101 protein-coding genes and 1 pseudogene (2 of these 102 cut by a window edge) are annotated in these 115,343 nt (G+C 44.1%); 57 read left to right on the forward strand and 45 right to left on the reverse strand.

Annotated elements, in window-relative coordinates; all coding sequences use genetic code 11:
* The 3 genes from AC27KT_RS12405 to AC27KT_RS12415 all read left to right on the forward strand — a co-directional run.
* Positions 1-365, forward strand: partial view of a DUF3108 domain-containing protein gene (locus AC27KT_RS12405; RefSeq protein WP_487130377.1) — the end only. Its footprint begins 397 nt before the window's first position; only the last 365 of its 762 coding nucleotides appear in the window; its start codon lies beyond the left edge, outside the window; its stop codon occupies positions 363-365.
* 385 nt (positions 366-750) lie between these two features.
* Positions 751-3,213, forward strand: coding sequence for an acyl-CoA dehydrogenase FadE (gene fadE, locus AC27KT_RS12410; protein ID WP_487130379.1), 2,463 nt, complete (start codon positions 751-753; stop codon positions 3,211-3,213).
* Entirely contained in the window at positions 3,197-3,910 is a 714-nt protein-coding gene (locus tag AC27KT_RS12415; RefSeq protein WP_487130381.1) for a CAP domain-containing protein, read from the forward strand. The genes fadE and AC27KT_RS12415 overlap by 17 nt, the downstream gene beginning before the upstream one ends.
* Positions 3,911-3,944: 34 nt before the next feature.
* On the opposite strand, the gene AC27KT_RS12420 is transcribed toward AC27KT_RS12415, so the two are convergent.
* Positions 3,945-4,580 carry a response regulator transcription factor gene (locus tag AC27KT_RS12420; RefSeq protein WP_487130383.1) on the reverse strand — a complete coding sequence of 212 codons (636 nt, stop codon included), beginning with the start codon at positions 4,578-4,580 and terminating at the stop codon, positions 3,945-3,947.
* Positions 4,581-4,752: 172 nt separating this feature from the next.
* On the opposite strand from AC27KT_RS12420, the gene cmoA reads away from it, so the two are divergent.
* The 9 genes from cmoA to AC27KT_RS12465 all read left to right on the forward strand — a co-directional run bounded on the left by cmoA (position 4,753) and on the right by AC27KT_RS12465 (position 14,959).
* Entirely contained in the window at positions 4,753-5,484 is a 732-nt protein-coding gene (gene cmoA / locus AC27KT_RS12425; RefSeq protein WP_487130385.1) for a carboxy-S-adenosyl-L-methionine synthase CmoA, read from the forward strand.
* Between the two features lie 57 nt (positions 5,485-5,541).
* Positions 5,542-6,540 (forward strand): tRNA 5-methoxyuridine(34)/uridine 5-oxyacetic acid(34) synthase CmoB, encoded by a 999-nt coding sequence (gene cmoB, locus AC27KT_RS12430; protein ID WP_487130387.1) that lies wholly within the window; start codon positions 5,542-5,544, stop codon positions 6,538-6,540.
* A 94-nt stretch (positions 6,541-6,634) separates the two neighbouring features.
* Positions 6,635-7,507 carry a kinase gene (locus tag AC27KT_RS12435; RefSeq protein ID WP_487130389.1) on the forward strand — a complete coding sequence of 291 codons (873 nt, stop codon included), beginning with the start codon at positions 6,635-6,637 and terminating at the stop codon, positions 7,505-7,507.
* Positions 7,504-8,313 carry an HAD-IIB family hydrolase gene (locus AC27KT_RS12440; RefSeq protein WP_487130391.1) on the forward strand — a complete coding sequence of 270 codons (810 nt, stop codon included), beginning with the start codon at positions 7,504-7,506 and terminating at the stop codon, positions 8,311-8,313. The genes AC27KT_RS12435 and AC27KT_RS12440 overlap by 4 nt, the downstream gene beginning before the upstream one ends.
* Positions 8,314-8,325: 12 nt before the next feature.
* Positions 8,326-9,549 carry a glycosyltransferase family protein gene (locus AC27KT_RS12445; RefSeq protein ID WP_474874540.1) on the forward strand — a complete coding sequence of 408 codons (1,224 nt, stop codon included), beginning with the start codon at positions 8,326-8,328 and terminating at the stop codon, positions 9,547-9,549.
* A gap of 5 nt (positions 9,550-9,554) precedes the next feature.
* A complete protein-coding gene (locus AC27KT_RS12450) occupies positions 9,555-11,309 on the forward strand; it encodes a sugar phosphorylase (RefSeq protein ID WP_487130394.1) in 1,755 nt (584 codons plus the stop codon).
* A gap of 99 nt (positions 11,310-11,408) precedes the next feature.
* On the forward strand, positions 11,409-12,080 hold the full coding sequence (locus AC27KT_RS12455) for a phosphoglycolate phosphatase (RefSeq protein WP_487130396.1): 672 nt from the start codon (positions 11,409-11,411) through the stop codon (positions 12,078-12,080).
* A 138-nt stretch (positions 12,081-12,218) separates the two neighbouring features.
* Positions 12,219-13,433 (forward strand): molybdopterin molybdotransferase MoeA, encoded by a 1,215-nt coding sequence (gene moeA / locus AC27KT_RS12460; protein ID WP_487130398.1) that lies wholly within the window; start codon positions 12,219-12,221, stop codon positions 13,431-13,433.
* 152 nt (positions 13,434-13,585) lie between these two features.
* The gene (locus AC27KT_RS12465; protein WP_487130400.1) at positions 13,586-14,959 is read left to right on the forward strand and encodes an MATE family efflux transporter; all 1,374 of its coding nucleotides are present in this window, start codon (positions 13,586-13,588) and stop codon (positions 14,957-14,959) included.
* Between the two features lie 22 nt (positions 14,960-14,981).
* Here AC27KT_RS12465 and AC27KT_RS12470 read toward each other — a convergent pair whose 3' ends face one another.
* The 3 genes from AC27KT_RS12470 to AC27KT_RS12480 are packed head-to-tail and all read right to left on the reverse strand — an operon-like array spanning position 14,982 to position 17,767.
* Positions 14,982-15,701, reverse strand: a complete 720-nt coding sequence (locus tag AC27KT_RS12470) for a nucleotidyltransferase family protein (RefSeq protein WP_487130402.1) — start codon at positions 15,699-15,701, stop codon at positions 14,982-14,984.
* Between the two features lie 48 nt (positions 15,702-15,749).
* Entirely contained in the window at positions 15,750-16,931 is a 1,182-nt protein-coding gene (locus AC27KT_RS12475) for a vWA domain-containing protein (protein ID WP_075178013.1), read from the reverse strand.
* Positions 16,931-17,767, reverse strand: coding sequence for an AAA family ATPase (locus AC27KT_RS12480; protein ID WP_039220753.1), 837 nt, complete (start codon positions 17,765-17,767; stop codon positions 16,931-16,933). Before AC27KT_RS12480 ends, AC27KT_RS12475 begins: the two co-directional genes overlap by 1 nt.
* 271 nt (positions 17,768-18,038) lie before the next feature.
* Here AC27KT_RS12480 and cysK point away from each other — a divergent pair, with 271 nt between their 5' ends.
* The 8 genes from cysK (at position 18,039) to AC27KT_RS12520 (ending at position 23,590) form a co-directional block, all read left to right on the forward strand.
* Entirely contained in the window at positions 18,039-19,004 is a 966-nt protein-coding gene (cysK, locus tag AC27KT_RS12485) for a cysteine synthase A (RefSeq protein WP_014949690.1), read from the forward strand.
* A gap of 230 nt (positions 19,005-19,234) precedes the next feature.
* Positions 19,235-19,693, forward strand: a complete 459-nt coding sequence (locus AC27KT_RS12490) for a nuclear transport factor 2 family protein (protein WP_487130406.1) — start codon at positions 19,235-19,237, stop codon at positions 19,691-19,693.
* A 730-nt stretch (positions 19,694-20,423) separates the two neighbouring features.
* Positions 20,424-20,831: a hypothetical protein gene (locus tag AC27KT_RS12495; protein WP_487130408.1), complete on the forward strand. Its 408-nt coding sequence runs from the start codon at positions 20,424-20,426 to the stop codon at positions 20,829-20,831.
* A gap of 213 nt (positions 20,832-21,044) precedes the next feature.
* Complete coding sequence (locus AC27KT_RS12500) at positions 21,045-21,311, forward strand: hypothetical protein (protein WP_487130410.1); 267 nt, start codon at positions 21,045-21,047, stop codon at positions 21,309-21,311.
* A 125-nt stretch (positions 21,312-21,436) separates the two neighbouring features.
* Complete coding sequence (locus AC27KT_RS12505; RefSeq protein ID WP_487130412.1) at positions 21,437-21,925, forward strand: DUF695 domain-containing protein; 489 nt, start codon at positions 21,437-21,439, stop codon at positions 21,923-21,925.
* 123 nt (positions 21,926-22,048) lie between these two features.
* Positions 22,049-22,417, forward strand: a complete 369-nt coding sequence (locus AC27KT_RS12510; protein ID WP_487130414.1) for an MmcQ/YjbR family DNA-binding protein — start codon at positions 22,049-22,051, stop codon at positions 22,415-22,417.
* 14 nt (positions 22,418-22,431) lie between these two features.
* Positions 22,432-22,809 (forward strand): DUF3703 domain-containing protein, encoded by a 378-nt coding sequence (locus tag AC27KT_RS12515; protein ID WP_487130416.1) that lies wholly within the window; start codon positions 22,432-22,434, stop codon positions 22,807-22,809.
* Positions 22,799-23,590, forward strand: a complete 792-nt coding sequence (locus AC27KT_RS12520) for a PhzF family phenazine biosynthesis protein (RefSeq protein WP_487130418.1) — start codon at positions 22,799-22,801, stop codon at positions 23,588-23,590. Before AC27KT_RS12515 ends, AC27KT_RS12520 begins: the two co-directional genes overlap by 11 nt.
* Before the next feature lie 167 nt (positions 23,591-23,757).
* Here AC27KT_RS12520 and ggt read toward each other — a convergent pair whose 3' ends face one another.
* Both ggt and AC27KT_RS12530 read right to left on the reverse strand, forming a co-directional pair.
* Entirely contained in the window at positions 23,758-25,515 is a 1,758-nt protein-coding gene (ggt, locus tag AC27KT_RS12525) for a gamma-glutamyltransferase (protein WP_487130420.1), read from the reverse strand.
* Between the two features lie 14 nt (positions 25,516-25,529).
* Entirely contained in the window at positions 25,530-26,294 is a 765-nt protein-coding gene (locus AC27KT_RS12530) for an enoyl-CoA hydratase (protein ID WP_487130422.1), read from the reverse strand.
* Between the two features lie 111 nt (positions 26,295-26,405).
* Between AC27KT_RS12530 and rrtA the strand changes: the two genes are divergently transcribed.
* Positions 26,406-26,990, forward strand: coding sequence for a rhombosortase (gene rrtA / locus AC27KT_RS12535; protein ID WP_487130424.1), 585 nt, complete (start codon positions 26,406-26,408; stop codon positions 26,988-26,990).
* Between the two features lie 193 nt (positions 26,991-27,183).
* Here the strand turns inward: rrtA and AC27KT_RS12540 are convergent, their stop codons facing one another.
* Positions 27,184-29,679: a prolyl oligopeptidase family serine peptidase gene (locus AC27KT_RS12540; RefSeq protein ID WP_487130426.1), complete on the reverse strand. Its 2,496-nt coding sequence runs from the start codon at positions 29,677-29,679 to the stop codon at positions 27,184-27,186.
* Between the two features lie 177 nt (positions 29,680-29,856).
* On the opposite strand from AC27KT_RS12540, the gene AC27KT_RS12545 reads away from it, so the two are divergent.
* Entirely contained in the window at positions 29,857-30,411 is a 555-nt protein-coding gene (locus tag AC27KT_RS12545; RefSeq protein WP_487130428.1) for a glutathione peroxidase, read from the forward strand.
* Between the two features lie 170 nt (positions 30,412-30,581).
* Here the strand turns inward: AC27KT_RS12545 and AC27KT_RS12550 are convergent, their stop codons facing one another.
* Complete coding sequence (locus tag AC27KT_RS12550) at positions 30,582-31,184, reverse strand: FMN-dependent NADH-azoreductase (protein ID WP_014949716.1); 603 nt, start codon at positions 31,182-31,184, stop codon at positions 30,582-30,584.
* A 240-nt stretch (positions 31,185-31,424) separates the two neighbouring features.
* Between AC27KT_RS12550 and AC27KT_RS12555 the strand changes: the two genes are divergently transcribed.
* Positions 31,425-33,893, forward strand: coding sequence for a CHRD domain-containing protein (locus tag AC27KT_RS12555; RefSeq protein ID WP_487130431.1), 2,469 nt, complete (start codon positions 31,425-31,427; stop codon positions 33,891-33,893).
* A gap of 109 nt (positions 33,894-34,002) precedes the next feature.
* Here the strand turns inward: AC27KT_RS12555 and AC27KT_RS12560 are convergent, their stop codons facing one another.
* Together AC27KT_RS12560 and AC27KT_RS12565 are read right to left on the reverse strand one after the other, a co-directional pair.
* Complete coding sequence (locus AC27KT_RS12560; RefSeq protein WP_487130433.1) at positions 34,003-35,244, reverse strand: cystathionine gamma-synthase family protein; 1,242 nt, start codon at positions 35,242-35,244, stop codon at positions 34,003-34,005.
* A 96-nt stretch (positions 35,245-35,340) separates the two neighbouring features.
* Positions 35,341-35,976, reverse strand: coding sequence for a 1-acyl-sn-glycerol-3-phosphate acyltransferase (locus tag AC27KT_RS12565; RefSeq protein WP_487130435.1), 636 nt, complete (start codon positions 35,974-35,976; stop codon positions 35,341-35,343).
* Between the two features lie 280 nt (positions 35,977-36,256).
* Between AC27KT_RS12565 and AC27KT_RS12570 the strand changes: the two genes are divergently transcribed.
* From AC27KT_RS12570 to AC27KT_RS12585, 4 genes are all read left to right on the forward strand, one after another.
* Positions 36,257-37,039, forward strand: a complete 783-nt coding sequence (locus tag AC27KT_RS12570) for an NRDE family protein (protein WP_487130437.1) — start codon at positions 36,257-36,259, stop codon at positions 37,037-37,039.
* A 147-nt stretch (positions 37,040-37,186) separates the two neighbouring features.
* On the forward strand, positions 37,187-38,377 hold the full coding sequence (locus AC27KT_RS12575) for an amino acid aminotransferase (RefSeq protein ID WP_487130439.1): 1,191 nt from the start codon (positions 37,187-37,189) through the stop codon (positions 38,375-38,377).
* A 287-nt stretch (positions 38,378-38,664) separates the two neighbouring features.
* Positions 38,665-40,830 (forward strand): S46 family peptidase, encoded by a 2,166-nt coding sequence (locus tag AC27KT_RS12580; RefSeq protein WP_487130441.1) that lies wholly within the window; start codon positions 38,665-38,667, stop codon positions 40,828-40,830.
* 70 nt (positions 40,831-40,900) lie between these two features.
* Positions 40,901-41,164, forward strand: coding sequence for a hypothetical protein (locus AC27KT_RS12585; protein ID WP_487130443.1), 264 nt, complete (start codon positions 40,901-40,903; stop codon positions 41,162-41,164).
* A 38-nt stretch (positions 41,165-41,202) separates the two neighbouring features.
* Here the strand turns inward: AC27KT_RS12585 and AC27KT_RS12590 are convergent, their stop codons facing one another.
* The 4 genes from AC27KT_RS12590 to AC27KT_RS12605 all read right to left on the reverse strand — a co-directional run bounded on the left by AC27KT_RS12590 (position 41,203) and on the right by AC27KT_RS12605 (position 45,245).
* The gene (locus tag AC27KT_RS12590) at positions 41,203-41,661 is read right to left on the reverse strand and encodes a YaiI/YqxD family protein (protein WP_487130445.1); all 459 of its coding nucleotides are present in this window, start codon (positions 41,659-41,661) and stop codon (positions 41,203-41,205) included.
* A gap of 25 nt (positions 41,662-41,686) precedes the next feature.
* The gene (locus AC27KT_RS12595) at positions 41,687-42,448 is read right to left on the reverse strand and encodes an SDR family oxidoreductase (RefSeq protein ID WP_118494390.1); all 762 of its coding nucleotides are present in this window, start codon (positions 42,446-42,448) and stop codon (positions 41,687-41,689) included.
* A 151-nt stretch (positions 42,449-42,599) separates the two neighbouring features.
* On the reverse strand, positions 42,600-43,367 hold the full coding sequence (locus tag AC27KT_RS12600) for an SDR family NAD(P)-dependent oxidoreductase (protein ID WP_487130448.1): 768 nt from the start codon (positions 43,365-43,367) through the stop codon (positions 42,600-42,602).
* Between the two features lie 75 nt (positions 43,368-43,442).
* Positions 43,443-45,245, reverse strand: a complete 1,803-nt coding sequence (locus AC27KT_RS12605; RefSeq protein WP_487130450.1) for an acyl-CoA dehydrogenase — start codon at positions 45,243-45,245, stop codon at positions 43,443-43,445.
* Between the two features lie 142 nt (positions 45,246-45,387).
* On the opposite strand from AC27KT_RS12605, the gene AC27KT_RS12610 reads away from it, so the two are divergent.
* Both AC27KT_RS12610 and AC27KT_RS12615 read left to right on the forward strand, forming a co-directional pair.
* A complete protein-coding gene (locus AC27KT_RS12610; RefSeq protein ID WP_487130452.1) occupies positions 45,388-46,377 on the forward strand; it encodes a GlxA family transcriptional regulator in 990 nt (329 codons plus the stop codon).
* Between the two features lie 259 nt (positions 46,378-46,636).
* The gene (locus AC27KT_RS12615) at positions 46,637-48,931 is read left to right on the forward strand and encodes a TonB-dependent receptor (RefSeq protein WP_487130454.1); all 2,295 of its coding nucleotides are present in this window, start codon (positions 46,637-46,639) and stop codon (positions 48,929-48,931) included.
* A gap of 96 nt (positions 48,932-49,027) precedes the next feature.
* Here the strand turns inward: AC27KT_RS12615 and AC27KT_RS12620 are convergent, their stop codons facing one another.
* The 4 genes from AC27KT_RS12620 to AC27KT_RS12635 form a co-directional block, all read right to left on the reverse strand.
* A complete protein-coding gene (locus tag AC27KT_RS12620; RefSeq protein ID WP_487130456.1) occupies positions 49,028-49,384 on the reverse strand; it encodes a hypothetical protein in 357 nt (118 codons plus the stop codon).
* A gap of 153 nt (positions 49,385-49,537) precedes the next feature.
* Entirely contained in the window at positions 49,538-51,700 is a 2,163-nt protein-coding gene (locus AC27KT_RS12625) for a prolyl oligopeptidase family serine peptidase (RefSeq protein ID WP_487130458.1), read from the reverse strand.
* A gap of 48 nt (positions 51,701-51,748) precedes the next feature.
* On the reverse strand, positions 51,749-54,883 hold the full coding sequence (locus tag AC27KT_RS12630; protein ID WP_487130460.1) for an efflux RND transporter permease subunit: 3,135 nt from the start codon (positions 54,881-54,883) through the stop codon (positions 51,749-51,751).
* Positions 54,883-56,115, reverse strand: a complete 1,233-nt coding sequence (locus AC27KT_RS12635) for an efflux RND transporter periplasmic adaptor subunit (RefSeq protein ID WP_487130462.1) — start codon at positions 56,113-56,115, stop codon at positions 54,883-54,885. Before AC27KT_RS12635 ends, AC27KT_RS12630 begins: the two co-directional genes overlap by 1 nt.
* Positions 56,116-56,495: 380 nt before the next feature.
* Between AC27KT_RS12635 and AC27KT_RS12640 the strand changes: the two genes are divergently transcribed.
* Positions 56,496-56,804 (forward strand): isoamylase early set domain-containing protein, encoded by a 309-nt coding sequence (locus tag AC27KT_RS12640; protein WP_039216445.1) that lies wholly within the window; start codon positions 56,496-56,498, stop codon positions 56,802-56,804.
* 117 nt (positions 56,805-56,921) lie between these two features.
* On the opposite strand, the gene AC27KT_RS12645 is transcribed toward AC27KT_RS12640, so the two are convergent.
* Together AC27KT_RS12645 and AC27KT_RS12650 are read right to left on the reverse strand one after the other, a co-directional pair.
* Positions 56,922-57,848: an electron transfer flavoprotein subunit alpha/FixB family protein gene (locus AC27KT_RS12645; RefSeq protein ID WP_487130465.1), complete on the reverse strand. Its 927-nt coding sequence runs from the start codon at positions 57,846-57,848 to the stop codon at positions 56,922-56,924.
* Complete coding sequence (locus tag AC27KT_RS12650; RefSeq protein WP_487130467.1) at positions 57,845-58,597, reverse strand: electron transfer flavoprotein subunit beta/FixA family protein; 753 nt, start codon at positions 58,595-58,597, stop codon at positions 57,845-57,847. The genes AC27KT_RS12645 and AC27KT_RS12650 overlap by 4 nt, the downstream gene beginning before the upstream one ends.
* A gap of 370 nt (positions 58,598-58,967) precedes the next feature.
* Here AC27KT_RS12650 and AC27KT_RS12655 point away from each other — a divergent pair, with 370 nt between their 5' ends.
* From AC27KT_RS12655 to fldA, 5 genes are all read left to right on the forward strand, one after another.
* On the forward strand, positions 58,968-60,617 hold the full coding sequence (locus AC27KT_RS12655; protein ID WP_487130469.1) for an electron transfer flavoprotein-ubiquinone oxidoreductase: 1,650 nt from the start codon (positions 58,968-58,970) through the stop codon (positions 60,615-60,617).
* Positions 60,618-60,739: 122 nt separating this feature from the next.
* Positions 60,740-61,138, forward strand: coding sequence for an H-NS histone family protein (locus AC27KT_RS12660; RefSeq protein WP_039216449.1), 399 nt, complete (start codon positions 60,740-60,742; stop codon positions 61,136-61,138).
* Positions 61,139-61,241: 103 nt separating this feature from the next.
* Positions 61,242-62,021 carry an alpha/beta fold hydrolase gene (locus tag AC27KT_RS12665; protein WP_487130471.1) on the forward strand — a complete coding sequence of 260 codons (780 nt, stop codon included), beginning with the start codon at positions 61,242-61,244 and terminating at the stop codon, positions 62,019-62,021.
* Positions 62,022-62,145: 124 nt separating this feature from the next.
* Positions 62,146-62,364, forward strand: coding sequence for a DUF2788 domain-containing protein (locus AC27KT_RS12670; RefSeq protein ID WP_012519093.1), 219 nt, complete (start codon positions 62,146-62,148; stop codon positions 62,362-62,364).
* A 26-nt stretch (positions 62,365-62,390) separates the two neighbouring features.
* The gene (fldA, locus tag AC27KT_RS12675) at positions 62,391-62,915 is read left to right on the forward strand and encodes a flavodoxin FldA (RefSeq protein ID WP_014949739.1); all 525 of its coding nucleotides are present in this window, start codon (positions 62,391-62,393) and stop codon (positions 62,913-62,915) included.
* A gap of 134 nt (positions 62,916-63,049) precedes the next feature.
* Here the strand turns inward: fldA and AC27KT_RS12680 are convergent, their stop codons facing one another.
* Positions 63,050-65,056: a methyl-accepting chemotaxis protein gene (locus AC27KT_RS12680; RefSeq protein ID WP_487130474.1), complete on the reverse strand. Its 2,007-nt coding sequence runs from the start codon at positions 65,054-65,056 to the stop codon at positions 63,050-63,052.
* A gap of 314 nt (positions 65,057-65,370) precedes the next feature.
* On the opposite strand from AC27KT_RS12680, the gene fur reads away from it, so the two are divergent.
* Positions 65,371-65,799 (forward strand): ferric iron uptake transcriptional regulator, encoded by a 429-nt coding sequence (fur, locus tag AC27KT_RS12685; protein WP_071814983.1) that lies wholly within the window; start codon positions 65,371-65,373, stop codon positions 65,797-65,799.
* Between the two features lie 50 nt (positions 65,800-65,849).
* Here fur and AC27KT_RS12690 read toward each other — a convergent pair whose 3' ends face one another.
* The 4 genes from AC27KT_RS12690 to AC27KT_RS12705 form a co-directional block, all read right to left on the reverse strand.
* Positions 65,850-66,716 (reverse strand): aminotransferase class IV, encoded by an 867-nt coding sequence (locus tag AC27KT_RS12690; protein ID WP_487130477.1) that lies wholly within the window; start codon positions 66,714-66,716, stop codon positions 65,850-65,852.
* The gene (locus AC27KT_RS12695) at positions 66,713-67,660 is read right to left on the reverse strand and encodes a 5-oxoprolinase subunit C family protein (RefSeq protein ID WP_487130479.1); all 948 of its coding nucleotides are present in this window, start codon (positions 67,658-67,660) and stop codon (positions 66,713-66,715) included. Before AC27KT_RS12695 ends, AC27KT_RS12690 begins: the two co-directional genes overlap by 4 nt.
* Positions 67,657-68,397, reverse strand: coding sequence for a 5-oxoprolinase subunit B family protein (locus AC27KT_RS12700; protein ID WP_487130481.1), 741 nt, complete (start codon positions 68,395-68,397; stop codon positions 67,657-67,659). The genes AC27KT_RS12695 and AC27KT_RS12700 overlap by 4 nt, the downstream gene beginning before the upstream one ends.
* 134 nt (positions 68,398-68,531) lie before the next feature.
* A complete protein-coding gene (locus AC27KT_RS12705; protein WP_487130483.1) occupies positions 68,532-69,269 on the reverse strand; it encodes a 5-oxoprolinase subunit PxpA in 738 nt (245 codons plus the stop codon).
* A 65-nt stretch (positions 69,270-69,334) separates the two neighbouring features.
* Between AC27KT_RS12705 and AC27KT_RS12710 the strand changes: the two genes are divergently transcribed.
* From AC27KT_RS12710 to AC27KT_RS12730, 5 genes are all read left to right on the forward strand, one after another.
* Positions 69,335-70,219, forward strand: a complete 885-nt coding sequence (locus tag AC27KT_RS12710; protein ID WP_487130485.1) for a CvfB family protein — start codon at positions 69,335-69,337, stop codon at positions 70,217-70,219.
* 84 nt (positions 70,220-70,303) lie between these two features.
* Positions 70,304-70,696 carry an OsmC family protein gene (locus tag AC27KT_RS12715; protein WP_487130487.1) on the forward strand — a complete coding sequence of 131 codons (393 nt, stop codon included), beginning with the start codon at positions 70,304-70,306 and terminating at the stop codon, positions 70,694-70,696.
* Positions 70,697-70,909: 213 nt separating this feature from the next.
* Positions 70,910-72,043, forward strand: coding sequence for an efflux RND transporter periplasmic adaptor subunit (locus AC27KT_RS12720; protein ID WP_487130489.1), 1,134 nt, complete (start codon positions 70,910-70,912; stop codon positions 72,041-72,043).
* A 25-nt stretch (positions 72,044-72,068) separates the two neighbouring features.
* Positions 72,069-75,452 (forward strand): efflux RND transporter permease subunit, encoded by a 3,384-nt coding sequence (locus AC27KT_RS12725; protein WP_487130491.1) that lies wholly within the window; start codon positions 72,069-72,071, stop codon positions 75,450-75,452.
* Positions 75,449-78,628 (forward strand): efflux RND transporter permease subunit, encoded by a 3,180-nt coding sequence (locus AC27KT_RS12730; RefSeq protein ID WP_487130493.1) that lies wholly within the window; start codon positions 75,449-75,451, stop codon positions 78,626-78,628. The genes AC27KT_RS12725 and AC27KT_RS12730 overlap by 4 nt, the downstream gene beginning before the upstream one ends.
* Positions 78,629-78,754: 126 nt before the next feature.
* Here AC27KT_RS12730 and AC27KT_RS12735 read toward each other — a convergent pair whose 3' ends face one another.
* Both AC27KT_RS12735 and AC27KT_RS12740 read right to left on the reverse strand, forming a co-directional pair.
* A complete protein-coding gene (locus tag AC27KT_RS12735) occupies positions 78,755-79,084 on the reverse strand; it encodes a DUF3718 domain-containing protein (RefSeq protein ID WP_014979515.1) in 330 nt (109 codons plus the stop codon).
* Positions 79,085-79,501: 417 nt separating this feature from the next.
* Positions 79,502-80,296: a DUF2189 domain-containing protein gene (locus tag AC27KT_RS12740; RefSeq protein WP_487130495.1), complete on the reverse strand. Its 795-nt coding sequence runs from the start codon at positions 80,294-80,296 to the stop codon at positions 79,502-79,504.
* 272 nt (positions 80,297-80,568) lie between these two features.
* Between AC27KT_RS12740 and AC27KT_RS12745 the strand changes: the two genes are divergently transcribed.
* The 5 genes from AC27KT_RS12745 to AC27KT_RS12765 all read left to right on the forward strand — a co-directional run bounded on the left by AC27KT_RS12745 (position 80,569) and on the right by AC27KT_RS12765 (position 85,727).
* Complete coding sequence (locus AC27KT_RS12745; RefSeq protein WP_014998627.1) at positions 80,569-81,789, forward strand: pyridoxal phosphate-dependent aminotransferase; 1,221 nt, start codon at positions 80,569-80,571, stop codon at positions 81,787-81,789.
* Between the two features lies 1 nt (position 81,790).
* Positions 81,791-82,390, forward strand: coding sequence for a 5'-deoxynucleotidase (yfbR, locus tag AC27KT_RS12750; RefSeq protein WP_012519109.1), 600 nt, complete (start codon positions 81,791-81,793; stop codon positions 82,388-82,390).
* Positions 82,391-82,466: 76 nt separating this feature from the next.
* On the forward strand, positions 82,467-83,810 hold the full coding sequence (locus tag AC27KT_RS12755) for an anti-phage deoxyguanosine triphosphatase (protein WP_487130498.1): 1,344 nt from the start codon (positions 82,467-82,469) through the stop codon (positions 83,808-83,810).
* 152 nt (positions 83,811-83,962) lie between these two features.
* Complete coding sequence (msrP, locus tag AC27KT_RS12760; RefSeq protein WP_487130500.1) at positions 83,963-84,970, forward strand: protein-methionine-sulfoxide reductase catalytic subunit MsrP; 1,008 nt, start codon at positions 83,963-83,965, stop codon at positions 84,968-84,970.
* Between the two features lie 97 nt (positions 84,971-85,067).
* A complete protein-coding gene (locus AC27KT_RS12765) occupies positions 85,068-85,727 on the forward strand; it encodes a protein-methionine-sulfoxide reductase heme-binding subunit MsrQ (RefSeq protein WP_487130502.1) in 660 nt (219 codons plus the stop codon).
* A gap of 22 nt (positions 85,728-85,749) precedes the next feature.
* Here the strand turns inward: AC27KT_RS12765 and AC27KT_RS12770 are convergent, their stop codons facing one another.
* The gene (locus tag AC27KT_RS12770) at positions 85,750-86,148 is read right to left on the reverse strand and encodes a YqaA family protein (RefSeq protein WP_487130686.1); all 399 of its coding nucleotides are present in this window, start codon (positions 86,146-86,148) and stop codon (positions 85,750-85,752) included.
* A 328-nt stretch (positions 86,149-86,476) separates the two neighbouring features.
* Between AC27KT_RS12770 and AC27KT_RS12775 the strand changes: the two genes are divergently transcribed.
* The 4 genes from AC27KT_RS12775 to AC27KT_RS12790 all read left to right on the forward strand — a co-directional run bounded on the left by AC27KT_RS12775 (position 86,477) and on the right by AC27KT_RS12790 (position 89,973).
* Positions 86,477-86,887 carry a deoxyguanosinetriphosphate triphosphohydrolase gene (locus AC27KT_RS12775; protein ID WP_487130504.1) on the forward strand — a complete coding sequence of 137 codons (411 nt, stop codon included), beginning with the start codon at positions 86,477-86,479 and terminating at the stop codon, positions 86,885-86,887.
* A gap of 252 nt (positions 86,888-87,139) precedes the next feature.
* A complete protein-coding gene (locus AC27KT_RS12780; protein ID WP_487130506.1) occupies positions 87,140-87,793 on the forward strand; it encodes a YchJ family protein in 654 nt (217 codons plus the stop codon).
* An 86-nt stretch (positions 87,794-87,879) separates the two neighbouring features.
* Complete coding sequence (locus AC27KT_RS12785; protein ID WP_487130508.1) at positions 87,880-88,812, forward strand: alpha/beta fold hydrolase; 933 nt, start codon at positions 87,880-87,882, stop codon at positions 88,810-88,812.
* 396 nt (positions 88,813-89,208) lie between these two features.
* Positions 89,209-89,973: a DUF6174 domain-containing protein gene (locus AC27KT_RS12790; RefSeq protein ID WP_487130510.1), complete on the forward strand. Its 765-nt coding sequence runs from the start codon at positions 89,209-89,211 to the stop codon at positions 89,971-89,973.
* Positions 89,974-90,111: 138 nt separating this feature from the next.
* Here the strand turns inward: AC27KT_RS12790 and AC27KT_RS12795 are convergent, their stop codons facing one another.
* The 4 genes from AC27KT_RS12795 to AC27KT_RS12810 all read right to left on the reverse strand — a co-directional run bounded on the left by AC27KT_RS12795 (position 90,112) and on the right by AC27KT_RS12810 (position 94,203).
* Positions 90,112-91,086, reverse strand: a complete 975-nt coding sequence (locus AC27KT_RS12795) for an NADPH:quinone oxidoreductase family protein (protein WP_061486004.1) — start codon at positions 91,084-91,086, stop codon at positions 90,112-90,114.
* A 74-nt stretch (positions 91,087-91,160) separates the two neighbouring features.
* Positions 91,161-92,219, reverse strand: coding sequence for a phosphotransferase family protein (locus tag AC27KT_RS12800; protein WP_487130512.1), 1,059 nt, complete (start codon positions 92,217-92,219; stop codon positions 91,161-91,163).
* A 50-nt stretch (positions 92,220-92,269) separates the two neighbouring features.
* Positions 92,270-93,505 carry an acyl-CoA dehydrogenase family protein gene (locus tag AC27KT_RS12805; protein WP_487130514.1) on the reverse strand — a complete coding sequence of 412 codons (1,236 nt, stop codon included), beginning with the start codon at positions 93,503-93,505 and terminating at the stop codon, positions 92,270-92,272.
* 11 nt (positions 93,506-93,516) lie between these two features.
* On the reverse strand, positions 93,517-94,203 hold the full coding sequence (locus AC27KT_RS12810) for a histidine phosphatase family protein (RefSeq protein WP_487130516.1): 687 nt from the start codon (positions 94,201-94,203) through the stop codon (positions 93,517-93,519).
* 338 nt (positions 94,204-94,541) lie between these two features.
* Between AC27KT_RS12810 and AC27KT_RS12815 the strand changes: the two genes are divergently transcribed.
* Positions 94,542-97,172, forward strand: coding sequence for a TonB-dependent receptor (locus AC27KT_RS12815; RefSeq protein ID WP_487130518.1), 2,631 nt, complete (start codon positions 94,542-94,544; stop codon positions 97,170-97,172).
* On the opposite strand, the gene AC27KT_RS12820 is transcribed toward AC27KT_RS12815, so the two are convergent.
* From AC27KT_RS12820 to AC27KT_RS12830, 3 genes are all read right to left on the reverse strand, one after another.
* Positions 97,169-98,161, reverse strand: coding sequence for an XdhC family protein (locus AC27KT_RS12820; protein WP_487130520.1), 993 nt, complete (start codon positions 98,159-98,161; stop codon positions 97,169-97,171). The genes AC27KT_RS12815 and AC27KT_RS12820 overlap by 4 nt on opposite strands.
* 27 nt (positions 98,162-98,188) lie before the next feature.
* A complete protein-coding gene (locus tag AC27KT_RS12825; protein ID WP_487130522.1) occupies positions 98,189-98,866 on the reverse strand; it encodes a DsbA family oxidoreductase in 678 nt (225 codons plus the stop codon).
* 82 nt (positions 98,867-98,948) lie between these two features.
* Positions 98,949-99,764: an SGNH/GDSL hydrolase family protein gene (locus AC27KT_RS12830; RefSeq protein ID WP_487130524.1), complete on the reverse strand. Its 816-nt coding sequence runs from the start codon at positions 99,762-99,764 to the stop codon at positions 98,949-98,951.
* An 83-nt stretch (positions 99,765-99,847) separates the two neighbouring features.
* Between AC27KT_RS12830 and hemN the strand changes: the two genes are divergently transcribed.
* A complete protein-coding gene (gene hemN, locus AC27KT_RS12835) occupies positions 99,848-101,221 on the forward strand; it encodes an oxygen-independent coproporphyrinogen III oxidase (protein WP_487130526.1) in 1,374 nt (457 codons plus the stop codon).
* Positions 101,222-101,223: 2 nt separating this feature from the next.
* Here hemN and AC27KT_RS12840 read toward each other — a convergent pair whose 3' ends face one another.
* The 7 genes from AC27KT_RS12840 to moaB all read right to left on the reverse strand — a co-directional run bounded on the left by AC27KT_RS12840 (position 101,224) and on the right by moaB (position 106,287).
* Complete coding sequence (locus AC27KT_RS12840; protein WP_487130528.1) at positions 101,224-102,495, reverse strand: ATP-binding cassette domain-containing protein; 1,272 nt, start codon at positions 102,493-102,495, stop codon at positions 101,224-101,226.
* A gap of 1 nt (position 102,496) precedes the next feature.
* Positions 102,497-103,192, reverse strand: a complete 696-nt coding sequence (gene modB, locus AC27KT_RS12845) for a molybdate ABC transporter permease subunit (protein ID WP_487130530.1) — start codon at positions 103,190-103,192, stop codon at positions 102,497-102,499.
* Between the two features lie 2 nt (positions 103,193-103,194).
* The gene (gene modA, locus AC27KT_RS12850) at positions 103,195-104,445 is read right to left on the reverse strand and encodes a molybdate ABC transporter substrate-binding protein (RefSeq protein ID WP_487130532.1); all 1,251 of its coding nucleotides are present in this window, start codon (positions 104,443-104,445) and stop codon (positions 103,195-103,197) included.
* Positions 104,427-104,900 carry a molybdenum cofactor biosynthesis protein MoaE gene (locus AC27KT_RS12855; RefSeq protein ID WP_487130534.1) on the reverse strand — a complete coding sequence of 158 codons (474 nt, stop codon included), beginning with the start codon at positions 104,898-104,900 and terminating at the stop codon, positions 104,427-104,429. Before AC27KT_RS12855 ends, modA begins: the two co-directional genes overlap by 19 nt.
* 2 nt (positions 104,901-104,902) lie before the next feature.
* The gene (locus AC27KT_RS12860; protein ID WP_487130536.1) at positions 104,903-105,151 is read right to left on the reverse strand and encodes a MoaD/ThiS family protein; all 249 of its coding nucleotides are present in this window, start codon (positions 105,149-105,151) and stop codon (positions 104,903-104,905) included.
* A gap of 153 nt (positions 105,152-105,304) precedes the next feature.
* Positions 105,305-105,784 carry a cyclic pyranopterin monophosphate synthase MoaC gene (gene moaC, locus AC27KT_RS12865; protein WP_179983676.1) on the reverse strand — a complete coding sequence of 160 codons (480 nt, stop codon included), beginning with the start codon at positions 105,782-105,784 and terminating at the stop codon, positions 105,305-105,307.
* Positions 105,781-106,287, reverse strand: a complete 507-nt coding sequence (gene moaB / locus AC27KT_RS12870; RefSeq protein WP_487130539.1) for a molybdenum cofactor biosynthesis protein B — start codon at positions 106,285-106,287, stop codon at positions 105,781-105,783. The genes moaC and moaB overlap by 4 nt, the downstream gene beginning before the upstream one ends.
* A 124-nt stretch (positions 106,288-106,411) precedes the next feature.
* Here moaB and AC27KT_RS12875 point away from each other — a divergent pair, with 124 nt between their 5' ends.
* The 3 genes from AC27KT_RS12875 (at position 106,412) to AC27KT_RS12885 (ending at position 108,878) form a co-directional block, all read left to right on the forward strand.
* Positions 106,412-107,182 carry a HesA/MoeB/ThiF family protein gene (locus tag AC27KT_RS12875; RefSeq protein WP_487130541.1) on the forward strand — a complete coding sequence of 257 codons (771 nt, stop codon included), beginning with the start codon at positions 106,412-106,414 and terminating at the stop codon, positions 107,180-107,182.
* Positions 107,183-107,272: 90 nt separating this feature from the next.
* Positions 107,273-108,391 (forward strand): peptidase M14, encoded by a 1,119-nt coding sequence (locus AC27KT_RS12880; RefSeq protein ID WP_487130543.1) that lies wholly within the window; start codon positions 107,273-107,275, stop codon positions 108,389-108,391.
* 199 nt (positions 108,392-108,590) lie between these two features.
* Complete coding sequence (locus AC27KT_RS12885; RefSeq protein ID WP_487130545.1) at positions 108,591-108,878, forward strand: hypothetical protein; 288 nt, start codon at positions 108,591-108,593, stop codon at positions 108,876-108,878.
* A gap of 192 nt (positions 108,879-109,070) precedes the next feature.
* Here AC27KT_RS12885 and AC27KT_RS12890 read toward each other — a convergent pair.
* Both AC27KT_RS12890 and AC27KT_RS12895 read right to left on the reverse strand, forming a co-directional pair.
* Positions 109,071-109,367: pseudogene (locus AC27KT_RS12890) on the reverse strand (type II toxin-antitoxin system RelE/ParE family toxin).
* Entirely contained in the window at positions 109,355-109,612 is a 258-nt protein-coding gene (locus AC27KT_RS12895; RefSeq protein ID WP_487130547.1) for a type II toxin-antitoxin system prevent-host-death family antitoxin, read from the reverse strand. Before AC27KT_RS12895 ends, AC27KT_RS12890 begins: the two are co-directional and overlap by 13 nt.
* A 474-nt stretch (positions 109,613-110,086) precedes the next feature.
* On the opposite strand from AC27KT_RS12895, the gene AC27KT_RS12900 reads away from it, so the two are divergent.
* Positions 110,087-111,160 (forward strand): hypothetical protein, encoded by a 1,074-nt coding sequence (locus tag AC27KT_RS12900; protein WP_487130549.1) that lies wholly within the window; start codon positions 110,087-110,089, stop codon positions 111,158-111,160.
* Between the two features lie 187 nt (positions 111,161-111,347).
* On the opposite strand, the gene AC27KT_RS12905 is transcribed toward AC27KT_RS12900, so the two are convergent.
* On the reverse strand, positions 111,348-113,795 hold the full coding sequence (locus AC27KT_RS12905; protein ID WP_487130551.1) for a zinc-dependent metalloprotease: 2,448 nt from the start codon (positions 113,793-113,795) through the stop codon (positions 111,348-111,350).
* Positions 113,796-114,128: 333 nt separating this feature from the next.
* Here AC27KT_RS12905 and trhP point away from each other — a divergent pair, with 333 nt between their 5' ends.
* A protein-coding gene (trhP, locus tag AC27KT_RS12910; protein ID WP_487130553.1) for a prephenate-dependent tRNA uridine(34) hydroxylase TrhP crosses the window boundary here: on the forward strand, positions 114,129-115,343 show its 5' portion. The gene runs 282 nt beyond the window's last position; 1,215 of the gene's 1,497 nt are visible here — the first part of the coding sequence; its start codon is at positions 114,129-114,131; its stop codon lies off the right edge, out of view.

The following is a 115,343-nucleotide window of genomic DNA, read 5'->3' on the forward strand; positions in this document are numbered from 1 at the left end:
GACAAGGCAAAATTGCAGTCGAGAATGGCGAAACATTTGATTGGAACGGTGAATTTGATAACCAAATTTATCGTATTGACCTTGCAAAACAGTTAGCTGAAGGTAAGACATCGCTAGAATACCACTTCGTGAATTATCGTGGCGAACTTCGTCACTACGGCGTTCAAGTGGTGGATGAAGAAGTATTGTCTTTACCTTTCGGTAAAATTGAAACTGTAAAAGTTAAGCTTATTCGCGACTCAAATAAGCGTGAGACGTTTGCCTGGTTTGCGCCATCACTTAACCACACGTTAGTTCGTCTGCAACAGTTCAAAGAAGGCGATGAACAGGGCGATATCAAACTGAAATCGTTTGAGACGCAGTAAAGCGTAAAGATAAACCGTTTTTTGTCTCAACAACTTTTTCACAATTGTTGAATAAAGCACGTTATGAACTAGCATTCAGACGTGCTTTTTTATTTACACTGTTGCTGTCTTATCCTCACGTAACTTCTTCTAGTTTCGCAACACAATTCACATTCTAAATCAGTATTTATAAGCAGCGACTATACTTATAAAGCGGATAACGCACTACCCTATTATTTATGTCGTTGTTAATAGAATATTCATGTAAAAATCTTGATCTTTGTCCCATTAAATAATAGGTTTACAGCATGCTGGTCTGACCTCGATCTGTGGCTGCTTTTCATAAAGCAACTCCCACGCTCGAGATAAAACTAGCGTAACGTTTAACGCCTTTCAGGAGTGAAGTATGGCAGATTTTATATGGTTTTTACTGGTCGTTCTGACACTAGCGGTAGCTAGTTATCAGCGAACCAGCTTGGTAACAGCGGTTGCCATGGGCGCAGGTGTTATGATTTTAGGCACCCTTTTCGGTGACATCGGCCTGCTTGGTTGGGTAGTGTTCCTTGCTTTAACACTGCCGTTCACGCTTGCAAATATCAGACAGCAGCACATCTCTAAGAAACTGCTAGCCTTCTACCGCAAAGTTATGCCTGAAATGTCGAGCACTGAGCAAGAAGCTATCGACGCAGGTACGGTATGGTGGGACGGTGATATTTTCAGCGGCAAGCCAGACTGGGATAAATTACACCGCATTCCGAAAGGTCGACTCACTGCTGAAGAGCAAGCATTCTTAGACGGTCCTTGTGACAAAGTGTGCTCAATGGTCGATGAATGGCAAATAAACCATAAAGATGCTGACCTTTCACCTGAAATTTGGCAGTTCCTTAAAGAACACAAATTTTTCGCCATGATCATCAAAAAAGAGTATGGCGGCCTTGAGTTTTCAGCGTACGCACAATCACGTGTGCTACAAAAACTTGCAGGCGTTAGCGCGGTGCTATCAAGCACAGTCGGTGTACCAAACTCATTGGGCCCGGGCGAATTACTTCAGCACTATGGTACAAAAGAGCAACAAGATCATTATCTTCCCCGTCTTGCTGCCGGTGAAGAAATCCCTTGTTTTGCATTAACCGGCCCAGAAGCTGGCTCTGATGCAGGTGCGATCCCTGATGTTGGCGTTGTATGTAAAGGCGAGTGGAATGGCGAAGAAGTGTTGGGTATGCGCCTAACGTTTAACAAACGCTACATCACCCTTGCGCCTGTTGCTACGGTTATTGGTCTTGCCTTTAAACTTCAAGATCCTGAAGGTCTTCTAGGTGAAAACAAAGAGCCGGGCATAACATGTGCCCTTATTCCTCGCGACACTAAAGGTTTAGAGATTGGTCGCCGTCACTTCCCACTCAATACGCCATTCCAAAATGGCCCTATTAAGGGTGAAGATATTTTCGTTCCAATCGATTACATCATTGGTGGTCCGAAAATGGCAGGTCGCGGCTGGCGCATGCTGGTTGAATGTTTGTCGGTAGGTCGCTGTATTACCCTTCCTTCATCTGCTGCTGGTGGTGCTAAATCAGTATCTCTTGCAACGGGTGCATATGCACGTATTCGTCGCCAGTTCCGTATGCCTGTAGGTCATATGGAAGGTGTTGAAGAAATGCTTGCGCGCATTGGTGGTAATGCATATTTGATGGATGGCGTAACACGCTTCTCAACGGTGGGTGTAGACCTTGGTGAGAAACCTTCTGTTATCTCGGCTATCTGTAAGTACCACTTAACCGAGAAGATGCGTCAAATCATTAATGATTCGATGGATGTTCACGGCGGTAAAGGCGTTATGCTTGGGCCAAACAATTACCTTGGTCGCGGCTATCAAGGCGTACCAGTATCAATTACGGTTGAAGGCGCAAACATTCTAACCCGTAACATGATGATCTTTGGTCAAGGTGCAATGCGTTGTCACCCTTACGTGCTTAAGGAAATAGAAGCTGCGTCTATCGAAGACAAGAAAGAAGCGTTGAAAGCGTTTGATAAAGCGGTATTCGGTCATATTGGCTTTGCGGTAGCTAATACTGTTCGCAGTATTTGGTTCTCGTTAACCAATGGCGCATTCAGCAGCGCACCGTTCACTGACGAAACGGCGCGTTACTACAAGCTACTTCAAGGCTACAGTGCAAACTTAGCACTACTAACCGATGTCTCTATGGGTGTGCTTGGTGGTGATCTTAAGCGTCGCGAGCGTTTATCAGCGCGTTTAGGTGACATCCTAAGTGGCCTTTACATGGGTAGTACTACCCTTAAACGCTTCGACGAAGAAGGTCGTCTAAAAGAAGATTTACCGCTTTTACATTGGGCAATGCAAACTACATTGCACGATATCGAGACAGCAATTGATGACTTCTTGGCTAACTTCCCTAACCGCGCAATCGCTGCAGCGCTTCGCGTTATGGTGATCCCGTTTGGTCGTCGCGTTGGCAAGCCTTCTGACAAAACTGAACACGCCATTGCACAAATGCTTCAAACGCCTTCAACTGCACGTAGCCGTTTAGGTTATGGTCAATACCTCACCCGTGAAGAAGGAAGCTTATTTGGCGATCTTGAGCAAACGCTTGATGATGTACTAGCAAGTGAGCCTATCTTCGAACGTATTTGTAAGCACAAAAAAGCTAAACTACCGTTTACCCGTTTAGATGTGCTTGCTGACGAAGCGCTAGCAGAAGGAATTATCAACGAAGAAGAGGCAAACCTTCTTCGTAAGACAGAAGCTGGACGACTTCGTACAATCAATGTCGATGATTTCGACCACGAAGAACTAGTAGCGAAAGTAAACTCTACTAGCGTTGCTAAGAAGCGAGGTGGCAAAGCTGCCTAATTTCACCCCCAAACAAAAGGGCCGCACTCGCGGCCCTTTTCGTCAACGATTCATTCTATTTACATCACTCACCTACGTATTTTCTAGCCTTTGCTTGGCCGATCAAACAACGTGCGGAAGTACCGAACAGGCGAGAGAACTCTCTTTATTAATTGCTAACGACAAAGGTCAACAACGTTCGGTACTAAAATGTAATCCTACGCTTGTTATGCTGGCTGAAACGAAAGCCAAAGACATGGCTGAGAGAGGCTTGGTGTCTCACTTTTTAGGCGGCAGTCCGAACACTCGCATTCGCAATGCTGGTTTAACATTACCAGAATATTATGGCGATGCGATGAGCAATCAAGTGGAGGCACTTGCTGGTGGTTATATAACAGCTGATGACGTGTGGTACGCACTTAAAACATCGACTTCACACCGTCAACACTTGTTAGCAGAGTTACCTTTTTATCAAGAACAAGATCAAATAGGTATTGCCTTTTACAAAGATTACTCAACGCCTCACGTTGAATACTGGGCTATATACTTGACCAAACTGATTGACACGGAAACGTCTAACAATGACTTAAAGGATGACACAACGGCTGCGCTTCTAATAAAGCGTCAAAAGAAGTTTGACCATGTCCCTGATAAAGGTCTTGGGATCGTCACGGAAAGTGGTGAAATTATTTTACAGCCAAAAAAACCGGATGAATAATCCGGTTTTTATTAGCGCTAGATAAATACTTAGTTTAGCTAAGTTGGAGTTTATCCATCAACAATACGGCTTGCGTACGCGTGTTGATCTCTAGCTTGCGAAGGATGGCACTAATGTGTGCTTTAATGGTTGCTTCCGTAACGTTCATCTCGTGAGCGATTTGCTTGTTCATTAAACCTGCTCTCAGATAAGAAAGCACTTGGATCTGTTTCGGTGTAAGTTCACGGAAACGCTGAAGCAGTACTTTTAGCTCATCGTCAACTTTCTCAAGTTCTTCTTCCATACCTTCTGGAAGCCACTTTTTGCCACCAATAATATCGACAATAGCCTGAGCAATTTCTCGAGTTTGCGACACTTTAGGGATAAAGCCCTGCGCACCTAAACTCATCACCTGCGCCACTACCTCAACCGTATCGCTGCCTGAAACCACACCAACAGGAATATTTGGATATTGCTCGCGTAGCGTGATAAGACCGTTGAAATATTCACCGCCAGGCATGTTAAGATCAAGGAGCACCAGCTGAACGCCGTCAAATTCGTTTAGCTTCGCCAACGCATCATCTAAGCTTTCAGCTTGAATAATTTGTGCATTTTCAAAGTAAGGTTCTAACGCGCCGCTCAAAGCCTCGCGAAACAATGGGTGATCGTCTGCTACTAGAATTCTCGTCATTAGCGTTACTGCTTCCTTATTGTAATATGGGTATAGATTAATACTTTAGACCAGTAACGAAAAGACCTAATCCTCAAAAATAACACAAAATTCAACAAATTTAGTGTTTTCCATTGGCATTTACGCGTCAGACGGTAAAATTGCGCCCAAAATAGCAAATTGAAGGCTCGCAGTGAAGAAACACGACAATATATACGCAAAGGCACTCAACAAAGTAGATGACTTTAAGTTTGATGAGTCTGTAGTTGATGTGTTTCCAGATATGATTCAGCGCTCGGTACCTGGATACGAAACAATTGTCCACACGATAGGTGAGCTTGCAAAAATAGCAGTATCTCAAAACTCGGCTGTTTATGATCTTGGCTGTAGCCTTGGAGCCGCGAGCTTATCTGTAGCTAGATCGTTGCCTAGTGATACATGCAAAATAATAGGTATTGATGCATCTGAGGCGATGGTTGAACGATGTAAACGTGTTGTACAAACGTTTTCGCTACCAAATCCAATCTCCATTGAGCACGGGTATGCTCAAAACGTTGAAATAAACAACGCTTCAATGGTTGTGATGAACTTTACTTTACAATTCATTCCTCCAGATGACCGCGAGGCGCTATTAAAACGTATCTACGATGGGCTTAATCCAGGCGGTATGTTGGTGTTGTCTGAAAAAATTCGTCACCCTACCCTTAATGGAAATGAATTGCTGATAGATTTACATCATCAATTTAAGCGCGACAACGGTTACAGCGAACTTGAGGTCAGCCAGAAACGTGCTGCGTTAGAGAAAGTAATGCTAACTGACACGTTCAGTGAGCATGAGAGCCGCTTAAAAAAGGTGGGGTTTGCCGATGTTGTAATGTGGTACAAGTGCTATAACTTCACATCTATGGTCGCTATTAAGGGTTAATCTCGAGCGCTTTGACCTTACGCACCATTTCGACTTTTAAAATATACAAAGAATATTATGAGTAAACTAGAACAGACCTGGTTTAACGACTGCTATAAATCGTTAATTGACAGCCCTCTTTCGCATTGGCTGCAAACGCTACCAGCACAAATGAATGACTGGCAACGAAACGCCAAGCATGGTGAATTTGATAAATGGTGCCGCTTACTTAACAAACTACCTTCTACATCTCCAAGCTTTGTTGATTTATCATCAAGCGTTTCCGTCGGCACCGAAAATGACGTTGATGAATACACTCAAAAGCAAATAGAGGGCCTGTTTAAGCAATTTATGCCTTGGCGAAAAGGTCCGTTTCACCTACATGGCATTCACATCGATACTGAGTGGCGTTCAGATTGGAAATGGGAGCGCGTGGCCCCCCACATTGCCTCACTTAAGGATCGAAACGTATTGGATGTAGGCTGTGGTAGTGGTTATCACATGTGGCGAATGCTTGGCGAAGGTGCCAGCAAGGTAATTGGAATAGATCCTACCCAACTGTTTCTTATTCAGTTTCACGCCATTAAACAATTTATTAGTAAAAGTAGTGCGCCTTCCGAGAATATCCATTTTCTACCGATGGGCATTGAAGACATGCAGCCACTGAGAGCTTTCGACACTGTGTTTTCTATGGGTGTACTTTACCACCGTAAAGACCCAATAGCGTTTCTGCAGCAACTTAAAGACCAGCTAAGAAAAGGTGGCGAACTGGTTCTTGAAACCCTTGTCGTGGACGGTGATGAAAACACAGTATTGATGGCGGGCGAACGATATGCACAAATGCGAAATGTCTGGTTCTTACCGAGCACTGCAGCCCTATCTGTTTGGTTAGGCCGTTTAGGCTTTGAAAATATTCGCGTAGTAGATATCAACCACACAGCCCTTGATGAGCAGCGCGCAACGCCTTGGATGGAAACGCAATCTTTGAAAGATTTTCTCGATCCGGAAGATATTACTCGCACTATCGAAGGTTACCCTGCACCACAAAGGGCCGTTATTGTCGCTATCAAGAAGTAAGTCGTAAGACCACGCCTCTGTTACCCTATTGGCACAAATGTTGTTATCTTAATCAAGAAGAACGTGCGAATTCTGCATTGATTAAGGTGACAACATGGATATACATGGCTTTCTAACGACACATCAATTGCCAAGTACCTATGCAGAAACTGCACAAAAATGGTTCACCCCATTATGTGAGCAACTGCTTAAGCACCAAGACGGTGCAACACAACCATTTATCGTGGGCATAAATGGCAGTCAGGGTTCAGGTAAATCAACTCTGACCAGTTTTATCGAGTCCTTCCTTACCTCGCTCCACAACAAAAAAGTGGTATCACTCTCAATTGACGATTTTTACTACGACCAGTCGCAGCGAAATGCGCTAGCGATAAAAGTACACCCGCTTTTAGCAACTCGTGGTGTGCCGGGTACTCATGACATTCCTCTAGCGTTAAATACGTTTCGCAGTTTAGAAAAAGGCACGCGTACATCGCTGCCCCGCTTTAACAAAGCTACGGATAACCCGTTCCCGAAAGAACAGTGGCCTGTAATCGAATCTTCACCCGATTTCATCATACTTGAAGGTTGGTGTGTGGGCGCTATCCCACAGGCTTCAGGTGAACTTAAAAGGCCTGTTAATCATCTTGAAGAAGTTGAGGACCCACTTAGTATTTGGCGCTCTTTCGTTAACACTGAATTAGCCGGAGATTACCAAACGCTATTCGACAAAATCGACTATCGCATTATGCTTAAGGCACCGAGTTTTGATTGCGTTTATCAATGGCGTTTAGAACAAGAACATAAACTTGCAAAAAAGGCGCTAAAAGACAGCGATGGCGTTATGACAGACGAAGAAGTGGCAAACTTTGTGCAACACTACCAACGCATCACTGAACACGCGTTAATAAACTTGCCTGAAAAGTGCGACACCGTGTTTTATCTTGATGAAAAAAGAACGATAACTAAACAGGACGTAAAACGATGACGAAAACGCTTGTTTTCACCGATATGGACGGCACGCTGTTAGACCACCATACCTACTCTTATGAGGCGGCGAAACCGGCTTTAACGGCATTAGAAAAAAGGGACATTCCCATTATTCCGACCACTAGCAAGACCTTTGCTGAATTGCAGCCATTACGTGAAAGTATTGGTTTGGACGGGCCCTTTATCATAGAAAATGGTGCCGCTATTTTTATTCCCCATGGTTTTTTCAAACAAAAGCCTAGCGGTACGGTTTGGATAGATGGTTACTGGTGTAAAGCCTTCATTTCTAATAAAAACTATTGGATTAAGCTTCTAGAAAAAATCGGCGGTGAATTTGAAGGGAAATATAAACAATTCTCGAAAATGTCGAATGAAGAAATTCAAGAATGTACAGGACTTGATGAACGTTCAGCATCACTTGCTGCAAAGCGCCAGTTCGGCGAACCCGTTTTATGGCTTGGTACTGACGATGAAAAACAGCGTTTTTTAAAGGTTGTCAAAGACCGCGGAGCCTTTCCGCTAGAAGGAGGCCGTTTTATTCATATCTCAGGAAATTGCGATAAAGGCCAAGCACTGAAATGGTTGGCCAATGAATATCAAAAACAGCATACCACCAAAGTTAACACTATCGCCCTTGGCGATGGTAAGAACGACGTAGCAATGCTTGAAGCAGCGCACGTCCCTATTCGCATTTTATCACCGGTAAATCCTCCACCAGCTGTAAAAAAAGAAGAGGTCTATACCAGCACCCTAACCGGCCCTGAGGGCTGGAACGAAATGCTTACTCAATTGCTATCCCTATAATCAGGAGGACACATGGCTGATTTTTATCAAAATGGTGTGGTTACTACGTTACATAACTTGGCTCGTCGTCCTACCGAGGAGCTAGAGGCTGAACTTTTACAATTTTCACAAAAGCGCCCTATGGCACTTATTTTACCGTCGCTGTTTTCCGAACTTGAGGGCGATGCGCTTCCACATATCGTTAACGAACTAACAGGCGTGCCCTATTTATCAGAAATTGTTATTGGTCTGGATCGTGCTAACGAAGATCAATATAAGCATGCACTAAAATTCTTTGGAAAACTTCCTCAACATCACAGAGTGCTATGGAATGATGGACCTCGCCTTAAGGCTCTGGATGAAGAACTTCAAGCTCAAGGTTTAGCGCCTAAAGAACTAGGTAAAGGCCGAAACGTATGGTACTGCATGGGCTATGTGTTGGCGTCTAACCGCGCTGAATCTGTTGCTCTACACGACTGTGACATTGTTACCTATAACAAAGACTTGTTAGCTAAGCTTATCTACCCTGTCGCCAACCCCATGTTCAACTATGAATTTTGTAAGGGGTACTACGCCCGTGTAGCCAACGGAAAAATTAATGGCCGCGTTTCACGCCTTCTTGTTACCCCACTACTTCGCGCGCTAAAACGCATCATGGGTGATAATGAATACTTAGAGTTTATGGACAGTTTCCGATACCCACTGGCCGGTGAATTCTCGTTTAGACGCGATGTGCTAAATGATATTCGCATACCAAGTGATTGGGGCTTAGAAATAGGCGTGCTCTCTGAAATGCACCGCAATTATTCGCATAACCGTCTTTGCCAAGCGGATATATGCGATATTTACGACCACAAACACCAAGATCTTTCGCTTAACAATGATCAAGGTGGCTTATCAAAAATGTCTATCGACATTACCAAAGCCATTTTTAGAAAACTGGCCACGCAAGGCTATACGTTTAGCAATGAGATGTTTCGCTCAATTAAGGCAACCTATTTCCGTATTGCGCTAGATTTTATAGAAACCTACCACAATGACGCGGTAATGAATGGTCTAAGCTTAGATATTCACAGCGAAGAAAAAGCTGTAGAAATGTTCGCCAGCAACATTATGAAAGCGGGACAGAACTTCTTAGAAAACCCTATGGAGACACCGTTCATTCCAAGTTGGAACCGTGTAACCAGTGCGGTACCTGATATATTAGAACGACTGTTAGAAGCGGTTGAAGCCGATACTGCAGAATATATGGAGTAAGTAATATGGCATGGGACCATCTCCATGACAAAGTAAAGCACCATTTAGAAAGCATTTACGCTGATGTAGCGCTAGACGTCTCTTATGAGACGCTAGCGACGGATTTAATGAACACAATAGGCATTCAGCAGCGAACGGATATTGCTTCACCTCAGTCTCATCACAATTATTGGGATGAAGACGACATTATAATGATTACCTATGGTGATAGCGTAATTGACGAGGGTGAGCGCCCCTTGGTTACGTTAAATAAGTTCTTACACCGCTATTGTAAGAACACGGTAAATAACGTTCATATTTTGCCGTTTTTTCCGTACAGTTCGGACGATGGGTTTTCGGTGATTGACTATTCAACCGTTAACGAGGCATTAGGCTCGTGGGACGACATAGAGGCTATTGCCGCTGACTATGGGCTTATGACGGATTTAGTGATAAATCACTGCTCTGCTAGAAGCGTGTGGTTCGATAATTTTGTGAAAGGCGAGGGTCCGGGGTCTGACTTTTTCTTTACGGCCGACCCAACGGATGATCTTTCTATGGTAACGCGACCCAGAGTATCGCCTTTGCTGCGTGAAACGGAAACCGCGCACGGCACCAAACATGTATGGTGTACCTTCAGTCACGACCAAGTTGATTTTGACTTTAGAAACCCCAAAGTATTGCTAGCGTTTATTGATATTATAAAATTGTATATTGATAAAGGCGCTAAGCTATTTCGTTTAGATGCTGTAGCTTTTCTTTGGAAAATTGTTGGCACTAACTGCATCAACTTGTTCCAAACCCATGAAGTCATACGTTTGATCCGAACGCTAATTGAACATGTTGATCCATCCATCATAATCATTACCGAAACCAATATTCCCAACAGGGAAAACCTAACGTATTTTGGTAATGCTAACGAAGCCCATGCTATCTACAATTTTTCGCTTCCGCCGTTACTTGTAAATACATTAGTAACGGGTGATTGTACGTATTTGAAAAGCTGGATGATGAGTATGCCACCGGCGCAAAACGGCACAGCCTACTTTAACTTTATCGCATCGCACGACGGAATTGGCTTGCGTCCGGCGGAAGGCCTACTGACAGATGAAGAAATTTCAGAGCTTGTGCATACAATGCAGCACTTTGGCGGCAAGGTGTCGTGGCGCGCTTCTGATCACGGTCAGCAAAAGCCTTACGAGATAAACATCACCCTGTTCGACGCGCTGCAAGGTACCACCAAGGGGCCTGACAAGTATCAGGTGGATCGATTTATTTGTGCTCACGCCATCATGTTAGGTATGGAAGGTATCCCAGGAATTTACATTCACAGTTTACTCGGCACATCTAACGATTACGAAAAAGTCGCTAATACAGGACAAAATCGTTCAATCAATAGAAAACGTTGGGACTTTAATGAATTAGAGGCGTTATTAGACTCGCCTTTCTCGCAGCATCATAAAGTACTCACTCGAATCTCGCAGCTTATTCGCATACGTAAAGCACAGCCCGCATTTCACCCTAATGCGACGCAGTTCACGTTGCAGCTTGGTAACCAATTATTTGGATACTGGCGACAGAGCCTAGATAGAAAGCAAAGTATTTTTTGTATTAGTAATATTTCAGACGAAGAACAAACAATTCTGCTGTCTGATATTAATCTTATTGGTACCGATAACTGGATTGACCTCATCACCCGTGATGAAATTGCCCTTTCTAGTGGTTTTTTACAAATGAAACCTTATCAAGTGCTTTGGATCAGTAACCAAGATTTTGAATGAGCTTTTGGGCTTGTAGCACCAGTTGGCCAATAAATCTGCCGCGGTAAGGATACTGCGGTGTTATGCTCGTAACACGATTTAGCTAATCAAATATTTTCTATGCGCGAAATTAATACCTTCCTCTTCGATTTAGACGGAACCTTGGTGGACTCTGTTCCTGATTTAGCAACAGCGTTAAACCAAACACTAAACGACTACCAATTGCCAACTTATAACGAGCAGACAGTTAGACACTGGGTTGGAAATGGTGCTCGTGTTTTGTTGGAACGCGGATTGAGCGGCAACGCAGAGATCAGACACCATTACACATCAAACGAGATTGATGCCGCTTTAGAAAAATTTCTGTTCTATTACCGAACGCTAGATACTAAAAGTACAGTGCTGTACGACGGCGTGTTCGCAACACTTCACGCGCTAAAAGAACAAGGGTTCACGCTAGCATTAATCACTAATAAACCTTCGGAATTTATTAAGCCTATTCTTTCTTCGTTCTCAATATTTTCGTTGTTTTCGCTTACCATTGGCGGTGATAGTTTACCGGAAAAAAAGCCTTCTTCCCTTCCCCTTCTGCATGCCTGTGAAAAGCTTGGTGTTTCGCCCTCACAGTGTGTAATGGTTGGAGATTCTAAAAATGACATTGTTGCCGCAAAAGCCGCGAACATAAAAAGTGTAGGGCTTACCTACGGGTATAACTATGGTGAGAACATCGCAAAATATAAACCCAACTGGGTTTTCGACGATTTTGAAGAGATATTAACGCTCGCTTCTTAATTCATCTGACATAGCCGTTGAAGAAACTTCAATTACGTCGTTTACGCATACTTTCTTTTATTTCACGCTTTAACCTTTGGTATAAGGCCGCTTTTTCTGTAATATCCGCGTGTTAAATCATTTCATGGAGTTGTTGGTATGTCATCTAAATGGCTTTCACTAGAAGAAGCCCTCACTAAAGCATTAGACGCTGCAAAAGCGATAAACGACGTTGAGCAAGTGAGCATTTTTGACGCCAATAACCGCATCTTGGCCCAAGATGTAACTGCCCACCTTGATGTCCCGCCATGGGATAATTCAGCAATGGATGGCTATGCTGTAAATGTAGAAGATCTTAAACACAGTGGTAAACTCGAAGTACAGGGTGTAATTACAGCTGGCATGAGTGCTGATGAGCCGCTTGAAAAAGGCAAAGCATTTAAAATAATGACGGGGGCCCCGGTGCCTGCCAATGCTAACGCCGTTGTAATGGTAGAGAATACCGAAAGTCATGATGGCGCGGTTTTGATCAATAAAATTCCATCGGCGCAAGAGAATATACGTAAAAAGGCCAATGATATCGCCAGTGGCGATACACTAATAAGCAAGGGCACGCGCCTTCACGCCGAACACCTTATGCTGCTTTCCTCCCAAGGAAACAGCAAGGTGGCAGTATTCAGAAAACTTCGCGTTGGTGTAGTCGCGACAGGTTCTGAACTTGCTGCACCTGGCGACCCCTGTAAATCGACACAAATTTTCGAGTCTAATCGCGTTGGTGTAAGTAGCATCTTAAACAATGAAAATGTAGAGCTTGTTGATTTCGGCATTGTAGAAGACGACGAAGCTTCTTTGCGTAAACTCTTCATTGAGGCGAGCGAGCGTGTAGATGTAATGGTAAGTAGCGGTGGTGTATCTGTGGGCGATGCCGACTATGTAAAAGATATCATCGCTGAATTGGGCACTATCGACTTTTGGAAAGTCGCGGTTAAACCGGGTAAACCCTTTGCTCTGGGCAAAATAAACAACACGTTGTTTTGCGGTTTGCCTGGCAATCCTGTGTCTTCGTTTGTTACCGCAAAATTATTGGTTGTGCCTGTTATCAAAAAAATGCAAGGGCAAGTACAACAGCACGAGCAGTTCTTTGTTAACGCTAGCATTACGAAACCTCTTAAGCGACGTGCAGGCCGCCGAGACTTTCAGCGCGCAACCATGGTAAGAAACGGTCAAGGTGATTGGGAAGTCACACCGTTTAAATCACAAAGCTCTGGGGTTATGACGTCAATCACATCCGCCAACTGTCTTATGGTTGTTCATGAAGACATAAGTGAGTTAAACATAGGCGACACGGTTCCGGTTATACCGCTGCATTTTTAGAACGGCTGTTGTTGAAACGCAATGCATCACAACATGTTTTTTCAATGTGATTTTTGCTGCTGTATCTGATTGAAAGCGCAATTGCCGCATTACGTGAAACAATTACCCATTATTCTCGTCGTCCTGGGCGACCCATATAGAGACACATTACCGTGAATAAAAAACGCTTTCTTTTAGAAGGAAGAGACATTTTAAAACTAGCATGGCCATTGTTGGTTGCGCAGATTACTCAAATGCTAATGGGCGTTAGCGATACTATTATGGCTGGGCGTTACAGTGCAACCGACATGGCAGCGGTAGCACTAGGATTTAGCATCACCGTGCCACTGCTTTGCTTTATACAGGGTATAGCGCTGGCACTTCCCCCAATTATTTCACGGTTGCAGGGAAACAAAAATTTAAGTGGTATTGCCGACGCAAGTCAGCAAGCTGGTTATCTGGTTTTCTTTGTGGGATTAGCGGTAGCAGGCTTAATTCCCTTTACTGAAAGCATAGTCGCGCTGTTCCCTATGGCGCCCGAGCTATTTAGCATTACCGTAGACTACGTACTGTATGTGCTGTTCGCTATGCCTGGATTTGCACTTTACCAATGGCTTAGAAACTATTGTGAAGGCTTGGGTAAAACCAAACCCACTATGATTATTACGGTTATCGGGCTGATGGCGAACATCGTAGGAAACTACCTGTTTATCTATGGTGTAGGCCCATTACCAGCTATGGGCGGTGCGGGTTGTGGTATTGCAACGGCCATTGTTATTTACACTATGCTTCTAGCAACCGTGATCTATGTTCGTTTTGCCCCTGCCCTGCAAAAGTACAATTTGTTCGGACAGTTGTATAAACCTAACATGGTAACCATAAATCGCACCTTCAAAATGGGGTTACCCATTGCCATGACTATCCTGTTTGAAGTGACGCTGTTTTCACTGGTTGCATTGTTATTAGCCCCTTTTGGTGCCACAACGGTAGCGGCCCACCAAGTCGCACTGAATTTCTCGGCCCTTATGTTCATGTTTCCTATGAGCATTGGTATGGCAGCAGCCATTCGCATTGGCTATCGCATAGGGCAAAATAACCCGCGACAGGCAAAAATTGCAGCTCGAACCGCTATTCTGATCGGTTTTTTCACCGCTGCGTGTACGGCTAGCTTCACCCTGTTAGCAAAGGGATTCATCATTGGCCTGTACACCAGTGACGAAGCTGTATATACCTTGGCGAATGCGTTATTGATTTATGCGGCATTATTCCAATTGTCTGATGCGGTTCAGGTGATTTCGGCTAATGCATTACGCGGCTATAAAGACACAACAGCGATGTTTATTATTACCTTTGTGTCCTACTGGTTAATAGGTCTACCTACAGGCGTTATTTTAGGTAGAACAAACTGGATAACGGCAGAACCAATGGCCGCAGCAGGGTTTTGGATTGGCTTTATTGTAGGATTGAGTGCTGCAGCTGTTATGCTAGGTGCACGCCTTCTTTACATCCAAAGGCCCAGTGCGGTGCATCGTATCGCGAGTGCATAACCGTTCAATTGAACCAAAGCAGTTACCCCCTACTTTTTAGTTTGTCCCAGTCTTGTGGCGTGTCTATATCAAATTGTGCGTTAGGTATAGACACAGCCGTTACCCTACCTAATTTCGCATACTTCTTAATAACCGGCTTGGCCCCCATATCGCCACTAAGCGCTAGCAGTTCACCAAAAACCGCTTCCGGGAAAATAGCAGGCACGGTCAATCGACTATTGTTTTCTCCCTGCATGCGCCATTCACTGCACACTATGTGGTTAGGGTTCGCATAAGAAGTGTTAATTAGGCGAACGAAGTCTTGTGCATTAAGACTCGGCAAATCGGCCAACGTGAACAGCACATGAGTAGGTCTTGTACACAAGCCCTTTGCTGTCGGGGATACTGATTTTGACAGTGATGAAAGGCTTAAAAGATGCGTGAGTCCAGTGCGAATACTTGATGCAAGGCCTTCATCCCAATTAGCGTTGTCAACGATACTGATGGGTAGTTCAGAAACCTTACATGGAGAGTGTTTTAGCTGCGTATTTACGGAATCATGCCATTTACCCGTAACAACAGTAATGGGTAATTCACTAGTTAACGCTAAGTCATTGCGCGCACTCACTACCTCTCCCACACTGTGTTGTATAAGAGAAAGCGCAGAAATTGGGTGTTCCGATAAAAGCTTATTACCCTTGTAGCGAGCGCTCTTTCCGCCCGCCAACACTACAAGTGCTACGGCATAATTTTCCGACTTCAATTCAACATCCGTTATATCAAAGAAATAAAACGTTACACCTCAAAGGGCTTAGCGGCTTCTGCTAAGCCCTTTGATAGCAGCCGTTAACCCTTCAAGCGTAAGCCCATACATTCTGTCTTCCATAATTTCACGAATAATTTTGATAGACGAATAATAAGGCCAGTAATTCTCAGCTTGCGGATTAAGCCACACAGCGTTGTTAAAGTGGTTCAATAAACGCTGCATCCACACACTGCCCGGCTCTTCATTCCAATGCTCTACACTGCCACCTGGATACGTTATTTCATACGGCCCCATGGTAGCGTCACCTACGAAAATAACCTTGTAGTCTTTTCCGTAGCGATGAATGATATCCCAAATAGGAATGCGTTCTTTATTGCGACGAAGGTTATCTTTCCACACTTCCTCGTATACACAGTTATGAAAGTAAAAGTACTCAAGATATTTAAACTCGCTTTGTACCGCTGAAAAAAGCTCCTGGGTGCTCTTTACGTGTGGGTCCATAGAGCCACCCACATCAAAAAACATCAACACTTTTACCGCATTATGACGCTCTGGTGCCATGTGGATATCAAGTAAACCGCCTTTTTTAGCGGTTTCACCTATGGTGGTTGGTACATCTAGCTGCTCACTGGCGCCGGTGCGAGCAAACTTGCGTAGCTTCCTAAGGGCCACTTTTATGTTACGCGTACCCAGTTCTACATCAGAACTTAGGTTTTTAAACTCGCGTTTATCCCACACTTTTACTGCCGAAAACTTTCTATTTCCCTTTTGCCCTATTCGCACACCTTCGGGATTGTCGCCATAAGCGCCAAACGGCGATGTTCCGCCGGTGCCCACCCATTTATTTCCACCTTGGTGACGCTTTTCTTGTTCTTCTAAGCGTTTCTTCAACGTTTCCATCAGTTCGTCGAGACCGCCCGCCTTACGGAGCGCCTCGCGCTCTTCTGGGCTCAAGTTTTTCTCAATTTCCTTGCGAAGCCATTCTTCGGGAATGTCTTTACCGAACAAATCGATAGATTCAACACCTTCAAAATATTCAGCAAATGCCCTGTCGAACTTATCGTACTGAGTTTCATCCTTAACCATTATGGTACGCGACAAACTGTAGAACGCTTCGATGTCGGCATACACCACGTGCTTTTCTAGCGCACTAAGCAAATCCAGCAACTCACGCAGCGTGGTTTTAACCTGATATTTTCGCAGTGTATAAAAAAACTGAATAAGCATTAGCGACGCGCCATAAAGACCAGTTTTTCAAACAAATGTATGTCTTGTTCGTTTTTAAGTAGTGCCCCGTAAAGCGGTGGAATAGCAGCTTTTCCGTCTTTTGAGTGAAGCGCTTCTGGTGGAATATCTTCAGCAACCAAAAGCTTAAGCCAGTCGATAAGTTCAGAGGTAGAAGGTTTTTTCTTAAGCCCTGGTACATCGCGAATTTCAAAGAAGGCCTTTAACGCTTCATCAAGCAGCTTTTTCTTTAAATCTGGGAAATGTACGTTAACGATTTCTTGCATTTCCTCTGGATTCGGGAACTGAATGTAGTGGAAGAAACAACGGCGCAAGAAAGCGTCTGGCAGCTCTTTTTCATTGTTCGATGTAATAATAACAATAGGACGCTGCTTCGCGACTACGCGTTCTTGAGTTTCGTATACGAAGAACTCCATTTTATCGAGCTCTAGTAGTAAATCGTTGGGAAACTCAATGTCTGCTTTGTCGATTTCGTCAATCAGTAGTACCGGGCGCTTTTCTGCGCTAAACGCTTCCCACAATTTCCCTTTGACGATGTAGTTACTGATATCGTGGACACGGTCATCACCAAGTTGAGAGTCGCGAAGACGTGATACTGCGTCGTATTCATACAAACCCTGTTGCGCTTTCGTGGTTGATTTAATGTGCCACTGAATTAGTTCAGTACCTAAACTCTCGGCCAATTCTTCAGCAAGCATGGTTTTACCTGTACCCGGCTCGCCCTTAATTAGAAGCGGGCGCTCTAGCGTAATAGCGGCATTAACCGCCAGTTGTAGGTCTTTGGTTGCGATATAATTAGACGTGCCACTAAAAGCCATTATTGTTGTACTCCGTATAATTTTTCGTCTTCGTAATTTTAACTATAATATCAAGGCCTTCTCATGATTGCCCATAGATATAACATATAGCTAAAAAGCACTTTGCATTTTACTGATTGGGACCAATGATATAGGGGTATGACGAAATCCCCTAATTCAGGCTGTGAATTATTAACTATCACACGCGTTGAATTATTAACTATTAAAAAGGTCGTACAGATCACGACAGACGGGGTTTCCTATAAAATAAGGAACGAGGTAAGGATTTATAATGAACGTATTTGACGACAATTCCCTATCTATTGGCCGCACGCCACTAGTTAAGCTAAATCGCGTAACATCAGGTAATGTATACGCAAAAATTGAATCGCGTAACCCAAGCTTCAGCGTTAAGTGCCGTATTGGCGCGAACATGATTTGGGATGCTGAAAAGCGCGGTGTCCTTACCGAAGGTAAAGAAATTGTAGAGCCGACCAGTGGTAACACAGGTATCGCTTTGGCGTTTGTTGCAGCGTCTCGCGGTTATAAGCTAACGCTAACCATGCCTAGCAGCATGAGCCTTGAGCGTCGCAAACTTCTAAAAGCTTTGGGCGCAAACCTTGTTCTTACTGAAGCGCCTAAGGGCATGAAAGGTGCCGTTGCCGCTGCACAAGAAATTGTGGCATCAGATCCAGACAAATACGTATTGCTTCAACAGTTCGACAATCCGGCAAACCCAGCTATACACGAAAAAACCACCGGCCCTGAAATTTGGGAAGATACAGACGGTAAAGTAGATGCATTCGTAGCTGGTGTGGGTACGGGCGGTACTATCACGGGTGTAAGTCGCTACCTTAAAAATACGAAAGGTAAAGCGATCACTTCAATTGCCGTTGAGCCAACAGACTCACCAGTAATTACGCAAGCGCTTGCGGGTGAAGAGCTCACTCCAGGTCCACACAAAATTCAAGGTATTGGCGCAGGCTTCATTCCAGGTAACCTAGATTTGGACTTAATTGACGAAGTTGAGCAAGTTACCAACGAAGAGTGTATGGACATGGCGCGCAAGCTAATGACCGACGAAGGTATTCTTGCTGGTATTTCTTCTGGTGCAGCCGTTGTTGCCGCTAAGCGTTTTGCCGAACGCCCAGAAAACAAAGACAAAGTGGTTGTAGTACTTCTAGCAAGCGGCACAGAACGTTACCTAAGCAGCCCTCTGTTTGCAGGTGCGTTCGACGAACAAGAAGAAGTTCAATAGCTTTCTTGATAGTTTGTTAATTTGAAGACGAGGCCTAGCGCCTCGTTTTTTTATGCATCAAATTTAATCAATTTAAAGCGATAGCTAAATGGCATTTTATGCCCCTTTGCTTTTACACTGATTTTTGTGAATAATCCGCTTTGCAAACATCTACGCAGTCGATTAGTTGACTTCGTAAAGATATGAAACTATCAATAAGAAACGGACCTCTTTATATTAAGGTAACCCAAATGAAAACGTGTATGTGGTACGCCCTTTTCGGGCTTTTTACAGTTTTGATTTTAACGGCATGTGGTGAAAAGAAAGAAGGCATTGGACGTTACGGTATGCTTGATGAGAGCACACCTGAATACACCACAGTGATGTTCCTAAAAAGTGTTTACGAAGACGATAATTTAGACACAGCTATTCAACTTTCCAGCGAAAAAATGTCACGCATACTCACGCGATATCACACGAATAGCAATGTTCAGCGCCATCTGCTTAATTTGAAGTACGACACGGTAACAGTAACTCCGCAAAGTGCAGGTAAAATAGGCAGAAACGAGTTTTCAGAAAAATCGACCATTACCGTATTTTTAAGCGGCAATTACAATGGTGACAAAGTAGAAGACTTAAGAAGCCTTGATTTGATCAAAGAAGACGGTGAATGGAAGGTAAACAAGATTCACCCTGACGCCTATTTATAACAAGTAAATTCTGTTTTTTATATTAAGAACTCGCCAATTTTGTGATAAGCAAAAATAAAAAGGATGTTTTCCAGATTTTGAGCTCGGATACATTTATTTTTTGTTTAATGTGTTGTTTTAGGGTGATAACTTAAAACAACACAAAACTGATATACGGATGTTTTCCGATTTGCATAAAGGATTTTTTCCTTACACTAAATTGTTATATGCTAATTGGTACTTAACTCATGGAAGAATATTTCGCTGGTCTAAGAAAAATCAAGCTTCGTTCTGACAACGTACATGCTGCTCGCTGGCCATGCTTTTATTTAGTATCAATAGGTATCTTTCTTGGCTTATTATTTCCGCCACTAGGATTCATTGCCCTACTATTCATCTACCTTTTTCTCTTTTTATTGCTTCGACTGTCGTTATCAACCTGCCCACGTTGTGGTAAACGCTTTTATTCCTTGTTAAACATCATATTCAACGGTAGTTTTTATTCAAAATCAGGTATGTGGGCCGTCTCATGTAATTCATGTGGCTTAAAGTTAAGCGAACTTCCAGAGGTCGACGAAGTTACAATCAAGTCTCACAAAGACGAGTGGTTTAAATGAGCAACGCATATAACAACTCAATAAACTCACTCACTTCGTTCGCTGGGACGCATACACGCAGGGCGGCTTCGCCATTATGCACCACGTGCCTGTGCCCGTTATTGAAAAGTTAGGCAACAAGGTCAATCTAAATTATGAAACATCTATTCTGGCTTATATTATTCTTTCCATTTAATGCAATTTCTGCTGATTTAGAATTGCTTACCGACAGAAGCCGGGCTTCAAAACAACTAAGAATTTATATTCAAAATATAGGTGACAAAGAACAAACTGTATTAACTAAAAACCTTGCATCGATGTTGAAGGGTAATACCACAATTTTATTCCCACAGGCTCATTCTTTAATTAAGGATAGAGAAATAATTATCTTAACAGAAAGTGTTGCAAAATATGGAGCAGTTACATTGAAGCCTGGTGAAGTAACGTATATCAATATTGGAAGTACAATAATAACAACAGGTAGTATCGTGTATCAGGTAAAGGAGAAGTGGGGTAGTTTACACGAGGTTTGGGCTGGAGAAATTGAAGCTTCAATTAAATAAAATCCGAAGGTTTAATATGAGCAAAGTTGCCTAACAACCCGCTATAGTCGGTCGCAAGCTCCCTGGGGCAATAACACTTGGGCTCAGTCGCTTCGCTCCAATTTTAGCCCACACGCTAGCCCCCCTGAGCTTAAAATTATGTGCTATTGAACATTTGATCATAATCAGATTTAATTTAGACTTAGGCTAAAACCTACTTTGGGAGTACAGCGAATGGATTCTGCAGTTATTGGTTATCTTCTCTTCACAGTCCTATTAATCGGGCTTATTGCTTTCTACATTAACAAGCCGACACTATTCACAGTTTCATATTTTCGATTGCCCCGCCCTGTAAAGTGGCTGATTGCTTTTTCCTGTGGCCTTTCACTGGTTTTGTTCGCAGGTACAACTTGGATACCAATGGGGGCTTGTATGGTACTTATGATTGGATTTGCTTTGGAAAAGCAAGAGCGCTTTGCTCTTATAAAACTACGCACATAACAACCCAATTAACACATTCACTGCGTTCGCTGGGGCGCATACACGCAGGCTCCCTGCGCTTCGCTTAGTATTATAGCCCACATATTTTGCTCTTTATGCGCGTGTTATATTTCAGGAGGAAAACCATGTTAAGTAGGTTCTTTGGAAAGAAGAAAAATCAACTGGTTAAGGAAAACAAAGCGCGAGTAACACTACCGGAAGAAACTTACACTGTCATGGAGTGGGAAGCGGACAAACTTCCATGCATTGGAGTGTTGAATTCTGCGCTCAAAGGTTTCGAACACAAAGGAGTTTTTGGCTGGCATCTTTCCATCATAATCGACTTTACGGATATTATCGATAATGGAATGCCATCCGAAGAAGAAAGGCAAGTCGTCGACTCATTTTGTGACAAACTCGATGAGGATATTAAGTCAGGCGGGAATGCATTGTTTTTTGTTCGCGAAACTTGGAATAAAACTCGCCGCTTAGTATGGCGTGTCTATGACCCGGAAATAGCTCATGCATACCTTCAGGATATAATCGACAATCAGAAATATCCCAGACCTTTTGATTGGCACATGGAGCAAGACTTAGAATGGAAACAAGCAAAATGGTACTTCGAACAGCTATGAGACATAACATGGCGCTTAACACGTTGCCTTCGGTCACTGGGAAAGCACCGTAGTGACAGCGACATATAGTGTTATGATAAAGATCGATGACTCATGCTTTGACAACTAGTTAAACGAATGCCTATGACCCTTGACGAATTTAATCATTTTTGCAAAGCACTCCCCCACACTACTCATGTCGTTCAGTGGGGAAATTCAGAAGTGTGGAAGGTTGGTGGTAAAGTCTTTGCTATTGGAAGCATTGGCAAGGACGGGCGCCCTGCTTTTACCTTTAAAACGTCTGAGCAAAACTATTATTTTCTGGAAGAAAAGCCTGGCTATCGGCCTGCGCCTTATCTCGCTAGTCGTGGAATGAAGTGGATACAGCAGTACAATTGCGACAGTAATGAAGATGAGGCATTAGAATATTATTTAAGCGCGTCGTTTAAGCTAGTATCTTTAGGGTTAACCAAGAAAATGCAAAAAGATCTTGGTTTAAATCAACCTCAATAAAAGGTGCTTACACCATGTTGAAAGCAAAAATCTTTACGCGAAACATCCGCCCTTATGTTGAAGATGAGTTGGTATTAGCCCGCACTGAGCAAAATTACGGAAACGAGGCTGAAGCCTTCGCTCATTTGGAAAATGCCCACGTTCTTGGTCAAGCGTCTACAAGGCTACACGTAAAAGTACACGTTCAAATGCTTTTATGGGCAGTGAAACAAGGCAAAATTGGTGAAGTTTTTGGTCAGCTTTTCAGAATTGCTGGTGCTGCAACAAAAACCACTTTTGGTTTAGTGCCTACGGGAAATACGGGCGGTACCAATGTGAGCCCATTTAAGGTAATGACAATTAAACCCGAGCTAGAAAGAATATTAAAAAAAGCGCATTCTGATGAAAATTAAAATAAACGTTGTTGATGCATTTACTAACGTAAGGTTTAAAGGAAATCCTGCTGCTGTAGTTATAACGGGTAAATGGCTTAGCGATGAAAAAATGCAAGAAATCGCTGCTGAAAATAACCTTTCAGAAACCGCATTTCTAGTAGAAGATGACAACGGCGTATTTGCTATACGCTGGTTTTCGCCAATAACTGAAATCGACTTTTGCGGGCATGCAACGCTGGCATCTGCATTTGTTATATTTAGCGAAAATTACCAACTACCGCACATTTCGCTTTTCGCTAAATCGGTGGGGATGATGAAAGTCGTTAAGAAAGACGACGGATTCATTCAAATGGATTTCCCTAATAGAATGCCTCACCCTGTAGATGACGTGCCTGAAGCATTACTGCGAGGACTTTCCATCAAGCCCCAAAATGTTTTAAAAAATGACCAAGCGTATTTTGCTGTTTATCCCGACGAAGACGACGTTTTAAGTGTAATTCAAGACAGCGAACAACTAAAAACACTTGCACCCTATGATGTGGTAGTGACAGCACCGGGTACTCAGTTTGACTTCGTATCTCGTTATTTCTGGCCTGCGAACGGCGGCGATGAAGACCCGGTTACCGGTTCAATCCACACGGGGTTGGCACCGTATTGGGCAAAAGTGTTAGGACGGTCAAAGCTTATGGCTTATCAAGCATCTAAACGAGGTGGTACAGTAAAATGTGAAGTAGCAGTTGATCGCGTGCATATTTCTGGCCAAGCGGTGTCTTACCTTGAGGGCTATATTACCATCTGATGGCTATTTATGGAGTAGAAGGAATCTAAAAAGCAGAAACTAGAAAGAGCCAACTATTCTATTCACACTTCCCGGCGCAAACAAAAAAGCGGAAGATATTTAACCTTCCGCTTTCACTCAAGCAACAGTCTAGTGCTGCATCTTGTTTTATATAGGAAAACGCAATATTAGCGCCCGACTGCAATGCCTTCCCTGCGAGGATCTGCGCCGCCAATTAATTTACCTGATTTAAACTGGATTCCGTGAAGACCGCTGTTTAAATCTACTACTTTGACGTTATGGCCGAGTGCCTTTAACGGCTCTTCAAGCTCAGCTATTGGCGTGCCCTTCTCTAACGCCGTGTAGTCGTTTCTATTAGTGATTTTAGGTAAGTTGATGGCCTGCTGAATATCTAAGCCAAAGTCTAAAACACCAATTAGGGTTTGAGCGACATAGCTCACAATTCTAGAGCCGCCCGGCGAGCCTACAACAACCTCTAAGTTCCCTTCTTTGTCGAACACCATCGTTGGGCTCATCGCGCTTCTAGGGCGTTTACCAGGCTCTACGCGATTTGGTACAGGAAAGCGGTTTTTAGTTGGCGAAAATGAAAAGTCGGTAAGTTGGTTATTAAGCAGGAAGCCCTCTACCATAATCCCAGAACCAAACATAAATTCAATGCTGGTTGTCATTGATACTGCATTGCCCTCTTTGTCTACTATAGAAACGTGTGAGGTATTGGGCAGTTCCATTGACATACCAAGCGCAACATTCGCATCAGCGTACGGATTACCCGCGCGCTTGCGACGCCACGCTTTGTCAACAGCAATATTTTCAGCCCGGCGCTCAAGATATGCTGTGTTGATCATGGCCGCAAATGGTAGGTTAGTAAAATCGCTATCTGCTATAAACTTCTCGCGATCGGCATACGAAAGCGCACTTGCCTGCGTGTACAAATTCGCAAACTCTACTGAATCTGGCGCATACTGACTAAGGTTAAAACCCTCTAACATTTTAAGAATTTGATAAACGTTCACACCACCAGAGCTAGGCGGTGCCATACCGCAAATACGCTTTTCGTGATATAACCCACAAACAGGTTCACGCTTTACAGGCTCGTAGCTTGCTAAGTCTTCTAATGTCATTTGACCTGGATTGATTTCTGCGCTGTTTACCGCTTTTACTATTTTTTCAGCGACCTCGCCTTTCAATAAATAGTCGCTGCCCTTTTCTGCAATACCTCTTAAGGTTTTAGCTAACTTTTTGTTTTTCTTAACCGTGCCTTCTTTTAACGGCAGGCCTGCAGGGAAGAAATAAGTAGAACTTGCAGGAAAAGTTTTAAGACCAGGGTGATAGTCTAATGCAACAAGTTTGGCTAAACGCGGCGATACTTTAAAGCCGTCTTCAGCTGTTTTGATTGTATCATCAAAAAGCGTATTCCAAGGAAGCTTACCGAACTCGCCCTGCGCCATTTCTAACGCTTTTACTGCACCAGGCACGCCTACCGACTTACCGCCAACTACGGCATCTAACCAGCGCATTGGCTTATTACCTTCAATAAACCAATGAGAATTAACAGCTTTCGGTGCTGTTTCACGGCCGTCAAAGGTGTGAAGTACTTTGTTCTTATTATCCCAATAAAGGATAAACGCACCACCACCAATACCTGACGATTGTGGTTCAACCAGCGAAAGCATCGATTGCACAGCTACCGCTGCATCGATCGCACTTCCGCCCTTTTCTAAAATATTCTTTCCCGCCCAAGACGCATAGGGATTTGCCGCTACAACCATATAATCTTCGGCTTCAAATGCCTTTTTCTCTATGTAGCCTGTTGCCGCTTCTGGTTCTCCGACTTCACGTGTTTGCTTCGCGTTCGCACCAAAAATAAAACAGCTAGATAATGCAAGAGTTACCACTGAAGCTCTGAAAAAAGCACTGCGTCTCAAAATAATACTTCCTCTTATTTAAATTTTTCGGGGTTTATTGGGCGTTTTTTAAGAAACGCATCAAACGCTTCTTGAGCTGCGGTTGTGCCCAACGCTTCTAAAAATATATCAAACTCTTCGTTCATTTGTTGGTTTGTTCGCTCTCCGTCACCTTTTAATAGCGCTTTTGTTTGTCTAAGCGAAAATGAAGGCTTAGCGACGAGTTTCTCTACCGTAGTTTGAACCGTTTGATCTATTTCGTGAGCGTCGACAATTTTTGTCAGAATACCAAATTGATAGGCATCAGCAGAGGTAAAGGGTTCGCCCAGCACTAGCCACTCTGCCGCCTTTATATGACCCGCGACCTTAGGCAAAAGATAACTTGATGCATATTCAGGAACAAGCCCTAAGTTGATGAATGGTAGAACAAATCGGGTATCTGGAGTGGCGTAGACAAAATCGCAGTGTAGTAAAAGCGTTGTGCCTATGCCCACTGCTAATCCGTGAACTTGTGCAATAACCGGTAAATTACATGCAGCCAAAGCTCGCATAAAGGCAGCTGTTTCTGGCACCTGAGCGTGATCTTGTTGCTGTGCGAAGTCTCCAATGTCATTTCCTGCAGTAAAACAATCGCCCGCGCCTTTAATCACCACCACTTTCGTTAAACCATCGTTATTAACACCTAATATGGCATTCGCCATTTCTTGGTACATGTCCCGTGTTAACGCATTTTTCTTGTCGGTTCGGTTAAGCGTAATGGTTAAGCATTGCTGATTTGTTTCGGTAATAATGTAAGACATAATTACTCCTTAACTGTCGTCTTTTTATTTTGGGCGTACTTCAGTTTTCACCCTGTAGGCAATTTCTGTATCATAGCCAGCAAATTCTAAATTCAAAAATAACTAACACTGATGATGTCACTGCCGTTTTCGCTTAAGTATAGCGCTGGTCCTTTATTTATTGCGCTATGCTCCGTTGTCGCATTTTTCTTTGAGCCCGTGTCTGGCAATTTTTTGGCTTACGACAGGTACGCCATTCAAGGTCTAGAAACTTGGCGAATAGTCAGCGGAAATATTGTTCATACCAATGGCTACCACCTACTTTTAAATCTAGCAGGTCTAGCGCTGTTGTGGGCTCTACACGGTGAGCATTATCGCATTGGTTTGTACTTAAAAGTTTTTGTATGGTGCTGCTTAGGAACGAGTGTCGGGCTTTATTTTTTCTCTCCAGATCTAATATGGTATGCAGGTTTATCTGGTGCACTACACGGTATTTTCGCATGGGGCGCCTGTATTGATATTAAGGAAAAGATGAAGTCGGGTTGGTTACTACTTATTGGGTTAGCGATTAAAGTGGGATACGAACAAATTGACGGTAGCAGCGAACAAGTTGCAAACCTGATTGACGCAAAAGTAGCCGTAGATGCGCATTTATTCGGCGCGCTTACGGGTATCGCAATCTTTTTACTGATGTTTATTACGGCGAAAAGAAATTAGAAACTCGAGCGATATAGCGTCACTCTTTTTGCGCATTTTAATTCGTTAAAACAGATAAAATATGCTGAAGCAAAAAAAGAAGATTTAAAAAAAGGCCCGAATTCATTGAATTTGGGCCTTTTGCTGTATGCCTATTACTTTATGAGCAACCCAGCGCTTCTTAGACGTTGGGCGATTCAAGTAAAGGCTTTGCTTATAAGTTTTCTTCAAATAACTTATAGATACGGCGGTATTCATCTAGCCACGAGCTTGGCTGCACAAAGCCATGTGGCTCTACCGGATAAATGGCCGTTTCAAAATCTTCTTTCTCAAGTTCGATAAGACGCTGTACCAATCGCACGGTGTCGTGGAAAAACACATTGTCATCAACCATTGGCGCATTGATAAGCAAAGGCTTTTCTAGTCCATCGGCAAAATAAATCGGCGAGCTACGCTCAAACGCGATGGGATCGATATCAGGCGTATTGAGTATGTTTGCCGTATATGGCGTGTTGTAATGGGCCCAGTCAGTTACCGGACGAAGTGCTGCACCTGCCGCAAACAGATCTGGCGCGGTAAACATAGACATAAAGGTTAAGAAGCCGCCGTATGAGCCGCCGTATGTGCCAATGCGTTCACGATCTACATTTGCATTTTCAACAAGCCAGTTAACACCATCACGCAAATCCTGCACTTCAGGCGTACCCATTTGACGATAAATAGCGGTTCGCCAATCACGTCCGTAACCAGCACTAGCGCGATAGTCCATATCTAGTACGACATAGCCTTGCTGCACGAGCATGCTATGGAACATGTATTCTCTAAAGTAACCAGACCACCCCATGTGGGCGTTTTGCAAGTAGCCTGCACCGTGATTAAACACTACCGCTTTATTTGGTGCCGTCTTGTCGTAATTTTCCGGTAAATATACTCGAGCGTAAATAGGTGCATCGGTATGCGACGATTCAATAGCAACGATGTTAGGCACCGCCCATGGAAGAGCATTAAAATCTGCACTGGCGCTTTGCGTGATTTGCTTTGCCGCTGTTGCTTCGTTTGCTGGCTTAATGTAAAGCTCTTGTGGTTGATTCACCTTGCTATGGCTTAGCAGCAAGTTTTTACCATCAGGGCTAAGTGAATAGTCTGTCACACCATTCAAATCAGTCATGGTATCGATGGTATTGTCACTCAAATCAGCACGATAAACTTCGTAAAGCCCTGGGTGCTCCATGTTAGCTGTAAAGTAGATATAGTTGTCATCGCTAGAAAGCGTTAAATCGTCAACAATAAAACGGCCGCTGGTTAGCGCGACAGGTTTCTCGCCAGGCTTTTGAATGTATAAATGAGAGTAACCCGTATGCTCAGACTGATAGTAAAGCGTTTCGCTGTCATTTAGCCAATCAAACGCATTGAAACGGTAGTTTACCCACGCATCGTCATGAAGCCGATGTTGGTTTTCCAGCGTTTTATTCGCTAAGTCGACCGTAGCGATCCAGCGGTCTTTGTTGTCCCACGCTTCTAGCATAACGGCAACGGCGTTACCGTTTTTGTGCCAGCGGATCGAAGGCTTGGTCCAGTACCAGCTTTGCAGCAAGGTAATATCGCGAGGCAGGCGATTAACTTCATAGGTCTCGCCTTTTGCTTTCGCGTTTTCTTCTTTTACATCTGCAAGTACGTCGTCATTGTACCCAGGCAAATTAAAGTATTTAAGTTCACTCTTCTCGCCAGTTTTCAAATTAAGCAGCCACAGTTCATGATTTACCGATTCTGCATCTGCAACACGTTGGCGTACGGGTTTCGCGGCAATACGGCTGTCTTCTTGGATGTAATGCGGCATGATGTCGCTATCATCGCGGGTTGGCTTACTTTCCGTGGTTGCTACTACTGCGAAGTTACCCGCAGGTGAGACGCTGATACCCGCTAACCGATGCGACTTATCAAAGTAAAACGGTGTAGGTGCTACACTGCTGTTTTCTTTGGCCAACGCTTTTTGAGCGTCGTCTTTTTCTTTTCTGTTTTTGCGCTGTAGTTTGATGTATTCCACCAGCGACTGTTGCTGCTCGGCAATATAATCTTTAGGTGGCTCAACCGCATTGGGTTCGTCGCTAAACTCCCAACTCAACAATTCTTCGCGAGTGCCGTTAGATAGGTCTATAGCAATAAATTTGTTACCGCTTAACGCCATTAAGCGGCCATCAGTCATAAATGAAAGTGTTGACAGCGCATTCCCGCCACGCGCGATACGCACGGTTTCACCGTTGGTAAATTGCACATAAACACTGTCTTCAAATGAATAAGCAATTACACCATCATTTCTTACTACACGTTCGTCAAAACGATACTTGTGTAAATCTGACAATGGCGCCTTTACGGCATTTGCAGGGTTTGAGAGTTCAGCAACATAAACATCTGTTAACGCGCTATTCTGTCTTTCTTTTTCAAAAACAATTTTATCGCCATTGACCGACCACCCCATACCTTCGGGTAGCGCGCCCATCCATTGAGGGTCTGACATTATTTGCTTTAAAGTAATTTCACCATTTTTCGCGCTGTTCTGAGGCGCGACATCTGGTGTAACGGTTTGCTGGACAGTGGCAGCAGGAAGCGATGTAGACGCTGCTTGGCTAGATGGTTCGTTAGTAGTGCTTGCACATCCGCTCAGCGCAAAAGTAACGCTAGCCGCGATGAGTAAAGAAGAGTATTTTTTCATTATTTTAAGTCGTTGTTATGTAAAAAACGTTAACATTATACGCAGAGCAGTTACTAATACGCTAACGTTCATCGATTGAGATAGTGAACCAAACGTAAACCCTCAGCGTTTATGGTTGTGAAACTGGTCTGTCGGCCTGAACAAAATAACAAAAATTCACTGATGAGGTAAAACACTATGAAAGCGAAAGGTTTTGTACCTGCGTTGCTTGCGCTCAGCTTTTTCACGACTCCTAGCTTTGCGAGCGAGTGCCCCAGCGTACTCAAATTTATGAAGCGTAAGCTCAACTCACAAGAAACGGTGAATTTGTGTAACGAATATGCCGGAAAGACCCTTTTAGTGGTGAACACAGCCAGCTATTGCGGCTACACGCCACAATTTGAAGGTTTAGAAGCCCTTTATAGTGACTACAAAGACAAAGATTTTGTAGTGCTTGGCTTCCCGTCGCACGATTTTAACCAAGAAGATAACGATGAAGGCAAAACGGCAGAACTGTGTGAATTGACTTATGGCGTAAAGTTTCCGATGTTTGAACCAATATCGGTAAAAGGTGAAGACGCCGATCCTATGTATAGAATGCTTAAAACAGCCACCGGCAAAGCGCCATCTTGGAACTTTAACAAGTACCTTATTGACAGTTCCGGTAAGCAAATAACCCACTACTCTAGTTCAACAAAGCCCACTGACCCGGCTTTTATCGCTGACATAGAGGCACTCCTCAAAAGCGAATAAAACCACCAATATCAACGCTGCCTATAGGTCACACCAAACGAGAATCTAAAAGCCGCGCATAAAAAAGCCCCGCGTAACACGCGGGGCAATCAAGCACACTCAACTTGGAACACACTTTTAGCTGAAAACATACTTCCTACGTTTTAGCTAACTGCATTAATTTAGTGTGTTTAGTTGTTGGTTAGTTCAATAATTTTTTCGCTTGCTTCAGAAAAAGCCTTGTTTGCTTGCTCTTCGCCCATGTTAAGTCCTTCAGCGTAAACGAATTTTACGTCACTGATGCCAACGAAATTTAAAAAGTGTTTTAAATACGGCGTTTGCGTATCAAAGTCTGAACCTGCATACACACCACCACGCGCGGCAAAAACAGTAGCTGATTTATTCTCTAGCAATCCGACAGGACCTGTCTCGGTATACTTAAATGTTATACCAGCTCTTGCAATACGGTCGAAGTAAGCTTTTAAGCTCGATGGGATGCCAAAGTTGTACATTGGCACGGCTAGCACTATTTCGTCAGCCGCTTTTACTGCTTCAACAATGTCATCAGAGACTTTTGCCAATGCCTGTTGTGATTCATTTCGCTCAGACGCCTCAGTCATCCACGCCTGCATTTCTTCACCTGTTAAATGAGGCAGTGCCAGAGAGGCTACATCCACGCGGTTAATGTGCACAGAACCGTCATTCTCGATTTTTGAAAGGTACTCGTTTGCAAGCTTTGAAGAATTGCCTTGGTTGCCATTTAGGCTGGAAAATATAGCCAGTACTTTTTTCATGCCGAACTCCAATATTTGTTGTTTCGATAACGTATAGCTATGTTAATGCAAATAGGCTGAATGAAAATATCAAAAACATGAAGGCTTCGTTCTATTTTGTAGGACAAAAATGGCGAGGAAAATGATTATTGTAAATTTTTTGAAAACATTACATTGAATTAATGTTGCAAGGAGGTTGATCTTCTCTTATTTGGTCAGCGTAACCGAGTTTGCCACAACACAATTAAGAGGATACAAAAAATGAGAAGGACCAAAGCGCTCCTTGCATGTTCAATACTACCACTATTTTTAATAGGTTGCTCTGATGATGACGATGATGAAGTCGTTGAAGTCCCCGCCCCCGTTATTGAGTATTCAAACGTTCGTGTTGTTCACGCAGCATCTGACGCTCCCATGGTCAATGTCACCGCTAACGACGCAATTCTGAATGGTTTGGAAAATGTAGATTACCAGGTCGCTTCATCGCGTTTTGAAGTTGAAACGGGTACGTACGACATTGGGGTAACTGGTATTCTTCCTGGTGAAAACGCTGAAGTACTGCAGGCCGACGTTACGTTAGAAGCAGATGTGAATTACGATATTTTTGCTGTGGGTAATGTTGGCGATGAAACATTGTCGCTGTTAACAGTAACGAGTATGGAAACTGCGGTTGATGCTGGCAACGCGCAAGTACAGATTGTTCATGCAGCATCTATGGCGCCAATGGTTGATATCTATGTTACTGCGCCAGAAGCAGATATTACCGCTGAACAGCCACTCGTCACAGCTGAATTTACTGACGCAACAGACTTGATTCAAGTACCCGCGGGCGATTATCAAATTCGAATTACGCCAGCGGGCGAAACCACTGTAGTATACGACTCTGGTACAGTTAACCTTGCAGACGGTGCTGATTTGCTTATTGCTGCAACTAACAATGTGGGAACCGGTGATTCACCCGTTACGCTTTTAGCTGCAGACGGTGACAGTAGTTTCAAAATTTGGGATGCTGAAGCGGGAGCCGAAATACGCGTGGTGCATGGTATCAGCGATGCACCAGCGGTGGACGTTATTGCTAACAACGAGATTGTGCTAGTAGACGGCATTCAGTTCCCCCGAACCACAGACTATTTGTCTGTTGCGGAAGGTGATTACTTAATTGATGTTGTAGCCGATAACGACAACAGTGTTGTAGCAATTGACGATGCTGAGTTGACGCTAGAGATAGGCATGTCTTATACCGCCATTGCAAACAACGTACTTTCTGCCCCAGAATTAGACGTATTAGTTGATATGCCTCGCTCAATTGCGACAGAAGCAAAAGTACGAATCGTACATGCTTCACCTTCAGCAGGTAACGTAGATATATACGTAACTGCAGATGGTGAAATTGATGCGGTTGATCCAGCATTTGCAGATATTGCCTATGAAACGGGTGAGCTTGTTGAAACTGGCTACGTAAGCTTGGCGGAAGGTGACTATGTGGTAACGGTAACACCAACGGGCACTAAAACAGCCGCTATTGAAACGGGCGTACTATCACTAGAAAACGGTGAGATATACACAGCAATCGCCCTTGACGGCGCCATGGAAGGCGACTTGCCTCAACTGGCGCTGCTTGATGGCCTTGCACCACCTCCACCGGCTTTCAACGCTGACATGACTTACAACGTAAGCTTGAGCGGCTCACAAGAAGTACCTGCTGTTGAAACTATGTCTGCTGCGACAGCTGTGGTTGAAATTGACGAAGATTTGCCTGCATTTAGTGTGAGCGTTGACGTTTCAGGCCTAACTGACGTTACTGGTGTACATGTGCATGATGGCGGCATTGGTATGAACGGCCCAGTTGCTTTTCCGCTGACCGATGCTGGGAATGGTACGTATGTTTTAGCTGAAACTAACATTTCACCGAGTAACCTAGATGCACTGATTAGTGGTGAATGGTATCTAAATGTTCACACCACAGCTAACCCTAGCGGTGAAGTCCGTGGCCAAATAGTTCCAAACACAACAGCGGTAGTGACATTCACGCTAAGCGGCAGCCAAGAGGTACCAGCGGTAGATACTACGGCAATGGGCTCTGGCTATGCTCTTTTCGATACCACAAACAACAATGTTTCTCTTGTGGCGGTAACCACTATTGAAAATGCGACTATGGCGCACATTCACACTGGTTTTGCCGGTGTAAATGGTCCTGTGCTAGAAGCGCTTGTCGAGAGTGAAGAAACAGCTGGTGTGTGGATGACCGACGGTAGCTTGATGCTTGATGAAACCACAGCTACGCAACTTCTATCAGGCGGCCATTATGTGAATGTGCACACAGCAGCCAATACTGGCGGTGAAATTAGAGGTCAGATTACGCCTGACAACATTGAAGTGTACGGCATCATTGCCGATGGCCTGCAGGAAGTTCCCGCTGTTACTACAACGGCAAGCGGTGCTGGCGCATTTACTCTGAATACATCTACAGGTGCATTGTCAGGAAGCGTAACAATTACCAATATGACAGCAAGTATGGCGCATATTCACGAAGGTGAAGCCGGTGTAAATGGTGGTGTGTTACTGGGGCTAACTGGTAGTACCGATGGTATGTGGTCAGTGCCAGCTAATACAACGCTAACGGCCGATCAAATGAGCGTGATGGCTGACGGAGGTCTTTACACAAACTTCCACTCAGACGCATTCCCTAGTGGTGAAATCCGTGGCCAAATCACGCTTGGTTTCGACTAATGAGTTACAGAGAACGCTTTTTGAATGATATGTAGCAAAAGGCAACTGGCTTAAATTAAAAAAGGGGCGAAAGCCCCTTTTTCTGTACTCTAACACAACTAATCGCTATCTAAATCGTGTTTAGCGCGGCCTCGAAATCTGCAATCAGATCTTGTGTATCTTCAATACCTACCGAAATACGTAACATGGTATCGGATATACCCATAAGCTCACGTTCTTCTGCCGTATTCTCAAAATAAATGGTAGGGGCAACAGGTAGCGCCAGCGTGCGATTATCACCTAAATGCGTTGCACAAATAACCAACTGCATTTCGTTTAGAAACGCCACAGGATCCGCACCATCAATTAGATCAAAGCTTAAAATTGCACCGTAGCCATCGTTTAGGTATTCCCGTGCCATAAAATGCTGTGGATGGTCGGCAAGCCCAGGATAAAACACTTTAGATACTTTTGGGTGATTATCTAGGAAGGTTGCTAGCTGCATAGCATTGTGTTGACTTCGAGATAGACGCAGATCTAAGGTTTCCATGCCCAAAGCGATAGCTGTCGCTGATTGTGGCGCCAATGTAGCACCTAAATCACGAAGCCCTTTCTTTTTGATTTGGGTAATGCCCCACTGCGCTGTATCTGTAACCTGATAGGCAGGCTTGAGGTTCTCAAACTTTGTCCAGTCGAAGTTGCCCGTATCGACTACTGCGCCGCCTAATACATTCCCGTGACCCGCAATATATTTTGTCAGCGAGCAAAACACCAACGACGCCTTAACGTCTTTAGCATAGAAAACTGGCGGCGGTGTCATGGTATTATCAACCATAAACAGCATGTGCTTTTCTTCACAGAATTGACCAATGGCGCGAAGATCGGCGACCTGTGTTACAGGGTTTGCCACGGTTTCCGTGTAAACACCTTTTGTGTTCGGCTGATACGCTTCTTGAACTTGCTGAATGTCGGTCACATCAGTGAACGTAACCTGCACACCGAAATCTTTTATCGTTTCGAAAAAGCTTCTTGTGTTGCCGAAAAGGTATTGACTTACGATTAAATGATCGCCCGACTTTAACAAAGCGAATAAAGAACTGCTTATGGCCGCCATACCCGTTGAGTAGCACAGCGTACCTACTCCGCCTTCTAAATCGTTGAGCATATTTTGCAGTGCAGCCACAGAAGGCGAAGAAGAACGAGAATAGACGTGAGCGGCGCGCTTGCCTTGAAACGCGTCTATAATGCCTTGCGCATCTTTAAACTCAAAAAGAACCGAATTAGATGTGCTGCTGTGTACACCACCATGTTCCGGGGTATTTAGCATGCGATCAGAATGTACCTGACGGGTTGTGAATCCCAATTTTGTCACGGGTGAAGCTCCGAAAATAGATGTTTGCGACCTAACCAAATACGCACTGTATTAGTCTATTTAAGACTGATACATACATACCACGTACACAAATGGTTATGGCTTTATAATGCAGTTTTTAGGATATTTTGCGCAAACATTATCATAAAACGTATAAATAGTTTGCATTTGTTCTTCTATATTAGTCACTTTCTGAATAATTGGCCCCAATACAATTCTTTTTCTAGCGTAGTCCAAACCTATGACTTGGACAGGAATTTCAGCTTGTTGTGCTATATGCATAAAGCCCATTTTCCATGGATAAATCGGGCTACGAGTTCCTTCTGGCGCTAAAGCAAGAATAAGCTGATCAGCCTCTTTAATTTTATTCGCAATGGAGGTGACCACGCCGTGGGCTTTGCTTCTTTCAATGGGAATGCCCCCTAGCCTTCTTACAACAGCACCTAGCGGTGGCTTAAATATGGTGTGTTTGCCAAAAAAATTAATGTTTAACTTGAAAGAAAAAACCACGAATAAGCCAATAAAGAAGTCCCAGTTTGATGTATGCGGTGCTACCGCTAATATAGCTTTTTTCTGATTAATGAGTTCGCCTTCTACTTGCCAGCCTCTTTTCGTGAGCACCCAGGCGGCAAACGACGACAACCAATTTGGCCATTTTCGTGGGATATCGTTTCCCACAGTGACTTTACTAGCTAATTGAGAATAGTTATTAGAGTTCGAGGGTTTTGTCATTTTTATTATGCTCTGTTTATTGTTTTTTTGGGCTTTGTTTAGGGCTTAATATATTGGTGAGCAGCATCGGCATGGCATTATCGGCAGGTTGCTTTCAATACTTCATTGACCCTCGTGCTTTCTTTTTCTGTTTTGTACCCGCATATTGTTTTAAAGAGCAATACATTAAACTGCGCGTACATTGACAAAGAGTAATCAAAACGAAAATGTAACACAATTGTTAAAGCAGGTGGTAAAACGGTGTGTATCGAACGAGTTAAGAAAAGGACACTAGGTAAATATGTGTATTTTATTTATCGCAAACAAGATGCGAGATGACTACCCGCTTATCATCGCTGCGAATCGGGATGAGTTTTACGCAAGGCCCACGGCGCCTTCTTCCTTTTGGAAAAGCCACCCGCATTTACTTGCCGGGCAAGACTTAGAAGCTAATGGAACCTGGATGGGTGTTACGCGTAACGGAAATATAGCAGCTCTTACTAATGTAAGAGACCCACACAACATCAATAAAAATGCGGTATCGCGGGGTGAATTAGTCGCCAACTGGCTGAAGCAGGACCCAGCCGATATAAAAGGTGTTGCACAAGCACAATACCTGGCAACGCTGGAAAAAACGCGACACCAATATAACGGCTACAATCTGCTATTTGGTGATACAAAAGCGCTTAAGGTTTACAACAATGTAAACAATTCGACCCATGCAATTGATACCGGTGTGTATGGCTTGTCTAACGCTGACATTATTACCGCGTGGCCAAAAGTTACGCAAGGCGTAACGGTATTAAACGATTATGTTGCTAATAAAAGCACCATTGATAAAGAAGACTTATTCGATATTTTGCGCCATGAAAACAAAGCAGACGATGCACTGCTACCCGATACGGGTATAGGTTATGAATGGGAAAAGGCGTTATCTTCCATTTTTATTCAAACCGAAAAATACGGCACGCGGACCTCTACGCTGCTTCTGGTAGATAAGAACAATACATTGACCTGGAAAGAACGACGTTTTTCAGATAGAGGTGAAACACTGGAAACTCGTGCTTTTTCTTTTTCAATTTAGGGCATTTTTGAAATGAAACTTTCGTTTACGTTTTATAAAGCAGATTAATTGAAATATTTTCAACCTTTAGGGGTCGTTTTTTCTACCATCGGTGGCATAATGCCTGCCTGCTAATTATTGCACACCAACGTAACGTGAGGACATATCGTGTTTGAAGTATTACCCCATCTCGCCCCAGATCCAATTCTTGGCCTGTCAGCTGCTTATCGTGAAGACACCAACCCAAATAAAATAGATTTAGGTGTTGGCGTTTATAAAGATGAGCAAGGTAATACCCCTATTCTTTCAAGTGTCGCAAAAGCGCAAAAAGCGCTTTTAGACAAAGAAACCAGCAAAACCTACATCACGCCTCAAGGCAACCAAGGTTTTATTGACGGTATGTTGTCTTTGCTTTTAGGTAAGAATAGCCCAGTACTTCTTGCAGACCGCGTTGCCGCCGTTCAAGCACCCGGTGGTTGTGGCGCACTGCGTATTCTTTCAGAGCTACTAGTTCGTTGTAACGAAAATGGAAAAGTTTGGGTAAGCGACCCAACGTGGGCTAACCACATTCCGCTCATCGGCTCTGCGGGCCTTAAAATCGAAACCTATCCGTACTTCGATAAAGCGTCAGCAAGCATTCGTTTCGACGCGATGATGGAAACCCTTCGCAAAACGGAAAAAGGCGATATCGTTCTTCTTCACGGATGCTGCCACAACCCGACAGGTGCAGACCTTACTAATGCACAATGGGATGAAGTACTAGAAGTAGCGAAAGAGCGTGAATTCTTGCCTTTCATCGACGTGGCTTACCTTGGTTTCGGTGAAGGTTTAGATGAAGACGCGTACGGTATGCGTTTGTTGGTCGAAAATCTTCCAGAAGTAATTGTAGCGGCGTCTTGCTCTAAAAACTTCGGTCTTTATCGTGAGCGTGTTGGTTTAGCAGCTATTATTACTGAAGATTCAGCAACCCGTAAAATTGCACAGGGTCAAATTCAATCAATAGCACGTGGTATTTACTCTATGCCGCCAAGCTACGGTGGTGCACTAGTAGACATCATTCTTGCTGACGAAGCACTGAACAATGAGTGGGTATCTGAAGTGAACGAAATGCGCGACCGCATGAAATCACTACGTTCAATGCTTGTTCAAAACCTTCACGATAATGGTTCACCAAAAGACTTTAGCTTCGTGAACGACCAAAAAGGTATGTTCTCTTTCTTGTGTATAACGCCTGAGCAAGTGCGCGAAGTTCGTGAAAAGCATAGCGTATACTTTGTTGACTCAAGCCGCGTAAACATTGCGGGCATCAATCAAGAAAACGTGGAGACATTAGCAAAAGCATTGGTGTCAGTGCTTTAAGTACCGAACTATTGATTCTTAAGATTCGAAAGGCAGGGTTCACACCCTGCCTTTTTTATTGCCTTCAAATTACACGTCTTCCCATTTCTGCGATAAACGCCCCAACCACGCTGTCAGTAGCGGTTAGTCACACTTTTTAACAAATTCACGCGGTGCTCTATACGCTTTTTCGTAGGGCAAGCAGGATATAATCGTTACACTATAACAATGTTGACGTACACGTTAACTTGGTATTTATTACGACTGACTTATAACAATGAGATTAACGACAAGAATAAGGATCCCCCATGTCTAAAGTAAGTGTATTTTGTCTTTCTGCCGCGCTACTTGGCAGTGCAATGCAAGTAAATGCTAAGGAAGGCATGTTCACGCCCGAACAACTCCCTTCAATTGCCGGCGATTTAAAAGAAACAGGCTTAGCAATCCCTGCTAGTAGTATTAACGATTTAACCGCGTTTCCTATGGGCGCGATTGTTTCATTAGGCGGCTGTTCAGCATCTTTTGTCTCTGACAAAGGCTTAGCAGTAACCAATCACCACTGCGCACGTGGTTCAGTACAATACAACAGCACCCCGGAAAACAATTACCTAAAAGACGGTTTTCTAGCAAAAGAAATTGGTGATGAACTACCCGCAGCACCGGGTACTCGCATGTTCGTTACGGTCGATTTTTCTGATGTAACCGACAAAGTTATTGGCGGTATCGATGATGATGTTCAAGGGCGTGACCGCTACGACCTTATTGAAGCTAATCGTAAAGCCTTGATTGCAGAATGTGAATCTGAAGCAGGCTTCCGCTGCTCTGTGCCTTCGTTTTTCCAAGGCCTTGAGTATAAGCTAATTAAGCAAATGGAAATTCGTGATGTGCGTATTGCCTATGCGCCTGCTGACTCTATCGGTAAATACGGCGGTGATGTAGATAACTGGATGTGGCCTCGTCACACCGGTGATTTTTCTTTCTATCGTGCTTATGTTGGCAAAGACGGTAAACCAGCTGATTACAGTGAAGACAACGTACCATTTAAACCTGATCATTTCTTAAAAGTTTCAGCTGCTGGCCTTGAAGACGGCGATTTTGTAATGGCAGCGGGTTACCCGGGCTCTACCAATCGTTATGCCCGTTTGTCGCAAGTTTCGTACATGTTTGACTGGCTATACCCTACTTACCTTGAACTGGTAGACGAATGGATTAAAACCATTGAAAGCTCGTCAGAAGAAGGCAGCGATGCCCGTATTAAATATGAAGCAACGCTTGCTGGCCTGAATAACTTTCACAAGAATACCTTAGGCCAGCTTTCTGGCGCCAAACGTGTTGGACTTGTTCCCCGTCGTGCAGAGCGTGAAGAGCAGCTAGCAGCATGGCTTGATAAAAATGGCAAGAGTGAATTGAAGCAAGCATTGGCCGACCTTGATTCAGTCAGCGCTGAGCAAATGCAGATGAACAAGCAAAACTTCTGGTATAACAACCTTAGTCGTGCACAGCTTTTATCTTCTGCTCAAACCCTTTATCGCAATGCGATTGAAAGAGAAAAGCCAGATGCAGAGCGCGAACGCGGTTATCAAGAGCGTGACCAAATTCGCCTTAAAGAAAGCGCAGAACGCATAGAGCGTCGTTTTGACGCGGTTGTTGATCAAGCTGTATGGCAAAAAATGATCAGCATGTATTTAGAGCAGCCCGAAGAAAACCGCGTTGCGGCTTTCGATAAAGCAGTAGGCATTGATGGTAATACTGACAGCAAAACACTTCAGACAAAGTTAAAGGCGTTTTATGACAACACTTCAATGACTAGCACAGAAGAGCGTTTGAAGTGGTTAACCGCAAGCCGCGCTGACTTTGAAAGCAGTAACGACCCGTTCATCAAACTCGCCGTTGCGCTTTTTGATACCGAAATGGCCATTGAAGATAAGAGCAAAACACTTAGCGGTAAAGCTGCTGCGCTTCGCCCTAAATACATGAGTGCGATAATCGATTGGCAGAAATCTTTGGGTAGCCTTGCTTACCCAGATGCAAACAGTACGCTTCGTGTGACTTACGGAAATGTAATGGGTGGCTCTCCAAAAGACGGCCTTATCTACGAACCTTTTACCCGTCTTGAAGGCATTACTGAAAAGGATACTGGCGAAACACCATTTGATTCACCGAAAAAGCAGCTTGAGCTTATTGAAGACAAACAGTACGGTCCGTACAAGCTTGAAGACATCAATAGCGTACCGGTTAACTTCCTTACGGACTTAGACTCAACAGGTGGTAACTCAGGCTCAGCAACACTTAACGCAAAAGCAGAGCTTATCGGCCTGTTGTTTGACGGTACGTTCGAGAGTGTTAATTCTGACTGGGACTTTGACCCGAAAACAACCCGTACCATTCATGTAGACACGCGCTACATGTTATGGGTGATGGAATACGTTGACGGTGCTACAAACCTAATTGAAGAGATGACCATCGTTAAATAGCGACAACGCCAATGGTGGGGTCAGAGTCGCGACTCTGACCCTACTACTTTCCGATGCAATGGAGAACGTTATGAGGTTACTAGTAAGATTTGTGAGTATCGCCGTGGCTGCATACGCTTGCTACGCGGGCGCTACAACAGGCGAATGGAAAGCATCTATCGCTATTATTGCTCTGTGTACATTGGTGTTTTTAGTATCGTTTGCCACAAAGACTAGCAACAGCAAGTCCGGCTCTCACGGAGACAGCAGTGCAGCCATTTACACGCCAAGTATAAGTTCAAGTTCAAGCTCACCTTGCAGCAGTGATGCTAGCGGCGGTGGTGGAGACTGCTAAAGCTAATGGGGTCAGAGTCTGAGCTCTGACCCCATTGCTTATTTGAGCGCGCGGAGGCCTTGGGTTAGAAGGCGGTCTAGTGCATTGGCAAAGTTTTGTTTGTCGCGCTGAGAAAAGGCTTTGGGCCCGCCAGTGTGTTCACCGCTTGAGCGCATGGTATCCATGAAGTCTCGCATACCCAGTATCTGCTTGATAGACGACTTGTCGTATTCTTCACCACGGTTATTTAACGCAAGCGCGTTCTTTGCCAGTACATCAGCGGCTAATGGAATATCGTTAGTAATAACCAGATCACCCGCTACGCACTTCTCTACTATATAGTCGTCAGCAGCATCGAAGCCTGACGGCACTTGCGTTAAGGTTATGTGCTTGTCTGGTGGCACAGACATAAAATGGTTAGCCACCAAAGACAAAGGCAGCTTGGTACGTCTCGCTGCCTTAAAAAGAATGTCTTTGATCACTGCAGGGCACGCGTCGGCGTCAACCCATATATGCATGGTCGTATCTCGTAATTGAAACTAATTACGCTAGCATACCACCATCTACAACTACTGTCGTGCCTGTGGTGTAGCTTGAGGCATCTGACACTAAATACAATACTGTCCCTGCCATTTCATCTGGATCTGCTACGCGGCCCAGCGGAATCACTTTCAGTGCGTGTTTCAAGATTTGCTCGTTGGTTGTTAACGCTGACGCAAATTTAGTGTCAGTCAAACCTGGCAACAATGCGTTTACGCGAATATTTAAGCTACCACATTCTTTTGCAAACGACTTAGTCATACTTATAACTGCAGCTTTGGTAATAGAGTAGATACCCTGCATATCGCCTGGCGTTACGCCATTTACCGAAGCAGTATTTAGTATGACGCCACCGCCCTGCTCTTTCATCATTTTGCCTGCTTCAATCGACATGAAGAAGTAGCCACGAATGTTTACATCTACCGTTTTATTATAAGCGCCTAAGTCAGTATCTAAAATATGACCAAAATAAGGGTTCGCTGCGGCGTTGTTTACAAGAATATCCAGCTTACCGAAATCACGCTTGATGACATTGAAGGCTTCAGTGATTTGTTCCATTTCGCCTACGTGGCAAGCCAGTGCCGTCGCTTTACCACCTGCATCACGAATTGAAGATGCAACCGCTTCACAACCGTCAATTTTGCGACTTGATACAATAACGTGGGCACCATATTGTGCAAGCAACCGAGCGATAGATTCGCCTATACCGCGACTAGCACCCGTAACCAGTGCAACTTTTCCTGTTAAATCAAATAGGTTGTTCATTAAACATTCCTTCTCTTGCTGTTTTTACGCAAGCTACGTATATCAGTGTCCCATCTACGATAGCTGCATTTGTCTTGTAATAAGTCTTTTAAAAGCTTTAAAAATACGATCCCCTAATAGCTGATCGTATTGAAGCTTTCACTGTTGGTGTTTATGCCAACATACCGCCGTCAAGTACCACAGACTGCCCTGTCATAAATGACGATTCATCACTACATAGCCATGCTATAGCATTTGCGATTTCTTCAGGCTTACCCAAGCGTTTCATTGGATTTGCGCCAATAAGCCCCTTTTGGCCTCGTTCATCCAACTTTGATAACACGCCTTGAACCATAGGCGTATCGACAAAACTAGGACATACCGCGTTGATGCGAATATTCGCTCGCGCGTACTCCACCGCCGCCGATTTTGTTAGCCCTATTACTCCGTGCTTAGACGCACTATAAGCGCTTATCATGGGCGCTGAACGTAAACCTGCCACGGAGGCGATATTAATAATGTGACCACCACCTGTTGCTGTCATGTGCTTCAGTGCGTTTTTCATGCAGTACCACACACCTGCTAAGTTGACCTGAATGTTTTTCATAAACATTGCGTCGTCGACTTCGGTGAGTGGCGCAGGAAAATGATCGATACCCGCGTTGTTAATGATCACGTCAACCTTTTCATGGTGAGAAAGCGCAGTGTCAAACATCGCGTTGACTTGAACAGGTTCGGTAACATCAACAACTACTGCATATGCTTTACCACCAGCTGCAATAATTTCTCTAGCTAACGCATTCGCGTTATCTTCGTTTAAGTCGGCAATTCCAACAATCGCACCGCGTGCACTTAATACGCGGGCCGATGCTGCGCCGATCCCCGAGCCACCACCAGTAATAAGAATGTGTTTACCTTCAACATTTGCAGCTACATTCATTAGCTGTACTCCAATTTAATTTGCGTACGCTGCATCTTCTTCAATGCCAATAGCGCACATAGTGATAATATAAATTTAGAAATAGCTTGCTTTCACGTTGTTGCAAGATGCTTCTCGTGACGTCAGTACTTCTATATCGCGGCTTACTAGCGGTAATTCCCAATTCAAGAAATACTCTGCAGCAGCCAGTTTTCCTTCGTAGAAATCGACATCCTGATCGCCAGCACCGTTACTTAATGCTTGCTCAGCAACGTTAGCTTGGCGCAGCCAAATCCAGCTCACTACACAGCTTGAAAAGATATTTAAGAAGCAGCTAGCGTTTGTTAACAACACAGACTGTTCGTCAGAACGCAGGTCTGCAGCAGCTTGTTGTATAAGTGCACCAAGCTGGTCCAAATAAGGTTTTAGTTTTGCTGCCAGCACCTGCGCTCTTGGGGTTTGTGCGCGTTTCATGTCGCTTGTTACTCGCGCTAGTAAAACTTGCAAACCTTTACCATCGTGCTGCCACAATTTTCTTCCTAGCAGGTCTAACGCCTGAATACCGTTTGTGCCTTCGTGAATCGGGTTTAGGCGGTTATCGCGCCAGCATTGTTCAACTGGGTATTCGCGGGTGTAGCCAGCGCCACCTAAAATTTGAATAGCTAAGTCGTTGGCTTTCGGACCGAACTCTGAAGGCCACGCCTTAAAAACAGGGGTTAAAAGGTCAAGAAGTTGAGAAAGCTCAGTACGCTTTTCACTGTCTGCTTCGGTTTCCATTTCATCAATCAACATGCTGCCATACAAACATAGAGACATACCGCCCTCGCAGTAAGCCTTTTGCGCCAAGAGCATGCGGCGAACATCACCATGATTAATAATAGGCGCTGGATCGTCTTCTGGTGCAAGATTTGGCGCGGCACGACCTTGTGTACGGTCTTTAGCATATTCTAGTGAGTAGCGATAACCGCGATACCCTATCATGGCTGCTCCGTAACCGACGCCAATGCGCGCTTCGTTCATCATCATGAACATATAGCGCAAACCTTGATGGGGTTCACCAATTAGATAACCATGGCAGTCGCCATTTTCACCAAAGGTCAATGCAGTTGAAGTGGTACCTCGGTAGCCCATTTTATGAATAAGGCCAGCAAGAGTGACATCGTTGCGAACATCTGGATTTCCGCCAGCATCAAGTCGATATTTAGGTACGGCAAAAAGTGAAATCCCTTTAACACCGGCCGGACCACCAGGAATTTTTGCTAGTACCAAATGAACGATATTATCGGATAGCTCATGTTCACCGCCTGAAATATAAATTTTGCTACCCTTAACGCGGTACGTACCATCGTCTTGCAGCTTCGCAGAAGTGCGAATATCAGCAAGGGAAGAACCCGCATGAGGCTCGGTTAGCGCCATAGTTCCGGTAAAATCTCCCGCTAGCATTTTAGGTAAAAATGCGCTCTTAATATTGTCTGAGGCAAAGTGTTTAATTACATTGGCGGCAGCCGCTGTTAAAAAAGGATATGCAGTAGACGACGGGTTTGCCGCCAAAAAATAGCCCGCACAGGCATTCATCACGGTAACGGGAAGCTGCATGCCACCATCTTCAAAGTCGAAATGACCCGCAATGAAGCCTGATTCCCTGTACGTATCAAAAGCGACTTTTACTTCGTCGATCATGGATACTTTGGTGCCATCAAACGTAGGCTCATTTTTATCAGCCACAGCGTTATGGGGAAGAAACAGCTCTTCTGCCATTTTTTCAGCCATGTCAATAACGGCATTGAAGGTTTCAACATTGTGCTCTTCAAAACGTGATTTTTCGCACAGTGCTGCTGTATTTAGTACCTCGTACAGCTGAAACTGCATTTCACGGCGTGGTATAAGTTGGTCGGCCATGTTCCTCTGTCCCCTACGAATAATTGTTAACGTATTGTGTCATATTCGTTATCGTGCCATTATTGTCATTTATGACACAATAATGGTCAGTCCCGCCAACAATCACTGGATTTTATTTACTTTTATAAACTGAATTATTTTTATGAATAAAACTAAATTCACTGTTACTGTCCTTGGGTTCAACCAAGCCCTGGCATCTGCCATAACAGGGGCACTCGACGTATTTGCGTTTGCAGGGATCAGTTGGCAGCGTATTCACAACTTACCTACTAGCCCTCAGTTTAAAGTACAGCTTGCAAGTCATCACGGCCAAGCCATTCTCTGTTCTAATCGCATTTTGTTGCAGCCGAATATTGCCATTGAAGATGTGTCTCACACCGATGTGTTACTAATACCAACAATCGGCGGAGAAATTGATGAAGTGCTAGATGACACTGAGCCATTACTGGTGCACATTAGGCGTTTAAAGAAAATGGGCGCTGATATAGCAGCCAACTGCACAGGAACCTTTTTACTGGCGCAGACTGGGTTATTAGATGCTAAAACAGCGACTACTCATTGGGGATATGCTGAAAAGTTTAAAACTCTGTTTCCGTGTATTAATTTACAACCAGAAAAAATGGTAACAGAGGACGATACGGTGTTTTGTGCCGGCGGAGGTATGGCGTGGATTGACTTGTCAATTCTTTTGATTGAGCGCTATTGTGGTCACCAGATAGCGAGCGATACGGCAAAATCTCACGTGTTAGATGTGTCTAGAACCAGCCAAACTGTATATGCGAGCAGTCGGCATCGACAGTTTCATTCAGACACGGACATCAAAGCGGTCCAGTCTTTTCTAGAAAGAAATCTACAAAGCAAATGTACGCTTCATGAATTAGCAACGCGCCACAATATGACAGAACGTACGCTGATCCGACGTTTTAAAAATGCGTGTGACACCACGCCAGGTCATTATTTACAATCACTACGCATTGAACACGCAAGAAAACTACTTGAGACATCCAGCATGCCGCTAGAGCTATTGATCAACGCAGTAGGCTATGAAGACCTAAGTTCTTTCACCCGACTATTCAAAAAGTATACGGGACTATCTCCTTCTCAATATCGAACGAAATTTAAACGCGGATGAGGTCGCTTCAATCCGAATACAGGCAAGCACCAAAAAAAATCATTGTTCCTAATCAATGCTCTAAGAGCGTGCACCATACCTTTCAAATAACATTAACATTACCTAATATAGTGCATTTTCGACGATTTCACGCCTTCTTTGCACAATTTTGAAGTTTTTATTTAAAACTTTGTGTAAAATGCAGCGCCAAGCATAGATTGTTAATTTTTGTGCTAAAAACACTACAAAAGTATAAATTTAAAATCATCTTGGTGGAAACATGAGAACACACAAAATCGCCACATTAGCGTTAGCCGTTAGTGCTGCGTTCAGCTCTTCAGTTCTTGCACAAGAGGCCGCGACGACAGAAAAAAAAGAAGCCTCACTTGAACAGATTACCGTTACTGCGCAAAAGCGTACTCAGTCAATTCAGGAAGTCCCTATTTCTGTTGCGACGCTAAGCGGTGAGAAATTCGAAAGCCTATTCTCTGGCGGTGAAGATATTCTTGCTCTAGCAGTTCGCGTACCTGGTCTTTACGCCGAATCATCAAACGGTCGTGTTGCACCACGCTTCTACATTCGTGGTTTAGGTAACACCGATTTCGACCTTGCTGCTTCACAACCAGTTTCTATTATCATGGATGAAGTGGTAATGGAAAACGTTGTGCTTAAAAGCTTTCCGCTTTTCGACGTTCAACAAGTCGAAGTACTGCGCGGTCCACAAGGCACATTATTCGGTCGTAACACTACAGCCGGCATAATTAAATTTGACACCGTTAAGCCTACACAAGATGTTGAAGGTTATGCGAAAGCTGGCTTTGGTTCATACGGAACTATGAATTTTGAAGGCGCGATTAGCGGCGGTCTTACTGACGAGCTTTCTGCGCGTTTATCGCTACTATCGCAAGAACGCGACGATTACATTGATAATGCCTTCACCGGCGAAAACGATGCAATCGGTGGCTACGACGAAAAAGCCTACCGTCTACAGCTTCTTTGGGAGCCGTCTGCTGACTTTTCTGCTTTGCTAAACGTACACGGCCGCGAGCTTGAAGGTACTGCATCTATTTTCCGTGCCAATGTATTTACCAAAGGTAGTAACGAGCTAAACGCTAACTATGATCGCGAAACCGTATACTACGATGGCGACCTACAAGGCGACGGTATCGACAATAACCCACAAGAGTACGATGGTTTTGGTGCTTCACTAAAACTAGAATACGATATGGATGAGGTTACATTCACGTCAATCTCAGCTATTGAGACTGCCGAAGGTTCGAGCCTAGGCGATGTTGATGGTGGCTACTTCATCGATACTAATTTCGACGGTGTTGCTGAAGAGACAGGCCCTGGTTTCATTCCTTTTTCAGCAGTAACGCAAGATAACCTTGACGACCTAGAGCAATTTACCCAAGAATTCAGATTTTCAAGCAACACGCGCGATGCTTTGAACTGGCAGCTAGGTGCTTTCTACTACGATGCATCGTTTAACGTTACTAGCATCGACGGCTTCTTTGGTGCAACCACAGTATTCCATGAAAACCAAACATGGGCAGTATTTGGCCAAACGTCTTATCAAGTTAATGAAAAGCTTAATGTAACGGGCGGGATACGCTATACGCATGACTCTAAGAGCCTAGTAGTTGGTGATCAAAATGTTGACGGTGTTGCATTGAACTTTGGCGCAGCTGAAGTACAAGACTACGAAGACATTGATGTAGACGACGGTCAAACTAGCTTTGAATTAAGCGCAAACTATCGCGTTACTGATGATATGTCTGTTTTTGCTCGCTATGCTAACGGCTTCCGTGCTCAAACAATTCAAGCACGTGACGTTGCATTTGAAGGCTCGCCTTCCGTAGCAGATGCTGAAACCATCAACTCTTTTGAACTTGGTATCAAGTCTGACTTGTTCGACGATTCATTGCGTCTAAACGCTGCCGCGTTCTACTATACCGTTGATGACATGCAGTTCTCGGCTATTGGTGGTGGCAACAACTTTACTGCGCTTGTAAACGCAGACAAAGGTGAAGCGTACGGTTTTGAAGTAGACGCACAATGGCTAGCTACTGATGAACTCACGTTTACAGCAGGTTACAGCTACAACCATACTGAAATTAAAGATGATTCATTGACTGTTTCTCCATGTGGTACTAACCCTGACTTTGGCTCTACAGGTAACTGTACCGTAACTGACCCTCGTCCAGATGGCTTTGCTGCCTCTATCGACGGCAACCCGTTCCCGCAGGCGCCTGAGTCAATCTTTAACTTCACAGCCCGCTACACCATCCCTATGGGTGACGACGGCGAGTTCTTCGTATTTACTGATTGGGCGTTCCAAGGTGAAACAAACATCTTCTTATACGAAGCGGTTGAGTTCACTACAGACGACAATTTCGAAGGCGGCCTACGCATTGGTTACGAAAACTTCGCGCACAACTACACGGTAGCGCTATTTGGTCGTAACATTACCGACGAAAACAATGTTAAGGGTGCAATCGACTTTAACAACCTGACTGGTATCGTAAACGAGCCGCGCGTTTGGGGTGTTGAGTTTAAGTACACTTACTATTAAGCGTCGATAGGTAGCGCTTTTCATTCATAGAACCTACCTATTCACCTTGTTAAAGAGCGGTGGCGTTGAAAAACGTTACCGCTTTTTTTATCCCATCTACGCCGCCAAGTTAATATCAGAACTAGGCGTTTGCACTAGCTGCTGTAACTTTCTGCACACCTGTACCCAACGCGCGACCTTTTGATAATAAACCTGCTCTATAAGCTGGCCTTTTTCGTTAAACAAAAAGCTCGCTAACTTCCCTTTATTACCCGGCATATAAAAGTGATGTACCGTGAATTGATGAGATAAAGGGGCATGTGCCACTTTTTGATACATACAAAATGGCAGTGCGTTTGCGCGCTCATCGCCACCGGTTAGGCGGGTGCGGCGTTGAAACATGTCTGCACCTAAATCAGCCATAATGCCGTGTTTTGAAATAAGTTGATCAACCGCTTTAATGCCTGTTTGCATAATTTTCTCCTAAAGGTTGTGCAAAGTCACCCAACCAAATAAGACTCAAAATAAACCATACTGATATTTATACAGTATATGGTCATTTGTTTAAAATGCAAACAAAAAAGCCGCTTTTTACGGCGGCTTGTTTTCTTTGGAAATAATGCGGAGTTATTTAAGAGCGGATTCTAGAAAAGCCCATTGGTCTGCATACCCTTCAATTTGCATCCACGTTGGCGTACCAGCACCGTGACCTGCTCGGGTTTCTACACGAAGTAGTACCGGGTTATCACAGCTTTGATCGGCCTGTAGTTGCGCAGCAAACTTGTAGCTATGCCACGGTACAACGCGGTCATCGTGATCGCCTGTTGTTACCAATGTAGCCGGATAGCACGTGTCAGGCTTGGTGTTGTGAAGTGGCGAATAAGCATAAAGCGCTTCAAACTCTTCTTTATTTTCACTTAACCCATAATCGGAAGACCAAGCTCGCGCATTTGCGCTAGGTGTGTGATAGCGAAGCATATCTAACACGCCGACTGCAGGTAAGGCTGCAGAGAAAAGATCCGGGCGCTGCGTTAAGGTTGCTCCAACAAGCAAGCCGCCATTTGAGCCCCCCTGAATACCCATTTTCTCTGGCGTGGTATAGCCGCTTTCCACTAAATACTCTCCGGCGGCGATAAAGTCATCGAATACGTTTTGCTTATCTAACTTAGTCCCAGCCTTGTGCCACTGCTGCCCATATTCGCCACCACCACGTAAGTTAGCTATGGCTAGCACATTCCCCTGCTCTACCCATACCATGCGTGATACTGAATAGCGTGGCAGCAGTGAAATATTAAAACCACCATAACCATATAGAAGGGTTTTATTGTTTCCGTCTAGCTTCAAGCCTTTCTTGTGCACAATAAACATGGGAACTTTAGTGCCGTCTTTACTAGTATAAAACACCTGCTTAGTTTCATAGTCGTCGTAGTTAATACCCGTGTCGATAGTTTTAAATAGTGATGACTCACCACTTTCAACATTATAGGCATAGACCTGACCCGGGTTAGTAAACCCAGTAAGTTTATAAAAAGTGGTATCTGCATTTTTACCGCCATAAAAGCCGCTTACGCTACCGATATCGGAAAACGCAATTTCATCGACCTTTTTGCCGCTTAAATCAAAGACACTTACCTGCCCCTTTACGTCTTTTAGATACTGAGCAAAAAGCTTTTCACCTAAAAGTGAGACACTAGACAAGGTATCCGTGGAGCTTTCAATTACAGTGTCTGTTGCTTTAACGCCATCATCAAAGGTGACTTTGATAACCTTACCTGTTGGCGCGCCTGCAGTGGACTTAAAAAATAGCGCATTTTGTTGTTCGCCAATTAAATCGTAACGCCCATCCCATTTATCGAAAACGGGAACAAGTTCAGTGTTTTCTTTTTCAAGAGATTTAGCGTAGACACCGTTAGCCTGGTACCCCTCGAAAACGGATATAAGCAACGTTTTTCCGTCTTGCACAACTGATGGGTATGGGTTCCAAGTGGGTTTATTATCAAATGCAAAGACCTTTTGATCCGCACTTTGGTTTGTACCCATAGCGTGAAAATAGATAGATACGGTTTGGCTATCATCGTATTTACCCGACTCATTTTTAGGGTAACGAGAATAGAAAAAACCACTTTCATCGGGAAGCCATGCAATATTTGAAAACTTAATGCCTTTAATGGTGTCGGTTAAGTCAGTTTTGCTGCTGGTGTTGCGAACGTGGATGGTTTTCCAGTCGGTACCGCCGTCAGACAGCATGTAGGCAAGATATGAAGCTTTAGGGCTAAGTTCAGTCGACGCCATAGACACTGTGCCATCTTCACTCAGTGTATTCGGGTCGATAAGTACTTGAGGTTCACCATTCACGCCATCGGCCATATAAAGCACGTATTGATTTTGAAGGCCGTCGTTATATGAATAAAACAGCTTGCCGTTTACCATATAAGGAGTTGAATACTTTTCGTAGTCCCAAAGCGCGGTTAAGCGTTCTTTGTAAAGCTCTCTAGAAGGTAGTTCGGCCAGATAAGGGCGAGCAAGCGCGTTCTGTGAATCAACCCAGGCCTTCACATCCTCGTTCTTTTCTTCTTCTAACCAGCGGTATGGATCGCTGACTATCGTACCGTGGTAGTTATCTTTGTGTGCCACAGTTTTAGTTTCCGGATAACTCGAAATCTTAGGCATGGAAGCGCTATGTACTTCACTTTGCTTCGATGCAGTTGGCTCGTTTTGCGAGCTTGTACATGCCCAAGTTAGGCCTGCAGATGCTGCAATCACGGCAGCGTATATCAGCTTTTTCTTCATGTTTTATTCCTTTAAAGAAAAATGCCGGTGTTACCCGGCATTATCTTTTTAGCTTTCTGTCGTAAGTTCTGCGTGTTTTCGACCTTTAAACACATTTTTAAGGTCGTTTAGAATAAGGTACAGAGCGGGCACTAACAGTAAGGTGATCACCGTGGCAAATAAAATACCAAAGGCTAAAGAAATAGCCATGGGGATCACAACTTGAGCCTGAAGACTGCGCTCAAATACGATTGGCATAAGACCCATAAAGGTTGTTAGTGATGTCAAGATGATAGCTCTAAAGCGCTGTGTACCAGCGCTAATAGCCGCATCCATAAGCGACATGCCTTCTTTGCGTGCACGGTTAACAAAGTCCACCATAATTAAGCTGTCATTAACTACGACACCCGACAATGCGATAATGCCGCAGAATGAAAGTACGCTTACTGCCATCCCCAGTACTAAATGCCCGACAATAGCACCGACAATACCAAAAGGAATGACTGACATAATAATGAAAGGTTGGCTGTAAGACCTAAGCGGTATGGCAAGCAAGGCATAAATAGCAAACAACGCAAACAAGAGCCCTTGCATCAGGCTTACCATAGCGTCGGCTTGCTCTTTTGAGTTGCCTTGAAGCTGAAACTCTACACTTGGATAGCGGGCTAGTAGGTCTGGCATCAAATTTTCAATTACATCGTTAGTGACTTCTGATGGATCGAGCAGAGCTTTATCCACTGCGGCTGTTACCGTTACCGAACGTTTTCCATCGACACGAATAATCGAATCAAACCCCTGACCCACAGTAAATGTTGCCACTTGCTCAAATGGGATTTCTTGGCCATTAGGTGCACGAATTCGCATATTTTCAAGGTGTTCTACAGAGCTTCGCTCCGCTTTAGGATAGCGAACCATAACCTTGATTTCTTCATCGTCTCGCTGAATACGCTGAACTTCTGCACCGTAAAAACCAAAGCGAACTTGCTGCCCTAAGTCGCGAAGTGAAATACCTAAAGCATCAGCCTGTGGTTTTAATGCTAACTGAATTTCTTCACTGCCGCCTGAGAAAGTATCGTTTATGTCAGTGACGCCTTCGTATTTGTCTAACGCCTCTTTTAGCTGGTCACTAATTGCTCGAAGCGCTTTAATATCGCTAGAACTAAATTCAAAGCTAAGGTCAGAGCCGCCCCCAGGCCCCCCAGGTGAACTGATATTAAACGACTTTACCCCAGGAATTTCGGGTAGTTCTTGGCGCCACAAGTCTTGAATCTCAAAATCAGTCAGCGTGCGGGTTTCACCCTTGGTAAGCTCCGCAAAAATTTCACCACCTAGATTACCATTATCAAAGGCGACGGCGTGCTTAATGACATTTTCACCCGTCTCTTCTGCAACTTTGTCATCCATGCGGTGCATAGCTTCACGAAGTGTAGTTAGTACCTTGTCTCGCTGCGCTAGTGACGAACCAGGCTCTAACTCAAAGCTGGCCACCATAAAGTCACTAGGAATACTCGGGAAGAATACGAAGCGCACGATGCCACCACCGAATAGCCCCACGGTAAGAATAAGCATGGCCAAAAACACGGCCACTGTAGTGTAGCGATTGCGTATTGCTTTTGCTAAAAACGGCGCATACTTATTATTAATGAATGTCTTTATGCCTTCACTAAAGAAGTCTCGGAACTTTTGGAACGCGTTAGCTTTTTCCGGATCATAAGGCTTAAGCTTCATGTGTACCAAGTGCGCCGGCAGTATTAACTTAGATTCAATCAGTGAGAAAATAAGGCATACAATAACTACCATACCTATGGTTTTCCAGATAATACCAAATGGCCCTGATACCATAAGCATAGGTGAAAACGCAGCAATAGTAGTTAAGACACCAAAAGTTGCGGGCATAGCAACTTTTTTAACGCCAGCTATAACGTTGTCAGCACTATGCCCTTTTTTATCAATCTCAGAGTAAGCCGATTCACCCATGATAATTGCATCGTCGACCACAATTCCCAGTACAAGAATGAATGCGAACAGACTCAACATGTTGATGGAAACACCAACCATATCTAAAGGCATTACCAGCAAGGTACCAAGAAAGCAGACTGGCAAGCCCACAATTACCCAGAAAGCGAGCTTAATTTTCAAAAACAGTGAAAGAACTAAGAATACAAGCAGTGCACCGAAGAACATATTTTCAAGCATCATGTTAAGTCGATCAGCCAAATAGAAAGAGCTATCCCCCCATGTATCGGCCGTGATGTGTGCTGGAAATTCGGATTTTTGACTGTCAATGTAAGCGTTAACTTGCTCTGAAATTTCTAACGCGTTTTGGTCCCCTACCGCTTGTACCCGTAGACTTACCGCTGGTTTATCATCAAAGAGCGCATATTGATTATTCTCAATAAAACCATCGTTGATATAGGCTACGTCACCAAGCGTAACGCGCGTCCCGTTAGCGTTTGTTACAAGAACAATTTGTGAAAAGTCCCAGCCGGTATAGGCCTGCCCTTTTGTTCTAAGCAGTATATCGCCGTTTTCAGTGCGAATTGAGCCACCGGGTAAGTCCACACTGGTTTGGCTTAAACGCGCCACCACATCAGCAAACGTAAGATTGTACTTTTGCAAGTCAACTTCAGATAGCTCAACAGAAATTTCATAGTCTCTTGCGCCCACAACCTGAACGCTGGAGATACCTGGCAAATTAGCAATGTCGTCGCGTAAGTCTTTGGCAAACTCCTTTAGCTCCCTTTCAGAAGCATCACCGTAGACTGATAGCCATATCACGTCTTGCTGAATCTTTTGACGATAAATAACAGGCTTTTCAGTATCTGCGGGAAAGCTTGGAATAGCGTCTACTTGGACTTTTACTTCATCAAGTAGTGACTGAACATCGTAATCCTCTTCAACTTGGATACTCACTGTTCCCATGCCTTCAACAGCGGTCGAGTTAAGTTGTTTTATGCCTTCTAGATCTTTTATAGCCTCTTCAATTTTAAGGAGTACACCTTCTTCAACTTCTTGAGGCGCTGCACCTAGATAAGGTACACGAACACTAATAACGTCTATTTCAAAGCTTGGAAATACTTGTTTTTGTATACTAAAAGCACTGAACAAGCCGCCCACAATAAGCAAAATCATCAGCAGGTTGGCGGCCACATTATTGCGTGCAAACCAAGCAATAAGCCCTTTGTTGGTATCGATACGACTCATTAGTTTTCACCTTCCAAGCGTTCACTTTCTAGCTTCTCAGAGCTATCGGAAGTATCCGCTTCAGCAGCATCGGCAAGTACGGGCTCATCACCGGGAAATCGAACTTCCATACCATTGTAAGGGTTAGGTACAGCACTAGTTACCACTAAGCTTCCCTCAGTTATACCAGAGCGTACGAACACCTCTTTTGCGGTTGTGCGTGCGACTTCAACAGGTTTAATTTCTATTTCACGGTTGTCGTTAACAGTTAGAACCGTATTGTCTAAACGCAATATACTGCGGGGAAGCACCACAAGCTCTTCGTTTTGACGAGACGTAATTTCAGCTTCAACGAATTGACCAAAACGCAAAGGTGACTTGTGTGAAGACTTCAAGTTGTATGGATCTCTTACCTCTACAATAGCGTACACTACGCGGCTGCCCGTATCTAATATACCTTCCGAACGCACCAGCTTACCTTCCCACGTTCGCTTCACGCCCCCTACAGAAGCTGTTAACGTGACCGGAGCGCTGTCACTAGACTGCCCCGCAATGTTAATAAACATCAAATCGCTGTCAGTGATAGGCAATCTTACTTCAGCAGTATCGGTTGAATAAATCGTACCAAGCACGGAGCCCATCGCCACAAACTGACCAAGGTCGATATTGCGCTCAACGACAATACCGTTATAAGGGGCGGTAATTTGCGTTCTGGCCAAGTTGCGCTTGGCACGCTCTAACTTCGCTTCTGCTGCTTTAACGTTTGCTTGTTCTTTTGCCAACTGCGGTTTTCTTAAACCTAACTCTGGAGGAGCTACACTGCTGACCGAACGCCATTCTTGCTCGGCCACTTTACCCCGTGCGATTTCTTCTTGAAGCGCAGCCTGAGCTTGGGCAAGTTCTGCTTCGGCAAGCTTAAGGTCTGTGCGGTAATCATCTTGTTCAAGTGTTGCCAACACGTCGCCTTTCTTAAACGTGCCACCTGCAATAAACACATCAGATAAACTTATCACTTGCCCACTAACTTGCGCACTTAATGCAGTTTTATTTCGTGGCACCACATTACCTTGAGACTTAACGATGAAATTTACTGGTTCTGCAAAGACTTCTTTTGCATCAACAAGGAAAGCAGGAATTTCTACGGGAACTTGTTCGGGCGGCTTGCGTGACTTTATCATTACGGTAGCCGCTACGAATGCGACCAACAAAATGATTAATGGAATACCACTTTTCATCAACATGGAGTTTTTCATTTACTATCCCTAGGAACGAAGGCAAGCAGCGTGAAAAAGGTTCGCACAGCAGCTCACTGCGCTAATTATTAATCACCCGATAACCCACTAAATTCTATTATTATTGTTTCAACACTAGTGTACTGATTTTACGTTCTGCATGCTCAATTAAGATTGTTAAATTTTGTGTCTAATTATTGATAGAGATGTGCACGCAAAATCAGAGGCTCTAATATAAAAAATTATCAAAAGAATACAAAGTAAGATTGATAATTATCAGTTTTTCGTTGATTATTTAACCACTCATTGGTTATGAGTTAACCGACGGCTGCGAGTTAAGCGCAGTCTTAACAGATTGTAGCCTCGGAAATGATTTCGCTACGTTGAAGGGAAAACACATTATGAGTCTTAAGAAACAATACCTTAAATCAAAACCTCTGTGCAAAGTGACATTTCGACTTAATGCGGAAGCGGCGAAGGACGCTAAAGAAGCATCGCTGTGCGGAGATTTTACTGACTGGAAGTCACAGCCACTTACGATGAAAAAATTGAAAAGTGGTGATTTCACGTTAACGGTAGATTTAGAGAAAGATCACGAGTACCAGTTCCGTTATCTGCTTGACGGAGAGAAGTGGGAGAACGACTGGGAAGCCGACGCTTATATCCCCTCACCTGTTAGCATTGAAGACAATTCAGTTGTGCGCGTTTAACTCATTGCTTCAAAAATAGAGCACGCCCGTAATACCTCCGGGCGTGGAATAACAATTCCCTACAAAAAAGGCTGCAAGAATGCAGCCTTTCGTTTTATTATCGTGTGTAGACGCAGATTAAAGAGAGCCTTCCAACTCTGGCAACACGTCAAACAAGTCACCTACTAAACCGTAGTCGGCAACCTGGAAAATTGGCGCTTCTTCGTCTTTGTTGATAGCAACAATAACTTTAGAGTCTTTCATACCCGCAAGGTGCTGAATAGCCCCTGAAATACCAACAGCGATATAAAGTTGAGGCGCAACAATTTTGCCTGTTTGACCCACCTGCATATCGTTTGGAACAAAGCCAGCATCTACCGCAGCGCGCGATGCACCGATGGCTGCACCAAGCTTGTCTGCAATACCTTCAAGAAGCTTGAAGTTGTCACCGTTTTGCATACCGCGGCCACCTGAAATAACGACTTCTGCAGCAGTAAGTTCAGGACGCTCAGATTCGGTAAGTTCTGCTGAGACGAAGTCAGACTTTTCACTACCTTTAACAACATCAATTGCAGTTACTTCAGCACCACCACTAGTTGCAGCTGCATCGAATGATGCCGCACGAACCGTAATCACCTTTTTTGCGTCAGATGATTGAACGGTAGCAATCGCGTTACCTGCATAAATAGGACGTACAAAAGTATCTTCGCTTTCTACGCCAATAATGTCAGATATTTGGGCAACATCTAACAATGCAGCTACGCGAGGCATAAAGTTTTTACCTGTAGTGGTTGCAGCGGCAACAACATGGCTGTAGTCGCAAGCAAGCTCTACTACTAGATCCGCTGTATTCTCTGCAAGCTGGTGCTTGTAGGCCGCATTGTCGGCTAGAAGGACTTTTGCAACGCCGTCAATTTGCGCTGCTGCTTCAGCTATCGCTTGGCAACCTTCTCCCGCTACTAATACATGGATATCACCACCCATTTTTTGTGCGGCGTTTACTAGCTTATGCGTTTCAGTCTTTAAGCTTGCATTGTCGTGTTCTGCATATACGAGTACGCTCATGAGATCACCTTTGCTTCATTTTTTAACTTATCTACTAATTCAGCAACGTCTGCTACTTTAATGCCACCCTCACGCTGAGGCGGAGGCGTAACTTTGATTACTTTTACGTTTGATTCAAGCGCAACACCAAAGTCTGCCGCAGCTTTAACATCAAGAGGCTTACGCTTTGCTTTCATGATATTTGGAAGCGATGCATAACGCGGTTCATTCAAACGAAGATCTGTCGTTACAACAGCTGGAAGCGAAAGTGCAACCGTTTGGAGGCCACCGTCAATTTCACGTGTTACGTTCACCTTCTCGCCATCTACAGCCACTTCTGATGCAAAGGTACCTTGAGGCATACCTGTTAGCGCTGCAAGCATTTGACCAGTTTGGTTGTTGTCAGAGTCAATGCTCTGCTTACCAAGGATAACAAGTTGAGGCTGCTCTTGTTCAACCACTTTCGCCAAGAGCTTTGCGACTTGAAGTGAATCAAGATTTTGGTCGGTATCAATTTGGATACCACGATCAGCACCTAGGGCAAGTGCTGTGCGTATTTGTTCTTGGCAGCTTTTGTCACCAATTGAAACAACAACGATTTCCGTTGCCACGCCTTTTTCTTTTAATCGAACGGCTTCTTCAACAGCAATTTCACAAAAAGGGTTAATGGCCATTTTCGCGTTTGTAAGATCTACACCTGATTCATCAGCCTTCACTCTTACCTTAACGTTGTAGTCGATCGCGCGTTTGACCGGTACGAGTATTTTCATATTTACCTCAATTGTTGAGTTCGTCAGTGCTTATTACGTTTCATTAATAATTAACTATTAATAATTAAAAACGTATTACTTCACCACGCTTTTTGAAACTTTAACAATGCTTCTACGTTAAAAAAGAAACTGTGGAACGTACGTTTTTTAAAGGCTAGCCTTAAAACGACGTTAACACCACGTTTACGAGCAGGTATAATGCGCTGCCAGTTAACGTTAACGTAAACTGCTTTGCAATGTACTTACTGTTGACGTAAACGTCAACCTGCATTACCTTGCAAAACGACAATTAATTTACATGTTTTTGACACAAAGCATTATTTGTTTCATCAATAGTGCACTATAAAAATACAAACATAAGGAGCCTCCCGTGGAACGAGAATCGATGGAGTTTGACGTAGTCATCGTCGGTGCCGGCCCAGCTGGATTATCAACTGCTTGCAAGCTTATGCAGCTTGCGAATGAAAAAGACCAAGAACTTATGGTTTGTGTGGTCGAAAAGGGCTCCGAGGTAGGTGCACATATTCTCTCAGGCGCGGTATTTGAACCTCGTTCTCTTAACGAACTATTTCCCGATTGGAAAGAAAAAGGTGCGCCACTTAACACCCCGGTAACCGAAGACCACATTTATTTACTCAATGATGAAACGTCAGCGAAGAAGCTACCAAACGGCATTACGCCCAAAACCATGCATAATGACGGTAACTATATCGTATCTATGGGTAATGTTAGTCGTTGGCTAGCAGAACAGGCCGAGCAGCTAGGCGTTGAAGTGTTCCCTGGCTTTGCAGCTTCTGAAGTTATTTATAACGAAGACGGTAGTGTTGGCGGCGTGCTTACTGGCGACATGGGCGTTGGTGAAGACGGTGAACCCAAAGACGGTTACATGCCGGGCATGGAACTACGTGCTAAATACACTGTGTTTGCTGAAGGCTGTCGCGGACACTTAGGTAAAGAGCTCATTTCACACTTCAATCTAGATAACGACAGCTCACCACAGCATTACGCTATTGGCTTTAAAGAGATTTGGGATATAGATCCAGAGAAACACCAGCCAGGCTTAGTGGTTCATAGCGCAGGCTGGCCGCTTGACGATGCTACCGGCGGCAGCTATTTATATCACGCCGAAGATAATCAGGTATTTGTAGGGCTAATTGTCGACCTTAACTACGACAATCCTTATTTAAGCCCGTTTGACGAATTTCAACGCTTAAAACACCACCCTGTTTTTAAGCAGTACCTTGAAGGTGGTAAACGTGTATCTTATGGCGCAAGAGCTATCGCAAAAGGAGGGTTTAACTCTCTACCTAAAATGACCTTTCCTGGTGGATTATTAGTTGGTTGTGAAGCAGGCACCCTAAATTTTGCCAAAATTAAGGGTAACCACACAGCAATGAAGTCGGGCATGCTTGCGGCTGAAAGTATATTTGAGGCCCTATCTGAAAACGCAGAAGCTCCCACTAAAGAGCTAACGAGTTTTACTGAGAAATTTAAGTCTTCGTGGTTATATGATGAGTTGTTCCGCTCTCGTAACTTCGGCCCTGCTATTCACAAGCTAGGTAATTTCTGGGGCGGAGCTTTCAATACGCTAGAACAAAATTTCTTTAACGGTAATTTGTTTTTCACTATGAAAGATGAACACAAAGATTACGCGCAGCTTAAAGAAGCAAAAGATGCTACTGAAATTTCATATCCGAAGCCTGATGGCGTGCTGAGCTTTGATAAACTATCGTCCGTGTTTTTATCAAATACAAATCATGAAGAAGACCAGCCGTGTCATTTAAAATTAAAAGACCCATCTATTCCTTTACAGGTTAATTTACCGAAGTTTGCAGAACCCGCACAACGCTATTGCCCTGCTGGCGTTTATGAGGTTATTGAAGAAGAAGGTGAAAAACGCTTTCAAATTAATGCGCAAAACTGTGTTCACTGTAAAACTTGTGACATTAAAGATCCTAGTCAGAATATTAAATGGGTTGTACCAGAGGGTGCTGGAGGTCCGAATTACCCAAATATGTAATTTAGTGCGTTATTCGGTTATTTAACTGATAATTTTTAAAAGCGAGCTTAGCTCGCTTTTTTTTTGTGCTACTTTTAATTATTATCTTATAGAAATTTAGTACAACGTATTAAGGTTAATTAATGAGCGAATTTTTAGATATTTTAACCCATGGAAGACGTTTACAAGGTGCTGTTAAGGAATTAAGCATAGAAGAACTTGAACAAGTTCAGGAAAAACTTAGCGGTATAATAGAAAAAAGAAAAGAAAAATTACTAGAACAAGAAAAACTAAAAAAAGAAAAGTTAGAAAAACTTGCTGCTATTAAACAGCAAATGGAAGAAGCTGGTCTAAATGTAGAAGATTTACAAGCTTTGGATACCGGCACAAATAAAAACGTAGGTAAGAAGCGTCCTGTCAAATACAAACTTGTTGATGACAATGGCGAAGAGCACTTGTGGACTGGCATTGGCCGTATGCCACGCGTTTACAAAGATGCACTAGATAGCGGCAAATCACTTAACGATTACGCTATTAATTAATATCACTATTTAACCTGCTAATAAGGTCTGTTTTTACAGGCCTTATTTTGTTTTTAAGACTAAAGCAATGTTTAGCAGACAATTATTCATGGGTAAATAAGTCGTGAAGTTAAATTATAAACTTTCAAAGCGAGATTCATCATCACCATGGTTAATTTTAATCCATGGGCTTTTCGGCAATGCGGATAATTTAGCCGTTGTTAAACGGCATTTTGAATCAGCTTTTAATATTATAAGTATAGACCTACCGGATCACGGTGAGTCTCCATGGACTGATAGTTTTTCTATGTCAGCTGCCGCAGATGCAATCTACGACATTATGCAATCTTTAAATATTGAAAAAAGCGCTGTATTGGGTCATTCCCTTGGAGGAAAGGTTGCAATGAAGCTGGCCTTAAATCACGGCGAAAAAATCACACATTTAATCGTAGCTGATATTGCCCCAGTGAGTTATGAACACAGCCACCAAGCGGTATTTGATGGGTTAAATTCTGTTTCTTTGGACACAATTGAAAGTAGAAAGGACGCTGAAAAACAAATGGCTGCCCACGTTAAAGAAATGGGCGTTAGACAGTTTCTGCTAAAAAGCCTGTATCAAGATGAAAGCGGAGCATGGAAGTGGCGCTTCAATGTGAGTGGGCTAATGAAAAGTTACTCCCACATTATTGATTGGGAACAAACAAATCAAACGTACGATGGCGTAACCTTATTTATTAAGGGCAGCGAGTCCAACTACATCACACCGGCCTATCGCGATTCGATAGCTCGCTACTTTCCAAATGCGAAAGCGCATATTATTGAAGGTACGGGTCACTGGTTACACGCAGAAAAACCAGCGATATTTAACGGTATTGTAGAGAGAACGCTTAACAAATCGTCATAAAGTTGAACATTTCTCATTAATCAGGATGAGAATGACTATTATTACATATTTTTGAACGTTTTAGGCTCTTACAGGCGTATATACTGTGATATAGTTGCGCCAGAAATTTTTAAGTAACAACACTATGCTTGCAGAAAATTACGAACTCATTGAGTCCATTATGCTGTATGGCGGCTTATCTATTCTTTTTGGGTTGATGGGTTTTGCTGTACACGATGTATTACGTAAGAACGATGTTCCACTTATTGGACGAGTGGTTACCTATGGCGTGCTGGGTTTAGGCGCGTTGGGGTTTCTTGCGAAAGGCATTATTGAATGGTTTTGGCTAAGCACAGGCGTTTAATTAGTAACGATTAATAGAGGTTAGATATGGCAAGCGTTGGCCTATTTTTCGGAAGTGACACGGGTAATACCGAACATGTTGCGAAAATGATCCAGAAGGAATTGGGTAAACAGCTAATTGATGTAAAAGATATTGCCAAGAGCAGTAAAGAAGACATCGCTGAGTTTGATTTGCTTATTTTCGGTATCCCTACGTGGTACTACGGCGAAGCACAATGCGACTGGGATGATTTTTTCCCTGAACTAGAGCAAATTGACTTCAATGATAAGCTGGTCGCTATTTTTGGTTGTGGCGACCAGGAAGACTATGCGGAGTACTTTCTAGACGCGATGGGCATGGTACGTGACATTGTTGAAGCCAAAGGCGCTATCCTTGTGGGTCAATGGTCTACTGAAGGCTATGACTTCGAAGCATCTAAGGGCATGGCAGACGATAATCACTTTGTTGGTCTTGGTATTGATGAAGACCGTCAGCCAGAGCTAACAGACTCTCGCGTTAAAGCCTGGTGTAAGCAAATTCACGACGAGCTTTGTTTGGCGGAGCTTGCTTAGAAACGCTGGAGTTTGCTTAATCTTTAACGTGAAAGCTGTTAAGTAACTGTATATTGAAAAAACCGCTCTACTGGAGCGGTTTTTTTTCATAAAGTGCCTTCTTTTAATTTTTTGGCATAGTTTTTCAGCGCCTGCTATAGCTGAAACCGCTCTACCGCCCTTCGTAAACTCTCTGTTTGCGCATCCAGCATCATAGTTGATTCGTTCGACTGCCTTGTGCTTTGCGCACTTGAATCGGCCAGTGCTACTATTCGGTTTAAGCTTTTCGCTACATCTCCTAACAACACATCTTGTTGTTCAGTATCTTCAACAATGTGCTCATTAATATCGCTCAAACGCTCAATAATTTCGCGAATGCTATTTACTTGCTCAGATACTTGCTGAGTTATCACTACCCCTTCTTGGGCTTGCTCGCGACCGGCATTAATCGCCTTCACAGCTTGCGCTGCATCTTTTTGTAAATTACCAATCATCTGCTCAATTTCTTCAGTAGAGTCATGTGTACGGTTTGCCAAAGTTCGAACTTCGTCTGCAACAACGGCAAAGCCCCTGCCCTGTTCGCCGGCTCTTGCCGCTTCAATAGCAGCGTTCAATGCTAACAAATTTGTCTGCTCGGCAATGGTTTTTATCACGTCTAAAATGCTGCCAATACTCCGTGAGTTATCATCTAAACGTCCGATAACCTGCGCCGACGACTCTGCCTGTTTGGCTTGATTACTTACTTGCTCACTGCTTTTTTGAACGAGTTGACCTATACCGGTGCTTTGTTTAGTAATTGTGCGTAACGCATCCATCGCTTCATTAATTTGCGCCAGGTTGCTGCGGCTCTTATCCTGAACATTTTTAGTGTTAGTAGAAGTAACGGTTACTTGTTCTCGCTGCTTGTCCACCTCAGATAAACTTTTATTTCCAAGTTCAACACTTTCTTTTGTAATCTCAATTAAACGTTTTTCTTGTTCAAGAATATTCCCCACTAATTCTCGTAAGCTGTCAGTTAAACTGTTCACTTTGGCTGAAAGCGCGGAGAATTCATCATTGCCTTCTTCAGGTAATTTAGTACTGAGATCGCCTTGGCTTAACAAGCTTAACCCTTTATTAATTCTACCAAGAGGTTTTGAAATACTCCGCGTAACAATAACAGCAAGGAAAATAGCGGCGGTAAGCCCCAGTACAGCAACAATAATGTTGCGTAGCAAATTTTCTTGCACAGATTCAAGAATAGCATTTTGCCCTTCCAGTGATTGTGCTTGAACGGTATCAAACAGGGTATTAATGTCTGCAAGCGCAGTTTCTAAAGCGAGCTTAGCTCGTTTCTGCGCTTTCGCTGCTTTTTCAACCTCTAAGAGTTTTTGACGTTGCAGCGCGATTAAACCGCTCGAGCCATTCACCGCGTCTATCAATAAATCGTATTGCTCGTTAAATGCCTCGATTGTGCCACCATCATCAACACCTGTGGCCAAGCGATTCACATAGTCTTTGTCTACTTGCAGATTACTTAGCTGGTATTCAAGATCCTCAATAATGCTGGCACTTTGCTCTGCGTCATTAGATTCAGCGAGTTCGATAAAGGAATCGTTCATCGTTAGCAGCTTGTTGTCGATGGCGGTACCTGCACCGATAAGCGTTTCTATGCTTGGATTATTAGCATCTAAATAAGACAGGTCGAGCATGAGCGCGCTCGCTTCATCAGCAGCCATCAGGACTTTTTCAAGTTGCGCCGTAAGCGCTTTTTCTACATTCATCCTTTCATCGATTGCCGAATACATTTCAATACTATCGCTGACATATGCCAAGCTCACTTCTACGGCATTTTTAGCTATCGAGTTATTGGGCATAAGCGACTTTAGTCGCGCAAGATCACCGGAAAAGGTAGAGGATAACGAGTTGAATGTTTGCTTGTTGCCTTCGAGTTCATCTCTATTTTCTACATGATAACCGTTAGCGGTTATCACCGACAAAGATAAGATTTCTGTTTTAACCTTTACCATGCTGGTCTGTACCGGCATTTTCTGTTCTACCACATTTTGCGCAGAATCTTTTATGCCACTGAGACCAAAATAAGAAAGAATACTAGTTAGTAATAACAAGCAGCCGAATAAGCCGAAGCCTAACGTAATTTTATTTATAATTGTTAACCGCATGGGGTACTTCCACTTAAAAACATGCCAAAAACCACAAAATAGAAAGCAACTCTTTAAGTTTAGTTTAACAGGATGTTAATTCAATACATCAAAAGTTTTAATTATTTTGCTTATTTGTTAGATAAATCTGACACTTACATTCTGGTCAGGCCACATGCTATGAGGTCTGTACTTGTGCGCGACGTTTTTAGTCAATTTCTTCTTGGACAAATTTTCGTCGAGGAAACAAAGTTTCCACGGTTTTCCTTTTAAATTGTTTCAACTTACCTATAATAACCACCAAACACCTTTTCACTCGTTTTTAGTAGGCTGTAATGGATCAAAATAAAGAATTGAAAAAAGCAGGGCTTAAAGTAACTCTGCCTCGCCTTAAAATTTTACAAATTCTGCAAGAGCCAGAAAACCAACATATCAGCGCTGAAGACGTCTATAAAATCCTTATCGAACAGGGTGAAGAAATTGGTCTTGCTACTGTATATCGCGTTTTAAACCAATTTGATGATGCAGGTATTCTTAATCGTCATCATTTCGAGGGCGGCAAATCTGTTTTTGAGATAAGTCATAAAGATCACCATGATCACCTTGTTTGCTTGAAATGTGGCAAAGTCATTGAGTTTGAGGATGAAATCATCGAAGAACGACAAGAAATGATTGCAAAGCAACACAAGATGAAGCTAACGCATCACAGCCTATACTTATACGGTGAGTGTACAGATGGTAACTGCGACAACTTACCTGAATAGGTAACAGTTTTATCCTAGCAAAAGGCCCGCTTAAAGCGGGCCTTTTTTCGTTATGCTGTAAACTTATATGCATGGTAAGCCTTAATTGCTTTCTCCCACACGTCACCCACTTCCCCTGTACCAATAGGTTTTCCGTCTACTTCAACTACCGGCGCTACTTCTTTGCTTGAAGAGGTTAACCATACTTCATCTGCTTCTAGCAACTCGGCTTTGCTAAACCAGGTTTCAGTTACCACCAGGCCAGCATGTTTAAATGCCTCAATTGCTATGGCGCGAGTAATACCTGGAAGAAGTTCATGGTTTAATGGGGGCGTAGAAATGCAGCCATCTTTCACTATAAATACGTTACATGAGCTTGCCTCGGTTATCATACCTTCGCTGTTATACAAAATAGTTTCGTTAACACCTGCATCAACGCCTGCTTGATAGTGCATTACGTTGCCTAATAAGGATGTTGATTTAATATGACAACGCTGCCACCTTTTATCTTGCTCAAGCGCAACCTTGAAAGGTTTTGCATCCTCTTTTGCCGTGGGCTGAGGAGGTGCTATTTCGAAGGCAAATCCGAACACTGTCGACGCTATATTCTTTGGGTAGGCATGAAAGCGCTTTGTATCAGCACCACGACTTACATGGAAATATATACCAATGTTTTCACTTTCAATAAACGCGATATTTTTCTCAACCAAGCTAGACAAAATGATTTGCCATTCTTCTACCGTATAAGGGTTAGCAATTTCAATGGCTTTAAGACCTTGCGCCATACGCGATGTGTGCCCTATGAAGCCTACTGGGTTGCCGGAGTACGTTGGGATGACTTCATAAATACCATCACCAAAAAGGAAGCCTCTGTCCATCGGAGAAATTTTCGCCTCAGAAAGAGGCATATATTCACCGTTTAAAAACGCAATTGTCACAATATTTCTCCTTGCAATCGGCGTCGTCTACTTGTCATTAGTAGCCAGTCGGCCCTTGCCTCTTCTTTATCTTGAAAAACAAAATTTACTTTTTCACCTGGCACGGCTTGGGCTAAGCGACTTATATCGCAGGGGCTTACGCAGCCAAGTTTTGGATAACCCCCCAGTGTTTGCCTATCGCGCATCATTACAATAGGCTGCCCATCACCGGGAACTTGAATAGCGCCTAAGTGAATTGCTTCAGAGCGCATGTTTTCTATATCAGCTGTTACCGGTTCACCAGTAAGCCTAAACCCCATACGATCGATAGCTGAAGAAACCGTATAGCTACTCGTTTCAAAAGTACGCAATGCAACAGTGCTAAAGTTTGAAAACTGATACCCTGGAATAACACGGATAGATTCTAAGAAGCCATAGTCATCGATATGTTGCTGCGCAAGCGTGCGCATTTTAGCGCTGTCCTGGTTTCTTGTGTTAGCTAAAACCTCAATAGTGTCGCCTTCTCTTAACACGCTTCCCTTGCCGTCTAACCCGCCTAACTTTTCACGAACAACGGTACAAGCACTGCCCACTGCTTTGGGCACTAGCCAGTTTCCACCTATTGCTAAGTAAGCTTTACTACCAAGTAGTGTGCTACCGAATGTGACAACGGCGCCTGCCGATACCTTTTGGCTTTGATAAGGCGCGCTCTGTGTTCCATCTATATCGAGTGTGGTCTCCCTTCCGGTAACAGCAATTATACAATCTTCATTTACCTGCAATTGCATTTCGCCAATCGCTTCAATGCAAGGCGTGCCATCTAAATTGAATGCAAGAAAATTGGCCCAATCATAGGCGTTACTATCCATGGGCCCAGATTCACAAAACCCATCCCGTTGTCGCCTTACCCGCCCGCTATCAATGATAAGGCTAAACAGTCCTTTGTTGAGTACTTCAATTCTCATCGTTTAACCTGCAATCCTGCTTTGTATTCCCGTTCAGTAACCGAAACAAACTTAACCACATCCCCTGCTTTTAATCGCGATTCACTTTGTTCGTCGCTGTGAATGAGCATATCAAATGCCGTGAGCCCCAATAGGTTCCAGCCTCCGGGTGATTCACTGGGGTAAACAGCGGTTTGCCTATCAGCGATTGCGACCGCACCTTTAGGTACTCGTTTGCGCGGTGTGCCTAGTCGCGCACAGCTGAGCGCTTCTGGAATATCACCCATATAGGCAAAGCCCGGAGAAAACCCCACTGCGTATACTTTATAAGTCGTGCTTGTGTGCAATTCGATAACTTCTTCAATAGACAGTGACGTTTTTTTACTCACTACACTCAAATCACTTGCATTAGGTGCACCGTACCAAACGGGAACATCAATCACTGCGCTACTTTCGTTTCTTTTTGCGTGTGAAGAGTCTGACTGCTGGTATATGTCTTCAGTGCTTAAGTTGCTTAGGGCACGGTACACACCGTGGCTATCAATTAATGTCATGTCAAAAACAATTAATAAACTGTCGTAGGACGGCACACATTCACGCAGCCAAGCCCACGAATTGCTTCCCTTTTTGCTATCTATCGCTGCCAGCATGTGATGACAAGCGTTATTGGCGTCATCCAGGTTTGCGCCATCAAAATACAAAATAATGGCGTCTGCACTTGCTGTAACTATTCGCTTAATGCGACCGAAAGCTTGCATCTGCTGTCCTTGTTGTCTTAACGGCCATAACTATTGCTATTGAGCGCTAGATAACAGGTATCTAACACCTGGTAAAACAAAGGTTAACAGCCTTTTATATTGTTCTTTTGAATTGTGTTTTTAATGAGGCAAATTTATAGAAATGTTCTGATTTTTTTTGCAATACTCACCGCCCCTTTTGTATCACCATGTACACACAGAGAATCCGCTTCTATTGCAAGTGTTGCTCCCGAGGCTGTGGTTACCGTACCCGACGATATAAGTTGTTTAGCTTGAACTAGTGCGTCGCTTTCGCTTAACACGGCACCTTCGATCAAGCGAGATTGTAGCAAACCTTCATCGGTATAACGCCTGTCTGAAAACGCTTCAAAATACAACGGCAGCCCCCACTCTTGCGCAGCGTCTTTAAGCGCTGCATTGTGCGACGTAGCCTGCACCATTAACGCAAGGGGCGAATCTGAAGACTGCATATTTATTTCCGCTATGCTTTGCATGACTGTGCGCATGACTACAGTATCTTTCATCATGTCATTGTAAAGCGCACCATGAGGTTTCACATAGCTCACTTTAGCTCCGCAAATTTTTGCCATTCCACCTAACGCGCTTACTTGATATTGAATCATAGCGCTAAGTTCATGAGCGGCAATCGCCATACTTCTGCGGCCAAATCCCTGTAAGTCTGGATAGGCTGGATGGGCACCTATGGCCACATCATGTTGTTTGGCCAACAAAATAGCCTGCTTCATTACTAACGGGTCACCCGCATGAAATCCACACGCAATGTTGGCCTGGTCAATTTCTGCCATAATGGCCGATTCCATCGGCATAGACCATGCGCCAAAACTCTCACCTAAATCGCAATTTAACTTCATAATGGTTTAGCTCTTACGTTCATTCCAGTATCATGTTACCTGTTCTTTTTAAAAAGTCAGTGCTGATGATAAATATTGGAAAAATTAATACATTACGCGTGGTAGCCCAATACCCTTTTGGCTACGCTTTAGCGCCACTTGTCGAAAACAACGATGAAAACGACAGCGTAATAGAAATAGATGATGCTGAAGAGCTGCAAACTGTGACCCTTGCGATTGACGAAGTAGAAACTTCGCTTACCGAAGGCCAGCAGGTAGACGTATTTGTAGCCACAGATCAGCGCGGCGATCTTTATGCCACCATGAAGAAACCTTTGATTCAAGTTGGTGAAACTAAAGTACTTAAAGCAGTATCTGCCACTAACTTTGGCGCATTTTTCGACTGGGGTTTAGACAACGACCTTTTAATGCCCAACGACTACCAAGCCCAACCTGTTAATCCAGGTATGTACTATGTTGTTCACACCTTTTTTGATGATAAAACCCAGCGTATTTTAGGTGCGACTAAGCTTCACTATTTTCTTAAGGAAAGTAGCGCCTACCTCAACGAGGGCGACACAGTGCAATGCTTGGTTTATGCCAAAACTGATTTAGGTTTTAAGGTAGTTATCAATGAAAAAAGCTTAGGTCTTATTTTCCATAGCGATGCCTTTAAGCCGCTTAAAGTCGGGCAAGCTACTGAAGGGGTAATTAAAACAATTCGTGAAGACGGCAAAGTGGACGTAGCCCTTCAGCGCGTAGACAAAGGTGGCCGTGATGCACTTCAACAAGCCATTTTGGATGACTTAGAAGCCCACGGTGGGATTTCTACGCTAACAGATAAGAGTGCGCCAGAAGCCATTTACTCTCATTTTAACGTGAGTAAAGCCGCGTATAAAAAAGCGTTAGGGGCGCTATATAAGCAAAAGAAAATCACGCTTAGCCCAGATGCAGTTCGCCTTAACAAATAAATGCACATGTCACAGCTGCATTGAAGCGCTAAACTGGCCTGTCTTGCAGCTTCCTTTTTTATTTTTATGACATTAGGACAAACAATGAAAGCACGTGTTTCTTGGGATCAAGATTTAACTTTTACAGGAACTACAGACAGCGGTTACAAAACGGTGATGGACGGCAGCGGTAAAGCCGTATCTCCAATGGAGTCAGTGCTGTTGGCAGTTGGTGCATGTTCAAGTATTGACGTGGTAGATATTCTTAAAAAAGGGCGCTTTAACATTGAAGCCTGTAACTGTGAATTAGAAGCTGAACGCGCTGAAGAGCCGCCTCGTGTATTTACTAAAATTCACGCGCATTACACGGTGTCAGGTGAAAGCATTAGTGAAAAGGCCCTTGCTCGTGCTGTGCAGCTTTCTGCAGAAAAATACTGTTCCGTGATGCTAATGCTAACGGGTAATGTTGAGATCACTACAAGCTATACTTTGGTTTAATAAACTATAGTAGAACCAGCCTCTTTTTAGCGATTCTCGCTAAGCATTAGTAGAAAAGGCCAACCACTTAGGTTGGCTTTTTCTTTGAAACTGTTTATTCAACACGTAAATGATTGAAATAATTAACAATTAACATTAGTTAACATCTTTGGCATATTAGCTGCTGTATATGGTCATTATTATATAACGACAATTACGTTAGGGTTATTGACCATGGAAACTACAACGCACAGCAACACCTCTTTTTCACCATCACATTCTTTATTGCCGTTTTCGCCAACATCACTCAAATTACTTGTTGGAAGCGGTATTATTGCCCTTACGCTCTCGATGACAGCATGTTCCGATGCCGATGCTGTTAACGACCAAGCCAACATCACTGAAGTTGAAGAAACCGTTTTTGCTATTCCCGTTGAAACCCAAACCATTGTTACTGGCGACATTACGTCTACTTACGATACAACCGCTATTTTAGAAGCTCGTGAAGAAGCATTTGTGGTTGCGCGAGCATCTGGAATTATCGAAGAAATCTTCGTAGAAGAAGGTGATTATGTTGAAAAAGGCCAGGTACTGGCACAACTTGATAAACGCCGCTACGAGCTGAACTTATCAAAAGCACAGGCTGATTTAGCCGGCATTGAAAGCGAACTAGAAAAGGTCAACAAAGTCTATTCTAAAAAGCTTATCAGCGATGACACTTACGACAAGCTCACTTCGCAATTTGAATCAGCAAAAGCATCTGTACGCTTGGCTGAACTTGATTTGAAAGAAGCAACGATCACGGCACCAATTGATGGATACATTGCAGAAAGGAATGCCAAGGTAGGTAACCTGACTGAATCGTTCCAACGGGAGAGAATGTTTCATATCGTTCAGCAGCGCAATCTTCAAGGCATTGTGTACCTGCCTGAAAATGAGCTACCCAACGTAGTGATTGGACAAGGTGCAATGCTTACCGTGGCGGCTTTAGGCGACAGAACGATTACAGCCAACGTAGAGCGTATTAGCCCGGTTATCGACGCGACCACCGGCACGTTCAAAGTAACGTTAAAAGTACCTAACGAAGACAACAAACTCAAAGCCGGCATGTTTACCGATGTGTCACTTGAGTACGCAACACATGCTAACGCCACGTTGTTGCCTCGTAGAGCGCTAGTTACCATCGATAATAATCATAGTGTATTCGTTGTCGACAACGGCAAAGTTAAAAAAGTGAACATTTCTACTGGCTTTGAAAACAACGAAGTAATCGAAGTTACCAATGGTTTAAACGGTAATGAAGAAGTGGTTACCGCAGGCCACCAAAACTTGAAAGACAGCGCGCCTGTTGAAGTAGTAAACAGTTAATTCGGCCTAACAAGGAACTCACACAATGCGTATTGTAGATATTGCTGTAAAGCGCCCTGTTGCCGTTAGTATGTTCACTTTTGCGGTATTGCTCTTTGGTATGGTGTCGTTAGGCAGACTGTCGGTTAACCTACTGCCTGACTTATCTTACCCTACTCTCACTATTCGCACCGACTACGACGGTGCAGCGCCAGGCGAAGTCGAACAACTGGTTTCAAAACCCATTGAAGAAGCCATTGGTGTAGTGAAAGGTGTACGTAAGGTCACGTCAACATCGCGAGCAGGACAGTCTGATGTGGTGCTTTCGTTTGCGTGGGGTACTGACATGGATTTCGCGAGTTTAGAAGTACGCGAAAAACTTGATGTATTGCAGCTTCCCCTTGATATAGAAAAGCCAAGACTTCTTCGTTTTAACCCAAGTTTAGACCCGGTAATTAAACTGGGGCTGACGGCACAAAGCGATACGTCAAGTTTAAGCGTAGCGCAAATGAAGCGATTACGTTTATATGCCGAACAGCAAGTAAAACGAGCGCTAGAGTCAGTAGAGGGTGTGGCAGCCGTGCGCGTTGGCGGTGGTTTAGAAAACGAGATTCACATTCTTATCGACCAGCAGAAAGCCAGTCAGCTGTCTATTCCCATTACCCGCATTGTTGACCGGGTAAGTGCTGAAAACATCAACGCGGCGGGCGGTCGAATTGATAACGCAGCCCAGGCGTTTTTGGTCAGAACCCTGAATCAGTTTGAAACACTGGGCGATATCGAAAACCTTTTCATTGGGCGTTTTGAAGGCAGAAACATTCAACTTAAAGACGTGGCAACGGTTGAGAGTGCTTATAAAGATCGTGATGTGGTAACGCGCTTTAACGGCAATGAAGGTATTGAAATTGCCATTTATAAAGAAGGCGATGCTAATGCGGTCAACGTAGCGCAAAAAGTGGCTAGCCGGTTAAATGAGGTCAACAACAACCTGCCTTCAACCTACACGCTTAGCGAAATTTATGACCAAAGCGTGTTCATTAAGCGAGCTATAGATAACGTGAAATCAGCGGCAGTGATGGGCGGTATTTTAGCTATGTTAGTGCTGTACCTTTTTCTTAAAGACTTCTGGGCTACCGTTATTATCTCGGTTTCTATTCCGGTATCAGTAATTGCTACCTTCAACTTGATGTATGCCAACGACATCAGCTTAAACATGATGAGCTTAGGTGGAATCGCACTTGCTGTTGGCTTGTTAGTAGACAACAGCATTGTTGTGCTTGAAAACATAGACCGTCACAAAAAGTTAAAAACGGCTGGAAGTGACAACGCTACAGCTAATGAAAACTCAAGAGCTGAAAACACTAAAGCAGAGGATTCCGCCGCAAGTGAAGGAACAAAAGAAGTCTCTGGCGCAATTGTGGCTTCGACACTAACCACTATGGCCGTGTTTGTGCCGCTAATATTTGTAGAAGGTATTGCAGGTCAGCTGTTTAAAGATCAAGCGTTAACCGTGTCGTTCGCTTTAGCTGCATCGCTTGTTGTTGCGCTCACACTTATCCCTGCGATGGCACATAAGAAGAAAAAGCAACAGCTAGACCACGAAGAGGTGTTCACTACACCAGCGCCTACCCCTCCTACGTCAACATTGGGCAAAGTTATGTATTACGTTACCCTGCCAGTTCGTTGGGTATTCAGACTTATCTTTGTTTTTTTACCTGCAGCCTTAGTAACTTTGGTGATTGGCGCATGGCATATCGTTAGCAAGTTATTAAGCGTTGCCTTTAAACCACTTATTTGGGTATTTAATAAAGGGTTTGACCTTCTTGCTTATGCTTATGAAAAACTGCTGCGCGTAAGCCTTAAAGCCAAAGCGGCGGTGTTAGCTACAGCCTTTATTCTTGCTGCTGGCGCGATAATGCTTGTACCAAAACTAGGTATGGAACTTATCCCTACCCTATCACAAGGAGAGTTTTCGGTAGAAGTGACCCTCCCTGCGGGCTCGCCACTAGCGCGTACCGACGCTATTATCAGCGAGCTTGCTGCGGTTGCAGTAAATAACAATGATGGCGGCGAAACCAAGGTGCTTCGCACGTATGCCATGTCTGGTACGGGTAGCCTTATAAGCGCCGCGCCTAATCAAGGTGGTGATCATTGGGGCCGCTTAAACATTGTCATGCAGCCTTCGGCGACAGCTTCCGATATGGACGCGGTAAAGCGTGCCCTTCGCGATCATTTAGCGTTTAAACCTCAGGTTCAGGCAACATTTTCAGAGCCTGAGCTATTTAGCTTTGCATCGCCTATTCAAATTGAAATTGCGGGTTACGACCTTAATCAACTACAACAGTATGGCGACGCTATTGCGACCAAACTAGCCAGTTTTAATAATTTTGCAGACGTAACGACCAGCATTCGCGACGGAAACCCAGAGCTTAAAATAGCCTTCCATCACGCCAAACTTGCTCGCCTTGAGCTTGATGCATCAACCGTTTCTCAGCTTATTGCGGCCAAAGTAGGTGGCCGTGTCGCTACACAGTACAGTGTTGAAGACAGAAAGGTGGATGTGCTGGTAAGAACCCAAGAAAACCAGCGAGATGACATCGCCAGCGTGCGTGCCATTGTTGTTAACCCAGGCTCTGCACAACCTATTCCATTAAGTGCCGTTGCAGACGTGTATATGAGCGTAGGCCCTAGCGAAATCACCCGCGTTGGACAGCAGCGTGTAGCGCTGGTATCAGCAAACTTAGCCAAGGGTAAGCTTGATGAAGCAGTTGCCGTTGCTAATAAAGTCATTGATGAAACCCAACTTCCTCTATCTTTAAGTGCAACAGTAACTGGACAAAGTGAAGACATGCAAAGCAGCTTCCGTTCGCTACAGTTTGCTCTGGCACTTGCGGTGTTCATGGTGTATTTGGTTATGGCGTCTCAGTTTGAGTCGCTGCTGCACCCTCTGCTTATTTTGTTCGCAGTGCCGCTAGCCGGCGCAGGTTCTGTGTATGGATTGTGGCTTACCAATACGCCACTAAACGTGGTGGTATTTATAGGTTTGATTATGCTGTGCGGTATTGTAGTGAACAACGCTATTGTATTAGTTGACCGTATAAATCAGTTACGCCGTCAAGGAGTAGATAAAGACACCGCTATTTTAGATGCTGCAAAGACTCGCCTGCGCCCTATTGTGATGACTACACTCACTACGGTGTTGGGGTTATTGCCTATGGCGTTTGGTCTTGGCGAAGGTGCTGAAATTCGCACGCCAATGGCCATCACCGTTATTTACGGCCTTCTGTTTGCAAGCTTGCTTACCCTCATTTTATTGCCAGTGCTTTACAGCCTGTTCGACGTGAAGAAAAACGTTGCGCAGAAAACGTCTGTTAATACTAATGCGGGCTTTGGTGACGAAGCAGCAATGTCGAAAGGAGGTGTACTATGAGTACACCTTCTCACAACGCTAATAACAGTTCTGAAACCAATACTGACATGCGCCAAACACGTGAGCAGAGTCAACGCGAGACAGACATAGCTTCACAGCCACACCTTTCAAAAATCGCAGGTATAGGCGCCTCGCTGGCACGCTTTGCGCTAGACAAGCCCGTTACCATCGGAATGCTGTTTTTGTCTATGTTGCTGTTCGGTATTGTATCTGGCCGCTTATTACCTTTAGAGAAGTTCCCTGGGATTGATATTCCAGAAATGGTAGTGCAGATCCCCTACCCGGATGCAACGCCAGTTGAGATTGAAACCATGATAACCCGCCCGGTTGAAGAGGCCGTTGCTACCATGTCGGGGATAAAGCGCTTAAGGGCCCGCTCGTACGACAATATGGCTGAGGTCATTGTGGAGTTCGACTGGGATGAAAACCTTAAAGCTAAAAGCATTGAGGCACGGGAAAAGATTGATGCTATTCGCCACGAACTCCCTGACGATATAGAGCGGATCATGGTGTATAAATTTAACACCAACGATATGCCTATATTCCAGCTGCGCGTATCGAGCGACCGCGACTTATCGAATGCTTACGACTTGCTTGAGCGTAACCTTAAGCGACCGCTAGAGCGTGTTCCGGGTGTATCGAAAGTTGAGCTATACGGCACCATGAAGCGTCAAATTACTATTCGCTTAGATCCTAAGAAAATGGCGGCCTACCAAATAGACGGTACTCGTTTAGAACAGCAGCTTCAAAACGCCAACTTCTCGCTAACCGCGGGCTACATGTACAATAACGGTGAAAAAATTCTGGTTAACCCAACTGGCGAATTTACCGATGTAAACGACTTTAAAAATATGTGGGTTACCCGCAGCGTTCGCTTGTCTGACATTGCCAGCGTGACTTACGAGCTTCCTCAACGCAACGAAGGACGTCACTTAGATCGCACCTTTGCGGTGGGTTTTAACGTATTTCGCGAATCGGGCAGCAATCTTGTAGAAGTTTCCGACGCGGTAATGAAGGTTATCGAAAAAGCCAAGGAAGACCCTGAGTTTACAGGCATTAGTTTATTTGTAATGGACGACACCGCTAAAAGCGTAACTTCGTCACTGAGCGATTTACTAAACGCTGGTCTTTTAGGTGCGTTGCTTTCAGTTATTGTGCTGTACTTATTTTTGCGCCAGCTTACCACCACCTTAATCGTAGTACTTTCAGTGCCGTTCTCAATTTGTATTACCTTAGGTGTGATGTATTTATTGGGCTATACCCTTAATATTTTATCACTCATGGGCCTTATGCTAGCGGTAGGTATGCTGGTAGACAACGCCGTTGTGATCACCGAAAGCGTATTTCAAGAACGCCAACAAGAGGGAGATATTAAGCGAGCCACCCAGATTGGTGTAAACAAAGTCAGCCTTGCGGTCATTGCAGGAACTGCAACCACCGCAATAGTGTTTTTACCTAATATTATTGGGGTAAAAATAGACGTGACTATTTTCCTAGAGCACGTTGCTGTGGCTATCTGTATATCTCTGTTTGCGTCGCTTTTCATTGCTAAAACACTTATTCCCTTACTGACAACTAAGGTAAAGATCCCAGTTGTAAAAACGCCTAAAACGCCGTCCTACATAAAAGGCTATGGCCGTGCGCTTAACTGGATGTTGAAACACCAGGGCGTAACCTGCGTTATTGCTTTATTGCTGCTGGCGTCGACCATTGTGCCCATGCAGATAGTTACTTCAGATGATGAGGGTAATAATAACCAAGAGCGCATTTGGCTTAACTATCACGTTACGCAGAATTTTACGCTTGAAGAAGTGGAAAAAACCGTCGATAGAATGGAAGCTTACCTTTATGAAAACCAAGAACGCTTTCACATTAAGCAGGTGTATACCTATTTTACTGCCGGTCATGCAGTAAGTGGTATCACGCTTAATGACGAGTTGCCCGTAAGTGTGAGTAAAATTAAGGAGGATATTCGTGAAAACATGCCTTCATTTGTGCGTGCTCGCCCCTCTTTCCAGTGGGATAGCGGCAACGGTGGTGGCGTAAGAGTAACGCTGTTGGGTGAATCTTCAGAAACCTTGCTCACTATTTCAAGGCAGATCATTCCTATTCTTTCTGCTATAGAAGGGCTGGAGGATGTAAAAGCCGACACTGGCTCTACCCGCGACGAAGTTCAGATACGCATAGACAGAGAGAAAGCAAACCGCTTCGGCATTCAGGTGAACGATGTGGCTAAACTTATCTCTACAGCACTACGAGGTAGTAATTTACGTACATTCCGCTACGGTGACGCCGGGGAAGTAGCAGTACAGCTTAAGTTTGGCAGCGATATTCAAGCCTCGCTAAGCGAACTTAAGAACATCAATATTGGGTTTACGCAGGGTCAATCGGTAACGCTGAACATGATTGCCGATTTCTCTGTGGTGCCCCAGCTATCGCAAATTAACCGCAACTATCGTCAAACCGCGCTAGCTATTGGTGCAAATCTAGAGGGTGAAACCACCACCGAGCAAGCTCGAGAACGCATAGAGAAAGCATTAGCCAATATAGAGCTGCCTACAGGCTATAAGTGGACGCTAGACGGCAGCTTATCTCGCCAGGATGAAGCTAATGCCGTCATGCAAATGAATATGCTGTTAGCGCTTTGCATGATATACGTTGTAATGGCTGCATTGTTTGAGTCGCTCATCCTTCCAACGTCTGTGATCACTTCGCTGTTATTTTCGTTTACCGGTGTCTTTTGGGCATTTATGGTGACGGGTACCTCAATGTCTATTATGGGCATGATTGGTATGCTGATATTGATGGGCATTGTGGTTAACAATGGCATTGTATTGGTAGACAGAATCAATCAGCTAATCAACGACGGTTTATCGCTGTATGACGCAGTGATTGAAGGATGTATGACACGTATCAGGCCTATTCTGATGACAGTAGCTACAACGGTTTTAGGGCTTATTCCACTTGCGATGGGGAGTACTCGAATAGGCGGCGACGGTCCTCCCTACTCACCGATGGCGATAGCTATCATTGGTGGGCTGGTGTTCTCAACGCTAACCAGTTTGTTCTTAGTTCCTCTTGCCTATGTGTTATTGCTAAAGCTTAGGTTTAAAACGCAGCGTTTGTTTAAAACCAGTAGAGCGCGTGTGGCCACGTATATTAAAATCGCCAACTAAGGCTCGACCTAAACAATAAAATAACGACAAAAAGCAGGTCTAGTTTTCACTACTACGTCAACGTGATTGACGATGAGTGTAAGCTAGCCCGCTTTTTCTGGATTTATAGTAACCGCAAGCAAGGCCTTAGCTACGCGAAGTTAAGTATTCGTGTACCGCATCTGCATGACGCTCTTCAGAAAACTTAATAAGGCTACTTCCGTTACACGTCAGGCCTTCTTCAGACGTTACCATGCGCAATACTTCACGTTGGCTAGCGCCAATACGACCCACGTTACGTGAAAGGCTAGAACGAAGAACTCTCACATCATCGTTGATTATCGCTTTACAAAACCCTGCAAACTGGGTTTCACCAACGAAGCGAATGTCTTTTGACTCTGCTGCTGCATTTGCATTGATGCTAAAAGCGACAGTCGCAGTAGCTGCAAAAACTTTGAGTAGGTTAGATAGTTTCATTTTAAAATCCTCAATGAGTGGTTAAGGGTGCTCTGCAAGTTTGTGGCAAACTCTCAAGTAAAGTTGAGCAGAGTTGAATTAATCAACGATTTGCTCAACGCCCTTTATTTATGCATCAAGAATAAAATTTTTTCTGTTGAATGATTGTGTAACCTGGGTAAATGCTTAGTAAATCAAGTTGTTACACTGTTGTTACCATGCTAACCCATTGAATTACTTGGAATAACATAAATTGCATATTACTAATATATCTAGCCACTATATTTATAGGAAGAAAGAAGTATAAGACTTAAGTATAAAAAAGCCCCTTTCGGGGCTCTAAAACTGTAATTTTAACAAAATAAACGGCAAATGAGAGTATTTATTGCGCTAAAACACACCTTTTTTTCGTAATTTAATTACACAAAACGAAGTGAATTACTCATATTTACGCTCGCGCTTAGTCTCAATTGCATCAATATAAGCGTGCCACGATGCATAGCCGACAATCGGCATGAGCACGATGAAACCCACGAAACCGGTCACATAGCCAATTGCTACTGTGGTGAAAATAATCGCTCCCCAAATGAGCATGGGTACCTTATTCAACCACACCGCATTAACACTGGTAAGCACTGCAGTTGCAAGATCTACCTTACGCTCCATTAAAATAGGTTGAGTAAACGCCGTAATAAATAGCATTGCCAGTGTAAAACCCGCACCGACAATTGTGCCCAGCACTAGAAACGGTAGTAAGCTTTCCAAGTCATTCTCTATATAAGGTGGATAAAGTGCATGGATTAGCGATGCCACACGCAGCCAAAATATCATCATCACCATAAGCAAAATGGCAAAGCCCCATTCGTTAAACGCATTTCTGCGCATTGCGCGCAGCGAATGGCGCAATGTGGGCTTATGGCCTTTCTCCATTTCCCAGCTTACATCATAAAGACCAGCAGCCAGAAACGGCCCTATCAACATAAAGCAAACAATGGCGGGTAAAATAACTAAGTGCCAACCTGTCATTTCAACCAAGTACATAATGAACCACGGAATAACCGCGAAAAGAACGCCATAAAACAATGTGAGTCCTGGAGCGCGCATAGCGTCTCGTAATGCCAATGACAACCACTTTATTGGATCGCCAACGTCTAATTCTTTACAGGGAATAACGCGTGCGATACCACTTTGCGTGATTGCATTCTCTGGTGTTTCTTTGAAATGGTGCGACATATTCTTATCACCTCTGCTTGTTAGCCTGTTTGTTACTAACGCGTTTTTTATACACGCCTTACTATTACGATAGGCGCTGAATGAAAAGTTCACAAGCTATTAACATAAATTTTATACTTAAGTGACAAGCGGATCGTTCATCTCGTTATATGGTCAATAAATAGCCACTTGGTGAAAAAAGTCGTACTTAAAGGGGAAATACTGCAAAAAGGCCATCGCATATGGCTTTGTATTGCGATAATCTCAGGGTATGTAAATCAACCAGATAGACCATGAAAACTGTATCTCGCTCACATAAATTAGATAACGTTTGTTACGACATTAGAGGCCCAATTGCTGCACAAGCACGCAAAATGGAAGACGAAGGACACCGCATATTAAAGCTGAATATCGGTAACCCTGCCCCATTTGGATTTGAAGCCCCTGACGACATCGTAAAAGACGTTATTCATAACCTGCCTACGTCTCAAGGATATTCAGACTCGACAGGAATTTATGCTGCCCGTGTGGCCGTGATGCAGTATTACCAGCAGCGCAACATTAAAGACATCCGTGTAGACGACGTTTATATTGGTAATGGCGTATCTGAGTTAATTATGATGGCAATGCAGGCGCTACTTAATCATGGCGATGAAGTGCTTATTCCAAGCCCTGACTACCCGCTTTGGACGGCAGCAGTTAGCCTTTCGTCAGGCTCACCCGTTCATTATCGCTGCGATGAGCAAGCAGGCTGGTTCCCAGATATTGACGACATAAAAAGTAAAATCACCAGTAAAACTCGCGCAATTGTACTTATCAACCCTAACAACCCAACCGGCGCAGTTTACGACAAAGCCCTGTTGCAAGAAGTAGTTGAAGTTGCCCGCGAACACGGACTTGTTGTATTTAGCGACGAGATTTACGATAAAATTCTTTACGATGAAGCAAAGCACACCAGCATTGCTTCACTGGCTGACGATGTGTTTTTTGTTACCTTTGGCGGCTTGAGCAAAAACTACCGTGTGGCGGGCTTTCGTTCAGGTTGGCTTGTAGTAAGCGGCAATAAGCGATTAGCGTCTGACTATATTGAAGGGCTTAATATTCTGTCTTCCATGCGGATGTGCGCTAACGTACCGTGTCAAAGTGCTATTCAAACTGCGTTAGGCGGCTATCAAAGCATTGACGACTTGGTGAAAGAAAACGGGCGCCTTCGCATTCAGCGTGACGTAACTACAGATATGCTAAACGGCATTGACGGTATTTCGTGCGTTAAACCTAAAGGTGCCATGTATTGTTTCGCCAAAGTGGATGAGAAGAAATTCAACATTCAAAATGATGAACAAATGGTGCTGGACTTATTAAGCTCTGAAAAAATCCTGCTGGTACACGGTCGCGCGTTTAACCTTACTGAAGGCACGTACTTTCGATTAGTATTTTTACCGCACAGCGATGTATTAGTGCCTGCACTTCATCGTATTGGCAACTTCTTTAGAACGTATAAGCAAGGGGCGTAATGTGTCTGATAAAAGTCACTTTTTTGCGCACCTAGCGCGCTTAAAGCTTATTAATCGCTGGCCGCTAATGCACAACGTGCGCACAGAAAATGTGCAGGAGCACAGTTTGCAGGTGGCCATGGTTGCCCACGCACTTGCTTTAATAAAAAATAAGTTTTTTGGCGGCACACTAAACCCTGATCGTATTGCTACCATGGCAATATTTCACGACGTGTCGGAGGTACTCACCGGAGACCTCCCGACCCCAGTGAAATACTTCAACCCTGCGATTAAAGAAGAATATAAAAAGATCGAAAAAATTGCAGAGAACAAGCTAATTGAAATGGCACCAGAAGCATTTCGAGAAGACTACGCTGCGCTTATTGATCATCACTACCATAGTGAAGAAGAAGCTTTTATTGTGAAAGCAGCAGACGTACTTTGCGCTTACCTTAAAACGCTTGAAGAATTAGCTGCTGGCAACCAAGAGTTTAAGTTGGCAAAAAAACGATTAGATAAAACCCTTAAAGAATATCATTCTGAAGAGGTGGACTACTTCTTAACACGTTACGTACCAAGCTTTTCTTTAAGTCTTGATGAAATTACGCAAGACGATATGTGAGCAAGGCGATTAACAGCGCTTAAATCACTATACTGACGAATAAAAGTAGCATACACAGCATGGCAGCGAGGTTTTTTTGGCAAAAAGCGATTGGGAATTAGCATTACACGAACGTCGTTTACCCCGTAGCGAAACAAGAGACGGCGACCATCGCAATCCGTATCAACGTGATAAGGCACGCGTTCTTCACAGCGCTGCCTTTCGCAGATTGCAGGCAAAAACCCAAGTGCTCGGTGTGGGGCTGAGTGACTTCTATCGCACTCGACTAACCCACTCTCTAGAAGCGGCCCAAATTGGCACCGGTATTACAGCCCAGCTGTGGGTGAAATTTCCAGATATAGCCACTACTTTGGCGCTTGATCCTACGTTAATCGAAACCCTCTGCTTGGCTCACGATATTGGCCATCCACCTTTCGGCCACGGTGGTGAGATTGCCCTAAATTACATGATGCACCAATACGGCGGGTTTGAAGGAAACGGACAAACCTTTAGGATCATCACTCAGCTAGAGCCCTATACCGCCGAACACGGCATGAATTTATGCAGAAGAAGCGTGTTAGGCTTGGTTAAATATCCTAACTTTATTGATGCCCTTCATAGTAAAGAACCTACGCCCGAGCGCCCTGTTTCACTTCGTCAGGTTAAAGCCCACGACTGGCACCCGCCAAAAGGTCTGTTTCGCTGCGATGAGCCCCTATTCGACTGGCTACTTGGGCCATTTAACAATGAAGATAAAGACAGGTTTATGCGGTTTGCGGCAAAACAAAACGGTCACAGCAAAACGCAATTTAAATCCTTCGACTGCTCAATTATGGAGCTGTCTGACGATATCGCCTATGGCATTCACGACTTAGAAGATGCAATTGTAATGGATATGGTCGACAAGCATCACTTTGTCGAAGACGTAACCACCCCGCTAAAAGCGTTAGATGTACCGTGGCTGTCAGACAATATAGAAGTGCTAACCAATAAGCTATTTAGCGCTGCACATCACGAAAGAAAAAATGCCATAGGCGCGCTGGTAAATAGCTTTATCACAGCTATTGAAATAAAAGGCGTTGAGGGTTTCGCTCACCCGTTATTGGCGTTCAACGCCGTAATGCCTGAACAATATGCACAAGCCTTGGAGCTTTTCAAACGCTTTGTGTTTAACAAAGTAATACGCCGCCCCGATGTGCAGCTTCTTGAATACAAAGGGCAGCTGGTGGTTATGGAGCTTTTTGAAGCCTTTGCATCAGATCCCGACCGCTTACTTCCCGAAAATACCCAAGTTCGCTGGCGTAAAGCTTGTGAAGACAATAATGGTATGCGCGTGCTCGCAGATTATATATCAGGTATGACGGACGAATTCGCATCTCGCCTATACAGCAATATCTTTTCACCTAAACAAGGCGGTATTCAAGATAGTCTGCATATGTAGATTGTCTTGTTTTTTTAAATTAGTTGAAATGAAAAGACCGTTCTCTCGGTCTTTTTTATTATGTTGAACTTACTCGTTACACCAACGTAGCTAACTGTAACGGTTGAAATGATGACCATTTCTCATAGTCTTATCATAATTTAGGTGACGTAATGCCAAAACTATTTAAGCCCTCAGTAAAACTAACTGATAACGACGTAACCAATGAAGGCGTTTACAAAAGTCGCCGTTCATTGCTCAAATCTATGGGCTTTGTGGGAGCGTCTGCGCTTTTGGCGAAGTCGGCAGGTGCTGCCGGTTGGTTTTGGGAAGATGAGGAAGAGAAGGCAGCGTTTAAGGGAAAGGCGCTGAAGTTTAGTCAGCCCCCTAAGTTCCAAATAACGGAAACCCGAACGCCTGAAGATAAAGTAACCAGCTACAACAACTTTTATGAGTTTGGCACATCTAAAGATGCACCAGCCAAAAATGCGACTGAATTTCAAACTAATCCATGGACGTTAAAAGTTGACGGGATGGTTAATAAACCCATTGAGCTTGATCACGATGCCTTAACAAAGCGGTTTCCCCTTGAAGAGCGCATTTACCGTTTACGCTGTGTTGAAGCGTGGTCGATGGTGGTGCCATGGATTGGGTTCGAGTTAGGGGCGTTGTTAAAACAAGCCGATCCATTAATGTCAGCCAAATATGTGGCATTTGAAACTTTATATGACCCTGAGCAAATGCCCGGTCAACGAAGCCGCTTTACCGGTGGTGGCATTGATTACCCTTACGTAGAGGGTTTGCGTCTCGATGAAGCCATGCACCCCTTAACGCTCATGTCGGTTGGCCTTTACGGGAAGACCTTGCCACCTCAAAACGGCGCGCCTATTAGGCTTGTTGTACCGTGGAAGTATGGTTTCAAGAGCATTAAGTCTATTGTGAGAATTCGCCTTACCGACAAGAAGCCGCCTACCACATGGAATCGTCTGGCCGCCAACGAGTATGGCTTTTACGCCAATGTGAATCCAAACGTGTCGCACCCAAGGTGGAGCCAGGCCAGCGAGCGTAGAATAACCACAGGTGGGCTACTCGCCAGAAATCGCATCGACACCCAAATGTTCAACGGTTACAGCGAAGTCGCGCCGCTATACAAAGATATGGACTTATCCCGTTATTACTAGCTGGTACGTTTTATAGGGCTACGAGTAAATAGCTAGTCATTCATATCAATATCACTTAACTAGAGTTTTTAAACATTATTATTAAGTTGTTCATTTAATGCCGTTAAGAAAAAAACCATTTCGACTCTCTGTATGGCAGCGCCGCAGCCTAAAAGGTCTTATTCACCTTTTCGCATTGGGCTATATCGCCTGGTTGTTTTTTGCAGGGGTAACCGATCAGCTTGGTCCAGACCCTGTAAACACGCTCATCAATGAGACTGGAACCTGGGCAATTCACTTTCTATTACTAACGCTTACTCTTAGCCCACTTGCTAAATGGCTACCAAGCCCAGAACCGGTGCAATTCAGACGTATGATTGGCGTATACACCTTTGTGTACGCCTTTGCACACCTGCTCACTTACATTGTGTTTGAAACCCAGCTTGATATGGCACTAGTGGCTAGCGAGATAGTAAGCAGGCCATACATCATTGTTGGCATGGCAGCGTTACTTCTTCTTTTTGCTCTCACCGCTACGTCGTTCAAGCGTATCCAGCGCAACATGGGAAAAAAGTGGCAGAAGCTTCACAACAGCATTTACCTGATCCTGCCCCTTGCACTACTTCATTTCAGCTGGTCGCAGAAGACGTTTTGGCAAGAGCCAGTCTGGTATTGGATGGTTGGACTGATATTAATGAGCCCAAGAATGAAGCAGTGGTATGTGACGTATCAGAAGAAAAGTCAAAAGAAGTCGAGAGACAAAAACGCAGTGGCGTGAGAAAACTAAAGTCGAAAACCTTTTAAACAAGCACGTAAAGCAGCGCAGCATAACGCGCTGTTTTGCTAAGAGTTACCGCGAGAATAAAAAACCAAAACGGGCTTCTAAGTACACCTGCTACTAAAGTAATAGGGTCGCCAATAATAGGTACCCAGCATAAAAACAAGCTCCACTTCCCCCACTTTGTAAAGGTGTAGCTTGCACGGTTAAACGCTGCTTCGCTCACTTTTAACTTATGCGTCGCTATTTCTTTTCCGAACTTGAAGCCCAATGCATAATTAACCACCGAGCCGAGTACATTTCCTAACGAAGCAACAACAAGCAACAACACCCAGTTCAACCCACTACTGTATAAAGCACTAAGCACAATTTCAGAACTAAAAGGCAATATAGTGGCAGCCAAAAATGCCGATAAGAACATCCCCAAATAGCCTAAATGTATTAATGCGCTCAACGCTCCTCCAGCTATATACAGTAGTTTTCTATATAAAATTCGCGCGCATCTTACCTTAATCGGAGTATGAATACTTCCTTCAGAATTCGATAGCACAAAAAAACCATTATCTTTTATATAGTTACTGACAAAGCACCAATTTGTGTGAAAAAAGTACAACTAAATACTTGCCAAATCCCTCTTTTATGAATACTGTATACACATACACACTGTATAAGTAACCAGTATCAATTGATAACAATATTCCTGAAGTTCGATTTATGAACTTAAGGGCAAATGCATAAAGGGTTTTACTATGAACACATCTTCAGTTTCACGATTCAATGCTTTACGCGCTTCGGTTTCAAATGTTGTTCAACTACCTTTGCCGATAGAAGGGTTTCCTAGCGAAAAACAAGGTGATGGAAAAGGAAATAACGACAAAGGTTGGAATTATCTGCTTTCAAATACGGTGTCGTTTTCAAAAACTGTAGATCACGCTATCCGTATTCAAAAACCTGAAAAGGAAAAAATGCCCGAATGGATCAGTAAGCTGATTACAGGTGGCCAGTGTAAAACACTGTACGTGGAAAACATTGATTTAGACCTTCAACCAACCGATAGTGAAATGATCAGAAAGCTGTGTGAGCTTTACTCTGTCAGCCTGGTGAATGTACGTGTTAACAGCATTAATGACGAACAAAACGTAGCATTAGGTCCTTGGTAATACAAAGCCTGTTTATGCTTACATCTTGCGTTTGCCCCATCTTACGTTTGCCTGAATAGCGATGCGTAATCAAAGGCTAACGTATATTTTCATACAGCTCTTTGACGTGGAATCTCTGACATGTACCCTTTGGCATGGACCGCCAAGGAATCTTTGAATATCGGCAATATTTACGTTTAAAAAAGTTGGGGCTCACGCAACTTATACTTATACTGTAGTGCTTTGTTTTAGTCTTAAACTGCGAGTTGTCTTATGCGCTGTTACTGTTGCTCATCAAAATCCTTTGACGAATGCTGCGAGCCTTTTATTAAGGGTGATAAACACCCTTGTTCTGCAGAGCAACTTATGCGCTCCCGGTTTTCAGCCTACGCTACAGCGCATTATCAATATATTCTTGAAACCTACACCAAAGAAAAGCAGCAGGGTCTTTCTGTAGAGGATTTGGCGCAAAGCGCACAAGGTGCGACATGGTTCGCACTTAAAGTACACCCCACTCTAGCGGCTAGCTCCGTAGATAACTCCGTAGATAGCTCCGTAGATAACTCCGTAGATAGCTTGGTAGGTAACTCGGTCAGTAGTACTGAAGATAGTTCGATAGACAGTACTGTACATGCTGACGCTAAAGTCGAAGCGCAAACCAACGCCGAGGCAATCTCTAAGCCAAATTTAAAGCCCATCTCCAAGCCCTATACTGCCACTGTTGAATTCACTGCTTACTATTTTGAAAATAAAAGCATGTATCAGCTTCACGAAACGTCGAATTTTAGTGTTGAAGACGGTAAGTGGCGTTATCACGATGGAGTATTACACGACGACTGCGGCAAAATTAAATACGGGAGAAACCTACCTTGTATTTGCGGTAGCGGTAAAAAGTTTAAACAATGTTGCGCGTTAAAGCAGCGTTGAGCCCAAACAATATCCGTAATTCCCCCATATCGTTCGCAAAAATAATATTTTATAGTGACCATAGGTTCTGTTAAGAAGTAATTAACATGATGAAAGCTACTGTGTGCTTGATTTTAGTAATAGCTGTTGCGTTACTTATTTTTGTAAACATTCACTCGGCACAAGACATACCCGTGGAGAAACTTAAACCGCGCTGGGCGTCTTCAGCGTCATCATTCGTAAATATTGATGGATTGACGTTACACATACGTGATGAAGGCCCAAAAAACGACAAAACACCTGTAGTTTTAGTCCACGGCACGGGCGCCTCTCTTCACACTTGGGATGGCTGGGTATCAGGCCTAAAAAGCAAGCGTCGCGTTATTCGTTTTGACCTACCAGGTTTTGGTCTAACCGGGCCGGAACCTCAAAACAATTACACAATAGAAAAGTACACTGATTACCTTGTGAAACTGCTCGATCATCTCGGGATCGCCCACGCTATAGTGGCGGGTAACTCACTGGGTGGCTATGTTGGTTGGGCAACGGCGGTACGTTATCCGAACAGGGTATCTAAATTAGTGCTCGTTGACGCTTCTGGCTATCCGTATAAAGCAGAATCTGTACCTATTGCGTTTAAGCTATCTCAAAACAAGTTTGCAAGCATGTTTTTGAAGGATTTCATACCCAAATTCGTTGTAAGAAGTAGTATTGAAAACGTATACGGAGACCCATCATTAGTCTCTGACGAATTAGTTAATAGATACTACGAGTTAGCGCTTAGAGAGGGTAATCGCGCGGCGATTTCAGAGCGTTTCGTTCAAACTCAACCCGGAAAGCTTCGTTATGAACTCAACACATTGTCTGTTCCTACTTTATTAATTTGGGGTGGCAAAGATAAGCTAATACCGCTTGAAATCGGTAAACAGTTTGAGCGCGACATTCCCAATAGCACACTCGTTGTTTTTGACAATTTGGGGCATGTGCCTCACGAAGAGAATCCCGAGGCTACGCTATCTACAGTGCTAGCGTTCCTGTAAAAAAATATCATAGTAGGCGGTATGTCTCTTTAATACATTAAAAGAGCGCCCCGTGCACGGGGCGTTGCTTCTCTGTTCTGCTATACCTACCCCATTTTAGGTCATTTTAATTCTTACTCCACCAAAGCTATCTTAGAACTTTAGGTAACGCGACAGCTCATTATATAAACTCTTTGTACGGAGAAGAAGCGCAAGAATGTGGCTTATGGAATGACTCAGCCCCAAAACGTTCCCAAGTAACACGGTTTACTTTAACAACAATTGTATTAGTATAAACTGCAGAGCGGATTTGTATTACGTGAAGTGCAAAGCCGCTTTTTTATTTCCAATTGTCACAAAATTGCTGCGAGCTCTACTATCGTGGCTAATCATAAAAAATAAAAAACAAGGAATGTTATGACTACTATTTTACGTATCGCTGCGACGATTTCTGCTACTACGCTATTGTTAGGCTGCGGTGGTAGCGATTCAAACGATGTACTCGACGACCTTAACGCCAACCGCGCAAAGTGGGAAAGCGCGAATATCGACAATTATCAGTTTGAATATCAAATTTCATGTTTTTGCACCGAAGAAACCATACTTCCTCGCTTAGTACTGGTAGAAGGTAGTCAGGTCACCTCTCAAACTATTATTGAAGGCAATATTGCCCTACCGCTAGATGATGCATATACAGAAAGCATTGATAGCTTGTTTCAGCTTATTTCATTAGAAGAAAGTCGTGCCGAATCACTATCGGTTAAATATGACCCGGAACGCGGCTACCCAACCGAAATTAAGGTCGATATCAACGAGCAGACGGCTGACGACGAATATACCCTAACAATTAGCAACCTTATTACCGCAGGTGATGTGGCCTGTACAGCAACGGTAGAAGATGGCCTCTTGCTTTCAGTAACCGATCAAACAACGCAAATGCCAAGCGCATGTGGAGTTACTGCTACTGCAATAGAAGAAGCGTATTCTGAAACTGTTATAGTTGATGAAACGGATTGTGCAGAAGACCATTTGATTGCAATGCTGGAAGAACGTCCTGGTTTTTACACCCTCACAGTACAAAAACAGGGTTATCAAGACTATCAAGTAGATAACATAGGCATTGGTAAAGACTTATGTCATGTGTTGACCAGAGAACTTAACGTAGAACTGGTACCAGAATAACCATTACTCAATGACTCTCGAAATAAGCCTGAACCATAAAATGAAATGACACCCAGTAGTTGGACTATACAGTTACTGGGGTCACTTCAGAAGGCTCAGGCTTTATTGTTAAGTTACCCACGTGTCAGGCTTTTAGGATCAGGGCACAAGCACCATCTTGCCTTTCACTTCCCGGTTCATTACCTTGGCCATGGCTTTCGTTGCTTGCTCTAAAGGTAATGCTTCATCTACGACCACCTTAACCTTACCTTGCACATACCAAGTTAAAAGCTCTTGCATGTTTTCCGCGAAGCCTTTTGGATCGTGCTGAGTAAACGAGCCCCAAAATACGCCCATAACCGAATAGCCTTTTACCAGCGCTAAATTAACCGGAAATTTCGGGATCTCACCGCCAGCAAAGCCAACCACAAGTAAACGCCCTTCCCATGCCATACTGCGGCTGCAAGCGTGGAATGTGTCACCGCCAACGCATTCATAAACTACATCGACACCTTTGCCGCCTGTGACTTCTTTCAGCGTTTCTTTGAGATCTTTTTCTTTGTAGTTAATTAAAACGTCTGCGCCATACTCTTTAGCAAGCGCCAGCTTTTCTTCTGTTGAGCAAACTGCAATCACTTTAGCGCCCATAATCTTGCCTATTTGCACTGCTGCTAAGCCAGTACCACCCGCTGCGCCGGTTACAACCAGTGTTTCGCCTGGCTGCAGTTTTGCGCGCTGCTTTAATGCGTGATGTGCTGTCGCATGCGCAGTTACAAGAGCAGCCCCTTCATTAACATGGATGGGATCAGGTAATGGCATAACATGAGTGGCAGGGATCAGCGCTTTTTCTGCGTAACCACCTAAGTTAGACAACGCAATAACTCGTTGCCCTTCTTTTAAATGGCTTACGCCCTCACCTACTTCAGATATGGTGCCTGCCACTTCATTGCCAGGAATAAAAGGGAAGTCTGGCTGCATTTGATACAGACCTTGCACCAATAGTCCGTCTGGAAAGTTCACCCCTGCGGCTTCAACATTTACGACTACATGCCCTTTTTTTACTTGCGGGTCTGCAACGTCTTTAAATTGAAGTTCTTCAAGTGGCCCAAAAGATTCGCATACAATTGCTTTCATACTGTCTCCAGTTGCTTTGTTCGACGTGCACGCTATTGATAGCATGACCTGTCATTAAATACGTTATTTGGCGTTTATTCGCTTTGGTGAATGGTTTGGTTCGCAATTTGCGCCAGAGGTCGCACCATTGCGCCTAATTGCATAGCCTTCTCGCTTGACGCATTGCCATCGTGTGCGCGTTTTACCACGCCTTGTAAAATAGCGGCTAAACGGAAAAAACTAAATGCGAGGTAAAACGTCCAATTGCTAATGCCATCAATACCTCTTCGCTCGCAATACGCATTGATATATTCTTGTTCACTTGGAATGCCTAACTGCTCTCTGTCTAAACCACCTAACCCAGCTGCGTGCGCAATGTCAGAGGGAAGGCGCAACTGCATACATTGGTAAGCCAAATCGGCATACGGATGCCCCAACGTTGATAATTCCCAATCAAGCACCGCGACTACTCTTGGGTTTTTAGGGTCAGACATATCAAACATCATATTGTCTAAACGAAAATCGCCATGGACCAACGAGACTTGACCATCATCTTTTGGCAGGTTGGCCTCAAGATACTGAATAAGACTTTCAATTTCTTCAACATGCTCAAGTTCTGACGCTCTATACTGCTTTGTCCACCTGCTTAGCTGACGTTCAAAGTAGCTGCCAGGCTTTCCATAATCGCGTAAGCCTGCGCTTTCAATATCTACACTGTGAAGCGCTGCAAGCACCCGGTTCATTTCATCATACATGGCACCGCGAGTAGCAGAAGACGCTATTTCAGGCAGTGCACTATTCCAAAAAATGTCACCTTCAACATAGGCCATAATGTAAAACATGCTACCGATTATGCTGGCATCTTCACATAAATGGTACGCTTTGGGCACAGGCACTTCTGAGCCCTGCAACGCGTTGATAACGCGAAATTCTCGGTCAACCGCATGGGCCGACTTCAGTAACTTACCCGGAGGTTGACGGCGTAACACGTAGACGCCGTTATCCGTGGTAAGCTTAAACGTCGGGTTCGATTGCCCACCTGCAAATTTATCAGCGCTTTCGACGTGCCCAATACTCGGGCACACTGAAGATAAATACGAATTCAGCACTGCCAAATCGATAACATGTGGGGCTTTCGCATTGTCTTTAGACACGTTCACTCCTTACCCGTAATTTTTCTGTATTGTTTATTTACAACAATGACCTATTCAGCAACTGCTTTTTCTGCAATAAGATTACGGCCTAACTGCATCATGTGAACCTGATCAGGGCCATCTGCCAGTTTGATGGTACGCGCATAAGCGTACATGGCAGATAATACGAAATCTTGGCTTGTACCTGCAGCGCCGTGCATCTGAATGGCTTGGTCGATAACGTTACAAGCCATAGTAGGTGCAACTATCTTGATAGCAGCGATAAGGTCGCGCGATACTTTGTTGCCATAGCGATCCATCTTATCTGCAGCTTTTAACGTAAGCAGGCGCGCCTGTTCAATATCACAGTGCATCTGCGCAATGCTTTCTCTAACCGATTGCTGTTTCGACAACGGTTTGCCAAACGCCACTCGGCTTTCAACTCGTTCACAGGCCATATCGAGCGCGCGCTGTGCACAGCCAATAAGGCGCATACAATGGTGAATACGGCCCGGCCCTAAGCGCCCTTGTGCAATTTCAAAACCACGCCCTTCACCAAGTAGTAAGTTTTCTGCCGGTACACGTACATCTTCAAACAAGACTTCAGCATGACCAATAGGCTCGTCGTAATAGCCCATTGCAGCCATTGGGCGAACAATAGTTACACCCTTGGTGTCCATAGGAACTAAGATTTGAGACTGCTGCTGATGACGAGGTGCATCGAAATCAGTTTTGCCCATTACCACCATAATTTTACAGTTTTCATTCATAGCACCGCTGGTGTACCACTTACGGCCGTTGATAACGTATTCATCGCCATCGCGCTTAATGGAAGTTTCGATATTTGTCGCGTCACTCGATGCCACTGCAGGCTCTGTCATAGCAAAGGCTGAGCGTATCTCTCCATTTAGAAGCGGCTCCAACCACTGTTTTTTCTGACTTTCGTTACCGTATTTAGCCAGCACTTCCATATTGCCGGTATCTGGCGCACTACAGTTGAAAATTTCAGAGCTAAACAAAACTCTGCCCATTTCTTCACAAAGTGGTGCATACTCTGCGTTAGTCAATCCCGCGCCATATGGCTTATATTCTTCAGGTAAAAATAGATTCCAAAGACCCGCTTCTTTTGCACGCTTTTTCAATGTATGCATCATTTCAGGCGTTTTCCAACGACCTTCGCCATTGTTGGCAGAGCCATTTTCTACGGCGTTAATGTATTCCTTTTCAATTGGATACACTTCTTCTTTCATAAACGCTTTTAGTTTTTCTAAAAGTGCTTGGGTCTTTTCATTATATTCAAAGTTCATAACTGCCCCATTTAGCTGTAGGTAATGGCGTGTAACCTGTCAATCACATCCAGGTGAGGTACGCTGTTGAAGTTATTAAGGTGAACGCCTCGCGCATTGGCAAAGCATTGAGAAAAACTGGCATTTCGGATCTGCAAATTCATATTTACAACGGTGGCCGCATCGTAGCCAAGAATGTGTTTAAGCATCATGGCAATTGCACCGCCAGAACTCACAACGAGAACACGCTTCGCATCTATACTTTGAAGGTGCGTGAGCATACTGTGAACTCTGTCTTCGAACTGACCCCATGTTTCATCAAGGAATTCATGCGCCAACTCGTCTTGCGACCAGGCAAGCATTGCTTTTTTTAGCAATCGGTAATATTCAGAAGGCGAAGCACCTTCAGGTACTTTTGCTTCTGGGTAGCGTGTTAAATAGGCGGTAGCCACTGCCTGAAAATTGAATTCATTCAGGGCGCTATTCACCGTAACTTCAGGTAGCGTATAGTCTTCAGTAGCAATACCCGAGGCAATACCGTCTTTGGTTTCGTGATGCCTTACCATGTCGCCAGAGAAAACTGCATCAAATTCAACATTGCGATGCTTGAAATAGTCACCAAGCCAAATGGCCTGTTGCCCACCCAGTTCACTAAGTTTGTCATAGTTCGCTTTGCCAAAAGACGCTTGACCATGTCGCACTAAATAGATGTCTGTCATACCGCTGCCTGATGTTATTAATATGTTAACTTTCAACCAACATACTAAGGAAAACAGCGATATAAGTTTAATTGATATTTTGAATGAGTATGCATCATGTGAAACTATTCACTGCCAAATATCTGTTCGCTTTTTACACGTTGCGAACAAAATTTGACATGATAGCTTCAAATGCGTGCAATATATGTTCATTAGATTGTATAGTGAAAAAGCACTATACGACGTCATAGGGAAGTTGGCGTATTTAAAATGTAAAGGACTGTACGCATTTGGACGCGACCTTGTCGTGATTAATTTTGTTTAAAGCCCCCCGCTTTTGAAAAATAATAAGAACCAAAATGAAGTCACTTACACACGCTTTGTCTTGTAATAGCTTAAGCATATCTACACCACAAAACGCCATTACGCGTTGCCTGTGTAGTTCGCCGTTTATTGCCTCTATTATCTCGTCGACACTTGCTTTGGCTCCCCACGCTCACGCCGATGAGAATGCTCTATTTACTCAGCATAACAAAAAGGCGCTGGAACACATTGTTGTACAGGCGCAAAAGACCAGTCAAAACTTGCAAGATGTGCCCGTTGCGGTCACTGCGCTTTCAGGTCAAGACCTAGTTGAAACAGTTAGCCGAGATGTGTTTGACCTGCAAAACTACGTACCTGCTTTTGGCGCGTTTCAAAATCAAAGCGTAACAAATTCAGGGTTTTCAATACGCGGCATTGGCACGTCTTCACAAAACTTCGGCTTCGAGTCTTCGGTGGGTTTATACGTAGATGGTGTGTACCGTGCACGACAAAACGCGTTAATTAACGACTTAGTCGATATTGAATCTATTGAAGTGTTGCGTGGGCCACAGGGCACACTATTCGGAAAGAATACCGCCGCTGGCGCAATGACGTTAACTACGGTCGCACCTTCACACGACGAGCGCGACGGCTTTGCCGAAGCCATCATCGGCAATGATAACTTGGTTCGTTTAAGCGCTGGCTCGTCGTTTTCGCTTATCGACGATGTACTCGCCATGCGAGTATCTGGCTTTAGTTCTCACAGTGACGGTTTCATTACCGACGAGCGCAGCGGACAAACCCTAAATAACCGTAACCGTTCTGCGATAAAAGCACAGCTGCTTTACACTCCAACAGCTGACATTAGCGTACGGCTTATCGCTGATTACGGCAAGCTAGATGAACGGTGCTGCGGCGCACTAACTTTTCAAAACAACATTCAGGCAAATGACATAGCGGGTAAATTCGGCACTGATGCGCTGCTGCTACAACCGCCGTTTAATGCAACTATTTACGGGCGCGATAACTTTTATGACTATAAAACCTCGCTGTCGCAAACTCCCCTTTCAAAAATGGAAGACAAAGGACTATCAGTTCAAGTAGATGTGGCTTTAAACAAAGCATGGGATTTTGTGAGCATAAGCGCGTACCGCGCGTTTGATAGCTTAGATACGGTAGATACCGACTTTTCTGATGCGGACCTTCTTACTGCCACTAACGACGCCAAGCAGCAATCGTTTTCTCAAGAAATTAGATTACATTACACCAGTGAAGATGTGCGTGGGTTAATAGGTGTTTACTATTACAGCCAAAACTTAGATCTAACCTTTGATACTACCACGCAAGATGATTTTAGTGCGTTCTTTAATGCCGCTGCGCCCGATCTGCTGCCTTTGGCTAACGCCATCAACGAGCTATCTGCAGTTACATCAGGCTTTATTGCGCCTGCTGCAGCACCCGCGCCATCCGGTACTGCTTTCGAACACAGCGCCAATCAAGAGCAGGACAGCATTGCTTTATTTTCTCAGCTGGATTGGCTGTTAAACAGTGATTTCACATTAACAACGGGCATACGCTATACCCGCGAAGAAAAGTCGATTGTCGGAGCCTACGATGAGCAAGGGCTTGGTATTGACGGACTAACTCAAGACCCAGCGCAATGGCCTAATGTAGGTCGAGCTATAGTTGGGTTACAAAACATCGCTGCTGCGTTAGCGGCGGGACAAGCTCCTACAGCACAGTCCCTCAACGCTATCGCACCATTTCAACAAGCGGGCTGGGGATATTTTTTCTTGGGATCTGCAGCGGTTATGCCGCGCCCTGACTTAAACGAAGAGCTTGATGATTCACAGTTAACCGGCACGGTAAAACTGGCTTATCACCCTAATGACAACACGCTAACGTACGCTAGTTTTGCGACTGGTTACAAAGCTGGCGGTACGAATACCGACAGAATCTTACCTTCGCTTAGCCCGCTTTTTGATGCTGAAAAATCGCGAAGTGCTGAAATAGGTATAAAACACGATTTTGAAGAATACGGCGTGCGCGTAAATGCTGCGGCGCACTATACACAAATTAGCGACTTTCAGGCGACGACCTTTACCGGAACGGGGTTCAACCTGCAAAATGCGGGCGATATCATAGTCAAAGGTGTAGAACTTGAAGCAACTTGGCTAATGACTGAAAATACCGAATTACACGCTGTTGCATCGCGCACATTGGCAAACTTTGATGAGTTTACACGCGGTACGTGTTGGGTTGCGTACACGTGGCACACGGGCATTGACGATCCGGGCCGTGTGGAGCCTAACGACCCGTTCTGTTCAAGAGACGGAGACCGCGTAGGCTTCGAGCCGCAGAACTCACTATCTCTTATGCTGAATCACTATTTCGAAGTTGGGAATTACCCTGCATCCGCCAGTATTGATTACCAATACACGGGAGACGTATTCCTTGATGATGCGAATGACCCGTACAAGTACGCTGACGACTTTTCATTATTTAACGTTCGCGTAAGTTTCACTATCCCACAATGGGATAGCGAAATTATTGCGTGGTCGCGCAACGTTTTCGATGAAGAGTACGTTGCACGAAGTGGCTTTGATGTACCCGTACAAACCGGAAAGATCATGGCCTACCCAGGTGCACCTAGAAGCTTTGGCGTTACCTTCAGAAAGTCTTTCTAACGCTTTAAATGTGTAGGTTTGGTATGAAACACCGCATGGCACTGGGCAATAACAGACAGCGCTATATGCTCTGGTAGCTCACCACCAATGTCGAAGCCAGCGGGGCTTGCGAAATACTGAGTAAAGTTGGTATCTCCAAGCCCAGCTAAATCCATAATTTCCTGCTTACGGTGCAGCGGACCAAGCATCGCCGTATAGGTTAACGACTGCTTGCTTAGCACCTGCAGCGCCTTTGCATCAATTTCCCGATGATGGGACATAAGCACTGCCGCTTGAATGTTGTGTTCGCCCATGTGAAGACGTAAGCCTTCGGCAGACGGATCTTCAATCAAGTAATTTACCTCGGGAAAGTGTTCAAGTCTTGCTTGTGCAGGCCTTGGATCCCAAAGACTGACTAAATAACCCTGCAAACTAGCAAGCTTGGTCATAAAGGTAGCGTCGTACCCACCTCCAACAACAAGTAAGTGGATAGGCGGCAGCATCAAAACTAACAACGTGCGCTTGCCATCAACGGTGTCTAGCACAGCTTTTCTAGGTTTAGCAGAATGGTCTTCCATTTCCGTGCAATCACCAAAAGTACCGTCTACGGCGCAGTGCCACTCACACGCTTTTCCGTTTGATAAGCTTTTGCTAACCACATCCAACGATAAATACTGATTACTCTCGTTAACAGGTACAAGTGCTAGATGCACCACACCGCCGCATCCTACACCTAGTTTAAACGCGATGTCTTCTTCATCTTCATCGTCGTAAACCGCGGTACGACTAACGCCGTCTGTCATTACACGCTGCGCTTTCTTAACGATGTCACTTTCTAGGCAGCCGCCGCTTAATATACCTAGCTGATGCCCTGCATCACTAAACAACATCATAGCGCCGGCTTTGCGATAGCATGAGCCTTCGGTTTTAAAAATGAAACCTAGCACCCATTTGTGCTTGTTTTTAAGTGGAAGCCACTGGGCCAACAAATGGTTAACGTGATTACTCATAACTACCTCTACACCCGTTCAACCTGCTTATTGCTGTGATGCTGCTTGGGCAATAAATGCAGCCAATGTTGCAGGCTCTTGCGCACCAGCCACACCCTGATTGCCGATCACAAAAGTAGGTACACTTTGGATACCGCGCTGCATCCAAAGGGTTTCTTCCTCGCGAACTACTTGCGCGTATTTTTCAGTTTTAATTACTGCTTCAGCTTCGGTTTTGTCGAGGCCCACAGACTCGGCCAATTCTACTAGCACACCAAGATCGTTCACGTCTTTACCATCAGTGAAGTAAGCGTTAAACAAGCTAAGCTTCATTCCTTCTTCAAGGCCGTTTTGTGCTGCAAAGTGAATAAGTTGGTGAGCCTTAAACGTGTTCTGCATGCGAGAGTCGTCAGTGAAATTAAATGCAAAACCCAACTCTTTACCCGCTTGTACAAGTCGTGCTCGGTTCTCCACGCTTTGCTGCTCACTAATGCCGTATTTTTCCATTATGTGCTCGCGAAGATTTTGCCCGTCTTCTGGCATATTGGGGTTTAACTCGAACGGGTGAAACTTAATATCCACTTCAATGTTATCAAGGGTTTTAATGGCTTCTTGCAAACGCTGGTACCCAACAATACACCACGGGCACACCACGTCAGATACCATATTAACTGTGACTCTCTGCATATCGCTCGCACCTTGTACACTTTGCTCATTTGCTGCCATGATAGGCCTCGCTTTGTTGAATTCATGAATATATAAGGGCTTAGATAAGGTTACTAAAAGAAACTTCAACCCCCAACAGCGATTATTTTGTCGCAGTTACATCAGTTTCTGCTTTGACTTTTTTTGCCGTGCCCATCGTGGTGCTGTAAAGCGTGGACAGTTTTTCAAGGGCTGAATGTGCCCACATTTCATAGCCTTTTGTGGAGGGATGAAAGCCATCTTCTGCCATCAAACCACTTTGCTGGATATCTGTTTTAGTCCCGCTCACACTAAGTGCACTAACATACAATAGGTCTGCGTTAGCATGGGCTGTTACGCTATCAACCAAAGCTTGGTTTAATAGCCACGCGCGGTAACCTAATAGTGCACGCAAAGGTTGCGGAAGCGCTGGAAAGCAATGAATTGGCGGTAATGCAGTAAACAATATTGTTTCGCACCCAAATTTATCTGACAGAAGTGTACTAATAGCATCGATGTTTTGTCGCCAACGTCTCATCGGTACAAATTTGGTCACGTCATTAACACCAATAGAGACGAGCGCCGACGAAAAATGCTCGGCAGGCATTTCATGCAAAAGATTAAGCACATCTTCACTCTTAAAACCAGTTTTAGCCTGCAACGTCACTCGCGTTGGCCCGTGCTTAACAAGCTTTGAATACAGCAGACCTGTGAGTGCCCCCATCTGCGTTGTTGCACCCACGCCAGCGGCAGCAGAATCGCCTACAACCAAAACGTTATTAGTTAGTAGCAAATCACTATCGGCTGAGGCAAATACCCGCTCGCCGTTGGGCTCTGGCAATACAGCTGTCTTTTTCCTCACCCACAATGCTTGAAGCAAAATGATTGGAAAAAGTACGACAATGGCAAGGTTTAATGCCAAAACCTTGAAGTAGATCAAATCAGCCTCCTAAGCAATCCATTAAGCTTTAACCATCGAATTGAATTCGCGCCTAGATATCTTAGAGTAAGTGCAGAGCCAAGATGACAACAATAGCCGTAAAGCAACGCCCCGTATCAACCATTACTAAATATGCGCTGAATGCGCCCCGCTATACTTCTTACCCCACTGCACTTGCGTTTGAGCCACTTCAAGAAGATATTCTCCCAAGAGCACTTGCCGTTTCTAAGGCTCCGGTAGTCAGTCTTTACGTTCACATTCCGTTTTGTAAAACGCTTTGCTACTACTGTGGCTGTAATAAATTGGTGACCCGTCACAATGAAAAAGCGGACGAATATTTAGATTACATAGAAAAAGAAATCCTGTCTAAGCGTTATTTGACAGACGGCAGGCGTGTAGTTTCTCTGCACTTAGGTGGCGGTTCACCCAGCTTTTTGAGCGAGACTCAGCATACTTATCTAATGTACCTGCTGAAGAAACACTTTACCTTTGAAACAGGTGCTGAACTGTCAATTGAGTTAGATCCCAGAAATATCGATAAACGCTATCTTCAAAACTTAAAATGTCTCGGCTACACGCGCATTAGCTTTGGTTTACAAGATACCGATTACAACGTTCAGAAAACCATAAATCGCGTACAGAGCACGTCTCACATCGCAGATTTAGTATTCGAGGCTCGGTCGCTAGGTTTCGACTCAGTCAACTTAGATCTAATTTATGGTTTGCCGAATCAGTCAATTGAAACATTCTCATCAACCATCGCTGCCACGAAAGCCATGATGCCAGATCGTATTTCGCTTTTTAGCTATGCACACCTTCCCGAGAGGTTTGCAGCACAGCGTAAATTTGCTGAAGAAATACTACCAAGCAGTGAAGAAAAAGCAGCGCTTTACAAGCTTGCCGTTAACAGCTTTACAAACATAGGTTATGAAATGATTGGTCTTGATCATTTTTCTTTAAGCAAAGATTCCTTAGCCATTGCGAAGAATAAAGGCGAGCTTCACCGTAACTTTCAAGGGTACACTTTGCGCGGTGACGCCGACCTTATAGGGTTCGGCGTATCAGCCATTAGCACAGTAGGTAATGCGTATGCGCAGAATGCTAAGGATCTAAAAGAATATTACGGTCGGTTAGACAATAATTCGCCTTGTTCCAAGGTTGGACTTTCGCTGACGATAGATGATCTCATTCGCAGAGACATAATTTCCAGCTTAATGTGTAATTTAGCGGTAGATAAACAGGCCATAGCTGACAAGCATCACATCATATTCGATGAATACTTTGCTTCAGCGCTACATAACCTTGGGGAGCTGAAACAAGATGGGCTTGTAGAAGTAACCCCAAGATATATTCGAGTGCCAAATTCAGCGCGCATATACATTCGTGCAATTTGTGCACGTTTCGACGCTTACTTAAATACAAGTGAAACACTCTGTAGCTATTCAAAAGCCATATAAATTTAAGGCAATTTAAATCGTGCAATAACCTGCATACCCACCGCAAGTTTAAGGCGCGTTAGAGAAATACAGCTAATGCTGGCATACAGGGTTTGATTACTGTTTAGTACATCAAGTTTTAACAACACCTTCGCACTGCTTGCCGTCGGTAGCTTTTCAGGCGGTAGCTTTGTAGGTGTGAGCTTTGTAGGTGTGAGTTTTGTAGGTGTGCGTTTTGTGTCAGCGTTATTTTCAGGGTCGTTCAAAGAGCTAAGCGGGTTAGCCACTGGCTCGATACGGGATATAACACATGGCAGCGCATTTAAAATACTGATTGTGCTGGCGTTGCCAAAGTCAGCAGTATTGGTATCGATGCTTACATCACAGGCTTTAACTGCAAAACGAACAGAAACTTGCTCATCATTTTGCTGAGGCAAATATGACACTGATTCTGCAGTGACGAATATCTCTTGTCCCGCTACCTCAACGCGCTCAATTCCGTTTTCCGACTGGCACTGCTCATTGCCTTGTAAGGTTAGAACATTTTGATCTTGTTGCGTTTGGCTACAGTGTTCGTAGCTGCCAACGGCGTTTTGTGAGTGGTTGCTGTCGTGTGCTTCGCTTTGCGCAGTAACTTTAAATCCCTCAAGTACGCTAGACGGTGTCGCAAATCCTTCTTTTGCGAATACTTGAGTCAATACATCGCGCGTTTTTCCACAAAGCTCTGTGCGGCCTTGATCAATAAAAACCAACTCATCGCTGAACAAGGCAAGATCATCTAAATCGTGAGAGATCACAAAGCATATTAGCTTTCCCGAAACACACAAATTGTTCAAAAACTGGTAAATTTTGCGTCGGGTGAAGATATCAATTGCGCTTAACGATTCATCTAGCAATAACACATCTGGCCCATTGACCAAGGCTCTTGCAATCGCGACCCGCTGCGCTTCACCACCAGAAAGCGCTTGAACTGGCTTATCGATTAAATGTTCGCAATAGCAGCCGCGCAAGCACGCGTCGATAGACATTGCATTAGGGCTTGCGTGACGCTGCGCCAAGGCTAAATTACCGCGCACATCGGTATGGGGAAATAACATAGGCTGCTGAAAAACGATGCCGACCTTTTGAGAGGTCCACGGCGTTTGCACTTTTGCGCTTTTTTCTACGCCAGCTAGGGCGCGAAACAGGCTGCTTTTTCCCGCACCTGATGGACCGGTAACCCCAATGAATCGGCTTTGCGGCTGCAATGAAATTTGTGCGTTAATGCGATTTGGTAGTAGCGCAGATATTTGCATGTTAACGCGCCTCATCACTACGGGTGACACCGTTAAAACGATAGAGCGCCGCGAGCATTACGAATGAAAAAATCAAAAGGGCCAACGCAAGGTTGTGTGCACTGCTATATTCCAGCGCTTCTACCTGTTCATATAGCGCGATAGACAGCACCTGAGTTTCTCCTGGAATATTGCCTCCTATCATTAGTACTACGCCAAACTCGCCTATGGTATGGGCAAAGCTTAAGCCTAATGCCACTACAATGGGCGCTTTGCTTAAAGGCAGTACTATTTTTATAAAAGCTTCAAAGGCCGAAAACCCCAGCGTTTTTGCCACATCTAAATAACGGTTATCCAATTGTGAAAAGCCGCTATACAAAGGCTGCAGAGCAAATGGAAGGGAATAGATGACAGACCCCAACACCAAACCTTCAAAGCTAAATGCTAAATTGCTCCCGGTTAGGCTTTGCCATCCCTGCCCCAACGCACTTTGCGGCGAAAAAGCAATAAGCAAATAAAACCCCAGCACAGTTGGCGGTAACACCAAAGGCAACGCGAGTATCGACATCACCAAAGGCTTAGCTTTGCTCTGCCAGTTCGCTAAAAACCACGCTAGCGGCAACGCGATTAACAACAGTAAGCCACTGGTTATAAAGGCCAGCTTTAAGGTAAGTAATATAGCTTCAAGTGTCGATGCCCCGAAGAATTCTGTGAGCATACTTAGTTACCGACGCCCGATGCAATGGTAGGTTCATAGCCCCATTCAATTAAGCTGTGCTGTACCCCTTGCGACATTAAATATTGTACGAAAAGGCTGGGTGATGACAACCCACTAGCGTCACTCAAACGAAATGCTCTGGTTGGCTCAACGTTGTCGTTGTGAATAGGCTCATCCACTGGCGCTGTCGCATTTTTGATTGGAAGTGGTTCGAACAGATTCGGAGATAATGTAGCTACCGTTTTACTGTTAACTACCAACGACTGAATGATGGGTTGATACAAGGTTTCAGGTACTGGGACGATAACCGTAATAGCCTCAGCGCTTTCGGTATCCACAGCACTGTTAAAATTAGAAGGCAAGTTAGAAGATAAGTTTGCGGGCAAATCTAACGCCGATGAGTACGCAACGAACGCCCCTTTCACGCTGCCGGTGGTATAAAACTGCAAGGTTTGCAGCACGTTCTTACCCATCACTCTGTGAGGTAAAAACTGGTGCCATAAGGATAAGTTTTGCAGCGTCTGTTGCGCAGCATCACCATAGGGAGCGAGTTTAGGGTTAGCGATAGCTACCTTGTTTTGAGGGTTTTCCATTAATTGAACAAGCTGCCTCGACAAGCAATTGGTAAGCTGAGCGTTTATTTGTACAGTGGTGTCTTTCGTAGATGTACGTGCGATTTGCTCGCAGCTTCTTTCACTCGATGTCTTACTAGATATTTCACTGAATGCCTGACTTGATAAGTCGCCAGCATAGACAAACGCCAGCTTGCCTTTAGCGTAGTCCACCAAATTGCCGTGGTGCACTAAGTTATTATCAACCAACGCTTGCGGCCTAGCGCGATCTGCAGATAGAAAAACGTCGAAGCTAGCACCATGTTGAATTTGCGCATATAAAGTACCGCTTGAAGATACCGTTACCGCGACTTCTATGCCGGTTAGCTCAGTAAACTGCTCGGCAATACTCTTTAGCGGTTTTGCAAAGTTTGCCGCAACGGCTACGTTAATTTTTTCGTCGCGCTTGAAATTTACTGACTGGTTTTGTTTTTCGGCACTAATAACGCTCCCTTCATTTACATTATCATTTGCCGCTTCAAAACTACCCGCTTGTGCTGCAGAGCTGGAAAAAAACGTAACATCTGGGACTACACTTGCACTTGCACTTGCGCTAACACTTACCAAAATAAGCATGGCCAAGTTAACAAAACTTGAAAGTTGCATTGCTAAAGAAAAGAGCATTACTTTTTGCGCATCCACTTAAGTGCCGCTTTATCGTCAGATGCTTTCGCCTCAACCCATTCAGATTTATCGCCCTTAAATTCTTTTTTCCAAAGCGGTACCGACTGTTTAAGCATGTCCATTAAGTAGCAGGCAGCGTCAAACGCCGCTTGGCGATGGGGAGCGGCGGCACCCACCCATACTATTTGTTCGTTATTGTATATGCGCCCTACTCTGTGCAGTGCGCCAGCACTGTTAAGTGAAAAACGTTCGCTCGCTTGTTCAACCAGAAGCATTAACGCTTTTTCAGTCATGCTCGGGTAATGCTCTAATTCGATGCCGTCTATATCGCCAGCGTTATTAAAGTCTCGCACAAGCCCAGTAAAAGTAACAATCGCGCCGGTGTTGCCGCAGGCCTTCTCATCTGCCGACTGTTTTAGCCTAGCGTAAAGCTCTCCTTGGTCGAAATCTTCAACTTGAACTAGCGCGAACATAGCTAGCCCCCTGTCACAGGTGGAAATAGCGCCAGCTCATCGCCGTCGCTAAGTTCGGTTTTAAGATCGCAGAGCTCTTGATTACAGGCAGTAAGCACACTGCCCTCTAAGGCTAATGCCCACTTGTCACTACGCGTTTTAAGCTGCGATATCACGGTCTCAATAGTGCTGTTCTCGCTTATATGAAGCGCGATATTGTCCTCTCCCGTAATCTCTCGGGTTTGTGCGAATGTTTTTACCGTTACCTGCATGCTTTGCCTGTTATCTACGTTGTTAAGGTCGCTTTGTGCGCGCTAATTAATCTTGCCAAGCCTCTGAAATGGGTTGAGCCTAAAGTGCGTTGCTTTTTGAGTGCGTGTACGCTTTATGCACGTCATTTTCTAGCTCACTGGCCTTTGTGAAAACTAGGTGTCAGACTGCCAGTGGCCTGTCTTACCGCCTTTTTTCTCCAGTACCCGTACCCCTTCCATATGCATGCCAGGGTCGATGGCTTTGCACATATCAAACAAGGTTAACAGCGCCACATTTACACCCGTGAGCGCTTCCATTTCAACGCCGGTTTTACCGCTTAGCTTGCAATAGCAGGTGGCTTGGATTCGGTTTTGGTCGGCCTGAATGTCGAAGTTTATATCCACCTTTGACAGTGCCAATGGGTGACAAAGAGGAATAAGATCGGCGCAGCGTTTCGCCCCTTGAATACCCGCTACACGGGCAACTGCAAATACATCACCTTTCGCAATTTTTGCTTCAGAGATTTGGCGAATAACGTCTTCGCTTACGTATAAAAAACCTTCTGCTGTGGCTTCTCGCTTGGTAACGTCTTTGTCGCTAACATCTACCATGTTGGCTTCGCCACCAGCGTTTAAATGGCTAAAGGTACTCATGCTTCCACCAAATGCTTCACAAAATTACACGGTCTAAAGTCGACATCTAGCTGGCTAGAAATAATTTTTTCCCACGCCGTACGACACGCGCCTGTTGAGCCTGGTAAGCAGAAAATAACCGTATTATTAGCAAAGCCCGCAACCGCGCGAGACTGAATGGTTGATGTACCAATCTCTTCATAGCTAATTTGACGGAATAGCTCGCCAAAGCCGTCGACTTCTTTGTCGAACAATACACTGATGGCCTCTGGCGTTGAGTCACGGTGGGTAAAACCTGTACCACCGGTAATTAATACAGCGTGAATGTTTTTATCGGCAATCCATTTCGACACCACGGCGCGCTGCTGATAAATATCGTCTTTCACCAAATCGCGATCGTAAAGGTTATGGCCAACCGAGGTAAGCGCCTCTTTCAAGTAGTCTCCCGACTTGTCGTTTTCGAGGGTGCGCGTATCTGAAATAGTGAGTACGGCAATATTAAGGGGTTGGCTGACAACTGACATATGAAATCCTAATTTGATATGCGACATTTTGGCGGTTTTTGATAAAGTACCAGCCAAAATACTATTTGGTTATCACTTTATAAGGGTGCATGCCATGAATTCAACAACTAAGTTGGCATAAACTATGTCTAAAAGCCTAACTCATCAGCAGGCTATGCGTTATAACCGCCATATCGTGCTTCCAAAAGTGGACCTAGACGGTCAAGAAGCGCTGCTAAACGCCAATATTTGTATCATTGGTATTGGCGGGCTTGGCACCGCGGCTGCTACTAACCTTTGCGCGAGTGGCGTGGGCTCTCTTACACTTATCGACCACGACACAGTTGAGGTCACCAACCTGCCAAGGCAAACCTTGTTTAGCGAACAAGATGTAGGCACAAATAAAGTAGAGGCGGCTAAAGCGCGGCTTACTGCAATAAACAGCGACTGCGACATTACCGTAATGGCAGAACCGTTTTGGGCGCCCAGCTCTACTCAGCTGTCACCAGCATTAAAACAAGCCATAGAGCGTGCTGACGTTGTGCTAGATTGCACCGACAATACAGACTCGCGAGATTTAATAAACCTACTGTGTTTTAAACTAAATACCCCGCTAGTATCGGGTGCAGCCATTCGCTTTGAAGGCCAGCTTTTCGTAGCTATACCCGGTGAGAGCCGCTGCTATGCATGCTTACGAACGCTATTTGAATCACCCGATTTAAGCTGTGTTGAGGCAGGTATATTCTCGCCAGTAGTAAATATTGTTGGTACTTACCAAGCTATGCTAGCCATGCAAGTATTGATGGATTTCGATAATATTCCTAAAAACACGTTAATGACGTTTGATGCTCTGTCGCACGAGTGGCGAAACTGGAAGTTACCTAAAGGCGTAGATTGCGAGCTATGTGCTTGTTAAGTTTAGGTGCATTTGCGGCATGAATTCTAAAAACGTGGTTAAAAGCAACAGACTAAAACAAAGAACAAGACAGAAAATAGGTTGATTTAAATGACAACCCAAGTAGTGAAAAAACACATGGTAGTGGCGCAAAACGCGTCTGGACGTAATATGAACGTGCCAATTTATCGTATGAAAGGCGCGCGCCCTGGCCCTACTGTGTATATTCAAAGTTCTATTCACGGCGCAGAAGTACAAGGTAACGTGGTTATTTACCATCTTATTCAGCGTCTAAAAGACATGGATATTTGCGGTGAAATTATCCTAGTGCCCAACTGTAATCCCATTGGTACTAATATCAAAGCCGGAGAATACACATTGGGCCGGTTCGACCCTGTGAACGGCACGAACTGGAACCGCGGCTATTTTTTCGATAAAGAGGCAGTTAAGCATTTCGCCAAAACCGTCACTCGCGAAGAGTCTATTGAAGGCATAAAACAACGTTTTCGTGCTCACTTGTCTAACGCTATCGACAACAAACTGGCTGAACCATGGGGCCTAGGACTAGCGCAGCAGCTTAACCTAAAGCTACAGCAAATGGCGGTGAACGCCGATTTCGTACTAGATCTCCACAACGGCCCGGTGTCTACCCGTCACGTTTATATTCCCGAGTACGCCAAAGACAGCGCCAAGCTGTTTAACATTCCCCACTGTATTTTTATACCTAACGTATTTGCAGGTGCTCTAGACGAAGCGACGTTCTGCCCGTGGTGGACACTGCAAGAAAGCATAAAAACTAATTTAGAGCGCGAGATTAGCTTTAATGTAGAGGCTTTCACGCTAGAAATGGGTAGCCAAGAAGTGATCGACTTTAACGAAGGTAATATAGACGCCACCAGTATTCTTAGCTACTTAAACGCCAAAGGTGTATTGCACGAATGCGATATTAAACCGAAAGCAATGCAGCGTTTAGGCGTGTATTTAAAAGACTATAAAACCCTGTTTACTAACTGGGGCGGCATGGTGGAGTACATGGCGAAACCAGGCCAAACGGTGAAGAAAGGCGAACCACTGGCGCAAATTTTAAATATTGACGATCTGGATACCGACAACGGCAGCAGGACCTTAGAAGCGCCTTGCGATTTGATCCCTATACTGCACTTCCCGTCGGCTTCGGTATTGAGTGGAACGCAGTTGTACAAGGTGTTTACTAATTATCGGGAGTTATAGGTTTTTTAAGTAGAAAAGAGTATTACGCTGAGTGAAAAGTAATAGACTTGAGATTGCACACAGACAAGTACTTTGAAAATAGATAAAAACGAGATGCTCTATTTGTGTTTTGGCCGGAATCTACCTATTTCTGAAGGCGTATTTTGGATTCTAATTAGCGCTTAGGATCGAAGAATACTGTAAAAATCATGGTTGCAAAATGAAAAAAGATAAAAATGTTATTCTAATAATTTTCACAATGAGTTTTTCAATTTTCATTGCCTTTTATGACAGCTGGGATGAAATAGAAATGACAGCGGCAAATTATGCTATAAGTCTCGTTTTTTTAATACCATTCTTAATTTCAATAATTTGTAAAAAGATGCTCTTTACAGGCGGCTTAATGACGCGAGAAGATAGTCCTATTGTATACACAACGCTTCAGTTGCTATATGGGGTATTGGGTACTTCGGGAGCTCTATTTGCAACAGTGCCCTACTTTATCTAGGCTCTGCTTCCTTCTTTCTTTGTACGTTTTAACCAGCCATTTTGCGCCGTTGAAAGTCAACTTTCTGTCTGAAGCGGACCTTTAATACTCGATTCAAAAATGTCCGCATTACGCTGTAAGATGCCCTAGTCGCTAATTCTATTAACAATAAAAGCTGCTGTATTCATCAAGTGTACTTAAAATGAATCAAAGCTAATCTGATAAAAAGCGCCTAAGATCTTGTCCTTGCCGCATTACATGCAAAATAAAGGCTTTGTTGTCCTCAAATTTATAAAAAATTCGACAGGGCTCCACATAAAGCTTGTGGTAATTTAGAAATGGTAATTCAGAAACTGACTTTACTGATTTAGGATATTCCTAAAGAATAACTACTTTGGCGAAGACTTATTTAACCAGTTTCTTTGCCGCAACTAAATTAGATACCACTATGTATTCAGCAATATTGTCTAAGTCATTTAGAGTAGGTTCTGTGCATATTATTTCAGCCATTTATCCATTTTCTCTTTGGCCTGCCGGTTAGTTAAAACGTCATCACTTCTTATTGCCTGCTCACCTTTTGCAATACCTTCCAGAATCGACATGCGCTTTTGCATCATCTCATAATCATCAACATCAACTAAGTAAGCCGATGGCTGACCATGTTCAGCAATCAAAACAGGCTCTTTTGAAGAGCGCCGGTCTTGCAGAATTTTTGTGGCATGTCTCTTCAATGTAGTAACTAATTCTACTTTCACGATGCGCTTCCAGCTTTCAAATGTATCACTTAACAATAACCACACAAGATTTCATTCGCTGAAAGCAGATTTGAAAAGAACTTACCACAATCTTCGCCACTAAAATTAAACCAATCGCCAAACTCATCATGCTGATTGAATACATCAAAACCATTATCAGAAGTTTTAAACCATAGTTCCCATACTCAATTTTTTTCAATCAATTTTAGTTCATAGTGTTTTAAAGAAAGCGGGCATTTTAGGTTAGAAGTCATGGTAGTTTTTCCCCCACAGAGGCTGGGTGTGCGGTAAACACGTAAATAGCGTTATTTTCTCAATCAAATTCTTTGTGAAAGTAGTCTTTGTTAGCTACTAGTGTTGTAATTGAACGTTTTCCGTTCTATTTTAAATTTTACAAGGATGACGTCTTTTTGCCGCTTTTCAGTGCCACTGAATAAAGAGTTCTTTGTGATAACAAATCAAAAGGACTCTAATATGAAAAACGCTATCATTTTACTGCTCACAGCTTGCATTCTCTCGGGCTGTATCATTAAAACAAATAAAGTAAACGAAGTTTACGCTGGCAGCTCCGCAAACATTGAATTCGATGGAATTGTTGACGTAATTAAGGGAACTAACAGAGACATAAGAATAATCTTCATACATGGAATGGGGGGCTATTCCACGACCGACAACGTTAGCGATTACTCGCGTGTCATCAATGATTTGCGATCAGCACTCAAAATAGAAAGTCCCTATAATGATGACTCTCTTGATAGCTTTATCTACAAGGGTCAAACTCTAAGATTCAATGTATTGTGGTGGTTGGACATCACGTCTCAAGCCAAGAGAAAACTAAGGAATATCGATGACGACCCTGTATTAACTCCAAATAGAACCGCAACGACGAAACTCGCGAAAGATAGGCTGCTTAATGATGGAATTGTTGACGTGGTCATGTATACGGGCAGTTCTAAAAAGCAGATAGTACAAAGGGTTAGAAACCAAGTTTTAGATTTGAAAGAGCAGATTAATGAAAATGAAAAGCTCATTGTTGTCACCTTTAGTCTAGGCTCTAAGATCCTTATTGATGTTCTCAATGAACTGAAAGCGGATGGAGATCATGTTCTAGATAATCGTGTCGATATGATTTATATGATGGCAAACCAAATCGCTCTATTAAATACCGGAGATTCGGTAAACAAAGCTCCGAAAACGTTGTCCGAGAAAATGGCTAGCGATTATGACACACTTCACTCAATCTTAGATGACGGTACTATTGATGCTAGAAACGCTAACCAAAAAAAGAGAGTAATTGCGTTTAGCGATCCTAACGATCTTCTGTCTTACCCAATAGATGAGAGCAGTGTTGGCGAATTAAAAGGCCAATATGCCAATGTTGCGATATCAGTTGCGAGAAAAACCTACAAGGTTCCACTCCCTGGCGTATATAAATATGGTGTGGTTAATTATTTACAAGCTCACACAGGGTATGTACATGATGAAGTAGTGTCAGATTATCTGCTCTTTGGTACGAGTAAGTATCGATTCATTACTTGGTCTAAATAGACGAAATATGAGTATCACTTTTGAAAGATTAATGTCTTGCTCAATTTTGTCTGCCAATATTTGCGTGTTGGCACGGGGGCCAGTAGCAAAGCTAGCCCAATAGATATAACAATACGCTGTGCCGCAGCATTATTCTGCGGCACTAGCTACTCATCAACGTTGCACTACGCTGCCCCTTCGCCTGCTATTAAATAGGCGAACCTGGCGGTAGCGGCTCTACTTCAAAGGTACTTGGCCATGCCTTACTAGCCCAATAAGTATCGAACTGTTCTTTCAGTATTTCATACTGATTGTCGTCGGCTTCATCGTCTAACCATTCGCTGAATTCAAGAAGAGCAAGTTCGGCTTCCATTCTTACTTCAGGCGCCAGCTTGTCGCTAGTTACCGCTTTCATCACTGCATTTAATGCAACTAGCTGTAAGCGGTTGGCTAGTGGGCTTTGCGACTTATTTTTATACCAGTGAACGTTAAGTATTTGCTTCACCAGCATAGAAACGCCTACTTTTTTACGTCTATCTTTTGTGCTTCTTGTCTGCCACTCTAAGCGGTTTAAGCGCTCTGGGTGCAATAGTAATTCAAACGCAAAGTTAGATGCTGAAGCAGCGGCAGAAACAGGGTCTAACATTAACCCCATTTTGCCCTTAAAGTGCTCGCGAGTAATATCGTCGCCATACGCTGTCGGTGGAATAAGGGCGAGTACCGATTCAGGTATCGTCAGGTAATCAGCGGTAGTGGCCGTTATTAACTGCTGCATAGCGCGTTGCTGCACTGCAGGCGCTACAAACTGTTGGCCCTGCGCTTGGGTGTAGTCACCTTTACGTTCGTATTCATACACTAAGCCGCCGACTTGCTTTGCTACAGCTTCTAGCTGATAGCGATGTAGCAAGTAAATAGGTACTAAAGCATTTTCAAGAGACGACAAGCTACTGTTTGGGCTTAAGGTGTCTAAACCTAAATTGGCTAACGCCTGTTCGCGCACTTGTGAAATTTCATCGAAGGCATCTAGCGGATTGCTACCGTTTTCCCACATATGACCGTTTGCTGATGCATGACGACTACTACGGGTATCTGGGTCTGACTTAAAGCTTAAGCCCTCGTTGCGACCTTTTACAATAATTTTTGCTAAGGCTTCGGCTTCTTCTACGTCGCTGGTAAAGTCTTGGTAACCATATGCTACGGCGTGTATATCCCATGCGCCTATGCCTTTGTCATAAGCGCCTTCCAGGCTGATTTTTCCATTTTTAATGCTAATTTTAGGGTGAGGATAATCCATCACCGACGCACGGTTGTTTTCACTTGCTGCAAAGTTATGTGCTATGCCTAACGTGTGCCCTACTTCATGCGCTGAAAGCTGCCTAATACGATCTAGCGCCATTTCCTGCTGCACAGTGGTGTCGGTATTACCTTCTTTAAACGGGCTGGTTAGGCCTAGGGCAATTAAATAATCTTGTCTTACACGCAACGAGCCGAGCGTAACGTGACCTTTGATAATTTCACCAGTGCGCGGGTCGACAACCGATGAACCATAAGACCAACCGCGCGTGGCGCGATGTACCCAATTGATTACGTTATAGCGCACGTCCATCGGGTCTGCACCCTCTGGCAATACTTTCACCTGAAAGGCGTCTTTATAACCTGCAGCTTCATAGGCTTGATTCCACCAGCTCGCCCCTTCCTTGAGCGCGGTCATTACCGGCTCTGGAATACCCGGGTCTAGGTAATACACAATAGGCTCTTCTGCTTCGCTCATTGCAGCATGCGGGGCTTTCTTGTTTAAACGATGGCGGGTAATAAAACGCTGTTCGGTAGGCTCGCTGATGGGCGTTGAATAATCAAAGTAGCTGAACTTCCAGAAGCCTGAGTATGGGTGATACTCTCTGGGCGTGTAGTTATCGTCAGGCAATGCCACAAACGAATGATGTAAATGCACGGTCACGCTCTCTGGGTCGGGTGTAACTTGCTGCACGTATTCGCCCGGCTTTTTACCAGCAAAAGTGACTAAAGCTTCTAATTCAGTATTCTTTTCAAAGCCTTTAGTTTTAGGTAAGTACACACCGCTGCGCATTTTATCAACGCTGAAGCTACCTTGATTGGTGCGTGCCATACGGTTTCCTATACCGTGAATATCGCTTAACAGAAAAGGCGTATAGTCGATGAGGCTAGCTCCGTCGCTGTTAGCTACCAGCGTGAAACCAGCAATAACCGAATCTGCGAAAGCTTCATCAATACTCTGCTTTTCAGCGTCGCTGCCGTGGGCCGCGCGGTATTTGGTGTTGTGCTGCTTTAATAAAATCTTGTTGCCAAATTTTTCAAAGCTGACCAAGCGCGTATCGCCCAGCTGGCCGCGATCAAGGCCAATATCATTTGACCCTACACCATAAGGCAAACTGCTTTGGAACAAATATTCGGCATCGATTGTAGGCACGGCCAAGTAAACTTTGTCGCTTTCATGGTCATAGTAAACAGGAATTAAACCATCTTTTTTGGCCATGTCGCTGGTGAATTCACCAATGCTTGGCAGTGCAGCCAATGCGGAAGACGTAGACACGACAAATAATACCGTAATCGCAATGGCCGATTTTGCCGATGCTTTTACTTGTCGCGCCGCTTTATGAAAAATGTTCAATTGCAGCATGCAGTTAGTCCTTATTATTGTGAATTTCTAGCCTACCCTATGTGGTGGGTTTTGCCCATGGTAGTTCATCGTTTAATGCGCTCTTTTTGCTTGTTGTTTAGCTGTGAACGGGCTTGGTTTTTCCTACCGAAGGTAATGCATTAAAAACGCAACTATATGGAATAAAACAGCTGGCATTGACTCTGCTCAATTGCCGTTTAAACATTCAAAAACATAAGCGACAACAAATTATTTGATCTTGGTCAACACCAAGTTTTGTTTGGGTTGTAGAGGTATTTTACGGCTTATAAAATCCGCCGTCTTGTTTAAAGCGTCTAGTAGCGGTTTTCATCTATGACTTCAAAATTATCACTTAATCACAGCTCTTCTAAACTACGTGAAGTCTCAGCTTCAACATTGCCAAACCAAACGTTAAACGCGCCAGAGCTGCTTGCACCCGCCGGTAGCTTACGCAACATGCGCTACGCTTTTGCCTATGGCGCCGATGCTGTTTATGCTGGACAGCCACGCTACTCACTTCGCGTAAGAAACAACGAATTCAGCCTTGAGAACTTAGCGATAGGCATAGAAGAAGCACATGCTTTAGGTAAAAAGTTCTATGTAGTAAGCAACATTGCCCCGCACAACAGTAAGCTAGGTACCTACCTTAAAGATATTTCACCAGTAATTGCTATGAAGCCCGATGCGCTAATTATGTCAGACCCAGGGCTTATTATGATGGTGCGCGATGCCTTCCCTGAAATGCCTATTCACTTAAGTGTACAGGCCAATGCGGTGAACTACGCTACGGTGAAGTTTTGGCAGAAACAAGGTATTGAGCGCGTTATTTTGTCGAGAGAGCTCTCTTTGGAAGAAATTGAAACTATTCGTGAACATGTTCCAGACATCGAATTGGAAGTATTTGTGCATGGCGCGCTTTGTATGGCGTATTCGGGCCGCTGCTTATTGTCTGGATATATGAATAAACGCGACCCAAACCAGGGCACTTGCACCAATGCTTGTAGATGGTCTTACGATGTTAAGACGGGCGAAGAAAACGAAACCGGTGACATTGTTCAAGCTATTCAGACTGATGAGGCAGGTGAAGCGCCTGAAATAGTAATTCCTACCCTTGGAGAAGGCACGCCAAGTACGCAAGTGTTCATGTTAGAAGAAAAGGAAAAGTCCGGTGAACTGATGCCCGCTTTTGAAGACGAACATGGCACCTATATTATGAATTCTAAAGATTTGCGTGCCGTGCAACATGTAGGCAGGTTAACCCAAATGGGCGTGCATAGTTTAAAAATAGAAGGCCGCACTAAATCACATTACTACTGCGCTCGAACAGCACAAGTTTATCGCAAAGCAATTGACGACGCGTTAGCAGGAAAGCCATTTGATAGTACATTAATGGGAAACTTGGAAACTTTAGCTCATCGAGGTTATACCGAAGGTTTCTTGCGTCGCCATGCGCACCACGCGTATCAGAACTATGAGTATGGGCACTCAGTCAGCGACAAACAGCAATTTGTTGGTGAAGTGATTGATCGTTGTGAAGAGTCTGGCTAT

It is taken from the genome of Alteromonas sp. 5NW40-0090, assembly GCF_057552975.1.

Bases quoted from the DNA above. Each gene is read 5' to 3' on its own strand.
- fadE (WP_487130379.1), top strand. From the start codon at position 751: ATGGCAGATTTTATATGGTTTTTACTGGTCGTTCTGACACTAGCGGTA.
- AC27KT_RS12420 (WP_487130383.1), bottom strand. From the start codon at position 4,580: ATGACGAGAATTCTAGTAGCAGACGATCACCCATTGTTTCGCGAGGCT.
- cmoB (WP_487130387.1), top strand. From the start codon at position 5,542: ATGAGTAAACTAGAACAGACCTGGTTTAACGACTGCTATAAATCGTTA.
- AC27KT_RS12435 (WP_487130389.1), top strand. From the start codon at position 6,635: ATGGATATACATGGCTTTCTAACGACACATCAATTGCCAAGTACCTAT.
- AC27KT_RS12440 (WP_487130391.1), top strand. From the start codon at position 7,504: ATGACGAAAACGCTTGTTTTCACCGATATGGACGGCACGCTGTTAGAC.
- AC27KT_RS12445 (WP_474874540.1), top strand. From the start codon at position 8,326: ATGGCTGATTTTTATCAAAATGGTGTGGTTACTACGTTACATAACTTG.
- AC27KT_RS12450 (WP_487130394.1), top strand. From the start codon at position 9,555: ATGGCATGGGACCATCTCCATGACAAAGTAAAGCACCATTTAGAAAGC.
- AC27KT_RS12455 (WP_487130396.1), top strand. From the start codon at position 11,409: ATGCGCGAAATTAATACCTTCCTCTTCGATTTAGACGGAACCTTGGTG.
- moeA (WP_487130398.1), top strand. From the start codon at position 12,219: ATGTCATCTAAATGGCTTTCACTAGAAGAAGCCCTCACTAAAGCATTA.
- AC27KT_RS12475 (WP_075178013.1), bottom strand. From the start codon at position 16,931: ATGCTTATTCAGTTTTTTTATACACTGCGAAAATATCAGGTTAAAACC.
- AC27KT_RS12480 (WP_039220753.1), bottom strand. From the start codon at position 17,767: ATGGCTTTTAGTGGCACGTCTAATTATATCGCAACCAAAGACCTACAA.
- cysK (WP_014949690.1), top strand. From the start codon at position 18,039: ATGAACGTATTTGACGACAATTCCCTATCTATTGGCCGCACGCCACTA.
- AC27KT_RS12490 (WP_487130406.1), top strand. From the start codon at position 19,235: ATGAAAACGTGTATGTGGTACGCCCTTTTCGGGCTTTTTACAGTTTTG.
- AC27KT_RS12495 (WP_487130408.1), top strand. From the start codon at position 20,424: ATGAAACATCTATTCTGGCTTATATTATTCTTTCCATTTAATGCAATT.
- AC27KT_RS12500 (WP_487130410.1), top strand. From the start codon at position 21,045: ATGGATTCTGCAGTTATTGGTTATCTTCTCTTCACAGTCCTATTAATC.
- AC27KT_RS12505 (WP_487130412.1), top strand. From the start codon at position 21,437: ATGTTAAGTAGGTTCTTTGGAAAGAAGAAAAATCAACTGGTTAAGGAA.
- AC27KT_RS12510 (WP_487130414.1), top strand. From the start codon at position 22,049: ATGACCCTTGACGAATTTAATCATTTTTGCAAAGCACTCCCCCACACT.
- AC27KT_RS12515 (WP_487130416.1), top strand. From the start codon at position 22,432: ATGTTGAAAGCAAAAATCTTTACGCGAAACATCCGCCCTTATGTTGAA.
- AC27KT_RS12520 (WP_487130418.1), top strand. From the start codon at position 22,799: ATGAAAATTAAAATAAACGTTGTTGATGCATTTACTAACGTAAGGTTT.
- AC27KT_RS12530 (WP_487130422.1), bottom strand. From the start codon at position 26,294: ATGTCTTACATTATTACCGAAACAAATCAGCAATGCTTAACCATTACG.
- rrtA (WP_487130424.1), top strand. From the start codon at position 26,406: ATGATGTCACTGCCGTTTTCGCTTAAGTATAGCGCTGGTCCTTTATTT.
- AC27KT_RS12540 (WP_487130426.1), bottom strand. From the start codon at position 29,679: ATGAAAAAATACTCTTCTTTACTCATCGCGGCTAGCGTTACTTTTGCG.
- AC27KT_RS12545 (WP_487130428.1), top strand. From the start codon at position 29,857: ATGAAAGCGAAAGGTTTTGTACCTGCGTTGCTTGCGCTCAGCTTTTTC.
- AC27KT_RS12550 (WP_014949716.1), bottom strand. From the start codon at position 31,184: ATGAAAAAAGTACTGGCTATATTTTCCAGCCTAAATGGCAACCAAGGC.
- AC27KT_RS12555 (WP_487130431.1), top strand. From the start codon at position 31,425: ATGAGAAGGACCAAAGCGCTCCTTGCATGTTCAATACTACCACTATTT.
- AC27KT_RS12565 (WP_487130435.1), bottom strand. From the start codon at position 35,976: ATGACAAAACCCTCGAACTCTAATAACTATTCTCAATTAGCTAGTAAA.
- AC27KT_RS12570 (WP_487130437.1), top strand. From the start codon at position 36,257: ATGTGTATTTTATTTATCGCAAACAAGATGCGAGATGACTACCCGCTT.
- AC27KT_RS12580 (WP_487130441.1), top strand. From the start codon at position 38,665: ATGTCTAAAGTAAGTGTATTTTGTCTTTCTGCCGCGCTACTTGGCAGT.
- AC27KT_RS12585 (WP_487130443.1), top strand. From the start codon at position 40,901: ATGAGGTTACTAGTAAGATTTGTGAGTATCGCCGTGGCTGCATACGCT.
- AC27KT_RS12590 (WP_487130445.1), bottom strand. From the start codon at position 41,661: ATGCATATATGGGTTGACGCCGACGCGTGCCCTGCAGTGATCAAAGAC.
- AC27KT_RS12595 (WP_118494390.1), bottom strand. From the start codon at position 42,448: ATGAACAACCTATTTGATTTAACAGGAAAAGTTGCACTGGTTACGGGT.
- AC27KT_RS12600 (WP_487130448.1), bottom strand. From the start codon at position 43,367: ATGAATGTAGCTGCAAATGTTGAAGGTAAACACATTCTTATTACTGGT.
- AC27KT_RS12605 (WP_487130450.1), bottom strand. From the start codon at position 45,245: ATGGCCGACCAACTTATACCACGCCGTGAAATGCAGTTTCAGCTGTAC.
- AC27KT_RS12610 (WP_487130452.1), top strand. From the start codon at position 45,388: ATGAATAAAACTAAATTCACTGTTACTGTCCTTGGGTTCAACCAAGCC.
- AC27KT_RS12615 (WP_487130454.1), top strand. From the start codon at position 46,637: ATGAGAACACACAAAATCGCCACATTAGCGTTAGCCGTTAGTGCTGCG.
- AC27KT_RS12620 (WP_487130456.1), bottom strand. From the start codon at position 49,384: ATGCAAACAGGCATTAAAGCGGTTGATCAACTTATTTCAAAACACGGC.
- AC27KT_RS12625 (WP_487130458.1), bottom strand. From the start codon at position 51,700: ATGAAGAAAAAGCTGATATACGCTGCCGTGATTGCAGCATCTGCAGGC.
- AC27KT_RS12630 (WP_487130460.1), bottom strand. From the start codon at position 54,883: ATGAGTCGTATCGATACCAACAAAGGGCTTATTGCTTGGTTTGCACGC.
- AC27KT_RS12635 (WP_487130462.1), bottom strand. From the start codon at position 56,115: ATGAAAAACTCCATGTTGATGAAAAGTGGTATTCCATTAATCATTTTG.
- AC27KT_RS12640 (WP_039216445.1), top strand. From the start codon at position 56,496: ATGAGTCTTAAGAAACAATACCTTAAATCAAAACCTCTGTGCAAAGTG.
- AC27KT_RS12645 (WP_487130465.1), bottom strand. From the start codon at position 57,848: ATGAGCGTACTCGTATATGCAGAACACGACAATGCAAGCTTAAAGACT.
- AC27KT_RS12650 (WP_487130467.1), bottom strand. From the start codon at position 58,597: ATGAAAATACTCGTACCGGTCAAACGCGCGATCGACTACAACGTTAAG.
- AC27KT_RS12660 (WP_039216449.1), top strand. From the start codon at position 60,740: ATGAGCGAATTTTTAGATATTTTAACCCATGGAAGACGTTTACAAGGT.
- AC27KT_RS12670 (WP_012519093.1), top strand. From the start codon at position 62,146: ATGCTTGCAGAAAATTACGAACTCATTGAGTCCATTATGCTGTATGGC.
- fldA (WP_014949739.1), top strand. From the start codon at position 62,391: ATGGCAAGCGTTGGCCTATTTTTCGGAAGTGACACGGGTAATACCGAA.
- AC27KT_RS12680 (WP_487130474.1), bottom strand. From the start codon at position 65,056: ATGCGGTTAACAATTATAAATAAAATTACGTTAGGCTTCGGCTTATTC.
- fur (WP_071814983.1), top strand. From the start codon at position 65,371: ATGGATCAAAATAAAGAATTGAAAAAAGCAGGGCTTAAAGTAACTCTG.
- AC27KT_RS12695 (WP_487130479.1), bottom strand. From the start codon at position 67,660: ATGAGAATTGAAGTACTCAACAAAGGACTGTTTAGCCTTATCATTGAT.
- AC27KT_RS12700 (WP_487130481.1), bottom strand. From the start codon at position 68,397: ATGCAAGCTTTCGGTCGCATTAAGCGAATAGTTACAGCAAGTGCAGAC.
- AC27KT_RS12705 (WP_487130483.1), bottom strand. From the start codon at position 69,269: ATGAAGTTAAATTGCGATTTAGGTGAGAGTTTTGGCGCATGGTCTATG.
- AC27KT_RS12710 (WP_487130485.1), top strand. From the start codon at position 69,335: ATGATAAATATTGGAAAAATTAATACATTACGCGTGGTAGCCCAATAC.
- AC27KT_RS12715 (WP_487130487.1), top strand. From the start codon at position 70,304: ATGAAAGCACGTGTTTCTTGGGATCAAGATTTAACTTTTACAGGAACT.
- AC27KT_RS12720 (WP_487130489.1), top strand. From the start codon at position 70,910: ATGGAAACTACAACGCACAGCAACACCTCTTTTTCACCATCACATTCT.
- AC27KT_RS12725 (WP_487130491.1), top strand. From the start codon at position 72,069: ATGCGTATTGTAGATATTGCTGTAAAGCGCCCTGTTGCCGTTAGTATG.
- AC27KT_RS12730 (WP_487130493.1), top strand. From the start codon at position 75,449: ATGAGTACACCTTCTCACAACGCTAATAACAGTTCTGAAACCAATACT.
- AC27KT_RS12735 (WP_014979515.1), bottom strand. From the start codon at position 79,084: ATGAAACTATCTAACCTACTCAAAGTTTTTGCAGCTACTGCGACTGTC.
- AC27KT_RS12740 (WP_487130495.1), bottom strand. From the start codon at position 80,296: ATGTCGCACCATTTCAAAGAAACACCAGAGAATGCAATCACGCAAAGT.
- AC27KT_RS12745 (WP_014998627.1), top strand. From the start codon at position 80,569: ATGAAAACTGTATCTCGCTCACATAAATTAGATAACGTTTGTTACGAC.
- msrP (WP_487130500.1), top strand. From the start codon at position 83,963: ATGCCAAAACTATTTAAGCCCTCAGTAAAACTAACTGATAACGACGTA.
- AC27KT_RS12765 (WP_487130502.1), top strand. From the start codon at position 85,068: ATGCCGTTAAGAAAAAAACCATTTCGACTCTCTGTATGGCAGCGCCGC.
- AC27KT_RS12770 (WP_487130686.1), bottom strand. From the start codon at position 86,148: ATGTTCTTATCGGCATTTTTGGCTGCCACTATATTGCCTTTTAGTTCT.
- AC27KT_RS12775 (WP_487130504.1), top strand. From the start codon at position 86,477: ATGAACACATCTTCAGTTTCACGATTCAATGCTTTACGCGCTTCGGTT.
- AC27KT_RS12780 (WP_487130506.1), top strand. From the start codon at position 87,140: ATGCGCTGTTACTGTTGCTCATCAAAATCCTTTGACGAATGCTGCGAG.
- AC27KT_RS12785 (WP_487130508.1), top strand. From the start codon at position 87,880: ATGATGAAAGCTACTGTGTGCTTGATTTTAGTAATAGCTGTTGCGTTA.
- AC27KT_RS12790 (WP_487130510.1), top strand. From the start codon at position 89,209: ATGACTACTATTTTACGTATCGCTGCGACGATTTCTGCTACTACGCTA.
- AC27KT_RS12795 (WP_061486004.1), bottom strand. From the start codon at position 91,086: ATGAAAGCAATTGTATGCGAATCTTTTGGGCCACTTGAAGAACTTCAA.
- AC27KT_RS12805 (WP_487130514.1), bottom strand. From the start codon at position 93,505: ATGAACTTTGAATATAATGAAAAGACCCAAGCACTTTTAGAAAAACTA.
- AC27KT_RS12810 (WP_487130516.1), bottom strand. From the start codon at position 94,203: ATGACAGACATCTATTTAGTGCGACATGGTCAAGCGTCTTTTGGCAAA.
- AC27KT_RS12815 (WP_487130518.1), top strand. From the start codon at position 94,542: ATGAAGTCACTTACACACGCTTTGTCTTGTAATAGCTTAAGCATATCT.
- AC27KT_RS12820 (WP_487130520.1), bottom strand. From the start codon at position 98,161: ATGAGTAATCACGTTAACCATTTGTTGGCCCAGTGGCTTCCACTTAAA.
- AC27KT_RS12825 (WP_487130522.1), bottom strand. From the start codon at position 98,866: ATGGCAGCAAATGAGCAAAGTGTACAAGGTGCGAGCGATATGCAGAGA.
- hemN (WP_487130526.1), top strand. From the start codon at position 99,848: ATGACAACAATAGCCGTAAAGCAACGCCCCGTATCAACCATTACTAAA.
- AC27KT_RS12840 (WP_487130528.1), bottom strand. From the start codon at position 102,495: ATGCAAATATCTGCGCTACTACCAAATCGCATTAACGCACAAATTTCA.
- modB (WP_487130530.1), bottom strand. From the start codon at position 103,192: ATGCTCACAGAATTCTTCGGGGCATCGACACTTGAAGCTATATTACTT.
- AC27KT_RS12855 (WP_487130534.1), bottom strand. From the start codon at position 104,900: ATGTTCGCGCTAGTTCAAGTTGAAGATTTCGACCAAGGAGAGCTTTAC.
- AC27KT_RS12860 (WP_487130536.1), bottom strand. From the start codon at position 105,151: ATGCAGGTAACGGTAAAAACATTCGCACAAACCCGAGAGATTACGGGA.
- moaC (WP_179983676.1), bottom strand. From the start codon at position 105,784: ATGAGTACCTTTAGCCATTTAAACGCTGGTGGCGAAGCCAACATGGTA.
- moaB (WP_487130539.1), bottom strand. From the start codon at position 106,287: ATGTCAGTTGTCAGCCAACCCCTTAATATTGCCGTACTCACTATTTCA.
- AC27KT_RS12875 (WP_487130541.1), top strand. From the start codon at position 106,412: ATGTCTAAAAGCCTAACTCATCAGCAGGCTATGCGTTATAACCGCCAT.
- AC27KT_RS12880 (WP_487130543.1), top strand. From the start codon at position 107,273: ATGACAACCCAAGTAGTGAAAAAACACATGGTAGTGGCGCAAAACGCG.
- AC27KT_RS12885 (WP_487130545.1), top strand. From the start codon at position 108,591: ATGAAAAAAGATAAAAATGTTATTCTAATAATTTTCACAATGAGTTTT.
- AC27KT_RS12900 (WP_487130549.1), top strand. From the start codon at position 110,087: ATGAAAAACGCTATCATTTTACTGCTCACAGCTTGCATTCTCTCGGGC.
- AC27KT_RS12905 (WP_487130551.1), bottom strand. From the start codon at position 113,795: ATGCTGCAATTGAACATTTTTCATAAAGCGGCGCGACAAGTAAAAGCA.